The 115,343-nt window shown below is 57.0% G+C and carries 92 protein-coding genes (2 of these 92 running past the window's edge); 55 read left to right on the top strand and 37 right to left on the bottom strand.

Translation table 11 applies throughout. From position 1 onward, the window contains the following. Positions 1-725, top strand: partial view of a chromate efflux transporter gene (gene chrA / locus G516_RS0100710; RefSeq protein ID WP_036533724.1) — the 3' portion only. 469 nt of this gene lie to the left of the window's left edge; 725 of the gene's 1,194 nt are visible here — the last part of the coding sequence; the start codon falls outside the window, past its left edge; its stop codon occupies positions 723-725. A gap of 59 nt (positions 726-784) precedes the next feature. On the opposite strand, the gene G516_RS0100705 is transcribed toward chrA, so the two are convergent. Then, positions 785-2,269 (bottom strand): aldehyde dehydrogenase, encoded by a 1,485-nt coding sequence (locus G516_RS0100705; protein ID WP_036533723.1) that lies wholly within the window; start codon positions 2,267-2,269, stop codon positions 785-787. 287 nt (positions 2,270-2,556) lie between these two features. On the opposite strand from G516_RS0100705, the gene G516_RS20470 reads away from it, so the two are divergent. From G516_RS20470 to argE (G516_RS0100685), 4 genes are all read left to right on the top strand, one after another. Further along, positions 2,557-3,822, top strand: coding sequence for a flavin-containing monooxygenase (locus tag G516_RS20470; RefSeq protein WP_036533958.1), 1,266 nt, complete (start codon positions 2,557-2,559; stop codon positions 3,820-3,822). 21 nt (positions 3,823-3,843) lie between these two features. Then, complete coding sequence (locus G516_RS0100695) at positions 3,844-4,266, top strand: RidA family protein (protein WP_028292021.1); 423 nt, start codon at positions 3,844-3,846, stop codon at positions 4,264-4,266. Then, positions 4,266-4,937: a DUF1028 domain-containing protein gene (locus G516_RS0100690; protein ID WP_028292020.1), complete on the top strand. Its 672-nt coding sequence runs from the start codon at positions 4,266-4,268 to the stop codon at positions 4,935-4,937. Before G516_RS0100695 ends, G516_RS0100690 begins: the two co-directional genes overlap by 1 nt. 109 nt (positions 4,938-5,046) lie before the next feature. Then, on the top strand, positions 5,047-6,231 hold the full coding sequence (gene argE / locus G516_RS0100685; protein ID WP_028292019.1) for an acetylornithine deacetylase: 1,185 nt from the start codon (positions 5,047-5,049) through the stop codon (positions 6,229-6,231). A gap of 74 nt (positions 6,232-6,305) precedes the next feature. Here the strand turns inward: argE (G516_RS0100685) and G516_RS0100680 are convergent, their stop codons facing one another. The 5 genes from G516_RS0100680 to G516_RS20465 form a co-directional block, all read right to left on the bottom strand. Further along, positions 6,306-7,952, bottom strand: a complete 1,647-nt coding sequence (locus G516_RS0100680; protein WP_028292018.1) for a GMC family oxidoreductase — start codon at positions 7,950-7,952, stop codon at positions 6,306-6,308. 28 nt (positions 7,953-7,980) lie between these two features. After that, positions 7,981-8,820: an ABC transporter ATP-binding protein gene (locus tag G516_RS0100675; RefSeq protein WP_028292017.1), complete on the bottom strand. Its 840-nt coding sequence runs from the start codon at positions 8,818-8,820 to the stop codon at positions 7,981-7,983. Next, positions 8,808-9,611, bottom strand: a complete 804-nt coding sequence (locus G516_RS0100670) for an ABC transporter permease (RefSeq protein ID WP_028292016.1) — start codon at positions 9,609-9,611, stop codon at positions 8,808-8,810. The genes G516_RS0100675 and G516_RS0100670 overlap by 13 nt, the downstream gene beginning before the upstream one ends. Positions 9,612-9,622: 11 nt before the next feature. Beyond that, positions 9,623-10,603, bottom strand: coding sequence for an ABC transporter substrate-binding protein (locus tag G516_RS0100665; RefSeq protein WP_036533721.1), 981 nt, complete (start codon positions 10,601-10,603; stop codon positions 9,623-9,625). A gap of 257 nt (positions 10,604-10,860) precedes the next feature. Next, a complete protein-coding gene (locus G516_RS20465; RefSeq protein WP_245582576.1) occupies positions 10,861-11,838 on the bottom strand; it encodes a LysR family transcriptional regulator in 978 nt (325 codons plus the stop codon). Positions 11,839-12,091: 253 nt separating this feature from the next. Here G516_RS20465 and G516_RS0100655 point away from each other — a divergent pair, with 253 nt between their 5' ends. Next, the gene (locus tag G516_RS0100655) at positions 12,092-13,429 is read left to right on the top strand and encodes an aminotransferase (RefSeq protein ID WP_028292014.1); all 1,338 of its coding nucleotides are present in this window, start codon (positions 12,092-12,094) and stop codon (positions 13,427-13,429) included. Positions 13,430-13,543: 114 nt separating this feature from the next. Here G516_RS0100655 and G516_RS20460 read toward each other — a convergent pair whose 3' ends face one another. The 6 genes from G516_RS20460 to argE (G516_RS0100625) all read right to left on the bottom strand — a co-directional run bounded on the left by G516_RS20460 (position 13,544) and on the right by argE (G516_RS0100625) (position 23,178). Next, a complete protein-coding gene (locus tag G516_RS20460) occupies positions 13,544-14,983 on the bottom strand; it encodes an efflux transporter outer membrane subunit (protein ID WP_211225039.1) in 1,440 nt (479 codons plus the stop codon). Then, positions 14,980-18,144 (bottom strand): efflux RND transporter permease subunit, encoded by a 3,165-nt coding sequence (locus tag G516_RS20455; protein ID WP_051218796.1) that lies wholly within the window; start codon positions 18,142-18,144, stop codon positions 14,980-14,982. The genes G516_RS20460 and G516_RS20455 overlap by 4 nt, the downstream gene beginning before the upstream one ends. Positions 18,145-18,147: 3 nt before the next feature. Further along, positions 18,148-19,386 (bottom strand): efflux RND transporter periplasmic adaptor subunit, encoded by a 1,239-nt coding sequence (locus G516_RS0100640; protein ID WP_028292013.1) that lies wholly within the window; start codon positions 19,384-19,386, stop codon positions 18,148-18,150. A gap of 376 nt (positions 19,387-19,762) precedes the next feature. Further along, on the bottom strand, positions 19,763-20,575 hold the full coding sequence (locus G516_RS0100635; protein ID WP_036533720.1) for a spermidine synthase: 813 nt from the start codon (positions 20,573-20,575) through the stop codon (positions 19,763-19,765). Positions 20,576-20,582: 7 nt separating this feature from the next. Further along, entirely contained in the window at positions 20,583-21,887 is a 1,305-nt protein-coding gene (argA, locus tag G516_RS0100630; protein WP_028292011.1) for an amino-acid N-acetyltransferase, read from the bottom strand. Positions 21,888-22,008: 121 nt separating this feature from the next. Next, positions 22,009-23,178 (bottom strand): acetylornithine deacetylase, encoded by a 1,170-nt coding sequence (gene argE / locus G516_RS0100625; protein ID WP_028292010.1) that lies wholly within the window; start codon positions 23,176-23,178, stop codon positions 22,009-22,011. 53 nt (positions 23,179-23,231) lie between these two features. Between argE (G516_RS0100625) and G516_RS23585 the strand changes: the two genes are divergently transcribed. The 4 genes from G516_RS23585 (at position 23,232) to G516_RS0100605 (ending at position 28,770) form a co-directional block, all read left to right on the top strand. Next, positions 23,232-24,488 (top strand): CYTH domain-containing protein, encoded by a 1,257-nt coding sequence (locus G516_RS23585; protein WP_051218795.1) that lies wholly within the window; start codon positions 23,232-23,234, stop codon positions 24,486-24,488. Positions 24,489-24,531: 43 nt separating this feature from the next. Further along, on the top strand, positions 24,532-26,304 hold the full coding sequence (locus G516_RS0100615) for a GspE/PulE family protein (RefSeq protein ID WP_028292009.1): 1,773 nt from the start codon (positions 24,532-24,534) through the stop codon (positions 26,302-26,304). Positions 26,305-26,406: 102 nt separating this feature from the next. Beyond that, positions 26,407-26,922 carry a hypothetical protein gene (locus G516_RS0100610; protein WP_051218794.1) on the top strand — a complete coding sequence of 172 codons (516 nt, stop codon included), beginning with the start codon at positions 26,407-26,409 and terminating at the stop codon, positions 26,920-26,922. A gap of 201 nt (positions 26,923-27,123) precedes the next feature. Further along, positions 27,124-28,770 (top strand): hypothetical protein, encoded by a 1,647-nt coding sequence (locus G516_RS0100605; protein WP_028292007.1) that lies wholly within the window; start codon positions 27,124-27,126, stop codon positions 28,768-28,770. A gap of 515 nt (positions 28,771-29,285) precedes the next feature. Here the strand turns inward: G516_RS0100605 and lpxL are convergent. From lpxL to hldE, 3 genes are read right to left on the bottom strand one after another with little or no spacing between them, the layout of a single operon-like run. Beyond that, a complete protein-coding gene (lpxL, locus tag G516_RS0100600) occupies positions 29,286-30,215 on the bottom strand; it encodes an LpxL/LpxP family Kdo(2)-lipid IV(A) lauroyl/palmitoleoyl acyltransferase (RefSeq protein ID WP_028292006.1) in 930 nt (309 codons plus the stop codon). 40 nt (positions 30,216-30,255) lie between these two features. After that, complete coding sequence (gene rfaD, locus G516_RS0100595; protein WP_028292005.1) at positions 30,256-31,224, bottom strand: ADP-glyceromanno-heptose 6-epimerase; 969 nt, start codon at positions 31,222-31,224, stop codon at positions 30,256-30,258. A gap of 3 nt (positions 31,225-31,227) precedes the next feature. After that, the gene (hldE, locus tag G516_RS0100590) at positions 31,228-32,658 is read right to left on the bottom strand and encodes a bifunctional D-glycero-beta-D-manno-heptose-7-phosphate kinase/D-glycero-beta-D-manno-heptose 1-phosphate adenylyltransferase HldE (protein WP_028292004.1); all 1,431 of its coding nucleotides are present in this window, start codon (positions 32,656-32,658) and stop codon (positions 31,228-31,230) included. Positions 32,659-32,750: 92 nt separating this feature from the next. Here hldE and waaA point away from each other — a divergent pair, with 92 nt between their 5' ends. Next, positions 32,751-34,034, top strand: a complete 1,284-nt coding sequence (gene waaA / locus G516_RS0100585; RefSeq protein WP_028292003.1) for a lipid IV(A) 3-deoxy-D-manno-octulosonic acid transferase — start codon at positions 32,751-32,753, stop codon at positions 34,032-34,034. A gap of 93 nt (positions 34,035-34,127) precedes the next feature. Here the strand turns inward: waaA and G516_RS20445 are convergent, their stop codons facing one another. Further along, positions 34,128-35,474 (bottom strand): TolC family outer membrane protein, encoded by a 1,347-nt coding sequence (locus tag G516_RS20445; RefSeq protein ID WP_036533716.1) that lies wholly within the window; start codon positions 35,472-35,474, stop codon positions 34,128-34,130. Between the two features lie 153 nt (positions 35,475-35,627). Here G516_RS20445 and G516_RS0100575 point away from each other — a divergent pair, with 153 nt between their 5' ends. From G516_RS0100575 to parC, 6 genes are all read left to right on the top strand, one after another. After that, on the top strand, positions 35,628-36,251 hold the full coding sequence (locus tag G516_RS0100575; RefSeq protein ID WP_028292002.1) for an NUDIX domain-containing protein: 624 nt from the start codon (positions 35,628-35,630) through the stop codon (positions 36,249-36,251). A 29-nt stretch (positions 36,252-36,280) separates the two neighbouring features. Beyond that, positions 36,281-36,772: a DUF1249 domain-containing protein gene (locus G516_RS20440; protein WP_051218793.1), complete on the top strand. Its 492-nt coding sequence runs from the start codon at positions 36,281-36,283 to the stop codon at positions 36,770-36,772. A gap of 70 nt (positions 36,773-36,842) precedes the next feature. Continuing rightward, on the top strand, positions 36,843-37,649 hold the full coding sequence (gene cpdA, locus G516_RS0100565; RefSeq protein WP_028292001.1) for a 3',5'-cyclic-AMP phosphodiesterase: 807 nt from the start codon (positions 36,843-36,845) through the stop codon (positions 37,647-37,649). A 24-nt stretch (positions 37,650-37,673) separates the two neighbouring features. Continuing rightward, complete coding sequence (locus G516_RS0100560; protein ID WP_051218792.1) at positions 37,674-38,300, top strand: YqiA/YcfP family alpha/beta fold hydrolase; 627 nt, start codon at positions 37,674-37,676, stop codon at positions 38,298-38,300. Positions 38,301-38,703: 403 nt separating this feature from the next. Continuing rightward, positions 38,704-40,716: a DNA topoisomerase IV subunit B gene (parE, locus tag G516_RS0100555; protein ID WP_036533713.1), complete on the top strand. Its 2,013-nt coding sequence runs from the start codon at positions 38,704-38,706 to the stop codon at positions 40,714-40,716. Between the two features lie 110 nt (positions 40,717-40,826). After that, entirely contained in the window at positions 40,827-43,106 is a 2,280-nt protein-coding gene (gene parC / locus G516_RS0100550) for a DNA topoisomerase IV subunit A (protein WP_028291998.1), read from the top strand. On the opposite strand, the gene G516_RS23580 is transcribed toward parC, so the two are convergent. Both G516_RS23580 and rsmD read right to left on the bottom strand, forming a co-directional pair. Continuing rightward, a complete protein-coding gene (locus tag G516_RS23580; RefSeq protein ID WP_051218791.1) occupies positions 43,100-45,031 on the bottom strand; it encodes a sensor domain-containing diguanylate cyclase in 1,932 nt (643 codons plus the stop codon). The genes parC and G516_RS23580 overlap by 7 nt on opposite strands. 385 nt (positions 45,032-45,416) lie before the next feature. Continuing rightward, positions 45,417-45,980 (bottom strand): 16S rRNA (guanine(966)-N(2))-methyltransferase RsmD, encoded by a 564-nt coding sequence (rsmD, locus tag G516_RS0100540; protein ID WP_028291997.1) that lies wholly within the window; start codon positions 45,978-45,980, stop codon positions 45,417-45,419. Positions 45,981-46,142: 162 nt separating this feature from the next. Here rsmD and ftsY point away from each other — a divergent pair, with 162 nt between their 5' ends. From ftsY to rpoH, 4 genes are all read left to right on the top strand, one after another. Further along, positions 46,143-47,588 (top strand): signal recognition particle-docking protein FtsY, encoded by a 1,446-nt coding sequence (gene ftsY / locus G516_RS0100535; protein ID WP_028291996.1) that lies wholly within the window; start codon positions 46,143-46,145, stop codon positions 47,586-47,588. Between the two features lie 19 nt (positions 47,589-47,607). Further along, positions 47,608-48,282, top strand: coding sequence for a cell division ATP-binding protein FtsE (gene ftsE / locus G516_RS0100530; protein WP_028291995.1), 675 nt, complete (start codon positions 47,608-47,610; stop codon positions 48,280-48,282). After that, on the top strand, positions 48,269-49,309 hold the full coding sequence (ftsX, locus tag G516_RS0100525) for a permease-like cell division protein FtsX (RefSeq protein WP_028291994.1): 1,041 nt from the start codon (positions 48,269-48,271) through the stop codon (positions 49,307-49,309). The genes ftsE and ftsX overlap by 14 nt, the downstream gene beginning before the upstream one ends. A gap of 212 nt (positions 49,310-49,521) precedes the next feature. After that, positions 49,522-50,391 carry an RNA polymerase sigma factor RpoH gene (gene rpoH, locus G516_RS0100520; RefSeq protein ID WP_028291993.1) on the top strand — a complete coding sequence of 290 codons (870 nt, stop codon included), beginning with the start codon at positions 49,522-49,524 and terminating at the stop codon, positions 50,389-50,391. A 270-nt stretch (positions 50,392-50,661) separates the two neighbouring features. On the opposite strand, the gene rho is transcribed toward rpoH, so the two are convergent. Together rho and trxA are read right to left on the bottom strand one after the other, a co-directional pair. Then, positions 50,662-51,924: a transcription termination factor Rho gene (gene rho, locus G516_RS0100515; RefSeq protein ID WP_028291992.1), complete on the bottom strand. Its 1,263-nt coding sequence runs from the start codon at positions 51,922-51,924 to the stop codon at positions 50,662-50,664. A gap of 182 nt (positions 51,925-52,106) precedes the next feature. Continuing rightward, complete coding sequence (gene trxA, locus G516_RS0100510; RefSeq protein ID WP_028291991.1) at positions 52,107-52,433, bottom strand: thioredoxin TrxA; 327 nt, start codon at positions 52,431-52,433, stop codon at positions 52,107-52,109. 157 nt (positions 52,434-52,590) lie between these two features. Between trxA and ppx the strand changes: the two genes are divergently transcribed. Next, positions 52,591-54,093 (top strand): exopolyphosphatase, encoded by a 1,503-nt coding sequence (gene ppx / locus G516_RS0100505; RefSeq protein ID WP_028291990.1) that lies wholly within the window; start codon positions 52,591-52,593, stop codon positions 54,091-54,093. A 71-nt stretch (positions 54,094-54,164) separates the two neighbouring features. Here ppx and ppk1 read toward each other — a convergent pair whose 3' ends face one another. The 4 genes from ppk1 to rpiA form a co-directional block, all read right to left on the bottom strand. Next, a complete protein-coding gene (gene ppk1, locus G516_RS0100500) occupies positions 54,165-56,264 on the bottom strand; it encodes a polyphosphate kinase 1 (protein ID WP_028291989.1) in 2,100 nt (699 codons plus the stop codon). A 14-nt stretch (positions 56,265-56,278) separates the two neighbouring features. Then, positions 56,279-57,292, bottom strand: coding sequence for a porphobilinogen synthase (hemB, locus tag G516_RS0100495; RefSeq protein ID WP_028291988.1), 1,014 nt, complete (start codon positions 57,290-57,292; stop codon positions 56,279-56,281). Positions 57,293-57,481: 189 nt separating this feature from the next. Then, positions 57,482-60,484 (bottom strand): intermembrane phospholipid transport protein YdbH family protein, encoded by a 3,003-nt coding sequence (locus G516_RS0100490; RefSeq protein WP_169449481.1) that lies wholly within the window; start codon positions 60,482-60,484, stop codon positions 57,482-57,484. A 54-nt stretch (positions 60,485-60,538) separates the two neighbouring features. Further along, the gene (rpiA, locus tag G516_RS0100485; protein ID WP_028291986.1) at positions 60,539-61,213 is read right to left on the bottom strand and encodes a ribose-5-phosphate isomerase RpiA; all 675 of its coding nucleotides are present in this window, start codon (positions 61,211-61,213) and stop codon (positions 60,539-60,541) included. Between the two features lie 181 nt (positions 61,214-61,394). Between rpiA and ilvA the strand changes: the two genes are divergently transcribed. Next, a complete protein-coding gene (ilvA, locus tag G516_RS0100480) occupies positions 61,395-62,912 on the top strand; it encodes a threonine ammonia-lyase, biosynthetic (RefSeq protein ID WP_028291985.1) in 1,518 nt (505 codons plus the stop codon). A gap of 97 nt (positions 62,913-63,009) precedes the next feature. Here the strand turns inward: ilvA and smrA are convergent, their stop codons facing one another. Further along, positions 63,010-63,594, bottom strand: a complete 585-nt coding sequence (smrA, locus tag G516_RS0100475) for a DNA endonuclease SmrA (protein WP_028291984.1) — start codon at positions 63,592-63,594, stop codon at positions 63,010-63,012. A gap of 306 nt (positions 63,595-63,900) precedes the next feature. Here smrA and G516_RS0100470 point away from each other — a divergent pair, with 306 nt between their 5' ends. Beyond that, positions 63,901-64,959: a hypothetical protein gene (locus G516_RS0100470; protein ID WP_028291983.1), complete on the top strand. Its 1,059-nt coding sequence runs from the start codon at positions 63,901-63,903 to the stop codon at positions 64,957-64,959. Positions 64,960-65,028: 69 nt separating this feature from the next. On the opposite strand, the gene G516_RS0100465 is transcribed toward G516_RS0100470, so the two are convergent. Together G516_RS0100465 and G516_RS0100460 are read right to left on the bottom strand one after the other, a co-directional pair. Then, positions 65,029-65,748: a DUF481 domain-containing protein gene (locus G516_RS0100465; RefSeq protein ID WP_028291982.1), complete on the bottom strand. Its 720-nt coding sequence runs from the start codon at positions 65,746-65,748 to the stop codon at positions 65,029-65,031. A gap of 121 nt (positions 65,749-65,869) precedes the next feature. Beyond that, complete coding sequence (locus G516_RS0100460; RefSeq protein WP_322785959.1) at positions 65,870-66,127, bottom strand: DUF2798 domain-containing protein; 258 nt, start codon at positions 66,125-66,127, stop codon at positions 65,870-65,872. A 250-nt stretch (positions 66,128-66,377) separates the two neighbouring features. Between G516_RS0100460 and phaZ the strand changes: the two genes are divergently transcribed. Next, the gene (phaZ, locus tag G516_RS20430; protein WP_084644769.1) at positions 66,378-68,108 is read left to right on the top strand and encodes a polyhydroxyalkanoate depolymerase; all 1,731 of its coding nucleotides are present in this window, start codon (positions 66,378-66,380) and stop codon (positions 68,106-68,108) included. A 129-nt stretch (positions 68,109-68,237) separates the two neighbouring features. Then, positions 68,238-69,566 carry an MFS transporter gene (locus G516_RS0100450; protein ID WP_028291980.1) on the top strand — a complete coding sequence of 443 codons (1,329 nt, stop codon included), beginning with the start codon at positions 68,238-68,240 and terminating at the stop codon, positions 69,564-69,566. A gap of 80 nt (positions 69,567-69,646) precedes the next feature. Here G516_RS0100450 and G516_RS0100445 read toward each other — a convergent pair whose 3' ends face one another. Continuing rightward, on the bottom strand, positions 69,647-70,828 hold the full coding sequence (locus tag G516_RS0100445; RefSeq protein WP_028291979.1) for an acetyl-CoA C-acetyltransferase: 1,182 nt from the start codon (positions 70,826-70,828) through the stop codon (positions 69,647-69,649). Positions 70,829-71,042: 214 nt separating this feature from the next. Next, on the bottom strand, positions 71,043-71,552 hold the full coding sequence (locus G516_RS20425) for a MarR family winged helix-turn-helix transcriptional regulator (protein ID WP_036533708.1): 510 nt from the start codon (positions 71,550-71,552) through the stop codon (positions 71,043-71,045). A 308-nt stretch (positions 71,553-71,860) separates the two neighbouring features. Between G516_RS20425 and ectA the strand changes: the two genes are divergently transcribed. From ectA to G516_RS0100405, 7 genes are all read left to right on the top strand, one after another. After that, the gene (gene ectA, locus G516_RS0100435; protein ID WP_084644768.1) at positions 71,861-72,424 is read left to right on the top strand and encodes a diaminobutyrate acetyltransferase; all 564 of its coding nucleotides are present in this window, start codon (positions 71,861-71,863) and stop codon (positions 72,422-72,424) included. Positions 72,425-72,509: 85 nt separating this feature from the next. After that, positions 72,510-73,775 (top strand): diaminobutyrate--2-oxoglutarate transaminase, encoded by a 1,266-nt coding sequence (gene ectB, locus G516_RS0100430; protein WP_028291977.1) that lies wholly within the window; start codon positions 72,510-72,512, stop codon positions 73,773-73,775. Between the two features lie 103 nt (positions 73,776-73,878). Further along, the gene (locus tag G516_RS0100425) at positions 73,879-74,277 is read left to right on the top strand and encodes an ectoine synthase (protein ID WP_028291976.1); all 399 of its coding nucleotides are present in this window, start codon (positions 73,879-73,881) and stop codon (positions 74,275-74,277) included. 59 nt (positions 74,278-74,336) lie between these two features. Continuing rightward, the gene (locus G516_RS0100420; protein WP_211225038.1) at positions 74,337-75,794 is read left to right on the top strand and encodes an aspartate kinase; all 1,458 of its coding nucleotides are present in this window, start codon (positions 74,337-74,339) and stop codon (positions 75,792-75,794) included. Then, the gene (locus tag G516_RS0100415) at positions 75,773-76,717 is read left to right on the top strand and encodes a tetratricopeptide repeat protein (RefSeq protein ID WP_211225037.1); all 945 of its coding nucleotides are present in this window, start codon (positions 75,773-75,775) and stop codon (positions 76,715-76,717) included. Before G516_RS0100420 ends, G516_RS0100415 begins: the two co-directional genes overlap by 22 nt. 412 nt (positions 76,718-77,129) lie before the next feature. Continuing rightward, positions 77,130-80,633: a hypothetical protein gene (locus G516_RS0100410; protein ID WP_028291973.1), complete on the top strand. Its 3,504-nt coding sequence runs from the start codon at positions 77,130-77,132 to the stop codon at positions 80,631-80,633. Positions 80,634-80,726: 93 nt separating this feature from the next. Then, positions 80,727-81,842 carry a hypothetical protein gene (locus G516_RS0100405; RefSeq protein WP_156878909.1) on the top strand — a complete coding sequence of 372 codons (1,116 nt, stop codon included), beginning with the start codon at positions 80,727-80,729 and terminating at the stop codon, positions 81,840-81,842. Here the strand turns inward: G516_RS0100405 and G516_RS23575 are convergent. After that, positions 81,825-82,748, bottom strand: coding sequence for a LysR family transcriptional regulator (locus G516_RS23575; RefSeq protein ID WP_051218789.1), 924 nt, complete (start codon positions 82,746-82,748; stop codon positions 81,825-81,827). The genes G516_RS0100405 and G516_RS23575 overlap by 18 nt on opposite strands. 95 nt (positions 82,749-82,843) lie before the next feature. Between G516_RS23575 and G516_RS0100395 the strand changes: the two genes are divergently transcribed. Further along, a complete protein-coding gene (locus G516_RS0100395; protein WP_028291971.1) occupies positions 82,844-84,220 on the top strand; it encodes an MFS transporter in 1,377 nt (458 codons plus the stop codon). Positions 84,221-84,224: 4 nt separating this feature from the next. Here the strand turns inward: G516_RS0100395 and G516_RS0100390 are convergent, their stop codons facing one another. Then, complete coding sequence (locus tag G516_RS0100390) at positions 84,225-85,214, bottom strand: carbohydrate kinase family protein (RefSeq protein ID WP_028291970.1); 990 nt, start codon at positions 85,212-85,214, stop codon at positions 84,225-84,227. Positions 85,215-85,524: 310 nt separating this feature from the next. Between G516_RS0100390 and G516_RS0100385 the strand changes: the two genes are divergently transcribed. From G516_RS0100385 to G516_RS0100375, 3 genes are all read left to right on the top strand, one after another. Further along, positions 85,525-86,547 (top strand): sugar ABC transporter substrate-binding protein, encoded by a 1,023-nt coding sequence (locus G516_RS0100385; RefSeq protein WP_028291969.1) that lies wholly within the window; start codon positions 85,525-85,527, stop codon positions 86,545-86,547. Positions 86,548-86,671: 124 nt separating this feature from the next. Further along, entirely contained in the window at positions 86,672-87,748 is a 1,077-nt protein-coding gene (locus G516_RS0100380) for an ABC transporter permease (RefSeq protein ID WP_028291968.1), read from the top strand. Between the two features lie 11 nt (positions 87,749-87,759). After that, on the top strand, positions 87,760-88,554 hold the full coding sequence (locus tag G516_RS0100375; protein ID WP_028291967.1) for an ATP-binding cassette domain-containing protein: 795 nt from the start codon (positions 87,760-87,762) through the stop codon (positions 88,552-88,554). A 328-nt stretch (positions 88,555-88,882) separates the two neighbouring features. On the opposite strand, the gene G516_RS0100370 is transcribed toward G516_RS0100375, so the two are convergent. The 5 genes from G516_RS0100370 to xylB form a co-directional block, all read right to left on the bottom strand. Then, complete coding sequence (locus tag G516_RS0100370) at positions 88,883-89,830, bottom strand: ABC transporter substrate-binding protein (RefSeq protein ID WP_169449480.1); 948 nt, start codon at positions 89,828-89,830, stop codon at positions 88,883-88,885. Between the two features lie 10 nt (positions 89,831-89,840). Further along, complete coding sequence (locus G516_RS20415; RefSeq protein WP_051218788.1) at positions 89,841-92,648, bottom strand: PAS-domain containing protein; 2,808 nt, start codon at positions 92,646-92,648, stop codon at positions 89,841-89,843. After that, positions 92,642-93,376, bottom strand: a complete 735-nt coding sequence (locus G516_RS0100360) for a response regulator (RefSeq protein ID WP_028291965.1) — start codon at positions 93,374-93,376, stop codon at positions 92,642-92,644. The genes G516_RS20415 and G516_RS0100360 overlap by 7 nt, the downstream gene beginning before the upstream one ends. A 305-nt stretch (positions 93,377-93,681) precedes the next feature. Then, a complete protein-coding gene (locus G516_RS0100355) occupies positions 93,682-94,278 on the bottom strand; it encodes an acetate uptake transporter (protein WP_028291964.1) in 597 nt (198 codons plus the stop codon). 310 nt (positions 94,279-94,588) lie between these two features. Next, entirely contained in the window at positions 94,589-96,070 is a 1,482-nt protein-coding gene (xylB, locus tag G516_RS0100350) for a xylulokinase (protein ID WP_028291963.1), read from the bottom strand. A gap of 371 nt (positions 96,071-96,441) precedes the next feature. On the opposite strand from xylB, the gene G516_RS0100345 reads away from it, so the two are divergent. The 11 genes from G516_RS0100345 to G516_RS0100295 all read left to right on the top strand — a co-directional run bounded on the left by G516_RS0100345 (position 96,442) and on the right by G516_RS0100295 (position 108,425). Continuing rightward, positions 96,442-97,749 carry an ABC transporter substrate-binding protein gene (locus tag G516_RS0100345; RefSeq protein ID WP_028291962.1) on the top strand — a complete coding sequence of 436 codons (1,308 nt, stop codon included), beginning with the start codon at positions 96,442-96,444 and terminating at the stop codon, positions 97,747-97,749. 290 nt (positions 97,750-98,039) lie between these two features. Next, complete coding sequence (locus G516_RS0100335; RefSeq protein WP_036533706.1) at positions 98,040-98,918, top strand: carbohydrate ABC transporter permease; 879 nt, start codon at positions 98,040-98,042, stop codon at positions 98,916-98,918. A 1-nt stretch (position 98,919) separates the two neighbouring features. After that, the gene (locus G516_RS0100330; RefSeq protein WP_028291960.1) at positions 98,920-99,753 is read left to right on the top strand and encodes a carbohydrate ABC transporter permease; all 834 of its coding nucleotides are present in this window, start codon (positions 98,920-98,922) and stop codon (positions 99,751-99,753) included. Positions 99,754-99,799: 46 nt separating this feature from the next. Beyond that, a complete protein-coding gene (locus G516_RS0100325; protein ID WP_028291959.1) occupies positions 99,800-100,825 on the top strand; it encodes an ABC transporter ATP-binding protein in 1,026 nt (341 codons plus the stop codon). Beyond that, positions 100,825-102,198 (top strand): D-arabinitol 4-dehydrogenase, encoded by a 1,374-nt coding sequence (gene dalD, locus G516_RS0100320; protein ID WP_028291958.1) that lies wholly within the window; start codon positions 100,825-100,827, stop codon positions 102,196-102,198. Before G516_RS0100325 ends, dalD begins: the two co-directional genes overlap by 1 nt. Positions 102,199-102,404: 206 nt before the next feature. Beyond that, positions 102,405-103,319, top strand: coding sequence for an AraC family transcriptional regulator (locus G516_RS0100315; RefSeq protein WP_028291957.1), 915 nt, complete (start codon positions 102,405-102,407; stop codon positions 103,317-103,319). 74 nt (positions 103,320-103,393) lie between these two features. After that, positions 103,394-104,344, top strand: coding sequence for a transaldolase (gene tal, locus G516_RS0100310; RefSeq protein ID WP_028291956.1), 951 nt, complete (start codon positions 103,394-103,396; stop codon positions 104,342-104,344). 87 nt (positions 104,345-104,431) lie between these two features. Continuing rightward, positions 104,432-104,743 carry a hypothetical protein gene (locus G516_RS24840; protein ID WP_036533703.1) on the top strand — a complete coding sequence of 104 codons (312 nt, stop codon included), beginning with the start codon at positions 104,432-104,434 and terminating at the stop codon, positions 104,741-104,743. A 117-nt stretch (positions 104,744-104,860) separates the two neighbouring features. Next, positions 104,861-106,210: an aspartate aminotransferase family protein gene (locus tag G516_RS0100305; RefSeq protein WP_028291955.1), complete on the top strand. Its 1,350-nt coding sequence runs from the start codon at positions 104,861-104,863 to the stop codon at positions 106,208-106,210. A gap of 98 nt (positions 106,211-106,308) precedes the next feature. Continuing rightward, a complete protein-coding gene (locus tag G516_RS0100300) occupies positions 106,309-107,799 on the top strand; it encodes a CoA-acylating methylmalonate-semialdehyde dehydrogenase (protein WP_028291954.1) in 1,491 nt (496 codons plus the stop codon). 152 nt (positions 107,800-107,951) lie between these two features. Next, a complete protein-coding gene (locus G516_RS0100295) occupies positions 107,952-108,425 on the top strand; it encodes a transposase (protein ID WP_036533696.1) in 474 nt (157 codons plus the stop codon). A gap of 377 nt (positions 108,426-108,802) precedes the next feature. On the opposite strand, the gene G516_RS0100290 is transcribed toward G516_RS0100295, so the two are convergent. Next, positions 108,803-109,582 carry an SDR family oxidoreductase gene (locus tag G516_RS0100290; protein WP_245582575.1) on the bottom strand — a complete coding sequence of 260 codons (780 nt, stop codon included), beginning with the start codon at positions 109,580-109,582 and terminating at the stop codon, positions 108,803-108,805. 96 nt (positions 109,583-109,678) lie between these two features. On the opposite strand from G516_RS0100290, the gene G516_RS0100285 reads away from it, so the two are divergent. The 7 genes from G516_RS0100285 to G516_RS0100255 form a co-directional block, all read left to right on the top strand. Next, on the top strand, positions 109,679-110,578 hold the full coding sequence (locus G516_RS0100285) for a LysR family transcriptional regulator (RefSeq protein WP_028291951.1): 900 nt from the start codon (positions 109,679-109,681) through the stop codon (positions 110,576-110,578). A 256-nt stretch (positions 110,579-110,834) separates the two neighbouring features. Next, complete coding sequence (locus tag G516_RS0100280; protein ID WP_028291950.1) at positions 110,835-111,677, top strand: transporter substrate-binding domain-containing protein; 843 nt, start codon at positions 110,835-110,837, stop codon at positions 111,675-111,677. Between the two features lie 130 nt (positions 111,678-111,807). Continuing rightward, positions 111,808-112,617: an amino acid ABC transporter ATP-binding protein gene (locus G516_RS0100275; protein WP_084644765.1), complete on the top strand. Its 810-nt coding sequence runs from the start codon at positions 111,808-111,810 to the stop codon at positions 112,615-112,617. Between the two features lie 10 nt (positions 112,618-112,627). Continuing rightward, positions 112,628-113,299, top strand: a complete 672-nt coding sequence (locus tag G516_RS0100270) for an amino acid ABC transporter permease (RefSeq protein ID WP_028291948.1) — start codon at positions 112,628-112,630, stop codon at positions 113,297-113,299. Positions 113,300-113,312: 13 nt separating this feature from the next. Further along, entirely contained in the window at positions 113,313-113,978 is a 666-nt protein-coding gene (locus G516_RS0100265) for an amino acid ABC transporter permease (RefSeq protein WP_028291947.1), read from the top strand. A gap of 87 nt (positions 113,979-114,065) precedes the next feature. Then, positions 114,066-114,944: a dihydrodipicolinate synthase family protein gene (locus tag G516_RS0100260; RefSeq protein ID WP_028291946.1), complete on the top strand. Its 879-nt coding sequence runs from the start codon at positions 114,066-114,068 to the stop codon at positions 114,942-114,944. Between the two features lie 66 nt (positions 114,945-115,010). Continuing rightward, on the top strand, positions 115,011-115,343 hold the 5' end (the start) of the coding sequence (locus tag G516_RS0100255; RefSeq protein ID WP_028291945.1) for an NAD(P)/FAD-dependent oxidoreductase. It continues 924 nt past the right edge of the window; only the first 333 of its 1,257 coding nucleotides appear in the window; the start codon lies at positions 115,011-115,013; its stop codon lies beyond the right edge, outside the window.

Genomic DNA, 115,343 nt, shown 5'->3' with positions numbered 1-115,343 from the left:
GAGGCCAGTTGGCGGCCATTGCTGTGGGCGCGATTGGCGGCTGGTGGCTGTGTAAAAACGCTGTCTCCGGTAACGGCGCCAGCCTGTCGATTGCGATTTCCCGCCCCGTTGCTCTGTTTGCTCTGCTGTTATTTGCTGCGCTGCTTTTGATCCTTCCGCTGCTGGCTTCCGGCTCTTCCCAACCGGTTTTACAGGCGTTCGACAGCTTCTACCGTGCCGGTGCGCTGGTGTTTGGCGGTGGCCACGTTGTGTTGCCATTGTTGGATGCTGAAACCGTGCAGCTGGGCCGTGTAGCCGCCGATGATTTTCTGGCCGGTTACGGTGCTACCCAGGCGATGCCGGGGCCGGTGTTTACCTTCGCAGGCTTCCTCGGTGCGGAATGGGCACAGTCTCTTGGCGGTTCTACCGCAGACGTACTGACGCTGGCTGGCATTGCGCTGATCGCCGTGTTTCTGCCGGGCTTTCTGCTCTTGATTGGTGTGCTGCCGTTCTGGGCGGCGCTGGGGCAACGCACTGGCATTCGGGCGGCCATGGCCGGTGCCAATGCAGCTGTGGTGGGTGTTTTGGGCGCGGCGCTGTATCAGCCAGTGTTTACCAGTGCGGTAACGTCTTCGGCCGAGTTGGTATTGGCACTGCTGTGTTTTGTGCTGCTGACCAGCTGGAAAGCGCCATCGTGGATGGTGGTGATTGTTGGAGCGCTGGGTGGTGTGGTAATTGGGCTGTAGCTGTAACAGCGCCAGACCAGCAGAGCGCTGGTCTGGTACAACGTTGATCGATTTGGCTTTTAACGAAGCTTCAGCCAGGTGGTTTTAAGCTGGGTGAACTTGTCGAAGGCATGCAGTGACAGGTCGCGGCCAAAACCGGACTGTTTGTAGCCTCCAAACGGTACGCTGTAATCAATGGCGTCCATGGCGTTGATGGAGACTGTTCCGGCTCGTAATTTGCCGGCAACCCGATAGGCGCAATTGATGTTATTGGTCCAGACCGACGCGGCGAGGCCATAGATGGAGTCGTTCGCCAGCTGAATGGCTTCTGCTTCGGTTTCGAAGCGCATGATGGCGGCAACCGGACCAAAGACCTCTTCGGTGGCAATCGTCATGGCTGGGGTGACGTTGGTCAGGATCGTTGGTGGCACCAGGCAATCATCTTCAGCGCCGGTGCCACCGCATGCCAGTGTTGCACCTTGCTGTTGTGCCTGTTCGATGAATCCCCGAACGCGGCTTGCATGCTGGTGGTCTATCAGGGCACCCACTTCGGTGTCAGGCTGCAGTGGATCGCCAACGACCATGGATTCTGCCTTGGCCACAAAACGCTCGACAAAGGCATCGTACACACTGCTTTCGACCAGAATGCGCGAATTGGCGGAGCAGACTTCTCCCTGATTGAAGAAAATGCCCATCGCCGCGTGTTCTACCGCCGCTTCAAGGTCACAGTCTGCAAAGATCAGGTTCGGGCTCTTGCCACCGGTCTCTGGCCATACCTGTTTCATGTTCGACTCTGCTGAATACCCCATGAACAATTTGCCCACCGCTGTTGATCCGGTAAAGGTCAGGCAGTCAACATCCATATGGCGTCCCAGCGCCTGACCAACCACTTCGCCAAGGCCTGTGACGACGTTCAGAACACCGTCTGGCAAGCCCGCTTCCTTGGCCAGTTCGGCCAGTCTAAGCGCGGTCAGTGGCGACTGTTCTGCCGGTTTGAGTACGACAGAGTTACCTGCAATCAGGGCCGGCGCGAGCTTCCAGGCGGCGATATCCAATGGGAAATTCCATGGAATAACCGCAGCGACGACGCCAACGGCTTCGCGGGTGATGGTCGCAATGTTATGGCGGTCTGTGGGGGCCACCTCGCCGTACAGTTTGTCGACGGATTCGGCATACCACTCAAAACATCCGGCGGCACCGGGAATATCCAGGTTGTAGCAATCCATCACTGGCTTGCCGACGTTAAGTGACTCCAGCAGTGACAATTCCTCGCGGTGTTTCATCATCAGGCTGGCAAGTTTGCGGATAATGGCTTTGCGTTCAGCGGGGGGGAGTTCGGCCCAGACGCCACTTTCAAACGTCGCCCGGGCGTTTTGTACCGCGGTATCAACATCGGCTGTGCTGCAGGCGGCGGTTTGGGTCAGCAACTCGCCCGTTGCCGGGTTGACGGTGTCGTAGCAAGAACCGTCGCTGGCGCTGTGATGCTGGCCGTTAATCCATGCCTGAGAGGGCAGTCGGGTGTTGGCCTGCAGGGTCAACCAGTAGTCCTTGCTGAATGAAGTCATAACGTTATCCAAAAAAGTCTTAATGTTCCGGAAACAGGCTAATTCAGCAGCAGGTTAATCTTAAATATGTTTTTGTATAACAATGAATAATTTTTTCTGATGCAGAGGTATTTGGATAAAAATATTGCTGTATCAGGTTTCCCGATACAGATCAGAAAATAAAAATATTTTAAGCGCCATTAAATTCTTTCTAGCCTGAATTCCAATGTCAGTTTGTCGTTACGAATATCTCGACGGCTTACGGATGGAATATTTATCGGTATCCAAAAATACAAGCGGGCTATGAAATGACCATCAATACAACTGAAATCGATACCTTGATTGTGGGAGGCGGGCAGGCCGGTATTGCTGTCAGTGAGCACCTTGGCAAGCAGGGTGTTCCCCATCTGATTCTGGAACGCGACCGCCTGGCTGAGCGCTGGCGCAGCCAGCGTTGGGATTCCTTGGTTACCAATGGCCCGGTCTGGCACGACCGGTTCCCGGGGCTTACCTTCGAAGATCTGAAAGGGGATGAGTTCGCGCCCAAGGAGCGGGTTGCCGATTATCTGGTGGAATACGCCGAAATGAACAAGTCGCCGTACAAAACCGGTGTCGAGGTTCAGTCGGTGGTGCGCAATGAAGGCAAGCCGGGTTTTACCGTAACAGCCAGCGATGGGGTGTACAGCGTTAACCGGGTGGTGGTTGCCACCGGTCCTTTCCAGGTTCCGTCTATTCCACCGATTGCTCCGCAGGACACACACCTGACGCAGATGCATTCCACCGGTTATTTCAATCCTGAGCAGCTCCCGAAAGGTGGTGTGCTGGTGGTGGGAGCCGGTTCTTCCGGCGTGCAGATTGCTGATGAACTGAATCGTGCTGGCAAGCAGGTGTACCTGTCTGTAGGTCCGCATGACCGTCCACCCCGTCGTTACCGTGACCGTGATTTTGTCTGGTGGTTGGGTGTACTGGGTTTGTGGGACAAGGAAGAGGTAGAAGCCGGTCGTGAGCACGTGACCATCGCGGTGAGTGGTGCTCGAGGCGGGGAAACCATCGATTTTCGTCGTTTGGCCAACGAGGGTATTCAACTGGTTGGTGTGACCGCCGAATTTGCTGACGGGCGGGTTGTGTTTAACGACGATCTGAACAAAAACATCAATGACGGTGATGCCAACTACTTTTCCGTATTGGACGCCGCCGATGCCTATATTGAGCGCAACGGCCTCGACCTGCCGGAAGAACCTCAGGCTCGTGAAGTGCTGGCTGATCCACACTGCATGACCCATCCGATTCGCGAGCTGAATCTGGCCGAAGCGGGTATTACCAGCATCATCTGGGCGACCGGCTTCAAGCAGGATTTCAGCTGGCTGCAGGTGGATGCCTTTGACGAAAACAACAAGCCAAAGCATGCCCGCGGTGTGTCGTCTGAGCCTGGAATCTATTTCGTTGGCTTGCCATGGCTGTCGCGCCGGGGCTCCACGTTTATCTGGGGCGTCTGGCACGATGCCAAGCATGTGGCTGACCACATCAAAACCCAGCGTAAATACTCGCAATACCAGTCTGGTAAACCGGCCTGATTGATGAACAAGGAGAGCACTGTGCCAACACATACTCGCATTCGTATGTTTAATACGCGCGATACCTATCCGAATCAGACGCTGGACAACGACCTGTGCCAGGCGGTCCGGGCGGGTAATACTGTTTATGTTCGGGGCCAGGTTGGTACCGACTTTGAGGGCAACCTGGTTGGACTGGGTGATCCGGCAGCACAAGCTGATCAGGCGATGAAAAACGTCAAGCAGTTGCTTGAAGAAGCGGGGTCGGACTTGTCCCATATCGTCAAGACCACGACCTACATAACGGACCCGCGCTTTCGTGAGCCGGTCTATCGCGAGGTGGGGAAATGGCTCAAGGGGGTTTTCCCCATTTCCACCGGACTGGTGGTCGCCGGTTTGGCACAGCCTCAATGGCTGATGGAAATTGATGTGATTGCGGTGATTCCGGAACAGGAGCTGGGTTGATGACGTTTTCGATTGCCGGGGTGTGCCCGGCCACTGGCATGGTGGGATGTGCGATTACATCGTCCAGTATTTGTGTTGCAAGCCGCTGCGCCTTTACCCGGGATCAGGTTGGTGTGGCATTGACCCAAAATGTCACCAATCCACTACTGGGCCCGATGGCTCTTGATTTGATGGCCTCCGGTATGGCTCCAGCGGCGGTGCTTGCACAGTTGTCGGAGGCTGACGCCAATGTTGAATATCGCCAACTGGGAGTACTCGCCAGCAATGGTGAGTCCGTGACCTTCAGTGGTTCTGAAGCACTGGGCATTCACAATACCGTAAGCGGCAACCACTGCCTGGCAATGGGCAACCTGTTGGCCAATGACGGCATCCCCCAGGCCATGGTGGATGCGTTCGAACGTGCTCAGGGGCCATTGGCCGAACGCCTTCTGACGGCGTTGGAAGCCGGCCTGGCTGCCGGTGGTGAAATGGGGCCTCTGCACTCTGCCGGGCTACAGGTCAGTGCCAATTCTGGCTGGCCAGTAGTGGACCTGCGGGTCGACTGGCACGTAGCGCCGATATCGGAGCTGCGGATGGTGTGGCAAGCCTATGAGCCCCAGCAGCAGGATTACATGACCCGCGCCGTTACCCCGGATGCCGCTCCGTCTTATGGTGTGCCTGGCGACGAGTAAGCGCCTGGTGATGTCTCGCGACGTTATTACCACAACCGGTCCGGCGCTTGCCTGACCGGTTTTTTGTTTCAGCAAGCGTCTGCTTCTGACGCTGCCTCTGGAGTATGAAATGCCTTCCGATCTGACCTACGAGATTTTGCAGCAGCTGATCTCATTTGATACCACCAGTGCCAATTCCAACCTGCAGTTGTTGGACTACATTCAGCAGTACCTTCAACGCCACGGAGTGGACAGTCATCTGGTGCACGATGACAGCGGTCGCAAGGCCAATCTGTACACCACTATTGGGCCGGACCATATTGCCGGAGTGATGCTGTCGGGGCATACCGATACGGTGCCGGTGACGGGCCAGAACTGGACGGTGCCATCCCATCAACTGACGGTCAAAACGCATGCCGACGGTGCCCGCTGGTATGGGCGTGGCACGACGGATATGAAAGGGTTTATCGCCGTGGTATTGGCTGCCGTACCGGATATGCTGGCGCAACCACTGCATACCCCCATTCATCTGGCTTTTTCCTACGATGAGGAAATTGGCTGTATTGGCGTGCGGCGCTTGATCGAAACCTTGCGGCAACTGCCCATCAAGCCCGCGATGGGCATCATCGGCGAGCCCACGAGTATGAAAGTGGTGACGGCTCACAAGGGTAAACTGGCCGCCAAAGTGACGGTCACCGGCAAGGAATGCCACTCCGGTATGGCTCCTTATGGAGTGAATGCGGTGAACTATGCCGCCAGACTGATTGTCTGGCTTGAGCAGTTGGCCTGGCAGAAGCGATCTTCGGGCCCGTTTGAATACGGTTATGAGATTCCCTACACCACGGTGCACACAGGGGTTGTGCAGGGTGGAGAGGCGCTGAACATCGTTCCCAATCACTGCGAGTTTGTTTTTGAGTTTCGCAATGTGGCGGCCGAATCTCCAAGGGACTTGCTGGCCAGCTTTCGTCGCTACGCCAGCGAGTTGGAAGCGGAAATGCGCCAGGTTGATCCAAATTGCAGGATTGATATCGCGATCACCAGCGAGTACGCCGGACTGGCCACGGCGAATGATGAAGAGGTGGTCTCCTTTGTTCAGCAGCTCACCGGTGAGGCAACCACGACGACCGTTAATTTTGGTACGGAAGGCGGGCTGTTCAGTCAGGTGCTGGGCGTACCCAATGTGGTGTGCGGCCCCGGCAGTATGGATCAGGGCCACAAACCGGATGAATACATTGAAAGCCAGCAGCTGGAAGCGTGTGAAAGAATGTTGAAGCGCTTGATTAAGCGCTTGTCTCAGCCCAACGAAGGGCTGTGACAGGCACTTTTTATCTATCTATGGTTCTGAGGCTACGGTTCTTGAGGTTGTGGTTCTTGAGATCAGCGCACCGGTCAGGCCGGTTCGCTGATCTCGGTCGCGTCTGAAACGCGGCTGGTCTCTGTCGCAAGTATCATCTCGGCCGCTTTCTCTCCAATCATGATGCAAGGGGCATTGGTGTTGCCGCTGATCAGAGTTGGCATGATGGAGGCGTCGGCGACCCGTAAACCCGTGATGCCCCGGACTTTCAGATCTGGCGTCACAACTGCCATCGGGTCGGTACCCATTTTACAGGTGCCAACCGGGTGGAATACCGTGGCAGCGTATTCACGGATGTTGTCCAGAAACTCGGCGTCGGTCTGCACCTGGCTGCCGGGCAGCATTTCCTTGCCTCTGCTGTCGTCGTAGGCGCTGTCGGCAAGTACCTTGCGGGCCAATCGCATACCTTCCGTCAGCACTTTGGCATCGTCCATATTGCTGAGGAAGTTGTAGTCCAGCTGCAGCTGACGATCCGCCCCCAGACGTAGTTCACCGATGCTTTTTGGACGCAGAACGCAGACGTGAATAGCGTAGCCGTGCCCCCACTCAAACAAGCGGCCGCGGTGGCTGCGATAACCGGGCACGTAGTGGAACTGCACGTCCGGCAATCCATCTTGGGCCAGCGGTGTCCTGAAGAAGCCACCGGCCTCTACGTAGTTGGTAGTTAGCCAGCCTTTGCGCCCAGCCAGGAAGCGGAAGGGCGACAGCAATACCTGTGGCAGCGAGCCGAGTGAAAAACCCAGTGAGCGACTGTTGTTGGAGCGCACGGTGACCAGCCCATCAAGGTGGTCCTGCAGGTTCTGCCCGACTCCGGCCAGGTCCTGTTTTACCTCGATGCCGGCAGCCTTGAGCTGGTCGGTAGGGCCAATGCCGGACTTCATCAGAATATGCGGTGACCCCAATGCTCCAGCAGACAACACGACTTCCTGATCGGCCCGGATCATGTTCATGCCATTGGCGGTGCGAATTTCCACACCCAGCACGCGCTGTTCGTCAAACAACAGGCGTTCCACTTCGACTCCGGTGCGAACCTCCAGATTCGGCCGTTGTTGCAGTACCGGGGCGACAAACGCCTGATAGCTGGACAACCGTTTGCCGTCTTTTTGGGTCAGGTTGTAAATGCCACAACCTTCCTGTTCGGTACCGTTGAAGTCGCTATTTTCCTTTACCCCCAGAGCTCTCCTGGCCGCCTCGATAAAGCGGTGAGTGAAGGGATTCGGGTCCTTTGGTTTGTCGACCAGCAGTTCCCCTTGCTGACCGTGCAGGGCCTCGCTTTGACCGAGCAGGTTGCGTTCGGATTTGCGAAACATCGGCAGGACATCCTGCCAGCCCCAGCCTGTACAACCGGAAGCTTGCCACTGGTCGTAATCGCTGGCGTGACCGCGGATGTAGATCATGCTGTTCATGGAGGCGGAACCGCCGAGGGCTTTGCCACGGGGGCAGTGCAGCTGGCGGTTGTTGAGGCGTTGCTGGGGAACGGAATAGTAATTCCAGCTATACCGAGGGCTTTTATACAGTGTAATGGTGCCGGCCGGGACTTGTACCCGCAGGCTGTTGTCGCTGCCGCCGGCTTCCAGTAGCAACACCCGGGTTGCCGGGTCTGCGCTGAGTCGGTTGGCGATAACGGAACCGGCCGAGCCAGCTCCGACAATGATGTAATCAAACGTTTCTGGCTGGCTCATGATGGCTCCCGGGAGGCTGTTGCTCGGCTTAATGAATGTCTTCGAGATCGTCGTGAAGCAGATTCATAACCCGGCGTTTGAGGGCAATAAATTCCGGCTCCATCGCCATATCGAGAGTGCGAGGGTGGGCAATGTTGACGTCGATAATCTCGCGGATATGACCCGGACGGGCACCCATCACAAATACCCGGTCACCCAGCAGAATGGCTTCGTCGATGTCGTGAGTAACAAACACCACGGTTTTTTTGCTGTGCTCCCACACTCGCAGCAGTAGCTGTTGCATTTGCAGTCGGGTTTGGCTGTCGAGTGCACCAAAAGGCTCATCCATCAGCAGAATTTTGGGATCATTGGCCAGTGCCCGGGCAATGGCGACCCGCTGTTTCATACCGCCGGATAACTGTTTGGGGTAGTTATCGGCAAAGTTTTCCAGACTGACTTCTTTCAGGTAGTGCGCGACGATACGACTGCGCTCTGCTGCTGCAATTTTTTTGCGCTTGAGACCGAACTCGATGTTTTCCCGTACCGTCAGCCACGGAAACAGGGTGTAGCCCTGAAATACCATGCCGCGATCGGGACCAGGGGCGGTGACGGTTTCACCAGCGACTTCAATTGAGCCATCGCTTGGTTGATTGAGACCGGCTGTCAGGTACAGCAGGCTCGACTTACCACAGCCCGAAGGGCCAACAATTACGGCGAACTCCTGATCGCGGACTTCCATGCAAATGTTTTCAAGTGCAGTGAACTCGCCACCTTCCGGCTTTGGAAAGCGCAGGGAGACATTGTTGATAGAGAGCTGTACCGGACGCTGTTCAGTATCGGACTCAGCGGTCGACTGAGCCACGGCTTGCAAGGTGTTCAGTTGGCCCATGCACCTAACCTCATTCGTAAAACACGGAAGAATTGATCCGTCACCAGACCCAACAGGCCAATGATGACAATGGCGAGGAAAATGATATCGACCTGGAAACCGCGCATGGCTTTCAGGCTGATGTAGCCAAGTCCACTGGACGCTGCCACCAGCTCGGCGACAACCAGATACGTCCAGGCCCAGCCAATGGTGACGCGCAGGGTATCGAGGATGCCGGGCAGTGATGCCGGCGCGATCACGTGCGTCATGATTTCCCTGCGGCTCGAACCCAGCGTATAGGCCGCCTGCATCAGATCTTTCGAAACACCGCGGGAAATATCAGCAATCATCACAAGCTGCTGGAAAAATACGCCAAAAATAATCACCGTGATGCGCTGTTCCAGACCAATTCCAATCCACAGGATGAACAGGGGAACAAAGGAGGTGACCGGCAGGTAGCGAACAAAGTTAACCAGTGGTTCGAGGAACGCCTGGACGATACGGAAACTGCCCATCATCAGGCCCAGCGGCACGGCGACCACTGAAGAAATCACAAAGCCGATAATGACGACTTCAAAGCTTGCCCAGATGTGTTCCATCAACATGCCGTTTTCAGCCAAACGCTGCCCGGCTTGGAACACTTCCAGTGGAGACGGCAAGAACATGTCCGGAACAATATCGCTGGCGGACAGGGCTACCCAGCCCAGGATAACCAGTGCCCAACCTATAATGCCGGTGGAAAGGATGAGCTGCCGAGGCAGCTCCTCCCGTGGAGACAGACAGGCATTCAGTACGCCTTTTTGCTGTGCCATCTTGTCTGTCCTCACTCAATGAACGCCGTGGTGACCAGTTGGTCGTAGGTGACATTCAGCTCAGTGCCTTGTAGCTTGCTCCAGGTTTCGTTGGCGGTGCTGATCAACTGTTTGATATCGCCACCCAACAGCTTTTCATTCATGGCCTTGTCGTAGAAGCGTACGTTTGCTGCCGCTTCGGCAAAGTCTTTCGGGTCAGACAGGTAGCCACCCACACCCTTGGCCATGATCTCGTAGGCCTTCTGAGGATGTTGTTTGGTGTATTCCACCGCGCGATAGATGCCGTCGACCAACGCTTCGACATCTTCTGGCTGGTTCTTGATTACGTCACAGCTCAGCGCCACCACATCGACGATGACCCCCGGGGTTGCTGCACTGTCGACGAGCACTTTGCCGGTGTGCCTGGATTTGGCCATAGACAGGTTGGGTTCCCAGGTTACGGCTGCAGGAATACGGCCAGCCATGAAAGCACTAGCGGCGTCATCTGCGGTCATGTTCTGGACTTTCAGATCAGACATGGACATGCCGTTCTGTTTCAGCAGGTAGGACAGCCAGAACTGGGAAACAGAGCCTTCGTTTACAGCAACACGTTTTCCTTTCAAATCGGCGATGGAGTTCACGTCATCGCCTACCAACAGGCCGTCGCCACCGTAGCTTTCATCCAGAGCCACAACGGACTGGAAACAGAATTTAGGGCGGTACTTGAGGATTTCATCGACGGTGGATGCGGAACCGTCCAGATGGCCAGAGGCCTGGGCTGCCATGTACATGGAGGCCTCTTCGATAACCTTTAGATCGACATCGAGGCCTTTTTCCTTGAAGTAGCCAAGATCCCGAGCCAGGTACAGGGTGCCGTAGCCGACCCAGGTGGTGTGACCAATCGACAGTTCGCCGGCGCTGGCAGCAGTACCAGTCAGCATGGCGATGCTGGCAGCCAGCAGGGTGCCGGTGCTTTTACGACGTATTGCGGATATGGCGTTTTTAATCTGCATGTGAGTACCCATCGGTTAACTGAACCAAGTGTTATGGACGCTATGAATAACTCGTGCAGAGCTGTGCAGGGTTATTCATAGGCCCCTTATGTGTTGGATAAAAGTTAATCGTCAGCAGAGGGTATTCATCAATTATATTTTTCCTTATGTCTGGATCACATTTTATTATCCAGACATAAATGTTTCGTGCTGGTGCAGGCTATAAAAAAGCGCCTCAAATATGGGCGCTTTGGGGTTTGGATAGATAGCTTTTTTCGTTAATGAGGCCGGATGTTTGGAGTTTCCAATTCGCTCTTCGGGAGATATGCGTGACTGTTGTCATGACTATTGGCGCTCATATACTCGCGAACATACTGTTTGATGTCGTCGATAAAGGCTTCTGCAGCGGGAGTGCTGATCGCTTCTTTCAGTCGTGCGATCCCCAGTTTCAGCGGTACGACGGAGTCACTAATCGGCAGCGTCACCAGCTGATCACCGGTATTGTCTGAGATGGGCATATTCAGCAGAGAGTAGCCCAGGCCATTGGCAACCATACCCCTCACCATGCTGAGTGAGTGTGTTTTGTAGGCGCAATTTGGGTTCAGGCCCTGCGAGATAAACAACGACATGAAATATTGTTGGCTAACTGGCCAATCCAGCATGACCAGTGGGTGTTCAGCGAGCTCTGCCATAGATACAGAAGATTTGTCTGCCAGCGGGTGGTCGCTGCTGACAGTAGCGTAGGGGGGCAACGAAGCCAACGCTTCAAATTCAATGTTCGCTGGTAGCTCCATGTCGTAGGTAATACCCAGCTCGTAGTCACAATTCTGCAGCCCTTCTATAAGGTTTTTCTGGTGCAGTTCACGGCAGTCGATATTCACCGCCGGGTACTTATGCATATAGCTCTTGATGATCTGTGGCAGCAATGCACCTGTGAGTGTCGGGAAGCCCGCTACCCTCAGAGAGCCGGTGATTTCGGTACTCAGGCTGCTGGCGAACTGCGCCAGACTTTCCGCTTCCTGTAACAAACCTCTGGCTTTTCGGTAGAACTCCATGCCTTGTGGTGTGAGGCTCAAGCCCTGGGCATGGTGTCGAATAAAGAGCTTCAGGCCGGTTACATCTTCCAGGTGCAGGATGGCGGATGAAATGGATGGCTGGGATACATAAAGAATCTCGGCTGCCTTGGTCACACTCTGGTGCTCTCCGGCGACAGCAAAATAACGTAGCTGTTTGAGAGTGAAGTTCATTGCTTTCATTTGTCAGTCTCCTGCTGCTGTCTGTGTTGTTTTGGCTCTGGACGTTTCGCGTCAGGAAAAGCTGATACAGACGAAGAATTGGATTTGATTTTCTTTAGCACACATCGGGCCATGGTCAGTTGAATAACTTTTTCTAATCCAGTGCTTTTGAACATGCGATAAAGCAGCAAATGCTTCTTTGATATGTTGAAACCGTTGAATTTGAATAAGTGACTGGCCAACCGGCATCCGGGGGGCACTGCTGGAGCATGGGATGAGCACAATTATTTACCCGATTACCAACCTGAAAACCGGCACAGACATGTCTGTGGTGCGTGGCGAGGGGGTCTATGTATACGATGACCAGGGCAAACAATATCTGGAAGGGATGTCGGGCCTGTGGTGTACCGCCCTTGGTTATGGCAACCAGGAGTTGGTGCAGACTGCAGCGCAGCAGATGACCGATTTGTCCTACAGTTCCATGTTCTTTGGCAAAACTCACCCTGTTGGTGAGGCGCTGGCGGAAAAGCTGGCGGCGATGGCCCCGGTCGAGCGTCCGCATATGTTCTTCGGCAATTCCGGCAGCGACGCCAATGACACTCAGCTGAAAATCCTGCGTTACTACTTCAATGCCATTGGCAAACCCAACAAGAAAAAGGTGATTGCCCGACAGCGTTCCTATCACGGCATTACAATGGGATCAGCCTGCTTGACCGGCCTGGAAGTGAACCACACCAATTTCGATCTACCGGTGGAAGCTCTGGGCATCTTGCGGACTGATGCACCGTTCTACTATCGGGATCGGCTGGAAGGAGAAACGGAATCACAGTTCGTTGACCGGATTCTCGGCAATCTGGAAGCGATGATTGTGCGTGAGGATCCGGAAACCATTGCCGCCTTCATTGCAGAGCCGATTACCGGTGCCAGTGGTGTGATTGTGGCGCCTGATGGCTATTACCAGAAGTTGCGAGCGCTGCTGGCGAAATACGACATTTTCTTTATCGCCGACGAAGTGATTACCGGGTTTGGTCGTACGGGCAATGCGTTTGGCTGTGAAACCATGAGCATTGGCGCACCGGACATGATGAGTGTGGCGAAACAGTTGTCATCGGCCTACCAGCCCATCAGTGCTGCCATTGTGCGTGGCGATATCTACGATGCCTTGGTGGAGCCAAGCAATCGCATCGGTGTTTTCGGCCACGGCTATACCTATTCGTGTCACCCGGTTGCGGCGGCGGTTGCATTGAAAACCCTGGAAATCTACGAGCGCGATAACATCTTCGGAATTGCGGCTGAAACCGGTGATTACTTCCAACAACAGCTAAAGACATTTGCAACGCATTCCATTGTCGGTGAAGTACGTGGCCGCGGTTTGATGGCGGCGGTTGAATTACAGAACCATGCCCGTGGAGAGGCTTTCCCGTTAGCGGTGTCCGACTTTCTGCGCCGAGCCTGTCTTGAGGAAGGATTGATTCTGCGAGATGTGGGGACTGCAATTGCCTTCTGCCCCCCGCTGATCATTACCCGCACTCAGATTGATGACTTGCTGGCGAGGTTCGGTCGGGCATTGGATAAAACCGCTGCCTGGGTTGAGCAGGAAGGCTTGCTTTAAGCAGCTGCGACATGGATTACGGAGTCCATGTCGTAGAGTGTGGATAAGTTTTTTATTTCCCAAAGTGCACTTACGGTGGTTTTCATCACCGTATGTGGCTTTCTCATTGACGCTTTACGGCGTCTCAATCGACTGTTCAGTCTGATAATCCGGTTCCGCCAAACCACCACCTAACACCCGGTACAGGGTGATGCGGTTTTGCAGCTCTTCCAGTTGGGCGCTGATCAGGCTTTGCTGGGCCGAGTAGTAGGTGCGTTCGCTGGTCAGTGTGTCCTGAAAGCTGTCGACGCCAGCTTCATAGCGTTTCATCGACAGTTCATAGCTGCGTCCGGCCGAGCTGGCGTAGTCGCGTTGGGCATCCAGTTGATCCTGCATGGTGGCGCGACGGGCGAGGGCATCAGCGGTTTCCTGAAACGCGGTTTGCAGCGTGTATTCGTAGGTCGCCAGATACTTCTGCCAATTGGCTTTGGCGGCTTCCAGATCGGCGTCTTTACCACCCCAGTCGAAGATGTTCATGCTCAGGCTGGGTGCCACGGTCCAGATGGTGGAGGCGCCACCGGTAAACAGGTTCGACAGTGCCGCGCTGGCAACACCACCAGTGGTGGTCAGCGTCAGCGACGGGAAGTAAGCCGCCCGGGCAGCACCAATGTTGGCATTAGCCGACTTCAGGGTGTGTTCAGCGGCCAGTACGTCCGGGCGCAGTAACAGCACATCAGAGCTGAGGCCGGTAGGCACATCCGCGACCAGTTGGGCGGTGGTCGGCAAGGCCGTTGGCAGCAGCGATTCATCGAGGTTGGAACCGACCAGCAGCCAGAGGGCGTTTTTGTCCTGCGCCACCTGATTGGTGTAGCTGGCAATGTCAGTGCGAGCACTGTGGTAGGTGGTTTCGGCCGAGGCCAGATCAACCCGTGAGTCGACCCCCAGATCCAGCCGCTTGGCGGTGATGTCCATCGCCCGCTTGGCATTCTCGGCGGTTTCTTGCGCCAGTTGCAGCAGGTTCTGGTCGGACGCCAGAGTCAGCCATGCATTGGCGGTTTCGGCAATCAGGGTAATGCGAGCAGCACGGGCGGTTTCAGCGCTGGCGTAGTAGCTTTCCAGCTGCACATCGGTGAGGTCGCTGTTTTTGCCAAACAGATCGATCTCGTACGAACTGAGGCCGCCGCTGGCTTCCCAGCTGCTGCTGACACTGCCATTCGAGCGTGAGCGATTACCGCTGACGCCCACATCCAGCGCCGGGTATTGGTCGGCTGATTGGCCGCGATAGGCGGCACGGGCGGCGGCAACATCCGCCACGGTGGCGCGCAGGTCGCGGTTATTGGCCAGTGCCAGCGCAATCACCTGGGTCAGGCGTTCGTCCTGAATAAAGTCTTGCCACGGCAGTTCGCGGGCCGACTTCAGATTGGCTGCGCTGCTATTGCTACCGTCGGACGGCAGTTGGGCTGGCACTGGCGCATCCGGGCGCTGATAGTCAGGGGCCATGCTGGCGCAACCGGCCAGCATCACAGTGGCCAGCGCAGCGGCCAGGGCTTTGGGGTAAAAACGGCTCGTGCTCATGCCTGCGCTCCTGTGTTGGCATTGCTGTCAGTGTTGTCTTCGTCATCACCTGCGTGCTTCTCGCGGGACGGGAACAGGCCCCGTACCAGCACGAAGAACAGTGGCACAAAGAAGATCGCCAGTACGGTGGCAGTAAAGGTACCGCCGACGATGCCAGTACCAATGGAGATACGGCTGTTGGCACCGGCACCGCTCGACAGTGCCAATGGCAGGGTACCGAAGATAAACGCCAGCGAGGTCATCAGAATCGGGCGCAAGCGCATGAAGGCAGCCTCTACCGCTGATTCAATCAGGCCCTTGCCTTTCATGTAGAAGTCTTCGGCGAATTCCACAATCAGAATGGCGTTCTTGGATGCCAGACCAATGGTGGTCAGCAGCGCCACCTGGAAGTAGATATCGTTTTCCAGACCACGGAAGGTCGCTGCCAGCACGGCACCCAGTACGCCCAGCGGCACTACCAGAATCACCGCAAACGGTACCGACCAGCTTTCATACAGCGCGGCCAACGCCAGGAATACCACCAGAATCGAAATACCGTACAGCATGGTGGATTGACCACCGGCCAGACGTTCCTGATAGGACAAGCCGCTCCATGAACCGGTGACGCCTTCACCAAGGTCATTGGTAAGCGCTTCCATTTCGTCCATGGCGTCGCCAGAACTCATGCCGTTGGCGGCCGAACCCTGAATTTCATAGGAAGCCAGACCGTTGTAGCGGCTGAGGGTTTGCGGGCCGGAATCCCAGCTGACAGAGGCGAAGGAGGAGAACGGCGTCATCTCGCTGTCGCCGCCACGAACGAACCAGTACTGCAGGTCGTCCGGCTTGGAGCGGTATTCACCGGCACCTTGCACGTACACCTTCTTGACCCGGCCGTTGTCGATAAAGTCATTCACGTAGCTGCCTGCCCAGGCGGTGGACAGGGTGCTGGAAATATCTGACAGACCGACATCCAGAGATACCGCCTTGGCCTGATCGATATTCACACGCAGCTGCGGCGTATCGCTCAGAGAGCCCATGCGCATGCCGGTGATCTTGTCGCTTTGCTGGGCGTTTTGCATCAGCTGGTTCTTGAACTGCAGCAGTTCGTCACGGCTGGTGCCAGCGGTGGCCTGCAGCTCGTAGGTGAAACCATTACTCTGGCCCATGCCCTGAATCGCTGGTGGCGACATGGCGAAGAAGCTGGCGTCACGAATCGACGACAGGTTCATGGTGGCGCGGTTGGAAATGGCGGTGGCAGAGTCTTCTTCGGCGGTACGCTCGTCCCAGTCTTTCAGGGAAACGAACGCCATACCGGTATTCTGGCCGGTACCCGAGAAGCTGAAACCGGAGATGGTGAAGACGTTGTTGACGTTGTCTTTTTCGTCGTTGAGGTAGTAGTCCTCGATCTCGCGGGCAACGTCGGAAGTACGTTTCAGGGAGGCACCGGTTGGCAGGTTGAACATCGCCATGGTTTCGGCCTGATCTTCAGAAGGCAAGAAGCCGGTTGGCAGCTGCACCAGTGAGTAACCCAGTACACCAACAATGGCGCCGTAAACAATCATCCAGCGCAGTGGCTTGCGCACAAAGCTGGCCACACCGCCCTGATACTTGCTGGTCATGGCGTCGAACTTGCGATTGAACCAGCCGAAGAAGCCGCGCTGTTGGCCGTGTTCACCGGAGCCTGCTTTCAGCAGGGTGGCACACAGGGTTGGGGTCAGCGTCAGGGCCACAATCACCGACAGGATCATCGACGACACAATGGTCACCGAGAACTGGCGATAGATCACCCCGGTGGAGCCGCCAAAGAAGGCCATTGGCAGGAACACCGCCGACAGCACCACGGCGATACCGACCAGAGCCGAGCTGATTTCTTTCATCGATTCGATGGTCGCCTTGCGGGCCGACAAGCCTTTTTCAGCCATTACCCGCTCGACGTTTTCGACCACCACGATGGCGTCGTCCACCAACAAACCAATCGACAGCACCAGTGCCAGCATGGTCAGGGTGTTGATGGAGTAGTCGAAGATTTCTAGTACCCCGAAGGTACCCAGCAATACCACCGGCACGGCGACGGCAGGCACCAGCGTGGCGCGCCAGCTACCGAGGAACAGGTAGATCACCGCGATCACCAGAATGATGGCTTCAAACAGGGTGTGTTCCACTTCTTCAATGGAGATCTTGATGAAGTCGGTGGAGTCTTTCGGGTAAGCGATGTCCCAGCCGTCGGGCAGGTTTTTCTTGATGTCGGCGAAGGCTTCTTTTACTGCGGTGGCGGTATCCAGTGCGTTGGCGCCCGGAGCCAGCATCACCGCCATACCGGAAGCCGGGTGGCCGTTCAGACGGGCTTCGTAGCTGTAGCTTTCACTGCCACGCTCAACCTTGGCGACATCGCCCAGCGTTACCAAAGCGCCGCTGCTGTCGCTTTTCAGAATGATGTCGCGGAATTGATCGGCGGTTTGCAGCATCGATTGCGCAGTGACGGTGGCGTTCAGTTCCTGCCAGTCCGGTGCGGGCTGGGCGCCAATATTACCGGCGGCAATCTGGGTGTTCTGGGCCTGAATGGCGGAGGTCACATCGGAGGTCATCAGGCCGTAGTTAGCCAGTTTGACCGGGTCGAGCCAGATACGCATGGCGTATTCGGCGCCGAACACCTGAGTACTGCCAACACCGGTAATACGGGCAATGCTGTCCTGCAGGTTGGAAGCGATGTAGTCGGAGATGTCGTAGCCTTTGGCCTGATCGTTCTTGTCGTAGATCGACGCAATCAGCAGGAACGAGGTTTGGGAGGACTCAACGGTGACGCCGTTGTCCTGCACTGCATCAGGCAGACGCGAGGTAATTTGCGAGACCTTGTTCTGCACCTGTACCTGGGCAATGTCCGGGTCGGTGCCCTGCTCGAAAGTGACATTGATGCTGGCAGAGCCCGAAGACGAGCTGGACGAGCTGAAGTACAGCAAGCCATCGAGGCCCGTCAGCTGTTGTTCAATGATCTGGGTAACGCTGTTTTCAACGGTTTCAGCCGAGGCACCGGTGTAGGTGGCGCTGATGCGTACGGTCGGTGGCGCAACGTCCGGATACTGGGCGATCGGCAGCGACAGGATCGACTGCAGACCAAACAGCATGATGATGATGGAGATCACCCATGCAAAGACGGGGCGATTGATAAAGAAATTGGCGATCATGGCTTAGCCTTCTCCCGCAACCTGGTTAACGGAAGAGTCGTCACTCGCCAGTGATGGCACCTGATCGTCGTTTTGGCCTGTGATCCCGAGCTTGATGGAACCGTCTTTCTGCACACTTACTTTTACAGGCTTCACTTCAGCGCCTTCGGATACCTTGCCGGTGCCTTCCACAATCAGCTTGTCACCTTGTTCCAGACCAGACGAAATCAGCCACTGGTTCTTGATAGCACGGTCGGTTTTGACGGTACGTTTTTCAACCTTGTTGTTGGCGTTTACCACCAGAGCGGTGGCATTGCCCATCGAGTCGTGGGCGATGCCCTGCTGCGGTACCAGAATGGCGTTCTGGTTTACGGCGTCTTCAACCACTGCACGCACAAACATGCCCGGTAGCAGCACGCCATCGGGGTTCGGGAACTCGGCACGCAGGGTAACGGAACCGGTGTCTTCATCGACTGCCACTTCACGCACTTTCATCTTGCCCTGGTAGTCGTAGGTCGAGCCGTCTTCCAGCACCAGACTGACGTCGGCGTTGCCGCCTTCAATACCGGACTGCTTCAGCAGCTTGCGCAGTTTCAGCTGGTCGCTGGAAGACTGGGTCATGTCGACGTACATCGGGTCCATGGTGCTGATGGTCGCCAATGCGGTGTCTTGCGAGGCCGACACCAGTGCGCCTGGTGTCACACTCGACAGGCCAATACGGCCGGAAATCGGAGCGCTGACCTTGGTGTAGCCAAGGTTGATCTGAGCGGTTTGCAATGCTGCCTTGGCGCTTTCGAGATCGGCCTGGGCTTCCAGCCAGCTGGCGTGGGCGTCATCGGCTTCCTGCTGGGAAATGCCCTGGATCTTTACCAGCCCGGCATAACGCTCGTCAGTCAGACGGGCCGACTCCAGCGCGGCTTCGGCGCTTTTCAACGTTGCCTTGGCGGTTTGTAGTTCAGCCTGATAGGTCGCCGGATCAATCTGGTACAGCACGTCCCCCGCGTTCACCTCGCTGCCTTCCTCAAACAGGCGCTGCTTGATAATGCCACCGACCTGAGGGCGAATTTCCGAACTTTGTGACGCCACTGTACGACCCTTCAGCTCACTGGTGAGGCTGACGCTTTGGGGCTGGATTTCAATGAAGCTGACTTCAGTGGCTGGGCGCGCTTGCTGAGCGGCGGCGGAATCCGCAGATTCCGATTGGCAGCCTGCCAGCGCTGTGACAACAGCAAGACCAGCGATGGAACGGATGAGGGCTTTCATTGGGCAGGTCCTCTGTCGATTGGGGACAAGAATTAGGTGGTACAAATAACCGGGATTGGTTTCTTTTTTGAAACAAATTGTCGTCAAAAATGGGTTATTTGCCGAAATTATGGGTTGATTGTTGCTTTTTTACGGTTAAAAACGGGTTGACGCGATGTTAACTCTGGATGTCTCTGCGTTTGCATCGAACGGCCATTGGGGAAGAGGGAATCCGCGATCCATCGCCGCTGAAACGCCTTTTGGCAGGGCGTTTGCGCCTGACTTTCAAGTGTACTCAGGGTGTTTTACAGACCCGTTGCAAAGGCAAAAATACGACAGCAATTTGTCAGTGATTGTCAGTTTCCGAAATGGAAACCAGCAACGTCGATGATCAGAGCTATTTCGGCTGTTTCTGGCGGTGCTTGAAGAACGGCCGGGCGCTTTGCCAGAGATTAAAGCCGACGCTGGCAGACCAGTGTTTGGCTTGCTGTTTTGCGTCTGACTCCGTCACCGTGGCAGATGTTCCGTCGGTATGGTCGACACTGTGGGCTTTGCGGGCCCAGACGATCCAGTTGCCGTCTTTGGTGGTGGCGTGCAGTACCTGATCGAATTGGCGCTTCAGGTGATTCAGCCAGTCGGCCTGATCACGGTGTTCGCGCCACAGATTCAGCACCAGCCAGCCCGCTGGCTTGAGGTGGCGATGACAGCGATCGAGAAAGAGCGTTTGCAGTTGCTGCTGGTCGAGCCCGTCGGACAGAAACAGGTCCGACATCAGCCAGTCGCACTGGCCTGCTTCGGCGTCGTCGAGCCAGGCACCGGCATCGCCGGTATGGATGTGCAGCCGCGGGCTGCGTGGCAGTTGAAAATACTGCCGTGCTACCTGTACCACGGCGGGCCGCAGTTCAGCGACGTCGATCTGACAGCCGGGCAGCAGTTCATGCACGGTGTGGGGCAAGGAGCCGCCACCCAGCCCGAGCATGGTCATGCGGCGGGGGGCTTGCTCGCCAAACATCAGCAGGCTGGCCAGCATGGCGCGGCTGTAGTCATGTTGCAGTTGCAGCGGCTTGTGTTTCAGCTGGCAGCTTTGTTCGTCGGCGGTACCAAAGCTGAGGTAGCGTTTGTTACCGTCATCGAACACCTGGATCATGCCCCATTCGTCGGAGCGGCGGTGGATTTCAAAATGCAGCAGAAACCATTCACTGGCTTTCATGGATGGCTCACAGCAGGTTTTTCAAAAACACCTTGGAGTTACGCTGGAAGTTGTAGAGCTTCTGGCGTTCTTCCGGCAGGTCTGTCACTGCACCCGCCACAAAGCCCTGTTCGATGAACCAGTGGGCGGTGCGGGTGGTGAGGATAAACAGTTGTTTGTACTGCCGGCGGCGGGCTTCCTGTTCCAGCTGTTCCAGCAGTTGTTTGCCGCGACTGCCGCCCCGATAGCTGGGGTGTACGGCAACACAAGCCAGTTCAGCACGGTCTTCCGAATACGGATAAAGCGCCGCGCAGGCGGTGATCATGCCGTCGCGTTCAATCACGTGGAAGCGGCTGATTTCGGTTTCCAGCAACTCGCGTGAGCGGCGCACCAGAATGCCGGCGTCTTCCAGTGGTTTCAGCAATTCCAGAATGCCGCCGACGTCTTCAATACGCGCGGCGCGCAGCTGGTCGTAGGGGTCCTGGGTCACCATGGTGCCCTTGCCTTCACGGGTGAACAGCTCTTCCAGCATGGCGCCGTCGTTGAGGTAGCTGACCAGATGCGCACGAGGAACACCGGCGATCACGGCTTTCAGCGCCGCTTCGGCATGATGACGGGCTTCGCCGTCGAACTGGCCGAGGTACTGTTGCAGTTCGCCACAGGTGACTTCATGCAGGGTTTCGCCGTTATCTGCGAGGCCATCATGGCCGCCCATCAAAATCAGTTTGTCGGCCCGCAGGCTGATTGCCGCTTGCTGGGCAACGTCTTCCACCGCGAGGTTGAACACCTCGCCGGATGGCGAATAGCCCAAACAGGACAGCAGCACCACGTTACCGGCACTGAGCAGGTCCGTAATGGCGGCGTGGTCAATACGGCGTACTTCGCCGGTGTGCTGAAAGTCGACGCCGTCAATCACGCCCAAAGGCCGTGCAGTCACAAAATTTCCACTCACCACCCGCATGCGGGCACCGTGCATCGGCGTATTCGGCAAACCGACCGACATGTGCGATTCAACGTCGGCTTTGACATACCCCACCGCCGCTTTCACAGCCGTCAGCGCCTGGGCATCGGTAATGCGCAGGTCGTTGTGAAACGCGCTTTTGGCTCCCAATCGTCGCAATGCGGTGTTGATCTGTGGACGGGCGCCATGGATCAGTACCAGACGCACGCCAAGGCTGTTCAGCAGGGCGATGTCTTGTACCACATTGGTGAAATTGGGATGTGCGATGGCGTCGCCTTCAAACATCACCACAAACGTCTTGCCGCGGTGGGCATTGATGTAAGGGGATGACTGGCGAAACCACTGCACATACGCGGTGGTGTCAGTGCTCAACTCGGGTTCTCATGTTGGTGTGGGTTAAAAACTGGCCTGAATTTAATCACGCAGCGTGGTTCGTCACCAGTGTTTGCCACACCGACCGCAAGCAGGGTGGCGGTCGGTGTGATGTGCTTGCTCAGCTGGCGTCTACGCAGAAACGCTGAATCAGCGAGCGCAGCAGCTCAACGCAGGGTTCGATCTGGTCGATGGCAATGAACTCATCCACCTGGTGGGCCTGATCAATGCTGCCCGGCCCCAGCACGATGGTTTCAAAGCCCAGTGCCTGCAAAAACGGCGCTTCGGTGGCAAAGGCCACAGCTTCGCTCTGGTAGCCGGTGAGGCGTTCGGCGGCTTCCACCAAAGCACTGGTTTTGGCGGTTTCGAATGGCTCGACGCCCGGGAACAGGGTTTCCAGCTCAAACTCGACCTTGTTCTGCTCGGCGATCGGGTTCAGCCGTTGACGGATCTGTTCGCGCAGGTCGTCGTTGCTCATGCCCGGCAGGGCACGTAAGTCGAACGCCAGTTCGCAGCTGCCACAAATACGGTTGGGGTTGTCGCCACCGTGGATACAGCCGAGGTTCAGGGTTGGCACCGACACGGCAAAATGGGCGTTGCTGTAGTTGCGTTGCAGCTCGCCGCGCAGGTTGCGCAATTCGCCAATCACATCGTGCATGGCATCAATGCTGTTGATGCCCAGATCTGGGTTGGACGAGTGCCCGGCCTTGCCGGTCAGGCGCACGGTTTCCATGATGATGCCCTTGTGCATGCGGATCGGACGCAGGCTGGTCGGCTCACCGACGACGGCATAGCGGCCTTTGACCTTGCCCTGTTCTGCCAGCGCCCGTGCACCGGTCATGGAGCTTTCTTCATCGGCGGTGGCCAGCACCATCAATGGCTGCTTGAAGTCGCCGGCCTTGAACGCCTGTACGGCTTCGATCACCAACGAGAAAAAGCCCTTCATGTCGCAGGTGCCAAGGCCGTAATACTTGCCGTCGCGCTCGGTCAGGGTAAACGGATCGGAGGTCCACTTTTCCGGGTTGCAAGGCACGGTATCGGTGTGGCCGCTAAGCACCAGACCGCCGTCGCCCTTGCCCATGGTAGCCAGCAGATTGGCTTTGCCCGGCTCGCCGGCAATCGGCAGCACGTCGACCTCGAAACCGAGGGCCTCAAACCATTCCGCCAGACTGTGGATAACGTCCATGTTGCTGCGATCGTACTGCGGCAAGACCGAGCTGATGCTGTTCTGGCTGATCAGGGTGGACATGGATTCGACGATGGAAGGAAGTTTTTTGACAGAAGTCGACATGCGGCACGGACCTTGAGCTTGCGCTCTATGTATGGGGTCACGACAATAGCGCCATGACCTACGAAATCGAACTCAAATTGCGCTTCGAGCCACAACAGGCTGACCTGCTGTGCCAGGCGCTGGATCAGCTGGCTGGCAGCAGCCAACAATTCACGCTGAACAACAGCTACTATGACACGCCGGATGCGCGACTGTCGCGTGCTGCCTGCGCCCTGCGTATTCGCCAGAAAGGCGACTCGTTTGAGCAAACCCTGAAGACCCGTGGCGACAGCCAGGGCGGCCTTACCCGTCGTCGTGAATGGAACTGGCCGTTGGCCTCGGCGCAGCTCGACGAACAGCTGTTAGGCTCGGACGAGGTGCAGGCTTGCTGGCCACAGGACGTTGCGGTTGCCGACCTGATTCCGCTGTTTGCAACCAACTTCGAGCGTCGCCGTTGGCTGTGGCAGCAAGGCGACAATCGGGTTGAACTGGTGATGGACCGTGGCGCGGTTCTGGCCGCGGAACAGCAGCAACCACTGTGCGAACTGGAGCTGGAATTGTTGCAGGGCGATGCCGCGTGCCTGTGGCCACTGGCGCAGTCGTTGTGCCAGACGTTGCCGCTGTGGCTCAGTGATATCAGCAAGGCCGAACGTGGCTTTGCACTGGTTGGTATGGGGCGGGCCTGGCAACCCAAAGCGGATGCCTTGCTGGCCGAGGCGTGCGATAGCGCCGAGCTACTGACGGCGTTGCAGCACAATTTTGAGCACCTTAAACGGGCCCTTGAGCAGAGTCTCTGGCTCGAGCAACCGGCCGCAGTACAGGAAGCAGCACCGGAAACAACACTAGAAGCAGCGGTAAATGCCGCAACCGACTCGCTGGCGCTGGCGGCGCTGAAGTTACTGCCACTTAGCCAGCGGTTACAGACCCAACTGGCCAGCGATGGTGCCGTTGCACTGACCAAATTGGGACAGACGTTGGTTTCTGAACTGCTGGTCATTGCATTGACCGTCAGGTCAGCCGCATCATCTGCTGCGGTTTCCGACACTATGGCCAAAAATGGTGCAGAAAAATTACTGCAGTGGGGAGAATTGTTATTCAATCTTCACACTCAGCCAGCAGAATCCGCTGCCCCGCGGCTGACAGCCGCTGCTCCGACCCTTGATCCCGCGCTGGATCAGTTGGTGCAACAGCTGGCTGCGCTAACATTGGCACAGAATCCGCTGGATAGCTCAGCAGTTACAGACGCTGATACAGAAGCGGATACCGATCGGTTGCCATGGTCGTCAATACAGCAATGGTATGTTGGTATTCAGGCCGCGAACACACCATGATGCCGCCGCTTGACGGCCCGCTTGCAGTCACAGGAGAACATTCATGCAGTCCAGCTCAGATCGACGCCTGACCCTGTCGGGGTTATTGGAGGATATGCGCCGGTCTGCCCTGCTGACGCCGGAAGACTACGAGCAGGCTCTTGGCACCCGTCGACAGGACGGTGAGGCCGACCTGCACCCGCTGACCTTCATTGCCCGCCAGAATCTGGCCGACGCCCGTCAGCCCGGCAAACAGCTGACGGAAGATCGTTTGTGTGAATGGCTGGCAGAGCAACATCAGCAAACGTTTTTTGCCATCGATCCGCTCGAAATTGACGTCAGTGCGGTTACCGACGTGATGTCCTACGCGTTTTCGGAACGCCACCGCATTCTGGCGGTCAAGGTCACCGCTGACGAGGTGTGGGTGGCTTCTGCCGAGCCGCAGGTCAGTGGCTGGATTTCCGACGTTGAGCACGTCTCGCGGCGGATGGTGAAACGGGTGATCAGTTCGCCCAGCGCCATCGAACGCTACCGGGTCGAGTTCTACCAGCTGGCCAATTCGGTCAGTCGGGCACGAGGGGACCATCAGGGCAGCAGTGCGGTCCAGAATCTGGAATCCATGCTCGACCTTGGCAAGGCGCGGGCGCCGGATGCCAACGACGAGCACATCGTCAACATCGTTGACTGGTTGCTGCAATACGCCTTCGATCAGCGCGCCAGTGATATTCACCTCGAGCCGCGTCGTGACGTTGCCCATGTGCGCTTCCGGATCGATGGGGTACTGCACAATGTGTACGAGTTGCCTGCTCAGGTGGGCAATGCGGTGGTGGCGCGACTGAAGTCACTGGGACGCATGAACATCGCTGAAAAGCGCAAGCCCCAGGACAGCCGCCTGAAAACCCGCACACCTGCGGGCGAGGAAGTGGAACTGCGTTTGTCGACCTTGCCGACCGCCTTTGGCGAGAAGATGGTGATGCGTATTTTCGACCCCTCGGTGCTGGTACGCAGCTTTAACGAATTGGGGTTTGGCAAGGAAGACCAGCGTCGCTGGCAGCAGATGGTGGGTAATAACCACGGCATCGTGTTTGTCACCGGCCCAACCGGTTCCGGTAAAACCACCACGCTGTATTCGACCCTCAAGCAGCTGGCAACACCACAGGTGAACGTCTGCACCATTGAAGACCCGATCGAAATGGTCGAGCCGTCGTTTAACCAGATGCAGGTGCAAAGTGGCATCGACCTGACCTTTGCCAGTGGGGTGCGGGCATTACTGCGTCAGGACCCGGATATCATCATGGTGGGCGAGGTGCGGGATCTGGAAACGGCCGAAATTGCCGTACAGGCGGCCTTGACCGGCCACCTGGTTTTGTCGACCCTGCACACCAATGATGCACCGTCGGCGTTTACCCGTTTGCAGGAACTGGGATTGCCCGCCTACCTGATTCGCTCCAGCGTACTGGGGGTGATGGCGCAGCGACTGGTACGAACCCTGTGTCCGCATTGCAAGCAGAAGCAGAAAACCGACGAGACGGTGTGGAAACAGCTGACCGCGCCCTGGTTGGTGAAAACCCCCGAATACGTTTACGTTGCCGGAGGCTGTCTGGAGTGTCGCAACACCGGTTACATGGGCCGCATGGGCATCTACGAAGTGATGCCAATGTCGGAAAGTCTGGAGCCTTTGGTGAACGAGGCGACCGACCAGATCAAGCTGCGTCAGGCAGCAATGAAAGAAGGCATGCACAGTCTGCGACTGAGCGGAGCCCACAAGGTGGCGGCCGGGATGACCACCATCGAAGAAGTCATGCGAGTTGCGCCGCTTGGGCGCGGCCATGGCTAACGATCATGATGCCGAGGGCGGTTGTGACTGGCAATTTGTCAATCATGTCGCCTTGGGTACATAGCCACGCTGAAAAGTGGCTACACTTTGAACAATGAGAAAATGACTGAACAGGTAAACACGGTGCAGGCACAGGTTCCCGCCATTATTGATCTCGAAGCGTCCGGCTTTGGTTCTGGCAGCTATCCGATTGAAATCGGCTATGCGCTGGAGGATCGCGTGGTGCACAGCTGTCTGGTGCGCCCGGCACCGGATTGGGTTCACTGGAGCGACGACGCCGAGGCCATGCACGGCATTTCCCGTGAACTGCTGGAACGCGATGGCCTCAGTGCCCGTGAAACCGCACTCAAACTGAACGAAGCCCTGCGTGGCAAAACCCTCTACACCGATGCCTGGAGTTTCGACAGCAGCTGGCTTGGACGGCTGTTTGAAGAAGCCGAGCTGGTGCAGCGGTTCCGGCTTGAAACCATCAACCGGTTGCTGACGCCGGAGCAAATGGAAGCCTGGCACGACACCAAAAAGTCGCTCTGGGACGAAATGAACATTGGCCGCCACCGGGCTGCCAACGACGTTCAGGTGCTGCAGGAAACCTTCCTGCGTGTGACCCGTCCGGCCTGATTGGTCCGTCTGGCTCAGCGGGCCGGACAGCGACGCCCTTTTTCTCCCCAATACGTCCAATTGTTGTCCATGTCGCTGGTGTTCCAGCGGCAACCGGACTACATTATTTCCCCTTTCCGATTGATGATTCCTTGCTGGCCGGGACGCCAAAACTCGCCGCGACAAACCGGTTGGCAGTGACTGCAATGTGTGGAGACAAGCATGGACATCAGCCAGTTACTTCCTCTGGCCCTGCAAGGCGCGACCCTGCTGTGCGTGGTGGTGTTGCTGATTCTGACCAATGCCCGGGTGGGCAAGCTGCAACGCCGTCTGGATGAGCTGGCCAAGGCCCAGCATCAGCACGATAACGAAAGCCGCGACAGCCTCGAAAACATGGTCAGTGAAGTGAAGGATCACTTTGAAGTTAATCTCTCGAACCTCGCCCGCGACAGCGAAGAGATCCGCACCAGCGTACAGGTGAACGGCAACCTGTCCCAGCGTGCGCTGGAATTACAGGAGCTGGCCTTCAGTGAAGCCACAACCGGCAATACCCGTATCCAGGATTTGTTGTCGGATAATCACCGTCGTCAGCAAAAGCTGATCGAAACCCTCACCCGCGACTCGGTGGCGGCGTTTCGTGAAACCTCCGACAAGGTACGCGACAGCATTCAGGGCAACCTCGCCCATCACAACGACGCACTGATGAAAATGAGCGAATCGGCCCAGCGTATGCTGTCGAACATGAGCGCCCACTTTCATCAGCTCGACAGTGAAGTCGGGGTGCTGAAAAAAGCCATCGCCACAGTGATCAATGGTCAGCGACAAGCCGACCAGATACTGCCGGACCGGCTCACCGAAGCGCTGGCTCCGGTGGGCGAACAGCAGCTGGTGGCACTGCGCGAGCTTAAGGTGATTTACGAAAAAGCCTTTGAAAACCACACCCTGCTGGACGATGCCGCATTGGTGCTGAACGACCTGCAGCGCTCGTTACAGTCCCAGCGTCATCAGTTGATGGACATTAACGACAGCACCGGCAAAACCCAGCAGTTGGTCAGCACTCTGGAGCGCCAGCAGCTGGACATCGATACCTTTCAGCGTCGCCATGAGTCGCTCAGTCAGGAACTGGCCGAGCTGTCGGTGCTGATGCAGCCGATGCTTGATATCACCAGCGAACTGGCGCAGCAGGCCAGCCAGCCGGTGGCGGAAGCACCAGTGGCTCCCGTGGTGATGGTGGATGAAGAACTGAACGCCAGCGTTGACGACCTCAAGGCCACCACACTGGCGATGTCGGACGATTGGCAGAAAGCGCTGGATCATATGTCGGCGCTGATGAAACGCCGTCACGGCGAGCTGAGCCAGCATCTGGATCAGGTACAGGCCAATGTGTCATCGGAACTGGATTCGCTGCGCCATAACCAGCGTCAGGTGTCCGATGACATGAAAGAACTGCAGCGGGTACTGAAGCTGCTGCGGGTGCAGAAAATGGTGGCTGGCGGAGTGCCAAGCCACGTTCAGAGCGTCAGCAAAACCGACGAGGGGTTGCGCATTGAAACCCCGGATTCGGTGCACTATTTGTCCGCTGCCCGGGTGTCGAAAGTGGAAGACAAGGTCAGTGGCCAAACCACGGTGTTTGCCTATGACGACTCCGACGAAAAACTCAGCTCGGAAACCTTCGAGAATGGGCTGCTGAAATACCGGGTGCACTACGACATGCAGGGCGCACCGTGCCGCTCATCGGAGTTTGATGCGCGTGGTCGGGAAGTGTTTTTGTTTGAATACAACCCGTTCGGTGAGTTGGTCAGTAAGCAGGAAGTGCTGTACGACGCCGCGGGTAAACGTACCGGCGTCGCTGACGCCGTGCTGGAGTAAGCGCTTTTTATCCACGTGGCCATCTGGTGCTGCGGTGTTCTGTCTTGTGGGAGTGAATCGGGACGTACAGTCTTATTCCCGATGAGACTATCGCGAGAACGCTGAGCCTTTTACCTCTTGGGGAGAGCTTCTCTCCCCGGCGGTAGGCCATCCCCTCCGCTTTGCGCTACCGATTCGCTAATCGTTTTTTGTTTTTGCTCACAACGAACTCGCCCGGATGCGGCATCCATGCCTTAACCGGGCTATCCGGCCATCCATGGCCGTGATGTTCTATTCGCTTTCACAAAAAAACGGCTCATCTCGATGCGCGGTTTTTTGTAGCCGGCACGCGGTTTTTCATGGTTTACAGGCTGGTCTTCATTGAGCGCGTAGGTCAGATAAAGACGCGAAGCGACTGCCATCTGACACAAGCTGATGGACACGAGTGCCCATCCTGTTCTGTGGGAGGCAGCTTGCTGCCGATGGTTTATCGAGAGCAAGCTCTCTCCCACACTATTGTCCAGACCCCAGACAAATCACTTCTTCTTGTAGAACGACTCACCTTTCACCGGCCGTGTCTTGAAGCGGCGGTGCAACCACAGGTATTGGCTTGGGTGCTGGCGCAGCTGGTCTTCAATAAACTTGTTGGCCAGTTCGGCGTCGGCCACTTCGTCGCCGCTCGGGATCGGCAGCGGGTCGTGAATGGTGACGTCGTAGGTGTTGTCTTCAGCGCGGAAGTAGGTCATCGGCATCACATAGGCCTGACCGGCTTTGGCGATGCGTGAGGTGGCGGTGATGGTCGCCGTCGGGATGCCAAAGAAATCCACAAAGATGCTGTTCTTGCGGCCAAAGTCCTGATCCTGGGCGTACCACAGAATCTGGCCTTTTTTCAGGCAGCGAATAAAGCCACGGATGTCCTTGCGGGTGAAACAGTCGATGTACAGTCGCGCACGGCGGCGTTCCATCAGCCAGTTCATCACCGGGTTGTCTTGTGGGCGATAACTGATGTTGGCGGGCAGCTGGGTGATAAACAATGCCCCGGCCAGATCCAGCATGGAATAGTGGGCGCCCAGCAGCAGCACGCCTTTGCCTTCTTCCTGCGCCTTACGCAGTTTGTCGAAGCCGTGGAAGCGGGTACGACCAGCCAGGTGATCCGGTGCCCGGAACCAGCCAATCAGGGTTTCCATCATGCCCTTGCCGTTATCGATAAAAATCTGCCGCACCAGCGCAGCGCGCTCGGCGGCGGATTTTTCCGGAAAGCACAGATCCATGTTCACTTCGGCAATATGACGGCGGCTGCGCGCCACCTTGTGCAGGATCAGACCAAGGGTTTTACCAATGGCCATTTGCAGGGTGTACGGCAGGTAGGTGGTGGCGACCAGCAGGCCGACACCAATCCAGTTGGGCCAGTAGCGCGGATGCAGCAGTTGTTTGGGCGGCATTCGGCCTTGTGAGGAGTCTGACATGCGATGGTTTCGTCTGAATGCTCGGGTTGGATGGACTCGCTTACTTGTTCAGCCAGTCCATGTACTGGTACACGCCGGCTTTCACATCGGCAAACTCATCGCTGTAACCGGCTTCACGCAGGGCCGAGATGTCGGCTTCGGTGAAGCTCTGGTAAGCGCCCTTGAGCTTGTCCGGGAATTCAACGTATTCCTTCGAGGCTTGTGTGCCCTGTTCGCCGTGCCAGCTGATGACGGCGTCAGCCACGTCATTGAAGCTCTGGCAGCGACCGGTGCCTAGGTTGAAAATGCCGGACTTGTCCGGGTTGTTCCAGAACCACAGGTTGACCTTCACCACGTCGCCAACAAAGACGAAGTCGCGGCGTTGTTCACCGGCTTCATAGCCGTCGTAGCCGCCAAACAGCTTGCAGATGCCGTTGTCGTTAATCTGGTTGTTGAAGTGGAACGCTACCGACGCCATGCCGCCCTTGTGCTGTTCACGCGGGCCGTAGACGTTGAAGTAGCGGAAACCCACCACCTGGCTCTGGAACAGCTCAGGCTTGCGGGCTTGCAGCTGACGCACGTATTGGTCGAATTGCCACTTGGAATAGCCGTAGACGTTCAGAGGGTGCTCGTGTTCGCGCTCTTCCTTGAACACCGCGCTGCCGCCGTATACCGCTGCGCTGGAGGCGTACAGGTAAGGGATTTTCTTGTCCAGACAGGCGTGCAGCAGGGTTTTGGAGTATTCGTAGTTGTTTTCCATCATGTACTTGCCGTCCCACTCGGTGGTGTCGGAGCAAGCGCCTTCGTGGAAAATCACTTCAACGTCGTCGAGGATGCCGTCGTTGTTGGCGACGCGCTGGATGAAGTCATCCTTGTCGAGGTAGTCGAAAATATCGCAGTCGTTGAGGTTGTAGAACTGGCGACCATTGCTCAGATCGTCGACCACGATGATGTCGGTACGGCCCATGCCGTTCAGGGTTTTGACAATGTTTGCGCCAATAAAGCCTGCGGCACCGGTAACAATGATCATGGATTAATCCTCAGCGTTCTGAATTCGTTTGACGATGGCGGTGGTGGAACAGTTGTCCTTGAAGCTTAATACGATGACGTCGCCGCCATTTTGTTGCACACACTTGCCGCCAGCGATTTGTTCGATGGTGTAGTCGCCGCCTTTGACCAGTACATCCGGCAGCAAGCGGCAGATCAGCCGCTCCGGGGTGTCTTCGCCGAAGGGCACTACCCAGTCGACGCTCTCCAATCCGGCCAGTACCGCCATGCGGTGATCAAGCGGGTTGATTGGTCGTGTTGGCCCTTTCAGGCGAGCGACGGATTCGTCGGTGTTGACCGCCACCAACAGGCGGTCGCCCAATGCCTTGGCTTCTTTCAGGTACTGCACATGGCCCGGGTGAATGATGTCGAAACAGCCGTTGGTCATCACCAGTTTTTCACCGCGACGACGGGCTTCTTCCACCAGTTGGGCGAGGGCGTCTTCGGCAAAAACGCCAGCTCCCTGATGGCTTTCACTGCGCAGTTCGGAGCGCAGTTCTTCCGTGGTGACGGTGGCGGTACCCAGCTTGCCAACTACGACGCCCGCACCGGTATTGGCCAATGCTGTGGCGTGTTCCATGGAGGCTCCAGCCGCCAATGACGCCGCCAGCACCGAAATCACGGTATCGCCAGCACCGGTAACGTCGTAAACCTCGCGGGCGCGGGTTGGCAGGTGGAACGGTGTCTGGTCCTTGCGAATCAGGGTCATGCCTTTTTCGCTGCGCGTTACCAGCACGGCTTCGAGGTCGTATTCCTGCAACAGCGCCTGGCCCTTGGCGACCAGCGTATCGTCATCCGGGCAGCTGCCGACCACGGCTTCAAATTCGCTCAGGTTCGGTGTGATCAGCGTGGCGCCACGGTAGCGTTCAAAGTCGGTGCCTTTCGGGTCGACCAGCACGGGTACGCCGGCGCGCTGGGCCGATTCGATCAGTCGCTGCGGGTTGCTCAGTGAGCCCTTGCCGTAATCAGACAGAATCACCACACCGGCGTTGGCCACTTGCTGATCAAAGTCGTTGTACAGGCTGGTCAGGTCGGTGGCGTGAAAGGCTTCTTCAAAATCCAGTCGAATCAACTGCTGCTGACGGCTGATGATGCGCAGCTTGGTGATGGTTGGATGATGTGGGTGTTGCAGGAAGTGGCATTCAACACCGGCTTGTTGCAGCAAGGACTGCAGCTGTTGGCCGTTGTCGTCCTTTCCGGTAATGCCCAGCAACTGGGTTGAAGCGCCCAGACAGGCGATGTTCAGCGCCACGTTGCCAGCACCACCTGCGCGGTTTTCACTGTCGTGAATCTTTACCACGGGTACCGGAGCTTCCGGCGAAATTCGGGAGGTTGGACCGTGCCAATAACGATCCAGCATCACATCACCACACACCAGCACTCGGGCAGTGTGGAAATCCGGGACCTGTACTTCCATCGATGTTTGCAGCCTTGAAAATGAAGGCGGCAGTCTAGCATAGCGCGCCTGTGTGCTACCATTTTGGCCCACTCAAACGACGGATCTTTACTGTGGCCAGATTTGCCTATTCGCTGCTCCTTACCCTGCTACTGCCTATCCTGCTTGGCAGGCTGTGGTGGCGCGGTCGCAAGAACCCGGGATATCGGGCGCGAGTGAGTGAGCGACTGGGGTTCGTCAAACGCATGGAGCAGCCCGGTACGGTGTGGGTTCATGCGGTTTCAGTGGGGGAAACCCTGGCAGCCAAACCCCTGATCGAAGCCTTGATCGAGCGTTACCCGGATCGCGTTGTGTGGGTCACCAGCACCACCCCGACCGGCGCGGAACAGGTGCAGCGCCTGTTTGGTGATCGGGTGGAACACAGTTTTATGCCGTACGACCTGTCGTGGATCTGGTGGCTGTTTGGACGACGGGTCAAACCGGCCTGTCTGGTGGTGATGGAAACCGAGCTGTGGCCCAACCTGATTCGCTGGTGTGCCCGCCACAAGGTGCCCAGCCTGCTCGCCAATGCCCGGCTGTCGGCCCGTTCGGCCAAGGGCTATCGCAAATTCTCGGCCATTACCCGGCCAATGCTGCAGCGGCTCAGCTGCGTGGCCTGTCAGAATCCGGTCGATGGCGACCGCTTTTTGCAGCTGGGACTGCCCACCGAACAACTGAAAATCACCGGCAGCATCAAGTTTGACGTTAACGTCGATCAGGCGTCGCTGGAACTGGCGCAGCAGTGGCGCAACCATTGGGGAGCAGATCGCAAGGTGCTGATTCTGGCCTCCAGCCACGAAGGTGAAGACAGTCTGTTGCTGGATTGCCTGGCTCGTATGCAGAGCCGAATCCCCGGCTTGTTGTTACTGCTGGTGCCGCGTCACCCCGAGCGTTTTGACAGTGTTTACCAACAGGCCATGGACGACGGCTTTGTGGTTGAACGCCGCTCCCAATTCAACCTCGACACACCCGTCAACGAGCTGGTGCAGGTGGTGATAGGCGACTCCATGGGCGAAATGATGGCGTATCTGGCGGCATCGGACGTGGTGCTGATGGGCGGTTCGCTGGTGGAGCGCGGCGGCCATAACCCGATTGAGCCGGCGGCACTGGGCAAACCGGTGCTGATGGGGCCGCACTACTTCAACTTCCAGCAAATCGTCGAGCAGCTGGCCGACGCTCGTGCTCTGACGCTCACCAGCGTCGAAGAACTGGAACTGGACCTGGCCAACCTGCTGGCCAACGACAGCGCCTGTGAAAACATGGGCAAGGCCGGTTTGAAGCAGGTGGAACGTAGCCGTGGAGCGGTGGCTCGTCAGGCCGATCTGCTGGCCATGCTGGTACAGGCTAACGAGCGGTAGCTGACTGCGGTAAATAACAGACACAAAAAAGCGCCATCAATCGGCGCTCTTTTGTGTCTTGCAGCAGGGGCTGGTCGGTAGACCAGACCGGGCTCAGGACGGCTGCAACCAGCTGTTCAGCACCATGATGTCGTTTTCATTCAGGGTGCCGGCGTAGAACTTCAGGTTCAGCAGGTTGATGATGTAGTCAAAGCGGGCGTTGGCGTAGAGGCTCTGGGCCGAGAACAGCTGACGCTGGGCATCCAGCACTTCAACAATGTTACGGGTACCTACTTCGTAGCCGGTCTGGGTCGCTTTCAGTGCGGTTTCTGCCGAGGTGATCGACTGACGGCGGGCGTCAATGTTCTGCACCGCAGTTTGCAGCTGGCGATACAGACTGCGAACGTTCTGCTTCACCGTCCGACGCTGGCTTTCCAGCTGGTAGTCGGCCACCGCCAGATTGCTGGCGGACTGCATGCTCTGGGCGTACATGGAACCACCGGCCAGTAGTGGTACTGAAATGTTCAGGCCAATGGTGCGGGAGTTGGCGTCGGTCGGGTAGCTGGTGTAGCTCGGCGCGCTGTCACCCAGGGTGTAGCTGGCTTGCAGGCTGACGGTCGGCAAGTGATTGGCACGGGTGGCGTTGCGTTGCAGGCGTGCAGACTCTTTCGCAGACTGCGCCATCACAATACCGGCATACTTGTTAAGACCGGAGTCGACCCACTCGCTGACCGCTGCCGGTACTGGCATGGCCATGGTGACGTCGCTCTTGAGCGGCGAAATGTCGTCGTAACGTTGGCCGGTGAGGGCTTCCAGGGCTTCGTAGCTGACGTCCAGATTGGCCTGCATGGTCAGCAGGTTGACGTTGGTCAGATCGTAGGTCGCCTGGGCTTCCTGCACATCGGTAATCGCAATCAGGCCGACTTCATAACGCTGCTGGGTTTGTTCCAGTGAGCGTTTGACGGCTTTTTCTTCAGCTTCGGCAGTGGCCAGGTTCTCGGCCGCTCGCAACACGTCAAAGTAAGCCTGGGCAGTGCGCAGCAGCAGTTCCTGTTCGGACAGTTGCAGCTGGGCTGCGTAGCCGCTATCGGCAGACCTGGCGGCCTGATAGGTGTACCAGCTGTTGAGGTTGAACAGGGTCTGGGAAGCGGTGATCTGGAACTGCTGGCCAGTGTACTCGCTGTCGTAGGAGCGTGGGGTGGCGCTACCAGTATTGATAAACTCCACCACACTGGCGCTTTCGCCATCGGCCTTGTATTTGGTGGTGCTGTAGCTGGCCTGAGCCTGCGGCAGAATGGCACCGCGGGCAATGGCAACATTGTAGCCGTTGGCTTCGCGGGTGGCGCGGGCGGCAGCAATCTGGGCGTCGTTGCTGGCTGCCTGTTCGTAAATGGTGCTAAGGTCCGTCGCGTTGGCGCCACTGGCGGTCATCACCAGCAGTGCAGGTAACAGTTTTTTCATTACAAACCCGTGCTGAAAGCGGTTGAATAGAATCGAAATCGAGTCTATCAGAAAAAATCCCCGGGCCAGTTGCGCCATTGTTTCGATGGCCCGAACAGTGAATGCAACAAATGCATTCAAGTATTCTTATTTAGATATATGGATTCATCAAGTATGAGTATTGATCAGCCGGTGTTTGGTGCCGACGACTGGCAACTGGAAAGTCGCGAAGTCGGCTTTCAGGGCTTCTTCCGTGTCGACCGTTTGCGGTTGCGCCACAAAACCTACGAAGGCGGTTGGACGCCGGTTTTTACCCGCGAGTTATTTGAACGTGGTGAAGCCGTGTGCGTGCTGTTGCTGGACCCCAAACGCAACGAGCTGATCTTTACCGAGCAGTTTCGTATTGGCGCGTTGGCCGACCAGCGTTCGCCCTGGTTGATCGAGCTGGTGGCTGGCATGGTCGAGGAAGGAGAAACCCTCGAAAGCGTCGCCGAGCGGGAAACCCGCGAAGAAGCGGGCTGCGAATTTTACAAGCTGCTTCCAATTCACCATTATTGGGCCTCTCCCGGTGGCTGTAGTGAGAAGATTCATCTTTACTGCGGTTTGTTGGACAGCGCCGGGGTGGCGGGCATTCATGGTCTGGAACACGAACATGAGGACATCCGCCTGATACGCATGGGAGTTGAAGACGCCTGGAAGGCGATGGAACAGGGAATCATCAACAATGCGGCCAGCATCATTGCGCTGCAATGGTTGAAAATTCACCACAGCGAGTTGATCGCCGAATACGGCGGATGACTGGCTGTCCAGTCTGAAAGAGTGGAGTCATGACCCGTAAGCCAAAACGTTACGTGCCAGACCTGACCGTTTTGTCCGCATTGGGACAAGCGAATTACGCCAGATTGCAAAAGTTGGTGAAAGACGACGAGGTTGGTACCAACCTGACCTACAGGGTGAGCAGTGGCTCCCATTCTGGCCAGCGTTTATCCGTTAAAATAGAAGAGATACATCGCTATACCACCATGGTACGGGTTGCCCAGGGCGACCAGGCCGGACGTTGGTTAGCGCCGCCGGTGATGCAGGTACGCATGTACCATGATGCTCGAATGGCAGAAGTGGTCGGTTTCCAGAACGAAACCGTGCGCGAAGGGCGCTATGATTACCCTAATGACAAAATGCATCAGCCGGATGAAAAGACCCAGCTGAACCGCTTTCTGGCCGATTGGCTGGAACATTGCCTGAAGTTCGGGCATCTGGAAAACGCCGTATTCGCGGATGGTCGCGAAGCTGGTGCGGAAAACAGGCCGCAGGGATGGTAACGGGCCGGTAAGAACAAGAGATTTGACCCGCGGGTGATGCTGTGGCGAGGCAAATCCAAAAGGAGTGGTTTTGTTGAATTTGGACAACGACGATCATTTAAAGGTGCTGCAGCTGACGGATACCCATCTGACCGCCAGTAAAGACGGCCACCTGCTGGGAATGCAAACCAGCCACAGCCTCGATTGCGTGCTCGATCTGGTAACGTTACGTCATACCGATATCGATCTGGTATTGATCACCGGTGACCTGTCCCAGGATGGCACCGCAGCCTCCTATGAATTGCTGGGTCAGCACCTGCAACGCCTTGACGCGCCCAGTTGCTGGCTGCCGGGCAATCACGACGATGCCGCCAACATGGATTCGGTGGATGCCCCCGGCCGCGAAAAAGCGCGGGTGGTGAAGGGCAAGCACTGGCAGATCGTCCTCCTCAACAGTCAGGTGCCGGGCAAGGTGTACGGTGAGCTGGCCGCTGATCAGTTGCAATTGCTGGAGCAAAGCCTGCAACAGTCCCCACAACTGCACACCCTGATCACTTTCCACCACCACCCCAAGCCAATGGGCAGTCGCTGGATCGACAACATCGGTATTCGCAACTGCGACGAGCTGCTGGCGATCGTCGAGCGCTACGACAATGCCAAATGTCTGCTGTGGGGCCATGTTCACCAGAGCAGTGATGAAGTGATCAATGGCGTGCGTTATTTGTCGTCGCCGTCCACCTGTGTGCAGTTTGAACCGAACAGCGAAGATTTCTCGGTTGACCGCAAGGGGCCGGGCTACCGCTGGTTGGTGCTGAACCCGGACGGCAGCATTGATACCGAAGTGCAGCGGGTCGAAAACGTCGAGTTTGAAGTTGATTATTCGGTTAAGGGATACTGAGCCTCTGATTCACGGAGGTATCCCTTGTCCAATCCAGCCTCGCTGAACCAAGATGGTTCGCATCCTCAGCCTATTGGCTGCCTGTATCTGCACGGCTTTCTCAGTTCTCCCCAGTCGGCCAAGGCCGAGGAAACCCGCATCTGGTTCGAGCAGCACGAGCCTCAGTCGCGCCTGTTGATCCCGACCCTGCCGTTTGAATTTACCGATGCCATCGCCATGGCCCGCCAGCAGCTGCGTCAGCTGCAACAGTCGTTCGACAAGGTGATGGTGATTGGTAGCTCGCTGGGCGGCTTTTACGCCACTCGTCTGGCGCAGGACTTTGATGTCCCAGCGGTGCTGATCAACCCGGCAGTGCGCCCCCATGAGCTGTTTCGCAACTATCTGGGTCCGGTAACCCATTACCACACTGGGGTTGAATACCAGCTCACCGAACGTCATCTGAACGACGTCGCCGCCATTGCCGTTCAAAGGGTACACCATCCCGACAAGCTGCTGGTGTTGCTGCAAACCGGTGACGAAACCCTCGATTATCGCCATGCGGCCGAGTTGTATCAGGATTGCCAGCTCGATATCGCCGAAGGCGGCGACCATGCCTATCAGGGCTACCGTGAGCAACTGCCCCGAATGATCGAGTTTGGCCGTTTGGCTTGAGGGGACATCTGTTTAATCCGGTGCTCACTCTGGGCTACCGGATGGTTTCGAATCACGAAGCCGACTTGCGGGCCTGATGGGTCAAGTCAAACGTCGGCGACACAGAGTCGAGATCATCCGGCAGCCCCCGCAGGGCGCGGGTTGCCGCCAACCGGTACGGTGTTGACGAACCTGGAAAGGACATGCCATTCCGCTGCATTCGGCGCGGGGTTTTAGAGAGACAGTGACAGCGGCAACACTCGCGCAGAGCCGTGCAGGATTGAACAGACGTCCCCTTAATACTGTTAATATAACCAGTCATTCGTGATATAAGCGTGCTTGACGATGGTGATGCTCTAAAGCAGTCTGCATTAGCTGCCATCTTCAGGCACCAAGACAGTAGACGTTCATTTCAGAGGTAAGCATGTCCGATAGTCGCAAGGCCACCGCCAAGGGTGAATACAACGCGTCGTCGATTGAGGTACTCAGTGGTCTGGACCCGGTACGCAAACGCCCGGGCATGTACACCGACACCACCCGTCCCAATCACCTTGCCCAGGAAGTGATCGATAACTCTGTCGACGAAGCATTGGCCGGTCATGCTTCGCGCATTGACGTTGTGCTGAACGACGACGGTTCGATGACCGTGACCGACGACGGCCGAGGCATGCCAACGGACATTCACCCGGAGCATGGGGTGTCCGGGGTTGAGCTGATCCTGACCCGCTTACACGCCGGTGGTAAGTTCTCCAACGACAACTACCAGTTTTCGGGCGGTTTGCACGGCGTCGGTGTGTCGGTAGTGAACGCGCTGTCGTCGGCGCTGGAAGTGACTATCTGGCGTGCAGGCGAAGTGCAGCGCATTGGTTTCCGCGATGGCGAAAAGGCGATGGAACTGCAGGTGGTCGACAGCTGTGGCAAAAAGCGCACCGGCACCAGCGTCCGTTTCCTGCCAGACCCAAAATACTTCGACAGCTCAAAATTCTCGGTGGTGCGCCTCAAGCACATTCTGCGCGCCAAGGCGGTGTTATGCCCGGGCCTGAAAATCACCTTCAAGGGGCTGGACGCTGCCGATAACGAAGAGTGGTTCTACGAAGATGGCCTGAAAGACTATCTGGAAGCCGCTACCCGCGGCTACGAAGTGCTGCCTGCGACGCCATTCACCGGTGCCATTGCCGGTACCACCGAAGCGGCCGAATGGGCGGTGCACTGGCTGCCGGAAGGCGGCGAACTGCTGCAGGAAAGCTACGTAAACCTGATTCCGACGGCGCAAGGCGGTACCCATGTGAACGGCTTCCGTTCCGGTTTGCTGGACGCCCTGCGCGAGTTCTGTGAATACCGCAATCTGCTGCCACGTGGGGTCAAACTGACCCCGGACGACATCTGGGAACGCTGCGCCTACGTGTTGTCGGCCAAGCTGGCCGATCCGCAGTTTGCCGGTCAGACCAAGGAGCGTCTGTCCTCCCGCGAGGCGTCGGCGTTTATCTCTGGCATCGTCAAGGACGCCTTTGCGCTGTGGCTGAACGATCACACGGCCGAGGCGGAAAAACTGGCTGAAATGGCCATTGCCAGCGCCCAGAGCCGTCTCCGCAAAGCCAAGAAAGTCGCCCGCAAGAAGATTACCCAGGGTCCGGCGCTGCCGGGCAAACTGGCTGACTGTACCGGTCAGGATTCCGGCAACGCCGAACTGTTTCTGGTGGAAGGTGATTCCGCCGGTGGTTCTGCCAAGCAGGCCCGCGACCGCGAATTCCAGGCCATCATGCCGCTGCGCGGTAAGATCCTGAATACCTGGGAGGTCGACTCCGACCAGATTCTGGCCTCTCAGGAAGTCCACGACATTGCCGTGGCGCTGGGCATCGACCCCGGTTCTGAAGACCTGTCGGCACTGCGTTACAGCAAGGTCTGTATTCTGGCCGATGCCGACTCCGACGGTCTGCACATTGCCACGCTGCTGTGCGCCTTGTTTGTCCGCCACTTCCCGGCGCTGGTGGCCGGTGGCCATGTTTACGTGGCGATGCCGCCGCTGTACCGCATCGATATTGGCAAAGAGGTGTACTACGCCCTCGACGAAAGCGAGCGGGTTGGCATTCTTGAGCGTATCGAAGCCGAGAAAAAGCGTGGCAAGGTCAACGTTCAGCGCTTCAAGGGTCTGGGCGAGATGAACCCGATGCAGCTGCGTGAAACCACCATGGACCCGAACACCCGTCGCCTGGTACAGCTGGTACTGGAAGATGAGTTGGACGGCACGTCTGCGGTGTATGAGGAAGACGCTATCTCAGCAGCAGACGCCGAGCTGGACGAGCAAGGCACTGCCGCCGAATCCGTCAGCAAGCACGCTGAAACCATGGAATTGATGGACATGCTGCTGGCCAAGAAACGCTCCGGCGACCGCAAGAACTGGCTTGAACAGCGCGGTAACGAAGCCGAGCTGGCCTGAGCCTACCCCAGGCGAATAACCGCAACCAAAGCCAGACTAATAACCGCCACCGGGCAGGCTTGCCCGGTGGCCACAACTGATAGCAACGTGCACGGACAGATCGAATCTCCATGACGCAAATCAGCTATACCGACGACGGCGTAGAACGTCAGACGCTCCGCCAGTACACCGAAAACGCCTACCTGAATTACTCCATGTACGTGATTCTGGACCGTGCCCTGCCGCATGTTGGCGATGGTCTGAAACCGGTACAACGGCGCATCATCTACGCCATGAGTGAGCTGGGCCTGAAGGCATCGGCCAAGTACAAGAAATCGGCCCGTACCGTCGGTGACGTATTGGGTAAGTACCATCCTCACGGTGACAGCGCCTGCTACGAAGCCATGGTGTTGATGGCGCAGCCGTTTTCCTATCGTTACCCGCTGGTCGATGGCCAGGGCAACTGGGGTGCGCCGGACGACCCGAAATCCTTCGCCGCCATGCGTTACACCGAAGCCAAACTGTCGGTGTTCTCGGAAGTGCTGTTGTCGGAACTGGGTCAGGGCACGGTAGAGTGGCAGCCCAACTTTGATGGCACCATGGATGAACCGGCCACCCTGCCGGCGCGTTTGCCCCATGTGATGCTGAACGGCACCACCGGTATTGCCGTGGGTATGGCGACGGATATTCCGCCGCACAACGTCCGTGAAGTGGCCAGCGCCTGTATTCATTTGCTGGATAACCCCAATGCCGGTGTCGATGATCTGGTCGAGCTGGTGCCGGGTCCGGATTTCCCCACTGATGCCGAAATCATTACCCCCCGCGAAGACCTCCGCAAGATTTACCAAAGCGGCAAGGGCACGTTCAAAATGCGGGCGGTGTACCACATTGAAGATGGCGACATCGTTATCACCGCGCTGCCGCACCAGAGCTCTGGCTCCAAGGTGATGGAACAGATTGCCGCCCAGATGCAGGCCAAAAAGCTGCCGCTGGTAAGTGACCTGCGTGACGAATCCGACCACGAGAACCCGACCCGTCTGGTGATTGTGCCGCGCACCCGCAAGGTCGACGTGGAAGCGGTGATGGCGCACCTGTTTGCTACCACTGATCTGGAACGCAACTACCGCGTTAATATGAACGTGATTGGCCTCGACGGCCGTCCACAGGTGAAAAACCTCGTCACCATGCTGTCGGAGTGGTTGCAGTACCGCACCGCCACCGTCCGTCGTCGTTTGCAGTACCGTCTCGACAAGGTACTGGCGCGCCTGCACATCCTCGAAGGTTTGTTGGTGGCGTTCCTCAACATCGACGAAGTGATCGACATCATCCGTACCGAAGAGCATCCAAAAGCCGTGCTGATGGAGCGCTTTGGCATCACGGATACCCAGGCCGAAGCCATTCTGGAACTGAAACTGCGTCATCTTGCCAAGCTGGAAGAGATGAAGATTCGTGGTGAGCAGGATGAGCTGGAAAAAGAGCGCGACTATTTGGAGAAAACCCTCGGTTCCGAGCGCCGCCTGAAAACCCTGATCAAGAAAGAAATCACCGCCGACGCCGAAAAATACGGCGACGACCGTCGTTCGCCGCTGGTACAGCGTGGCGAAGCCAAGGCGCTGTCAGAAACCGAGCTGATGACCTCCGATCCGGTGACTGTCGTACTGTCGGAAAAAGGCTGGATTCGGGCCGCCAAGGGCCACGATATCGACGCCACCAAGCTCAGCTACAAATCCGGCGACCAGTTCCTGACGCTGGCCACCGGCCGCAGTAACGAGCCGGTTATTCTGCTGGACGACACCGGCCGCAGTTACAGCATTGCCGCCCATACCCTGCCAAGCGCCCGTGGTCAGGGCGAGCCGCTAACTGGCCGCTTGAACCCACCGTCTGGTGCCAGCTTCAAACATCTGTTGATGGGCAATGACAAGCAGGAGCTGCTGCTGTGCAGCGACGCCGGTTACGGTTTTATCACCACGCTGGCCGACATGCAGAGCAAGAACAAAGCGGGCAAGGCGCTGATCAGTTTGCCGCAAGGTGCCGAGGCACTGACGCCATCGCTGATTCAGGATGTGGATAACAGCTGGATTGCGGCTGTGACCAACGAAGGCCGTTTGCTGGTGTTCCCGGTGGCGGACGTTCCGAAACTGGCCAAAGGCAAGGGCAACAAGCTGATCAACATCAGCGCTGCTCGTGCCAGCAGCCGCGAAGAGCTGATGATTGCGGTGTGTGCTTTCACTCCGGCTGATGTGCTGGTGGTGCACAGCGGCAAGCGTCATATGAAGCTGAAATTCAGCGATCTGGAGCACTATCAGGGTGAGCGTGGCCGTCGTGGTAACAAGCTGCCACGAGGCTTCCAGAACGTTGATGCGCTGGCCGTTGCCAGCTCGGATACCGGAGCCACTGACGGCGATCAGTGACCTTTCACCACCACCCGGTTACGACCGCTGCCTTTGGCCTCATAAAGGGCTTCGTCAGCGTCATTGAGCAGATGGCTGTCTTCCGTATGCTGATCCGGGTAACAGCCGGAGATACCGATACTGATCGTCAGACGGAGGTCTCCGGCGTCGGTTTGTATCGGGCTTTCCTGCATGATCAATCGCAGCCGTTCGGCCATGTCGGCGGCATCTTCCAATGGCGTATTGGGCAAAATTACCGCAAATTCTTCACCGCCATAGCGGGCCACACAGTCTCCCGGCCGTGAAAACGTCGCTTCGATACGGCTGGCCATGGTGCGCAGGCAAGCATCGCCGACCGGATGACCGTGTTGGTCGTTGACCTGTTTGAAATGGTCGGCATCCAGCATCAGGATCGACAATGGCTCGTGCACGCGGCTGCAACGGCGTACTTCCTTGCTGATCTGGGTGTCGAAATAACGCCGGTTCATCACCCCGGTGAGGGCATCCGTCACCGACAAGCGGGTCAGCTCCTGATTGGCAGACTCCAGATGGGTGGTCAGGTTTTCCAGTTCGCGGGTGCGGTCGGCGACCATTTTCTCCAACTGACGGTTGGTTTGTTTCTCGATGGTCAGCAACTCTTCCTTGGCCTTGAGGTTGGATTCCCGCTCCTTGTTGATCGCCAATTGTAATTCGTAGGCGCGTTGCTGGGCCTTGGCGCGCAACGAGCGTTCCCAATTCATGCGGTCGGCCAGAGCAATGGCCAGCAGAATAACCTCCAGAATGACGCCGCCGACCTGAAAGTACTGGCCGGTGTAGGAGTAGGGCAGCAAGCCCTTGATCATCAGCACGTTGACCATGGTCGACAGAATCATGCCGAACCAGGCCACGGTGAACATGCGCGCGCCCTGGTGGTTGCGTTGCCATAGGGTGACGCCGTACACCATCGACAACACCATGGTGGCCATCGCAAACAGATCGGTGGCAAAACCGCGGGTAGCGATGCCACTGCCGACCAGAATCAGCGATGACGTCCAGTAAGCGATGGTGAGGTTGTTGATCCAGATGTACCAACCGCCGACGCTGTTAAGCCTCAGAAAGTGGCGTACAAACAAGGCCCCGAAGATCATGCTGCAATAGATCGACAGTGGATAAATCTTGCGGCTGACCAGATCGTAATGACCCCACAGCAAATAATGTCCCCAACCGGTGGCGGCCATGATGTAAATGATCATGCTGCCCAGGTACATGACGTAATACACGTAGCTGATGTCCCGGGTGACCCCGGCAATGGCAATGTTGTAGAGGAACAGCGCCAGTAGCATCCCCAGCAGCAAGGCATGAATGCCCAGATCACGATGTTTGAAGTCGTCGTGGTCTTCGCGTGGCCAGATCACCATGGGCGCCATGATCAGGAAGTCTGATTCGATCTTGATCAGAACCTCAATGCTGCTCAGACCACCGATTTGCAGCGGGAAAATATGATGGCGGTCGCGCTCGTAATAACGATCAGGGGATACCGTAAAGCCGGATTCGTAAAAGCGTGCCTCGCTCCAGACCGGGCCGTCGTCGTTCACATCGACCTCGTAGACGCCAATGTACTGCATGGTGGCCCAGCCCACCTCAAGAATGCGGTCGACCGGATCGGGAGAATGGTTTTCCAGTCGCAGCCGCAGCCACACTGGGTCTTCCTGACGGCCAAAGGTGATGGAGTCGGTGGCGGGTTTTATCCAGTCGAGCCCGGGAGCGCGGTAAACATCGGCCGCAGTCATTTCCTCAGGTGCTCTGGCAAAGCGCACCTGATTGGCCCGGATTCGTAATACCGGTGGCTCGTTGAGAACAAAATGATCGCTGTTGAGCTGAATCGGCTCCGGTAGCGAACCGGCCAGCAGTGTGGACGGCAAACCCAGAAACAGGGATATCAGCAAGCAGCGCAGATACCACTCCATTGGCACCCCTTGCGGTGAACATGATGGAAGAAGACTGATGACAGCTGATTTCAGTATGGCACAGGGTCTGGGAGTGTGCGTTGCTGCTTATGGGGACATCTGTTTAATCCTGCACGGCTCTGCGCGAGTGTTGCCGTTGTTCAGTGCAAGGCGACGAATGCAGCGAAATGACGAGTCCTTTTCAAGTTCGTCAACACCGCACTGAGCGGCGGCAACCCGCGCCCTGCGGGGGCTGCCGGATGACCTCGACTCTGTGTCGCCGACTTTTGACTTGACCCGTCAGGCCTGCAAGTCGGCTTCGTGATTCGAAACCATCCGACAGCCCAGAGTGAGCACCGGATTAAATAGATGTCCCCACAAGGTCTCAGCGGCAGCAATTGTGGCATCAGGCCGTTGCGGCGCTGCCTACCCGGAACAGGCGGAAGCAGAATTCCTTGGTTTGCTTGCTCTTGATCTCGACCCAATGGGCCGGAATGGACGGCGTCAGGGTGGCTTCGTGCTCTACATACACCAGCGCACCATCGAGCAACGACAATGAGTCCAGTGCCGGTTGCAGCAAGTTGAGGCCAAACGGCGGGTCGAGGAACACCAGATCGTAGGGTTCCGGGTTTTGCGACAACCAGTGCAAGGCATCACCGGCCCACACCTGGGCATTGCGGGCGTTCAGTGTCGACAGGTTTTCTTTCAGTTGCAGCGCCGCCTTGGGATTTTTCTCCAGAAAAATCACCTCTTTGGCACCGCGTGACAAGGCTTCAAAGCCCAGCGCACCGCTGCCAGCAAAGGCGTCCAGCACCCGTGCACCCTCGACTTCAAATTGCAGCCAGTTGAACAGGGTTTCGCGGACACGATCCAGGGTTGGGCGCAAGCCGTCGATGGCCGGGAAGCGCAAACGGCGGGAACGCCATTCGCCGCCAATGATTCTGAGTTGCTGTGAAGTGGGCTTAGCCAAGAGAACTCTCTGCCTTCAATAAAAACAAAGCTGAATGTTAGCAATCGGACCACCGGTATCAAAAGGTGTTCATCGCGATTGGGACATAAAAAGCGGCCGGTTTAGTGGTAGCATAGGCGCAATTCATACCGCCTGATTATCCAGCGAGTAAACAGATTCATCATGTTCAGTTTTTTTAAGCGCAAGAAAAAGGACCAGCAGCCTGCCGAACAGGACGTGGCCGTTGAGGAAACCCTTGAAACCAGCACCGCCGACGCAGCGGAAAGCGACAGTGCCGCGGCAGACACCAGTTCCGACGTTGCTCCAGAAGCCGTTGAGCCTGCAGAAGCTTCCGAGCCGGTAGAAAAAGCGGTCGAAGAGGTTGCTGACGTGGCTGCTGAAGAGTCCCGGCCAGAACCTCAGTCTGATGACACCGAAGTAAGCGACGCCACAGTAAGAGACGTCGTCGCGGAAGCGGCGGAACCAGCGTCAGACGTCACTGACGTCGAGGCAGCGGCTGACGTTGCTGCTGAGGCTGATGTCGACCGTGCTAACACACAAGACAGCGAAACCGTCAGCGAAGCGCTGGCCACAGCGGTTACCGCCGATGCGTTTGATGCCGCCGCGGAAACCACCGAAGAAACCGTTGAAGAAGTGGCTGCCGAGCCGGAAGTCGCGCCACAACCGGCCAAAAAAGGCTTTTTTGCCCGCATCAAGGACGGCCTGTCGCGCACCCGCAGCAGCCTGACCGACGGTCTGGCGACCTTGTTGCTGGGCAAAAAGGAAATCGACGAAGACCTGCTGGAAGAGCTCGAAACCCAGCTGATCATGGCCGATGTTGGTGTTGAAGCCACGGCTGACATCATGGGCCGTTTGACCGAGCGGGTATCCCGCAAGGAACTGAAAGACTCCGACGCCCTCTACAACGCCCTGATTGAAGAACTGAAGCAGACCCTTGCCGACGTTGAAGCGCCGCTGCAACTGCACAAAGAGAAAAAGCCGTTCGTGATTCTGATGGTTGGCATCAACGGTGTGGGTAAAACCACCACCATTGGCAAGCTGGCCCGTCAGTACCAGAACGAAGGCAAGAGCGTGATGCTGGCCGCCGGTGACACTTTCCGTGCTGCTGCTGTTGAACAGCTGCAAGTGTGGGGTGAACGTAACCAGGTGCCTGTGGTTGCCCAGCATACCGGTGCCGACTCTGCTTCTGTGATCTTTGACGCAGTACAAGCGGCCCAAAGCCGTAACATCGATGTCCTGATTGCTGACACCGCCGGTCGTCTGCATAACAAGGACAACCTGATGCAGGAACTGGAAAAAGTGGTTCGGGTAATGAAAAAACTCGATCCGGAAGCGCCGCACGAAGTCATGCTGGTGCTCGACGCCGGTACTGGCCAAAACGCCATTAACCAGACCAAGCAGTTCCTGCAAGCGGTTGGCGTTTCCGGCCTGACACTGACCAAGCTGGATGGCACCGCCAAGGGTGGTGTGATCTTCGCACTGGCCAAGCAGTTCGGCATCCCGGTGCGCTTTATTGGTGTCGGGGAAGGCATTGAAGACCTGCGCCCATTCCAGGCCAGCCAATTTATTGATGCTCTGTTCCAGCGGGAAAACCAGTCTGGGCAGTAATGGAGCCTGAACCATGAGCATGGTGCGGTTTGATCAGGTCAGCAAGCGCTATGGCGCGGCTGGCAAGGATGCGCTCAATGGCGTTAACTTTGAACTGCAGCGCGGTGAGCTGGCCTTTCTGACCGGCCACAGCGGGGCAGGCAAAAGCACCCTGCTGAAGTTGATGATGATGATGGAGCGGCCCACTCGGGGCCAGATTCACATTGACGACCAGCTGATCAACACCCTCAAGCCCTCGCAGGTTCCTTACCATCGCCGCAAGGTGGGGGTGGTATTCCAGAACCACCAGTTGCTGTTTGATCGCAGCGTTTACGACAACGTCGCCCTGCCGTTGCAAATTGCCGGTTACTCACCGGTCGACTGTGCCCGCCGGGTGCGTGCGGCGCTGGACTCCGTTGGCTTGCTGCAATACGAACAGCGCAACCCGATTGAGCTGTCTGGCGGTGAACAGCAGCGCGTTGGCATTGCCCGTGCGGTGGTCAACAAACCCGCCTTGCTGCTGGCCGACGAACCGACCGGCAACCTTGACCCCGAACTCTCTGCGGAAATCATGGATCTGTTTGTGCGTTTTCAACAGGTCGGGGTGACCGTACTGATCGCCACCCACGACATCGCCCTGATTGAACGGATGGGCAAACGCCGTTTGATTCTTGACCACGGCCGTATGCTGGGAGACACCCATGTCGTCGCCTGAACCTCGCTCTGCTGGCCGCCGTTCCAGCTCGTCCCGCAAACGCGGATCTCAGCGTACCGAACCCCAGCGTAAGGGCTCACAAGGGGCCTCTGCCCAAAGCATTGGCATGCTGGGTCGTGCCAGCGCCTGGCTGGGGCACCATCAGCTGGTGGCGGTAGAAACCCTGCTGAAACTGCTGGCCCAGCCGTTGGCAAGTTTGCTGACCTGGCTGGTGATTGCCATCGCGTTGACCCTGCCCGGGGCGCTCTGGATGGCGGTGAACAACCTGCAGCAGCTCAGCGACACCGTGCAGCAGTCGGGCCGCATCAGTGTTTATCTGCAAACCTCGGTATCCGATGCCGATGCGCGCGCCTTGCAACAACAGGTGAATCAACTGAATCACGTCGAACGCACCGAGTTGATTGGTGCGGACGATGCTTTGCAGCAGTTTGCCGCCAACAGCGGCTTTGATGATGCACTGGCGCTGCTGGGGGAGAACCCGTTGCCAGCAGTTCTGTTGGTGGAACCGCCGCTGGGCACTTCCAGCAGTGACCTGTCGGTGTTGCGACTGGCACTGGAGAACATGGCGGGCGTCGAGGAAGCGGTGCTCGACCTGGCCTGGCTGGAACGGCTGAAATCCTTGTTGGCACTGGGTCAGCGGGTAATTCTGGTGCTGGGTGGGCTGTTGGCGCTGGCCATTCTGCTGGTGGTGGGCAACACCATCCGGCTGGCCATTGCTGCCCGGGTGGACGAAATCCGGGTGGTGAAGCTGGTTGGCGGTACCAATGCCTGGGTACGTCGTCCCTTCCTTTATACCGGCCTCTGGTACGGCATGGTGGGCGGTCTGATGAGCTGGCTGCTGCTACTGCTGTGCTGGCTGATTCTGCAAGGCCCGGTGGGCGAACTGGCGTCCCTGTATGGCTCAGGCTTTGAACTGCAGCCACTTTCCGGCGGCGCATCGCTGCTATTGTTACTGGCGGCCATGCTGCTGGGTTGGCTGGGTGCCTGGTGGTCGGTGAGCCGTCATCTGGACGACATCGAACCCTGATACCCTTGGCTGTCTGCGCGAATCGTGCAGAATGTAGCAGATGTTTCCTATCGCAAGAAAATACGACTTATTGTTCCGATAATGGAACCAGTGAAGGACTTGGATGTCTGTAAATTCAGGTGCTACACTGCATGGCGTACTAAACAGATGCAGTACAGAATGAATGCCATTGGCACTGATGGTTCTCTACTTTGTCTTTACTGGAGTGTTCAATGAACAAAGGTTTGCAAGCCGTTGATGCCTTGTCCCCGGGAGCCAATCTCGAGGCGTATCTTTCTACGGTCAATGCGATTCCTGTCTTAAGCGTAGAAGAAGAACGTGAGCTGGCCGAGCGCCTGCATTATCACGAAGACCTGGAGGCTGCACGCCGTCTGGTTATGTCTCATCTTCGCTTTGTTGTGCACATTGCCCGCAGCTATTCCGGTTACGGTCTGAACCAGTCCGACCTGATTCAGGAAGGCAACGTTGGCCTGATGAAAGCCGTCAAACGCTTCAACCCGGAAGTGGGTGTGCGTCTGGTGTCCTTTGCCGTACATTGGATCAAGGCTGAGATTCACGAATTTATCCTGCGTAACTGGCGCATCGTTAAAGTGGCCACCACCAAGGCCCAGCGTAAGCTGTTCTTTAACCTGCGCAGCCAGAAAAAACGCATGGGTTGGCTGACCAACGATGAAGCCAACTCCATTGCCGACGATCTGGGCGTGGAAACCAAAACCGTGTTCGAGATGGAAGGCCGTCTGAACGCCTACGATGCTGCCTTTGATGCAGGCGTCGACGACGATGAAGAATCGTCCTATCAGGCGCCAGCGTACTATCTGGAAGACAAGAGCGCCGACCCGGCGACCCTGGTGGAAGCTGAAAACTTCGAGCAAGACGCCAACGACCGTCTGGTGTCTGCCCTGGGCGACCTCGACGACCGCAGCCGCACCATCCTGCAGCAGCGCTGGTTGAACGAAGAGAAGGCAACCCTGCACGAGCTGGCCGCCATGTACGAAGTGTCGGCAGAGCGTATCCGACAGCTGGAAAAGAACGCACTGAAGAAGCTGAAAAACGCCATGGGCGGTGCTTTGGTACCAGCCTGACCAGCAACGCCTTCGTGTGTTATCAAAGCCACCCTCGCGGTGGCTTTTTTGTGGCTGGCGTTTACAGGCTGAGCGCCAGACGAGCTGGTTTACCTGTGAATGCTCAGCAATCTCCGGTGCGCGGTGCTCACCCTACCCATATCAGCACCGAACGTAGGTCAGATAAAGACGCGCAGCGGCTGCCATCTGACACCGCACCACTGAATCGCAGCCACAAAAAAGCCGCTCGAGTTGAGCGGCTTTTTCAGAGTCTGAATCGCTTGCGGGGGCTTATTTACCGCCACGCATGGAATCAAAGAACTCGTCGTTGGTCTTGGTCTGACCCAGTTTGCCCAGCATGAATTCGATGGCTGGTACGTCTTCCATTTCGCTCATCAGCTTACGCAGAATCCACAGACGCTGCAGGTCAGCTTCAGGGAACATCATGTCTTCACGACGGGTGCCGGAACGACGGATGTTGATGGCCGGGTAGATGCGCTTCTCAGCGATCTTACGATCCAGGTGCAATTCCTGGTTACCGGTACCCTTGAATTCTTCGTAGATCACTTCGTCCATCTTCGAACCGGTATCAACCAGTGCGGTGGCGATGATGGTCAGGGAACCGCCTTCTTCAACGTTACGGGCAGCACCAAAGAAGCGCTTTGGTTTTTCCAGCGCGTTGGCGTCCACACCACCGGTCAGAACCTTACCAGAGGAAGGAATTACGGTGTTGTAGGCACGGGCCAGACGGGTAATGGAGTCCAGCAGGATCACTACGTCGCGCTTGTGCTCAACCAGACGCTTGGCTTTTTCGATCACCATTTCAGCAACCTGTACGTGACGGGCTGGCGGCTCATCGAAGGTAGAGGCAACCACTTCGCCGCGCACGGAGCGCTTCATTTCGGTTACTTCTTCCGGACGTTCGTCGATCAGCAGAACGATCACGTCACAATCCGGGTTGTTATGGGTAATAGACTGCGCAATGGTTTGCAGCAGCATGGTCTTACCGGCTTTTGGTGGTGCGACGATCAGGCCACGCTGGCCTTTACCGATCGGAGCAATCAGATCCAGTACGCGGGAAGACAAATCTTCAGTGGAACCGTTACCACGTTCCAGTACGAAGCGTTCGTTCGGGAACAGTGGGGTCAGGTTTTCGAACAGTACCTTGTTCTTGGCATTCTCTGGCTTGTCGTCGTTGATCTCAGCGACTTTCAGCATCGCAAAGTAACGTTCGCCGTCTTTTGGCGGACGAATCTTGCCAGCAATCTTGTCACCCTTACGCAGGTTGAAACGGCGAATCTGGCTTGGTGATACGTAAATATCGTCCGGGCCGGCCAGGTAAGAGCTGTTTGCACTTCTCAGGAAGCCGAAGCCATCCTGCAGAATTTCCAATACCCCATCACCATAAATATCTTCACCGCTTTTGGCGTGATGCTTGAGGATCGCAAAAATAATGTCCTGTTTACGCGTACGGCTGACGTTTTCCAGGTTCATTTCCCGGGCGATTTCAAGCAGCTCAGGAACGGACTTCAATTTAAGATCGGAAAGGTTCATAGGGAAGAATGTGATTTGCAGTTATTGGAAATAAGGAGTGCTTGATTTGAATATCAAGGAGAGGCGTGCTCTGGAGGACCCAAAGCTTGATTTGAACTATAGACCCTATATTTCAGGGTGTCCAGACCAAAAGGCGAATAGCCGCCTTTTGGTTGGATTGATCACAGATCAGCTGATCTGAATCAGATTGCCTGCTGGATGAAGGCAGTCAGTTCGGACTTGCTCATGGCACCAATCTTGGTGGCTTCCACGTTGCCGTTCTTGAACAGGATCAGGGTAGGAATGCTGCGGATGCCGTATTTAGGCGCAGTCGCTTCATTCTGGTCGATGTTCAGCTTGGCGATTTTCAGCTTGCCTTCGAACTCTTCGGCAATCTCTTCCAGAACCGGAGCGATCATCTTGCACGGGCCGCACCACTCTGCCCAGAAATCTACCAGTACTGGCAGGTCGTTGCCCAAAACGTCGGCTTCAAAAGTATCGTCACTGGTGGTGATGATGAGATCGCTCATGGTTTCCCCTTGCGTGTTGAGGTCATAATTGCCTGTATTGTACGCCGGACTTGAATGGAATCAATCACAACCATTGCCCAAATATGGGATGGACAAGCCCATTTCGCAGTTGCATATTCGGTGTTTTGCAGCAGAAAAAGCGTCAGGATAACGAGTTATGTCTGATACACCTGCCCAGCCTGGCGAGCTGATTGCCGCGGTAGATCTGGGTTCCAACAGTTTTCATATGGTGGTGGCCCGTGAGTTTCACGGCGAGTTCCGGACGCTGGAACGACGGGGTCAGAAAGTGCAATTGGCCGCGGGTTTGGACGATCAGTTCCAATTGTCGGAAGAAGCCCAGCAGCGTGGCCTGGAATGTTTGCGCGAGTTTGCCCAGCGTTTGCAGGGCATGGACCCGGCCAAGGTCAGCGTGCTGGCCACCAACGCCCTGCGGGCGGCGCGTAACCGGCAGGAATTTATTGACCGTGCCGAGGCGGTACTGGGCTATCCCATTGAAGTGATTGCCGGTCGTGAAGAGGCCCGCCTGATCTATCTGGGCGTATCCCACACGCTGGCCGACGATGCCGGGAACCGTCTTGTGGTCGACATCGGCGGCGGCAGCACCGAATTCATTATTGGTGAGCGCTTTGAACCGAAAGCGCTTGAAAGCCTGCACATGGGCTGTGTTTCCTTTACCAAACGCTTCTTTGCTGATGGCAAGATCAACGAAGCCAACTTCGACAAAGCAGTGGCGGCTGCCCGTCAGGAACTGCTCAACATTGAAGGCCAGTACACCCGGCTGGGTTGGGACAGCGCGGTGGGCTCATCCGGCACCATTCGCGCAGTAGAGCAAACCGTGGTGGAGTTTGGCTGGTCGTCGGAAGGCATCACCAAGCAAGCCCTGAAGAAGCTGCGCAAGCAGGCGATGCAGTTCGACACCATCGATGATGTCGCGCTGCCGGGGGTCAAGGTAGAACGCCGTCAGGTGTTTATTGGTGGGCTGGCGATTTTGACTGCGGTGTTCGACACCTTCGGCATTGAGCACATGGTCTACAGCGACGGTGCCCTGCGTGAAGGCGCCTTGTGGGATCTGTTCGGCCGTTCCGATCATGAAGATGTGCGCCGCCGGACGGTGCAGTCGTTGAAGGAACGCTTTTTTGTCGAAGACGATCAGGCCGAGCGAGTGCGTGATACGGCCCTGGCGCTGTTCGCTCAGGTGAAGGATGTCTGGGGAATGGACGACAGCATGGCCAACTGGCTGGTGTGGGGTGCCGAGCTGCATGAGATTGGCTTGAGCCTGTCTCACAGTGGCTTTCACAAGCACGGTGCCTATTTGCTGCAACATGCCGATATGCTGGGCTTCACCCGTCAGGGGCAGGCCAAACTGGCGGCGCTGGTGCGCTGTCATCGACGCAAGTTTGCGGTGGCCGAGTTCGATACCATTTCCAAATCCCGCCGTGGCCAGATGATTCAGCTGGCTCGCTTGCTGCGGCTGGCGGTGATTCTGAATCACGGCCGTGGCGTGCATCCGGTGCCGGTACCGCAGCTGGACGTTGAGGATGATTGCCTCAAGGTGGTGTTGCCAGATTCCTGGCTTGATGAGCACCCACTGACGGCCGGAGATTTGGCTGCGGAAGTGGATTACCAGAAGGCGGTGGGCATGGCGCTTGAGGTTCGCTGAGGCGAGGCTTCGGTGAGCGCGTAAAAAGCCCTGGCTTCGCAAGAAGGCAGGGCTTTTTGGTATCAGCGACCCTAGCTCGACGCTGCTGCCAAATTATCGATGAGGATATTCTGGGCGCGGATAACGTCCTCACCGTCGGCCGGTTGGCGACGAATGTAGGAACCGTCGGATTGCAGAATCCAGGCCTGACTGTTGTCGTCCATATAGGCTTGTAGCTCGGATTTCACACGTTCCTTGAGCTTGTTGGACTCAATTGGGAAGGCGGTCTCCACCCGGTTCAGCAGGTTACGTTCCATCAGATCGGCGGAGCCTGCGTAGACTTCGTCCTTGCCGTCATTGAGGAAGTAGTAAACCCGGGTGTGCTCAAGGAAGCGGCCAATGATGGAGCGCACTTCAATGTTCTCTGACACACCGGCAATGCCCGGCCGCAGGCAGCACATGCCGCGAATGATCAGCTCGACTTTCACACCCGCTTGCGATGCCTTGTAAAGCGCCTTGATCAGCTTGGGCTCGGTGAGGCCGTTGGCTTTCATACGAATCAGCGCCGGTTTACCGGCTTCCGCATGGGCGCGTTCGCGGTCGACCATGGCGATCAGGTTCTTGTGCAGGGTGAACGGCGCGTGGAACAGCTTCTTGATCTTCAGTGCCGCACCCATGCCGGTCAGTTGCTGGAACACCGCGGCTACGTCTTCACCAATCAGGTCGTTGCTGGTGAGGAAGCTGTAGTCGGTGTAGGCGCGAGCGTTGCCGGCGTGGTAGTTACCGGTGCCCAAGTGCACGTAGCGTTTGTAACGGTCGCCTTCCTTGCGCACGATCAGCATCATCTTGGCGTGGGTTTTATAGCCCACCACGCCGTACACCACGACGGCGCCAGCTTCTTGCAGACGGTTGGCCAGATAGAGGTTTTCTTCCTCGTCAAAACGAGCCCGCAGCTCGATGACGACGGTCACTTCCTTGCCGTTACGGGCGGCATCCACCAGCGCGGTGACGATCTCGGATTTGGCGCCGGTGCGATACAGGGTTTGCTTGATGGCCTTGACGTTGGGGTCCTTGGCCGCTTCGCGCAACAGGTCGACCACCGGGGTGAACGACTCGAACGGATGCAGCAGCAAGGTGTCCTTTTCGCGCATGCTTTCGAAGATCGACTTCTTGAACTTGATGTTCTTCGGCAGGCCTGGGGTGAACGGCGTGTACTTCAGGTCCGGACGGTTGATCTGGCCAATTACCTCCATCAGGCGGCCGAGGTTCACCGGGCCGTTGACCTTGTAGAGGTCGTTCATGTCGAGGCTGAACTTGTGCAGCAGGAAGTCGACCAGTTCATCCGGGCAGTTGTCGGCCACTTCCAGACGCATTTCCTCACCGAAGTTACGGGAGTGCAATTCGTCTTCCAGGGCCGAGGCGAGGTCGTTGGTGCCGTCTTCGTCGATTTCGAGGTCGGCGTTACGGGTCACCCGGAACTGGTAGCAGCCTTTTACGTCCATGCCCGGGAACAGCTCATCGGCGTGTTCGTGAATCACCGAGGACAGGAAAATAAAGTGGTCGCCGCCGTCGGTCAGGTGATCCGGCAGGCGAATAATGCGTGGCAGCGAGCGTGGCGCCGGAATAATGGCGAGGCCGGTTTCGCGGCCAAAGGCGTCCTTGCCGTCCAGCTCAACAATGAAGTTGAGCGACTTGTTCACCAGTCGAGGGAACGGGTGGGACGGGTCGAGACCAATCGGACTGATCACCGGCTGAACGCTGTCGCGGAAGTACTCTTCGACCCACAGGCGTTGCTCTTCGGTCCAGTCACGACGACGCTGGAAGTGAATGTTCTCGGCTTCCAGCGCTGGCAATACGGTGTCGTTGAGGATGCGGTACTGACGCTCAACCGTAACACTGCAGAGGTCGTGAATTTCACTCAACACCTGCTGCGGGTGCTTGCCATCGGCACCGGCACGTTCACGGGCAAAGGTCAGCTGTTGGGTCAGGTTGGCGACCCGCACCTCGTAAAACTCGTCGAGGTTCTTGCTGAAAATGCAGAGGAAGAACAGCCGATCCAGCAGCGGATGGCTTTCATCCAGTGCTTGTTCCAGAACCCGAATATTGAACTGCAAATGGCTCAGTTCGCGGTTGATGTAGTACTCGGTGTTGTTCAGGTCGATCGGGGTATCGATGTTCTGTTCTTCGCTCATTCTTGTTCCTGTTATCAGCCTTTGTTGATCCACTCGGCGTATTGTTTGGCGTAGTAGGTCAGGATGCCATCGGCACCGGCGCGTTTCATGGCGGTGAGGGATTCCACCATCACGGCGTGGTCGTCGAGCCAGCCGTTGGCCGCGGCGGCCTTGTGCATGGCGTATTCACCACTGACCTGATAGACAAATGTTGGTGCCTGGAATTCGTCTTTGACGCGACGAACAATATCCAGATACGGCATACCTGGCTTGACCATCACCATGTCAGCGCCCTCGGACAAATCCAGTGCCACTTCGTGCAGGGCTTCGTTGGAGTTGGCCGGGTCCATCTGGTAGGTCTTTTTGTCGGCCTTGCCCAGATTGCCAGCGGAGCCGACGGCATCACGGAAGGGGCCGTAGTAAGCCGAAGCGTACTTGGCGGAGTACGCCATGATGCGGGTGTTAACGAATTTTTCTTCTTCCAGTGCGGCGCGGATGTCACCAATACGGCCATCCATCATATCCGATGGTGCAACCACATCGGCACCGGCTTCGGCGTGGGACAGCGCCTGTTTCACCAGGGTTTCAACGGTGATGTCGTTGAGGACGTAGCCGTCCTTGTCGATGATGCCATCCTGACCGTGAGTGGTGAACGGGTCCAGTGCCACGTCGGTCATGATGCCCAGTTCCGGCACGGCTTCCTTGATGGCGCGAATAGCACGCTGGGCCAGGCCGTTGGGATTGAAGGCTTCTTCGGCCATTTCCGACTTGGCGCTGTCCGGAGTAACCGGGAACAGGGCCAGCATCGGGATGCCGAGGTCGAACAGGTATTTGGCTTCTTCAACCAGCAGGTCGATGGACAGGCGTTCGACACCTGGCATGGAGGCGACTTGCTCACGTTCCTGATGGCCTTCCAGCACAAACATCGGGTAGATCAGGTCGTCGGTGGTGACGGTGTGTTCGCGCATCAGGCGACGGCTGAAGTTGTCCCGACGCATGCGGCGCATGCGAGTTTCCGGAAACATTCGCTGAGAATCGTTAAAGGCCATGATGTGCTCCTGTATACCCGTAAAATCGTGCGGGGATTGTAGCGCCCTTTGGCCCGCAACGGTTGACTTTATACCGCATGAAACAGTGATTTGAGCCAGTCGTAGGGCGGTTTTGGGGTCATCCGGGCGGATGCTAGCGCCGGATTGTTACGATTGGGGGCCTGTTGCTGCAGATTGTTTGGACGGCCGTTACTGATAGCGGCTTTCAAGGTCGCTGATCAGGTCGTCAGCCACCCGCAGGCTTTCCAGCAGGTCGAGCAGGTTGTAATCCAGATTGACGTTCAGGTGGGTGGCCTGACCGTCGAAGAAATCCGGATTATGGCCTTCAAATTTCAGGCCCAGATTCAGCGCCCCGTCGGGCTGATAGCGGATGTCGGTTTCCAGCTGATTGAACTGGAAGTTTTCCAGTGCCTGCATCGCCAGTCCGACCGCCGGGTCGGTATTGGCGAGGGCGGCACTGGTTTCAGTCTGGTAGCGAATCACGCCGCCCGGAGAGCGAGCATAGAGGGTGCCGTGAGGAATCATCGGCCCGTCCCTGGTCAGCAGGATCGGCAGCGCGCCGTCGAGTGAGCCTTCGGCCTTGACCTCCGCCGACGGCTCCAACTGCGCCAGCTGGGCCAGTTGCAGGTTATCCACCGCCACATCGAGGGTGTTGGTGTCCTGACGGCTGTCGTAGTGCATCGCCGGAATGTAGATCTGACCACCCAGCAGGCGTGTGGATAACTCGCGAATATCGGCGCTGACCCAGTCCTGCTGGCGGCCAATGTTCATGCTGATACGCGCCATGGTATTACTGAGGGCAATACCGGTGTTGATGCTATTGGCATCCAGTTGGGCGGTGACTTCGTAGCTGTCCGGTTGTGGGCGAACGGCCATCAGCAGGTTGGTGTTTTCGGTGGTGATGCGGTTGTCGTACACCATGCTGAGCTGGTCGACACGCAGCATCAGGTTGGGGTGCAGAATCAAAGTGTTTTTGTTGTCAGTGGCGCTGTTGTTTTCTGCACTGCTGTTATCAGTCGGGCTGGCGTCGTCTGGTAACTGCCAATTGATCCAGCCCTGACCGGACAAGCGGCCAGCCAGAATCTGGGTGCCGGTGAGATCGGCCAGTGATTGCAAGCCAGCCTCGCTGAACGACAGCTGGCTGTCTTCGATGTGGAATTGGGCATCGCCCTGACCGTCGTCCAGCTGATGCTGCAAGCGGAACTCGCTTTTAAGCTGATTGTTGGCCGCTGCCAGTTGGCCACTGGCGCTGATTCCGTTGTCCGGCAGGTCGAGGTTGATTTCACTGCGGAGGCGCACGTCGGGCACCGGCCATTGTTGCCAGCGGGAGCTGCGCAGGCGCAGTGAGACATAACAGTGAGGTGTTTGCAGCGACGGCTGACACTCCAGTGTCGAGGCACCAAGGTTGAGTCGGGTGGGTTTGTGGGCCGGGGTCGTCTTGATGGTGCTGGCATCCGGGCTCAGGGTCAGCGGGTTCAGCATCAGTGCCAGTGGCGTGCTGGATGTCAGCTGTGGGCTGCTGCCGCTGAGATTCCAGTGCTGCTGCAATGGCTGACGCTGTTGAAGGCTGACGGTAGGGACATTCCAGCCTGGCAGTTGTTGGGCGTCGAGGCGAAGTTGGGTGTCGCGGATATCCACAGCAAGGGGTGTATTGGCGTCGCTTGGCAGGCTGACGGCAAGTTGGCTGTTGAGCTCAATGTCAGCAGTAACAGCATCCATGGTCAGACGGTGTTGGCTGTTCAGTGTTGCCTGAAGGAGGCTTTCGAGCGGCGTGATGTCAGCCCTCAGATCCCAGTGTAGTTTGCCGGCTGCGGTCAGTGCGGCAGGCTCGTTGAACTGATAAGCAAGCTCCGTGCTCAGTTGGCTCTGGCAGTAGCCAAAGTCGTCGCTGCAGCGCAGGGTGATGCCATCTATCAGTTGGGCCAGTGACAGTTCGACGTTGCTGTTGCCGTTGGCTGTGGGTTGCTCAAACTGTAACTGCAGAGCGCCGAATCGGCTATGAATACGCCAGGGTTGGCTGCTGGCCGCGTCGCTGCTGTGTGATACACCCAGTGTCAGTAACTGGCGGCTGCTGGCCAGCGGCTGCAATTGCAGCTGTGCTCGGTTAAGTCGTTCCTGGCCGGATTGGGAGGCCGACAGCAGTGTGGATAAGTCCAGGCTGAATGGACGCTCCTGGCTGCTTTCCAGCGTGGTGAGGCTGCTCAGTTCGGCGTCCTGAGGCCAACGGAAGCGGCTTGGGAATGCGGCATTGAATTGGCTGTCGACTTTTTGCAGCTGCGCCAATGCCGTCAGCCACAGGGCCTGATCGTCGGCCTGCCATTGCGGCAACTCCAGCGCCGTAGCAATCGCCTCGCGGGCCGATGCGGGCAGCTGTGCCAGTTGCTGCTGCAACGCTGGCACCACCAATACCTGGCGGCCATTCACTTTGGTAACACTGCTTTGGGTGCTGGTCCGGTCATTGGCCTGGGTTGTTGTTTGGTCAGCTGCTGGAGTCTGTTCTACCGCAGCAAACCAGTGGGCCAGCAGGCTTTGCTGGTCGCGTAACTGCCCCAGTATCTGGCTTTGGTCGGCACCATCAATCAACTGGAATTCCATCACCCACGACAAATCGGTTTGTGCGGGCAAAGGCTTCAGATCACCGGCGATGCGCCACTGCCGGGCGTTCATCTGAACCAGCAATTCGGCATCCAGTAACGGATGGTGCAAGGCGAGGGTATCAATGGTGATCTGATTAATCGGCAGCTGCATCAGGCTGTGCAGCTGGGGTATTTCGATCCACGGCTGTTGCAGTTGGGCGGCGACTTGTTGCTGGCGCTGTTGGGCGCTGGCTTCGACCAATGTGTCACCGGTGCTGCCGAGGATGATGTCCAGCCGTTCAGCGTGCAGGTTTTGCAGCTGGCCGTTGAGTACCCCGCGGGCATCGTAGTGCAGTTGCAGCTGTTGTACGTTGATGGCGGTGCCGTCGGCGAGGGCCGTGCGGGCGTATTGCAGGGTCAGTTGGCGGCTGTCGAGCTGGCTGATGTGCCAGTCGACGTCAACGCCAGTGACGGATGTCACCACCGGCGGCAGCTGGTTCAGTCCTCGCTGCAACAGCGATGGAAACAGCCAGATACCGGTGGCGACCAGACCAAGGGTCAGCAAGCCCAGCAGGGCCAGGAGCATCACCGTGCCTTTCAGCATACTGACAAGCACAGTGACTCCTCTGCGTTGCCGTCCTGGCGAGCTTGCTTCCGTCATGGGGAGGGATTACTCCGCGGTGAGGGTTTTCACGCCTTCGCTGGTGCCCAGCAACAGGGTGTTGGCCGGACGCAGGGCGAACAGGCCGTTGGTTACCACACCGGTGACCATGTTGAGTTTCTTTTCCAGGTCCATAGCGGCGTTAATGGACAGGTTGTAGACGTCCAGAATCTGGCAGCCGTTGTCGGTGATCACGCCTTCGCGGTAGACCGGGTCACCGCCCAGCTTGACGATTTCACGGGCCACGTAGGAACGTGCCATCGGGATTACTTCAACCGGCAGCGGGAAAGTACCCATGGTGTCGACCAGTTTGCTTTCATCGGCAATGCACACAAAATGTTTGGCGGTGGCTGCAACGATCTTTTCGCGGGTCAGGGCGGCACCGCCACCTTTGATCATTTCCAGTTTGTGGTTAACTTCGTCAGCACCATCGATGTAAAACTCGAGGCCACCGACGTTGTTGAGGTCGTACACTTCGATGCCATGATCGCGCAGACGCTGGGCAGTGCCTTCGGAGCTGGCGACAGCGCCATCGAAGTCGTGTTTGTACTTGGCCAATGCGTCGATAAAGCAGTTGGCGGTGGAGCCGGTGCCGACACCAATGATGGAGTCTTTATCCAGTTTTGGCAGGATCAGTTGCACCGCGGCTTCGCCAACGGCTTGCTTGAGTTCGTCTTGAGTCATGGTTGCTTCACTGTCAGGGTACGGATTCCCGCACATTATAGGGTGACGTGCGGTACAATGTACCAAAATCTATGCTGAAATCTGGTTCAGAAAACGGTACAGCCCCATTCGCTAACCCCTCTCTTTGCCTGACCCATTCACAAGCCCGGAGTTCATCCGGTTTTTGCAAGGTAGTCCTTTCATGCTTAACGAGTATCTGAGAAAAATCCTCACCTCACGAGTGTACGACGTTGCCGTTGAAACGCCGTTGCACGTTGCGCCGTTCCTGTCCGAGCGTTTGGGGAATCAGATTTGGATCAAGCGTGAAGACGAACAGCCGGTGTATTCCTTCAAGATTCGTGGGGCCTACAACAAGGTGGCCCAGCTGACCGAAGAAGAAAAAGCCCTTGGCGTGGTGGCGGCGTCTGCGGGTAACCATGCTCAGGGTCTGGCGCTGGCGGCCAAGGAACTGGGTATCAAGGCGGTGATTGTGATGCCGCGTACTACACCGGACATTAAAGTGCGTTCGGTTAAAGCCCGTGGTGCCCGGGTGGTGTTGCACGGCGATGCTTTCGACGATGCCTATGCCTACTCGCAGAAGCTGGTGGAAGAAAAGGGCATGACCTACATCCACCCTTACGATGACCCGGAAGTGATTGCCGGTCAGGGCACCATTGGCATGGAAATCCTGCGCCAGATGAAACAGCCGGTCGATGCCATTTTTATTCCGGTCGGTGGCGGTGGTCTGATCGCTGGCGTTGCTGCTTATGTGAAAGCGCTGAAACCGGAAGTGAAGATCATTGGTGTGGAAAGCACCGAGTCGGCGTCGATGGCGGCGGCGCTGGAAGCCGGTGAGCGGGTTACCCTCAGTGAAGTGGGCATCTTTGCCGACGGTGTTGCCGTGGCCACCGCTGGTGAACACACCTGGCAGGTAGCGAAAGAATGCGTTGATGAAGTGATTACCGTCACCCCGGACGAGATCTGTGCGGCGGTGAAGGATATTTTTGATGATACCCGCGCAGTGGCAGAACCGGCCGGTGCGCTGGCGGTGGCCGGGGTGAAGAAGTACGTCGATCAGAACGGCTGCGAAAACCAGAATCTGGTGACCATTCTGAGCGGTGCCAATGTGAACTTCGACCGTCTGCGTTACGTGTCGGAAGTGGCTGAGATCGGCGAAGGCCGTGAAATCATCTTGGCCGTGACCATTGCGGAAGAGCCGGGCAGCTTCCAGCGTTTCTGTGCGCTGCTGGGCAAGCGTCCGATCACTGAATTCAACTACCGCTTTGGCGATGCCAATAAAGCGCAGATTTACGTTGGCGTGAAAGTGGGTGCCGAGCCCGGCGCTCGCGATGAACTGCTGGCCGAGCTGCGCGCCGACAACTACCCGGTGGTCGACCTGACCGACAACGAAGCCGCCAAATACCACATCCGCCATATGGTGGGTGGTCTGGCACCGGAGTCTGTTACCGACGAACGCCTGTACCGATTTGAATTCCCGGAACGTCCGGGGGCGCTGCTGAAGTTCCTGCGCACGTTGGGCAAGCGCTTTAACATCTCGCTGTTCCACTACCGCAACCACGGTGCCGCCAGTGGCCGTACGCTGGTGGGCTTGCAGGTGTCCGAAGACAAGCTGGAGCAACTGCACGGTTACCTGGACGACCTGGGTTACCCGTACTGGGACGAAACCGACAACACGGCGTATCAGCTGTTTTTGCGCTGATAATCCGCAGTCTCTGAAACCAAAAACGCCCGACATTGATCGGGCGTTTTTGTATCTGTCACTGGCCTAACGGCTGATTTTTAGCCAGCTGGATGGCTTACAAGCGGCCTTTGCTGAACTGCTCGCGCGCCAGCTGTTTCTTACGGTCGCTTTTGCGCAGCAACACATAAAAAGCACCGGCACCGCCGTGATGCGGCTGGGCGGTGTGGAAGGCCTGAACGTCGTCGAGGTCTTCCAGCCATTGCGCCAGATAGCTTTTCAGTACCGCCGGGTCGCCTTCGTTGCGATCGCCTTTGCCCGGCAGGATCAATACGTTGCGAATATCGTGGCTGATGCAGTCGCCAACAAAGCGGAATACCTGTCGACGGGCCTCTTCCACGGTGCGACGGTGGAGGTCGAGGCGCGCTTCAATTTCGTATTTACCCAAACGCAATTTGCGGAATACGCCGTCCTGAATGCCCGGGCGTTTGTAACCCACCACGTCGTGGGGGCCAATGCGTTTTACTTCCGTGGTTTGCAGGTGGTTGGGATCTTTTTTAGGTTGATCGTCCACGGCGGCCAGACGGCGGGCTTGCTGTGAGGCAAGTTGGATATCCCCTTTCCGAATGGCGACTTTTGGCTGATTTTGCAGTGGTTTTACGTCCTGCATTTCCTGCAAGAAATCGTCGTCGATATCGGTCATGGTCTGTCTCTCCTGCGCTGGTGGGCCGCATTATCAGCCGTCATTTGGGGCGACAGCGATCGGCTCCGTTGTCGGTTATATGATAACCGTGTATGGCCACCAAGGGGTACTGTCGGCAGGATTGACCGTTGCGACGGGCGCAGGCCGTGCGCTGCCGGGGGCTGAATTCAGCGGAGGGGGCCGAAATTCAGCAGAATTGGCCGGCGCTGAGTGTGACACTTCTTTGCTGACGCTCACTTCCCGATCACGGCGGTGGGCCCTAGACTGGGCTATCGTATCGATATTCACTGGCTTCGGACGGGGATTATGCCGCGTTTGCTTGTTTCAACATTGCTGGCTTTTTTGCTGCTGCTTTCCGGTGCTGCACAGGCGCTGGAGGGCAGTCGTCGGGTGATGAACTGGGCCGATTTGCTGGGTCTGGACACGGCCCAGCAAGAGCAGATCAAGAACATCGAAAAAACCTACCAGAGCAGCTTTTCGGACATTCGTGAGAACCTTGGGCCTTCTTGGGGAGAGCACTTTGACGAACAACAGTGGCTGCAGGAACGGCTGGCAGCACGGGATTTGTTCGCTGCCATGCGGATCGAGTTGCAGTCGGTGCTGACCAGCGCACAACGCCAGCGGGCCGACGACATTGTGCGCGAGTTTCACAGCCGTGCTACGCGCGGCATTCTGCAGCGCATGGCGCGAGGCATTGACCTGACCGAAAACCAGCTGGCCGACATGGATATTCTTGCCAATCAGGTGATTGGTCAGTTTTCCTGGCCGGTGGATCACAGTCAGATCGAAGCCGGTCGGGTAGGCATTGAGCGGATTTTCAGCGAAGTACTGTCACCCACGCAGTTGATGGAATTGCAGCAGCGTGAGCGCGATGACAAACGCAGCTGGCCAACGCTGGATAACCTGTCTGGCTCGCCGTTCCGGGAGCCTGACGATGGCCGCAACAGGGATCGTCGGGATTCAGACAAGAGTATGCGTGGTAGTCCGCCGGAGCCCCGAGAACGTCGCTCATCCGACGGCATGGCCGACAGAGGCTCTGATCGAATGTCTGATGGCCGCACAAACCGAAGAGCCGAACCTGACAACCACCAGCCGCCACCAGAAGGTGATGATCGACCGCCGATGGATACCGGCGCCATGCTGGGTGTGATGCCTGGCTTTACCCCTGTTCCACCACCACCGGGTGGATCGGACGGTGGGCATTTTGATCTGGACGAGTTGTGCATGCGGCTCGACCCGGGTACCGGGCTGGAAATGCCGCAACGGCCAAAATCAGGTTCACGCTGTGGCTTTGAGCTGCAACCACCCGAGCCTGCCGCCGGGTTCGATGACCTGATGATGCCGGAGATCAGTGAGCGCGATTAACGCTGCTGACTAGGGTCCCTGACAGCCACAAAAAACGCCCTTGAATCGGGCGTTTTTTGTGGGATCAAATTAGTAGCTGTAAACCAGCGTGACGCCGAATTCGGTATCGGTGTTTTCGGTATCGGCCGGTACATTGTCGGTGTAGCTGACGGTGTAGGTGATTTTAGTGGCCAGTGAGCCGTTCAACTGGCTTTTGAGGCCGGTTTCACTCTCATAGCTGCTGGATTCCTGTCCCAGTTCGGCCACCAGATGCTGCATAAACTGGGTGCCTTCGTTGATCTGCCAGCTGTAGTCGGCAACCAGCCGGGCGATGGCTTCTTCTTCCAGTTCGCTGGAGTCTTCCAGCTTCTTGCGCGAATAACCCGGGCCAACCTCTATGTCGAGGTTGTTGATGTCGTCGTCCAGTACCCGGTAACCGTAACCAACAGAGGCGGTGGTTTCGTAGGTGTAACCAGAGAAGCGGGCGCGTTCATGGTCGACATGAATGGCCAGGTAGGAGCGCTCGGTGAAGTTACGGTCGAACTGGGCAGCACCGTAGTAGGTTTCCTTCGAGACATCACCGTCTTCACGGCTGGTCAGCGCTTGCAGTTTGTAGCTGGAATCCCACTGGATGCCTTTGCGCTTGGCGCCAAATTTGGCATTCAGGCTGCTGGTGTCGGTGTTACCTGTGGTGATAATGCTGCCGAGTTCAGCAAAGCCGCCCCAATACGGTGGTTGCTTCTTCTCTTCTTCTGCGTGAACGACGCCGCTGGCAGCGATCATTGACACGAGCAGTGCCTGGTACTTCATAAAATTCTCCATCATTCGCCGAATAGGTCGTGGTCAGTGTACTGGCATCAGTACGCTGTTGCACCGCAGACGGTGCCCGACTATTGGTTGCCGGTACTGGCCTAAAGTTCGCCTGTAAGTGTCAGTTCTGACGGGCGAATCGATGAGACAGCTTCAGAATGGCCGGACCAAAGGCAAAGGAAATAACAAAAGCCGGTGGCCAGGCCAACAACCAGGCTTTCATCCAGAAGCCGAAGTAGCCATTTACGGCACCCAGGTTGATGTAGGTGATCCAGCAGGTCATCAGGAAGCTTAGCACCATCGACATCAGCGCGCTGTGGATAACTCGGAGTTTCAGGTTCATGGCAATACGCTCGCTCAGGTACAAACGCGGCAGCATAAAGGACTGGTGAATGACGATAAGGCTGTCGTTAACAACAGTGTGTTGTTCCGTGAAGTGAGTGCCGATCAGAGGATTTTACGACGGTAATTGGGATCAATTGGCCGTTTTTGCATCAAACGGTATGTGTGGCTGTTTTTTATACGATTTTGGCCTAAGGGCCGACCATGCAGCCACGGGTTAATCTGTTAGGCTTTTATTCATATTCGATCCAAAACTACCCGATCGCCCAGTCTGGAGGGGGACCCTCATGCTGTACAACATGAATGCTCATTTTATGGATGCCATGCGCCCGGTGCATGTAATGGCACGCATGACCCGGCAGTTTCTTTATCAGCCACTCAACCCGCTCAACTACTCCGTTACCTTTCGCACCCTGCGGGCTGGCATGGAGCTGACTGAACGCCTGACAGACTGCTACGAAGCGCCGGCATGGGGACTGGATTCGACCGAAATCAACGGCAAGGATGTGGGCATTTCCTACGAGGTGGTGCAAAGCAAGCCCTACTGCAACCTGCTGCATTTCAAACGCGAAGCCGAGCTGGAGCAACAGCCCAAGGTACTGATGGTCGCGCCTTTGTCTGGCCATTATGCAACGCTGTTGCGGGGCACGGTGAAAGCCTTTTTGCCGGATCACGAGGTGTACATTACCGAGTGGAAGAACGCTCGCGACGTGCCAATGGCCGATGGCACCTTTCACTTTGACGACTATGTCGATTATTTGATCGATTTCCTCCACACCCTCGGCCCGGACGTTCACGTGATGGCCGTATGTCAGCCGTGTGTGCCCGCGTTGGTGGCGGCAGGTCTGATGGCAATGGACGATGATCCGGCCTTGCCTGCCAGCATGACCCTGATGGGTGGCCCGGTGGACGTGCGTATCAGTCCGACCGAGGTGAATGACTATGCTTCCGGCAAGGATCTGGAGTGGTTCGAGGACAACGTCATCATGCGGGTGTCTCGCGGCTTTGCCGGTCGCGGTCAGCTGGTGTATCCGGGCTTTATCCAGTTGTCCGGTTTTATGTCGATGAACTGGGATACCCACATCAGCAAGCACTTCAAATTCTTTACCGATCTGGTGCGCGGGGACGGCGACAGCGCTGAAGGTCACCGCCTGTTCTACAACGAGTACCTGGCGGTGATGGATATGCCCGCGCATTACTATCTGGACACCATCCGCAAGGTGTTCCTCGATCAGGATCTGCCGAGCGGCACCATGGAACACCGTGGCCGACTGGTCGATATGAAAGCCATCAAAAACATGTCGATGATGACCATTGAGGGTGAACTGGATGACATTACCGGCCGTGGGCAAACCGCCTGTGCGCTGGATTTGTGTGAGTCGATTCCGAAGTCGCGCAAGCAGCATCTGGAAGCCGAGGGGGTAGGCCACTACGGGATTTTCAATGGTCGCCGTTATCGCGAGATGATAGCACCCAAGATCAAGGCCTTTATGGCCAAGGCCCCGCTGAGTGGCAAGGCCGTGCCTGCCAGTGAAGCCAAGGCCGTTGCCGCAACAACCGCTGCCAAACGCAGTACGCGTGCCGTTGCTCCAGAACCGGCTTCGGCATTGGCCAAGCCGAAAGCGACGCGCAGTCGCAAGCCTGCGGCTGCCAAAACTTCCGAAACCAAAGCTTCCGAAGCGAAAGTGCCTGATGTTAAAACTCAGGAAGTGAAAGCTCAGGCAGTGAAAACTACAGAGAGCAAAACGGCGGCCGCACCGGCCACATCACCGGCAGCAAGCAAGGCCAAGCCAGCGGCAAAAACGACAACGGCCAAGCCAGCGGCAAAAACGACAACGGCCAAATCTTCCACAGCCAAATCTTCCACAGCCAAGACGCCTGCTGCGAAGACCCCAGTCACAAAAACCACGGCTTCAAAAACCACAGCCACGAAAGCTGCTGCTCCCAAGCCAGCGGCTTCTGAAAAAGCGACAGCAAAGAAAACCACCGCCCGCAGCACCAAAAAGACCGATTCCTGATCGTCTGCGGTGAGCCCACAATGGGCTCACCGTGTCTTTTCCTTACCCTTGTCCTAACCCCAGTCCTTACCCCTGCCAGCCAACGACGCTACCATGGTGCCTTTGTACCTCTGACAACGGACCCTGTTTATGCCGCAGCCTGACTCTGCCCCCGGTTGGCTGGAACGACTGTACCTGCGCCTCAGTGGCCAATCCTCTACCGAATATGAGCCTGGCGACTCACAGCAGCGCGCTACTGCCAAAGCGTTTGTGCAGCTGCTGACGGCCCAGTGGCTGACCAAGGTAGGCGATGCACTGGTAAATCCGAAAATTACCCTGCCGTGGATTCTTTCGGTGCTGGGCGCGCCAGCGGCGTTCACGGGTTGGTTGGTGCCGCTGCGGGAATCCGGTTCCTTGCTGCCTCAGCTGTTCATCGCGGCCTGGGTCAAACGGGTGGCACAGCGAAAATGGCTATGGTGTTTGGGTAGCGTGCTGCAAGCCCTGTCGGTGGCGGCCTTGGTGCTGGTGGTGCTGTTGCTGGAGGGCGCTACTGCTGGCTGGGCGGTGCTGTTGCTGTTGGCGGCATTCAGTCTGGCGCGGGGGTTGTGCTCGGTGTCGTCGAAGGATGTCATGGGCAAGGTCATTGCCAAGCCTCAGCGTGGCTCCCTGACCGGGGTGTCGGCATCGCTGGCGGGGCTGGTCACCCTCGCGGTCGCCGCAGCACTCTGGTGGCTGCCGGAAAGCACGCTGATTTACACCGTAGGGTTTGGGCTGGCTGCGGCCCTGTGGTTGCTGGCAGCACTGGTTTACAGCCGTATCCATGAGCCTGCCAGCGAGCGTGAAGCCGAAGATCTGGCGCCAGCGTCGGTGTTTCAGCCTTTGCAGGCGATCTGGCAAGACAGCTTGCTGATGCGGTTTGTGATTGCCCGTACGCTGATGTTGTGTTCGGCGCTGTCGGCGCCGTTTTACGTCGTGTTGGCTCAGCAAAGCGACGACAGTGGTTTGGGCTTGCTGGCCTTGCTGATGGCCGCCAGCGGACTGGCCAGTCTGGTGTCAGGCAGTGTCTGGGGGCGTTTGGCAGATCGCTCCAGTCGTCACGTATTGTTGCTGGCGTCGGCGTTGGTTGCCATGTGTGGTGTGGTAGTCGTTGCAGTTGACTGGAAGGATGCCGAACTGGTGGCGCTGCCCTGGTTTATTCCCCTGATGTATTTCCTCTTGAGCATTGCCCACGAGGGCGTTCGCACCGGCCGCAAGACTTATCTGGTGAATATGGCCGATGGCAATCAACGCACTGATTATGTGTCTGCCAGTAATACCTGGATTGGCCTGATGCTGTTGTTGCTGGGCAGTATAGGCAGCTTGAGTGGCGTGATCTCGGTGGCCGGGGTGATTTTGCTGTTGGCGTTGCTGGGATTGGCTGGAGTGGCGATGGCGTGGACGCTGCCGGAAGTGGAAGAGCCGGAAGATGAGGATGACTGAACAGCCTGGTCCCGCTCTGAAAACGACAAAAGCCAGCGCAATAGCGCTGGCTTTTTCTTTAGGCTTTGCTAATCAGGCGCTCAGGAACGCTCGATGGCGAGGGAAACCCCCATACCACCACCGATACACAGAGTCGCCAGACCTTTCTTGGCGTCTTCGCGAATCATGTTGTGCAGCAAGGTAACCAGAATGCGGGCACCGGATGCACCAATCGGGTGACCCAACGCAATGGCACCGCCATTGATGTTGATCTTGGATTCATCCCAGCCCAGTCCCTTGTTGACCGACAGCGCCTGTACCGCGAAGGCTTCGTTGGCTTCGATCAGATCCAGTTCAGAGATATCCCAACCGGCTTTTTCCAGACATTTTTTGGTCGCTGGAATCGGGCCTGTGCCCATAATAGTCGGGCTAACACCGGCGTTGGCGTAAGCCTTGATGGTCGCCAGTACCGGCAGACCCAATGCATCGGCTTTGGCGCGGCTGGCCAGCATGACTGCGGCAGCACCGTCGTTCAGGGAGGAGGCGTTGCCGGCTGTGACGGAACCGTCACGTTTGAATGCCGCACGCATGCCCGCCAGTTTTTCTACGGTGATGCCCGCACGCGGGTTTTCATCGGTGTCGAAAATGATCGGGTCGCCCTTACGCTGCGGGATTTCAACCGCAGTGATTTCATCCTTGAACTTGCCGGACTCAATGGCCGCCAGTGCCTTGGCCTGGGATGCGGCAGCAAACGCATCCTGCTCTTCACGGGCGATGCCATATTCATCGGCGATGTTTTCGGCGGTGATGCCCATGTGGTAGTCGTTGAAAGCGTCCCACAGACCATCCTTGATCATGGTGTCGACCATGTTCCAGTCGCCCATACGCTGGCCGTTACGGGAATTTGGCAGAGTGTGTGGCGCGTTGGACATGGATTCCTGACCACCGGCGATGATCAGCTCAGCATCGCCACACAGAATGGCCTGAGCCGCCAGATGCAGGGCTTTGAGGCCGGAGCCGCAAACCTTGTTGATGGTCATGGCGGGGGTAGTGTCTGCCAGGCCTGCCTTGATGGCGGCTTGTCGTGCGGGGTTCTGACCAGCGCCTGCTGTCAAAACCTGACCCATCAACACCTCGTCTACCTGATCGGCGGCAACGCCGGTCTTTTCCATTACTGACTTGATGACGCGGGCGCCCAGATCTACTGCCTGGATGCCGGCCAATGAGCCGCCAAAACTGCCGATAGCGGTACGAGTTGCTGCAACGATGACTACTTCGGTCATGGAATCTCTCCGTCCTGGGTTGGTTGTTCCGAATTAACGACCGGCTGACAAGCTGAGCAGAGGCGTCAGACTCATCAGGGGACCGCTAACAGGATTAGCACAGACGGAGTGACAAGTGTATGACCGCGATTAAGAAATGCGGCTTCGGTCGGACAATCCGATCAGTGCTGGCCTGATCGGACACCGCTATATATCGGCTGTTCGAGAGGATTTGTCAGAGAGGGTCACTGGTTTGTTGGACATTGGTCGCAGTGGCGCGATCCAGTGCGCCAAGGTCAAGCACCGGAGAGGCGTCAATGTGCTGGGCGTCCATCATCTGTGCCACCCGTTCGAGAGAGCTGAGGATCATGGTTTGCTCCCAGTCCTGCAAATCCTGGAATTGGCGGATAAAGCTTTCCTGCAAGGGGCGCGGTGCATCCAGCAGGGCCTTGTGGGCGTCTTCGGTCAGGCGCAGGTAAACCTTGCGTTTGTCCTGGGTGCCGCGCTCACGCAGCACGAAGTTCCGCTTTTCCAACCGGTCGATGATGGTGGTGACCGTGGCTTGCGACAGGCTGATGCGCTTGGCGAGTTCGCCGACCGTCATTTCGTCGCTGTTGCGCAGGGTTTGCAAAATCAGCAGCTGCGGTGATGTCAGGCCCGAGGTCTTGCTCAGTCGTTTGGAGTGCAGGTCGGTCGCCCGAATGATGCGGCGCAGTGCCACCAGGACTTCATCGTAACGTTTCATGTTTATCGGCGGTGTTGTGTGTATGGCGCCCATTTTACCTTGCTCCCGAAGATTAGAGTACAAACAAATTCCAAAAGCCGCAGATGCCCCATAACTGCGCGTGGCGTCTGAGCTGGTGCGGGTTGGCTGGGTTTTCTCCTTTGGTCCGATGATCCGAGAGTGTTAACGGATTCAAATATTTAGTGTTGTAATTAAATTTGCTCGATGCTAATTTGTTTAGTGTCCTAAGTAAATAACTGAGCCGTAATGGTCTGTTTGTCGACTTGATTCAGGTTGATAGCCAGCCGGTACGCGGTTTAGCCCCAAAAATGGAACGTTCAGACACACGCCTGTTTGAAGCCAATCATGACGAATACGTTACAGAACAAAATGAATTTGTTCTGAGAAAGCCGGATTCTACCGATGGGTCCGCTGTCTATCGGCTGGTAGAGGAATGCAAGCCTTTAGATGTCAATTCAATGTACTGCAATCTGCTGCAGTGCTCCCACTTTCGCGATACCGCGATGCTGGCCGAACTTGATGGCCAGATAGCCGGCTTTGTTAGCGGCTACCGTTTGCCCGAGCGCCCGGAGGTTCTGTTCGTGTGGCAGCTTGCTGTTGCTCCGCTGGCTCGGGGGAAAGGTCTTGCCAGTTTGATGCTGAATTCCCTGTTGCAACGTTTCCACGGCGAGGTGCGCTACCTGCACACCACCATCACGCCGTCGAATCAGGCTTCATGGAACACGTTCCGCAAGCTGGCCCGAGACCTCGATAGCGAACTGACCAGTCAGCCGATGTTTGAGCGCGAGGTCCATTTTGATGGCGCGCATGACACCGAAGAGTTGCTGGAAATTGGTCCGTTCAAGCCGGCAGTTGATCAGGCTGCGGGTTAACCCCGCAGCGCTTGCCGCACCCGAATCCGCATGGCTGCGATGAATGAGCAGCCGACACGAATTTACACACCTCAAGGAGCTGAATATGGGCATTTTTAAAGAGATCGAATCCAACGTACGTGGTTACTGTCGTGCGTTCCCGGTGGTCTTCCGCGAAGCACACAACGCCACCCTGATTGACGAAGACGGTCAGGAATACATCGATTTTCTCGGCGGTGCTGGCACGCTGAACTACGGCCATAACAACCCGGCCTTCAAGGACGCGCTGATTGATTACATCCAGAACGACGGCGTCACCCACGGTCTGGATATGCACACTGAGGCCAAGCGCGACTTTCTGGAAACCTTCCAGAGCAAAATCCTCAAGCCTCGTGGCCTGAACTACAAAGTGCAGTTCACTGGCCCGACCGGCACCAACGCGGTAGAAGCGGCACTGAAAATTGCCCGTAAGAACACCGGCCGCCAGAACATTGTGTCGTTCACCAATGGTTTCCACGGTTGCACCATGGGCTCGGCGTCGGTAACCGCCAATGGCTACTACAAGGAATCCATTGGCATGCCGCTGCCGGGCGTACATTTCATGCCGTACGACGGCTATCTGGGCGACTTCAACACCCTGCAGTACTTCGAGAAAGCGCTGGAAGATGGCTCCTCTGGGCTGGGTCACCCGGCCGCTGTGATTGTTGAATGTATTCAGGGCGAAGGCGGTTTGAATGCTGCGTCCAAGGAGTGGATGCAGGGCTTGCAGAAGATTTGTCGCAAGCATGACATGCTGCTGATCGTTGATGATATTCAGGCCGGCTGTGGCCGATCCGGTACTTTCTTCAGCTTCGAAGAGTTCGACATCCAGCCTGATATCGTCACGCTGTCGAAGTCACTGGGTGGCTATGGTCTGCCAATGGCCGTGGTGCTGATGAAAGAGAAGCTGGACACCTGGAAGCCGGGTGAACACAACGGTACCTTCCGTGGTAACAACCATGCCTTTGTGACCGCGCGCATGGCGCTGGAAACCTATTGGGCTGATGACCAGTTCTCGAAACAGGTGAAGCAAAAAGCCCAGCTGCTGAAGTCGCGTCTGAAAACCATTCAGGCGGGTTTTGCCCGTGATATCAAACACAAGGGCCGTGGCATTATGCAGGGCATTGAGTTTGCCAATGGCGACATTGCCGGTGACATTACCAAACTGGCGTTCAAACGCGGTCTGATTATTGAAACCAGTGGTTCCGACGATCAGGTGGTGAAAGTTCTGACGCCGCTGACGATTGAAGAATCCACCCTCTCCAAGGGCCTCGATATCCTTGAATCCTGTGTCGAAGACGTGATGGCCAAGCGCCTGGCCAAAGCTTCCTGATTCCATTCTGCTTGTTTTTTGACCGGTTATTGCCCTGATTCTGCATGGCAAGGCCGGTCATTCCTCCCCGAATTCATCAATTGATCAAATTTCAGGTAACAAAATGATTGTTCGTACTCTTAAAGATTGTGAAAATTCAACCCGCAATATTGATGGTGGCACCTGGAAGAGCGTGCGCATGCTGTTGGCCGACGACAACATGGGCTTTTCCTTTCACATCACCACCATCTTCAAGGGAACGGAAACCCCGATCTGGTACAAAAACCACCTTGAGTCCGTGTACTGCATGAGTGGCTATGGCGAAATCGAAACCTGCGACGATGGCAAGGTTTACCCGATTGAGCCGGGTACTCTGTACATTCTGGACAAGAACGACAAACACCTGTTGCGTGCCACCACCGAAGACATGCAGATGGCCTGCGTATTCAACCCACCGTTGAATGGCAAGGAAATCCACGATGAAGATGGCGCCTACAAGCTGAACGACGACGCCCTGGCCTGAGCAGGAGCCCAGCCTCGAACGACCGTTTCAGCAACCCGATGATCAGGAGCAAGAGAGTCATGGCACACAGTGTCGAAAAAATCGGCGGAACGTCGATGAGCCAGCACCAGATGGTGTTGGAAAACATCTGGATGCGTCCACGTGCAGTGGGCGATCAGCAAGAAAGCCTCTACAACCGAATTTTCGTGGTGTCTGCCTATAGCGGCATGACCAATGGCTTGCTGGAACACAAGAAAACCGGCGAAGCGGGCGTTTATGCCTTGTTCGCAGAAATGGACGAGTCGCGTCCATGGCAAGGCAAACTGGAAGAAGTCCTGCAAATGATGAAGGACAAGAACGCCGAAATGTTCGGTCCTGAAGGCCTTAACAATGACATGGTGCGCAAGCGCGCTGACCAGTTTATTGAAGGTCGCATGGACGACGTGCGTGAGTGTCTGGAACACCTTGAAGCCGTGTGCAGCTTTGGTCATTTCCAGCTCGACGATCACCTGCACCGGGTACGTGAAATGCTCAGCGCCATGGGCGAAGCCCACAGTGCGTTCAACTCGGTACTGTTGCTGCGCCAGCACGACATCAACGCCCGTTTCATCGACCTGACCAACTGGCGTTCTGATACCCAGATGGGCTTTGACGATCATATTCTGAAAGCCTTCCAGGGCGTTGATCTGGCAACTGAAATGCCGATCGTGACTGGTTACACCCAGTGCCGTGAAGGCCTGATGCGTACCTACGATCGTGGCTACTCTGAAATGACGTTCAGCAAAATCGCCACCACCACCGACGCGCTGGAAGCGGTTATCCACAAGGAATATCACCTTAGCACCGCCGACCCGATGCTGGTGGGTGCCGAGAACGTCCGTCCGATTGGCATGACCAACTTCGATGTGGCCGACCAGCTGGCCAACCTTGGGATGGAAGCCATTCACCCGCGTGCAGCGGCGGGCTTGCGCAAGAAGGACATCCGTCTGATCGTGCGTAACACCTTCGAGCCAGACCACAACGGTACAGAAATTCGTCGTGACTATTGCAGCGGCACGCCGAAGGTGGAAATCATCGCCGGTACCCGCAATGTCTGGGCGCTGGAAATCTTCGACCAGGAAATGGTGGGTGATGCCACCCACGGCCAGAAAATGGCCAATCTGGTGTTTGAAGCGGGTCTTAACGTGCTGACCAAGGACTTCAACGCCAACACCGTGACCTTCTACATTGCCGGTAACAAGCGTTTGATCAGCTCGCTGATGGAGAAACTGCGTCAGGCCTACGACACCGCCGAAATTCGGCTGGAAAAACTGGCTCTGGTCAGCGCCATTGGCAGTGATATGAAAGTGCCGGGCCTGCTGCAATCGGCCGCAGGTGCCTTGTCAGATGCTGGCGTGAACATTCACGCGGTGCACCAGGCCATGCGTCAGGTGGACATGATGTTCCTCGTCAGCGATTCTGACTATAGTGTGGCAGTCAAAGCACTTCACTCACGATTGGTCGAACAGGCAGACGTATGGAAGCATCAAACCGCTTGATCCCACTTGGGAATTTTCGCCTGACAACCGTCTTCGCAGTGATCAGCCTCTGGCTGATCGCTGCGTTTTGCGTTGCCGCTGAAAACACCAAGGAAGCCGCGGAAAAGTCGGCGGAAGGGGACGCCAAGGCAGAGCAGACCATCAACAACCTGCAAACGCCCTTGTACACCGCTTTTACCGAGCGCTACATCCTCGATGAAGTGAAAAACCTGCGTCAGATGTTGGCCGATACCCGCATTGAGTTCACTGAAAAGATCGTCGACCGAGAAGTGCAGGTGGCAGACCGGGCGTTAACCTACGCCACTGATACCGTGACCTACTTCTTCTACCTGATTGCCGGTGCCTCGACCCTGCTGGTACTGGTGGGCTGGAACTCGCTGCGCGACATCAAGGAGCGGGTAGGCTCGTACGCCAACGAGGAGATCAAGCGGATCACAGGCACCTACGAACAGCGCCTGGAAGCGTTGGAGCGTGAACTGCAATCCAAGTCTCGCCATATTGCGGCAGCACAGGAAGAGATTACGCTGACCAACGAAATCCACTCGTTGTGGCTGAAGGCGTCGCAGGAAAACAGTCCGCAGAGCAAGATCAACATCTACGATCAGATCCTGTCCTTGCGTCCGGACGACGTCGAAGCACTGACCTACAAGGCCGATTCTGCCTTGCTGCTGGGGCAGGCTCAATGGGCTTCCAGCCTGGCCAACAAGGCGCTGGATATCGATCCGGAAAACAGCCACGCCTTGTTCCAGCGCGCCTGTGCCCATGCTGAATCCGGCTTCCCGGAAGAGGCGCTGCGCGACCTCGAAGAAGCCATTCTGAAATCCGAAACCCTGCGCTTGCAGGCCAAGGACGACCCAAGCTTCAAGTCGTTGCAGGATAACGAGCAGTTCATTGCGCTGGTTACGCCAGTGGTAACCACCTGATCCAAGCCGCGTCCGCTATCTGGCTGGCGCGGTGTTTTACCTCTTTTCTCCTCCGGTTTTCCTTTGGAGCCTCGGAATAACCCGATTCTGACGCGCCGTGTAGATGGCTCTGTCCTCAATTTCTGTCATACGCCGTTACCAGACATCATTGCCTGAGCTTATTGCCAGTCCTTGTTACTAGTCCTTGTTACTTGGCCTCATTGCAGACAGTCGCAATCGTCATTACGTGTATTGTGGCTTACATCTGATCCTCAATAATCCCACGGCTGACTTTTCCCGACTTATTGCCCGAATAGTTCCATCGACCGCTTGTTTTTAAACAGGGTTTGGCCATTATTTAGCTGACGATTTGATGAGACTTTTCTTAACAACATTACACTCGATCAAAATTTGGCCAACAAGGGATATGACGATGGACAAGTTCAAGGCAAGCCCGCTGGTGCTGGCAATCGCATTGGGGTTAACGGCCTGTGGCGGTGGCTCAAGCAGCTCGAGCAACGATTCCGGGTCCGAAGGCGGTGATGGTGAGACCACCCAGGTCAGCCTCACGGGGCTGGCGGTGAAAGGTATTCTGGTGAATGCCACCGTGCGAGCGACCAGTCTGGATGGCAGTACCGAATACGGCATCACCACAACGAATGCCGAGGGCCGATACAGCCTTGAAGGCATGACCAATATCCCGGCCAATGCGCCCATCAAGGTCACCATGACCACCAACAGTGCCACCCAAGTGAAGTGTGACTCAGCAACGGGTTGCACTTGGAACGGCAACAGCTACACCTTTGGCCAGTTTTACCCGTACAACAACACCGACTTTGAGCTTACTGCAGTACTGCCGTCGTTTGGTTCTGACACCGCCAAAAGCCTGATGGTAACGCCGGTAACCCACCTGGCGGCCAAGCGTATTGAAAGTGCAGGCTACACGTCCTCCAGTCAAGTGGCCTCTGCCAACAACGCCACTGCGACCTTGCTGGGTCTGGACAACATCGATATCACCAACTCGGTGCCAGCCGATATTACCGAATCCACAGCGGGCGCAGCGAGCGCAGAAGAACAGCTCTACGGCGCCATTGTGGCGTCTATTGCGACCATCGCCAGTGGCCGAAATCAGGACGTTGCAACGGTGATTGAAGCCCTGGCAGATGACTACGCCAATGACGGCGGCTTAACTGCCAACTCTTCCAGCGACGACGTGATCGACCTCGAAGAAATCTTTGAAAGTGCCGAAGAGACTGTTGAGGTTGCTGAAACCACCACTGGCTCAGACCTCGGTGCTACCCAGGCGGTGCTGGAGCAGGAAGCAACCGAAGCAGAAGCAGAAGAGCCAGATACTGAAACCGTCGTTGTTGTAGACGAAGACGATGAAGAAATGACCCAGGCGCTGGCAGCGGAACAGGCCATCGACCTGTTGCTGGAGCTGAACGAATGGGAAGCCGCGCTGAACAATGACAGCGTGCAAACCCTCGGCGATGCGTTCGTGGATCAGGCCGAAGCGCTGGAGGTGCTGGCACCAACGTTCGAAGAACAGTCGGATCTGATTCGTGGCTTTAACGAGCTGGTGATCAGCAGCGAGGTTGAAACGGAATGCTGGACCACTGAAGAATACAACGACACCACGGGGTCGTACGAGACGGTCGAATACTGCGAAGAGTACGAGGAAACCCGCCAGGGTATTCTGTTCGACGCCACCAACCTGATGCTTGAAAGCGTTGCACTGGCCTCTAAGGTACAGAATAACCACGACGAGTTGGTTAACAACCAGCTGGTGACCATGAACGACGACGGCGCCTACGAATTCTACGTTACCAGCGTATGGGACATGAATGGCGACGGCTACATTGATGAGGGCACCACCACCGAAGGCTCCATCAAGGACATGATCACTGCCGATGATGGCACTGAAGAAATTCTCGGTGACTTCATGATCACCTACACGGTGGACGACAGCGGCCTGATTGATTCTGCCAACTTCATGGGTACCTCCAATGTGGATTCTGAAGAGCCTGACTTGCATATTAGCGGTGGCAACCTGCTGCTGACACTGACGGCCGAGGATGGCGGCGAGACGGCAATCGACTATGCACTGACCAGTTACCAAATCAGCAGCAGCGACGGCCTTGTCTTCTCCGGTGGTGCGTCTGCCAATATGGCATTTACCGATCAGGCGTCCCGCGATGTCTTCCTGAGCAATATGGCAGGCGATGTCAGTCTGGCCGATACCGTGTCGATCAGCGCTGGCCTGAACGGCACCCTGACCGGGGTGGCGTCTGATACCACCGATGCCGACTTCTCTCAGGCCACGGCCATGATTGACTCGGAACTGCTGGTCACTCGCGTGGCAGATAGCGGTGCGACCAGCATCACCATGGCGGTGAATGTAGACGTTACCAACAGCACCGAAGACTACATCAAGGGTGAGTTTGCAGCAGAACTGACTGGAGAGCATTCGGAAGCGTCAGACGCGGCCGGTTACTACATTCAGACGCTGGAACCGACATCCTTGATGACGAGCTTCAGTGGTCAAACCAAACTGACCAACGACGCTGGCGCCACCGTGGTATTCGATGGTCAGATTTCCCAGACCACAACCGAGTTTGAAGGTGAAGACAGTGAACCGGCTAACCCGACCACCGCCTTCTATGGCAACCTGGCGGTGACGGAAGCCGACAGCAGCGCCATTAGCTTCGAAGGCAGCGCCAGCTTGCAAATGGGTGTTCTGAAAGACGCCGATGGCATGCCGGTTTACTTCGAGGACGAGCTGTATCTGGTTACCGAAATGGTCAAACTGGAAAGCGGCACCTTGAATGTGTCGACCGCAGAGGTTGCTGACGCTGGCACCGTGGCTCTGAGTGCAACGCTGACCATGGACTATGGTTTGCTGGCTGAGCAGATCAGCGGTAACTACCAGTCACTACCGGATGATGAGGATGCCGCTTCCCTTGAGTTGATGGCCCACTCTTTCAGTAAAGACTACACCATCACTGACGTGCCTGATGGTTCGTACGATGTACTCTTTCCCGGTAGCCTTGCCAGTGAAATTACGTTGCTAGGCGATCTCTTGACTGAAGCAGGTTATAGCGGTGTGTCTTACGACTTTACGCCGGGTGCCGCGGTCGAAAACAACGCTGTTAACTACTTGTTTGGAGAATGCTTCAGTGAAGGTAGCGATGACCCTGAGCTCGCGCCATGGGTTTGTTACCTCACCATCAATGGAGATGAGGGTTACACCCTTTACCCCGAGAGCACAGATTTGACAACGGAAGAGTGGGTCGCATTGGCACTGGAAACATATCCACTGAATATGGAGGCCTACTCAACGATCCAGGTAACGACTGACCAGGGCTCTTTCACTCTGGAGTCCAACCTGTATCTGAGTTCTGAAGAAGTGCTGGCAAGTGAAAGTGATATTTTGGCGGAAGTTTGGGTTTACGATCAAACTCCTGTAGATAGCCCACTCGAAAGCATCGAGCAAACCGAAGACAGCTATCTGAAAATGTCAGCGGTGCTGAACATCGAATCCAGTGTTGTCACGCTGGACGATGCCCGTATCCGTCTGGTGGTGAACCGTCTGGGTCTGGACGATGCCTCTGGCAGCCTGTTGCTTGAATACGGTGAGCGTTCCGTTACCTTGCGTATGAACAGCCTCAATGGCTTCACCAGCACCACCGGTAACAAGCTGACGATCAGCAACGGCACCACCACCATGAACATCACCGCCAGCTGTGAGTCCGGTGATACCGAAACCGCACTGGCCGAGTGTGAGTCCGGGGTGGAGCTGGGTGGCACCATCAAGTCCAGTGGCTTCGAAGTCGGTACACTGGAAGTGCGTGATGGCATTCCGGTGTTCGTGTTCGATGACGGCAGTGAATACAATCTGGTGGTAACACCAGAGTTCCTGGTATCGGCAGCGAATTAAGACTCGCTGACGTGATCAAACGGGGAGCTTCGGCTCCCCGTTTTTGTAGGTTTTATGGGGCTTGTTAGCCCGGTTGGTTGAGGAATTCCCTTGATGTCATGGAAGAAACACTCGCGCGGGCGGTGGCATTGCAGCCCGGCGGCGTTGCTGTTGTTGGCGGCCAGTTCAGGCGTGTGGCAACCCGCTGCTGCAACGGCATCACCTGTGTGGCAGGCCGGAGTCGAGCGCGATATCTACGCCTGGGCAGGGCCGATGGCGGTGGCCGGTCTGGTGGATAACTGGAGCGGCACGCTGGAGCAGGACGATGACGGTTTGCTGTGGTTTCAGGACGCCGTCAGCCTTGGCTATGGGCCATTGCAACTGCAATACCTGTATCGCCATCACGCCGAATATGAAATGTCCAACCAGCTGGCCCAGGGCTTTTACTACGAAGCCAACGACATCGAACTGGCCAGCAATTACTCGGTAACCGACACCGTGCGGGCCCGTCATTATGAGGGCGAAGGCCTGTCGTTGGGCTGGCAGTTGGGGTCTGGTCGCTCCTGGCAGCTGAGGCCGTCGGTGACCTGGTTACGACTCTACCGGCTGTTGTGGGGCAGTGTTTCTGGCACCCTGAATTACACCGACGCCGACAACTGGGGCGGAGATCTGGAGGTTGATTACGCCTACACCGAAGACAAGATTCCTCCGGCCCGACAACTGGATCAACGCTCTTACGGCGACCTGTACAGCCTCGACCTGACGTTTGACTGGCAGTGGCAGGGCTATCGTATGCACTATCAGGGTTGGAACCTGCTGGCTCGCATCGACTGGCAAGACACGCCGGTCACCATAGGTACCAAAAACTGGCAGTTTGTTGATGGCGAGATCACCGCCAACGGCGATTTCCCGGTCTACCAGCGCGAAGGCGAAGTGTTCAGAACAATGCGGCCGCCGCGCTTCCAGCGTTTGCAACAGGCGCTGGCGTTGTCAGAAGCATGGGACCTGACCTTACTGAGCACGTTTAATGGCATTCGTAATGGCCATGAATTGGGACTTGCCTGGCAAGCGGGCAGCGTGATCTGGAAAGCCGCTGTGGATGTGGAACACTCGGCGTTGCGACTGGGTTTGCAACACCGCTGGGGCAAGCTGTCGGTACTGAGTGATTCGTTGAACATCAATGACAGCCAGCTGGTGGCCCTGCAAGGGGCACTAAGCCTGCGCTTCTGACCCACCAAAGTGTTGTCTGATTACCGTTGCCAGCCGTTGCGCCCAGCGTCTGGCGGTGCCTGACTCCTGATAGGCAATATGGAACTCGGTTTCCGGCAACGCTGTGGTGGTACTGACCAACTGCACCCATTGGCGCTCGGTCTGGGTCAGGAAGTAGGCGGGCACTATACCGATCCCAACCCCCGCCTTGACCGCTTCCAGAATGCCGAAGGTGTTGCTGACCAGCCGTTTGTTGGGGATGCCTTGCCAGCGGTTCAGGTCGCCATCAAAGGCAGCAGTCCAGGTTTTGCTGTGGTTCAGGTCGCGGACGACCAATGTAGGTGGCTGCGGCTGTTGCAGCAGTTCGTTCAGTGTGAGGTCCGAGCTGTCGTTGGACGGTATGTCGCTGGACGAGCTGTCGTTGGAAATCGGAGCGATCAGGTGGTTGGCAAAACGACCACAGCCAAGGTATTGCAGCTCGGGGTCATCGCAGCGGTTACGAATGGCCAGATGGTGTTGGCTGTGTTGCAGCGATACCAGTTCATCCGTCAGTGTCAGTTGCAACTCCAGTCCCGCCGCTTCCAGTGCCGGCAATAGCGGGCACAGCACCTTGACGCCAAAGTCCACCGGCGCCGTCACCGATAGCCGCACCTGAGTGCTGCCGGGGTGGAAGTCCTGCAACGATTGCTGCAAGCGCTTTTCCATCAGTCGATAGTCATCAAACAGCTGTTCGCCGCGAGGGGTGAGTTGCACCCGGTTGCCTTTACCGCGCAGCAGCAGTCTGGCCCCCAGCTTTCCTTCCAGCTTGTTGATCTGGTAGCTGACAGACGACTGTGACACCGCCAGTTCATCAGCCGCAGCGGAAAAACTGCGATGGCGGGCAACGGCGGAAAAGTAGGGGAGATGGGCGATCAGGTGCTGCAACATATCGAAAAACTTGATCCGTGGTGCAAAACATTCGACTTCGTTTTATGGGCGGTTTTCGCAGAATAGCGGCTTCCGATTCACTCTGCGACGTTACTATGAAAATCCCTCCGGATGGCCTTCCGATCGGCCGCTTAACCAGCGGTGCCTCATCCCGTGCCAACACCTTACCCCGTACCTGCGCTTCAGATTCACCTGCACTGTGTTCGGCAGCCAGGTCGATTGCGCTGCTGTTTGTGTTCAACGGCGTGCTGTTGGGGGGCTGGGCGTCGATGGTGCCGCTGCTGGCCCGCGACTATCAGCTTAACGGTTTGTGGCTGGGGGCATTGATGTTGTTGCTGGCACTGGGAGCGGTGGCCGGTTTCCGCTTTGGCGGCCCGCAAGTAGACAAGCGCGGTGCCAGGGAGGTGGCCATCTGGAGTTATTTACCTTATGGACTGGCGCTGGTGGCTGTGGCTCAGCAGTGGACGCTGTCGTTGCTGGCTCTGGCCATTTTTGCGCTGGGCTTTTTTCACGCGGTGATGGACGTTGCCATGAACAGCATGGCCGCCCGGTACGAACAGTGCCGCCAGCGCAGCTGTATGCCGGGCTTTCATGCCTTGTTCAGCGTAGGAGCCGGGTTAGGCGCTGCCAGTGGTTCATTGACTCAGCAGCTGGGCGGCTCCCTGTCGATTCAGGCATGCGGTTTGTTGTTGCTGTTTGGCCCGGGGCTGCTGTGGATTATGCATTCGCAGGCGCTGCCTTCTGCCGCAGAACTTGCCGCTTCTGCTCAACCCGCTGATTCGGGATCACAGTCTGTCGATCAGGATATTTCTGGTTCAGGAGCAACGTTCAGCTCAGGAGCAGCACCTGGTTTTGCTGTACTGGCTCTGGTTGCCGCAGGATGCGCCATGATTGAAGGGGTGATGGCCGACTGGTTGGCCTTGTTCCTGATTGTGCAACAGGGCGCGCCCGACGCTCAGGCACCCTTGGGTTTTGCCGCATTTTCGTTGGCGATGGTGGCAGGCCGTCTGGCGGCTCCGCGCTTTGTCGACCGCTATGGTAGCGTACGGGTGTTGCAGTGGAGTCTGCTGATTGGTGTTACTGGTCTGGTATGGCTGTTGTTGTCGCCTTACTGGCTGGCGTCGCTGCCGGCCTGGCTGCTGATTGGCCTTGGCTATGCCAGCATCATTCCACTGTGTTTTTCGCTGGCGGCCAATGCGTCGGATGACAACAACACCGGCATGGCAGCAAGCAAAACGGAGATACTGGCGGATCAACACAAGCATGCCGCACCCGAGGCACAGGAAGGCCGCCGCCTGGCACGTATGGGCGTGTTTGCCTATGGCGGCATGCTCACCGGCCCGGTTCTGATCGGTTGGCTGTACTACGCCAGTGGCATGCTGACGGCGTTTGTAGGCTTACTGCTGGTGGCCATGGTGATGCTCATGGCGTTGCGACGAGCGGTGCGGGGCACCGCAGAAGCCACAACGTGAGGGGTCAGGCGCTGTGAAAGCTTTCCAGCTGTTCACGGGTTGGCAGCGCTACAAAAGCACCGTAATGAGCTGCTGCATATCCGCCACAACGGGCGGCGTACGCCAATGCTTGCTCCAGTTTGGCGGTATCTGAGCAGAACGTCAGCAGCTGATCGGCGCTGATTTCCTGTTGCGCCAGTTGCACCATCAAACCACCCACAAACGCATCGCCAGCGGCGGTGCTGTCGACCATCTTCACCGCAGGCGGGGTAATCTGGCCCTGCTGCAGGCCGCTGGCGGTTTTGAAGAAGTAGCGCAGCGGGTTGCCACCATCGGTAATCAGCAGCAGTTGGGCACTGCCTTCGAACAGCTGTTCGATGGCCTGTTCTTCAGACTGTTCGCCACGCAGATAGTCCATTTCTTCAATGCTCATTTTTACCAAATGGGCATCGGCGGCCAGCGTCCATACCAGCTCGGCATCGGCACGGCCGCTGGCCCAGAGGTTATGGCGCAGGTTCACATCAAAGCTCACCAGCCAACCGGCGTCGGCGGCCATTTGGGCCCCGGCTGCGGTTGCCGCGGCAATGTCGCTGGCAGTCAGGGTGTTGGAGCAAAAGTGGAACAGGCCGGGGTTGGCAAACCATTCGGTCTGGAACTCATCGGCGCGGAACAGCATGTCGGCGGACGGGTTGCGGTAAAACGTGAACGAACGTTCGCCACTGTCGTCCAGCGACACAAACGCCAGTGCGGTATTGGCTTCGCGGGTGCTCAGCAGGTAGTCGGTATTCACACCGGCTTCATGGAGGGAATCACGCAGGAAGTCGCCAAACATGTCTTCACCAATCTTGCCTGCCATGCGGCTATCGCCGCCCAGTTTGGCAACCGCAACGGCAACGTTGGCCGGCGCGCCACCGGCAAATTTGGTAAAGGTTTCCTGTTCGCTGTCGGCGTTACCGCCCACTTTGTTGGACAGCATGTCGATCAGTACTTCGCCAAAGGAAATGGTTGTTAGCATTGTTGTTTCCTGCCTGATACCTGCATGCATCGGCGTATTCGGGGTGGCCATGCTGCCAGTCGTTGCGCCAATACGATGAATTCAAAGTCGAAATTGTTGCACGCTCGCAAGGGCGCGCAAGTAGCCTGACAACATAACCCAATACGCAACCGCCAAAATGTCAGTGCCGGTTTGAAATATTTCAATTGTTAACAGCCGCCGCTGATTACGAAATGCCCGATTAATGTCGTCTGAGTTAACTGCTTCTGACGACGCCGAGTCGTTATGACAAGCATGTCACCCAAACAACAAAAATAATCGGGAGTCTCGAATGAAACTCAAAGCTCTGGCCGCTGCGGCCATGTTCTCTGCTGCTGCCCTGTCTTCCTCCGCTTTTGCGGCCGACAAGCCAGTGGTTGGTCTGATTACCAAAACCAACACCAATCCGTTCTTCGTCAAAATGCGCGAAGGCGCCAAGGAAATGGCCGATGACATGGGTGTTGAGCTGCGCACCTTTGCGGGCAAGTTCGACGGTGATAACCAATCCCAGGTACAAGCGGTAGAAAACCTGATTGCCTCCGGTGCCAAGGGCATCCTGATTACCCCATCCGACCCGGAAGCCATTGTTCCTGCGATTGATCGCGCCCGCGCTGCTGGCCTGCTGGTGATTGCACTGGATACACCACTGAGCCCGGCCGATGCGGCTGACGCGACCTTCGCCACCGATAACTTCAAGGCCGGTGAAATGATCGGCCAATGGGCCAAGGCCCAGCTGGGTGACAAGGCAGCCACTGCGAAAATCGCCATGCTGGACCTGAACACCAGCCAGATCACCGTCGACGTGGCGCGTGACCAGGGCTTCCTCAAGGGCTTTGGCATCGACATCAAGAATCCAAACCGCATTGGCGATGAAAACGATCCACGCATCGTTGGCCATGACGTGACCCAGGGCGCTGAAGAAGGCGGCCGTCGGGCGATGGAAAACCTGCTGCAACGCGATCACGAAATCAACGTGGTGTACACCATCAACGAACCGGCCGCTGCCGGTGCCTATGAAGCCCTGCGCGCCGTTGGCCGTCAGAACGACGTACTGGTGGTCTCCGTTGACGGTGGTTGCCCAGGCGTTGAAAACATCGCCGACGGCGTGATTGGCGCGACCTCCATGCAGTTCCCGCTGCGGATGGCATCCATGGGCGTTGAAGCCATTGTGGAATACGCCAAAACCGGCAAAAAACCACAGGCCAGCGAAGGCCTCGACTTCGTCAACACCGGTGTTGAGTTGATTACCGACAGCCCGGTAGACGGCATTGAGTCGAAAACCTCCAAGCAGGGCCTCAACAGCTGCTGGGGTTAAGCCCGGCCTGACGCCCGTTCGGTTGCGCTGGAATTGGCACAGCGCAGCCGGATTCTGATTACCCGATTTTCGTTTTTTAGAGTCTTTGCCCGGTCGGGATGGCCGGGCTCAGCTGGAGTCCATCATGAGTAACGCTTCTACTGCCAACAACAATATGGCAGAGCACGAACGCGTGGCAGACAGCGCCGGTGGCGCGGTTGCCAACTTCGCTACCGAGCAGCTGTCGCTGGTTGAACGTGCCCATCGCTTTTTCCACAGTAACCCGGTGGCGGCCCCTGCGATTGTGCTGCTGATGGCCGTGTTGGTCTTCAGCATGGTGATTGGAGAACGTTTCCTGTCGCCATTTAACCTGTCATTGATTCTGCAACAGGTGACCATTATTGGCATTCTGGGTATCGCCCAGACCCTGATTATTCTGACCGCCGGTATCGATCTGTCGGTGGGTGCCATCATGGTACTGACCTCGGTGATCATGGGTAAAACCGCCGTGATGCTGGGTTTCCCACCAGTCATTGCCTTTATGGCCGGTATGGCCGCCGGTGCCTTCTGCGGCTGGATCAACGGCATTCTGGTTACCGTACTGCGACTGCCGCCTTTCATTGTGACGCTGGGTACCTGGAACATCTTTTTTGCTCTCAACCTGTGGTACTCGCAGTCTGAAACCATTCGCTACAAAGCCATTGCTGAAGCTGCACCATTGCTGCACTGGACTGGCCAGAGCATCGATATTCTGGGTGCCAAACTGACCTACGGTTCGTTGTTGATGATCGGCCTGTTTGCACTGGTCTGGTACGCGCTGAACTGGACCCCATGGGGCCGCCATGTGTACGCCACCGGTGATGATCCGGCCGCAGCCAAGCTGGCGGGTATTCGTACCGAGCGCGTGCTGATGTCGGTGTATGTGGTGGCGGGTGTGATCTGTGCCATCGGTGCCTGGGCTCTGATTGGCCGTATCGGTTCCGTTAGCCCACAGGCAGGCATGATGGCCAACCTGGATTCCATCACCGCGGTGGTGATTGGCGGCTGCTCCCTGTTTGGTGGTCGCGGCGCGATCTGGGGCACGCTGATTGGTGCATTGGTGGTGGGCGTGTTCCGTAACGGTCTGGCACTGGCGGGTGTTGACGTGTTGTGGCAGGAATTCACCGTAGGTTTGCTGATCATCGTGGCGGTGGCCATGGATCAGTGGATTCGTAAGGCGTGAGGAGAGACACCATGAGTACACACGATCTGGTAATGAAAGCCTCCGGCCTGGTGAAACGCTACGGCCATGTAACCGCCATCGACGGCGCTGATTTTGAACTGCGCCGTGGCGAAATCCTTGCGGTCATCGGCGACAACGGTGCCGGTAAATCCTCGCTGATCAAAGCCTTGTCCGGCGCACTGGTACCGGACTCCGGCGAGGTGCTGCTGGATGGCAAGAAAATGAAATTCAAAAGTCCGATGGACGCCCGTAAGGCAGGCATTGAGACCGTGTATCAGAACCTCGCGGTGGCACCGTCACTGGACATTGCCGACAACCTGTATCTCGGTCGTGAACGCCTCAAGCCCGGTATTCTGGGCAAGGTGTTCCGCATGCTCGACAAGAAAGCCATGCACGACCACGCTCGTGAAAAGCTGTCGGAACTGGGTTTGCTGACCATTCAGAACATCCACCAGGCGGTAGAAACCCTGTCGGGAGGTCAGCGTCAGGGGGTGGCGGTAGCCCGCTCGGCAGCCTTTGCTCGCAACGTGGTGATCATGGATGAGCCGACCGCGGCGCTGGGTGTGAAAGAGTCCCGCAAGGTACTGAACTTGATCAAAGACGTCCGTGACCGTGGCCTATCAGTGATTCTGATCAGCCACAACATGCCCCACGTATTTGAAGTGGCCGACCGCATTCACATTCACCGCTTGGGCAAACGCTGCGCGGTAGTGAAGCCGGATACCCACACCATGGCCGAAGCGGTGGCCATTATGACGGGGGCGATGGACCCTCACGAACACCCGGCGGGCGCGTTTGCGGAATAACGCTGCCCGTTCTTTTTACGCTGGACTGTTTTAACGCTCGGTTGTTTCAACGCTCGGTTGTTTCAACGCTGGACCGCTGGTAAAGCGCCTTTGGCGCTTGCCAGCCCTGATTGTTTTTCTCGGGGCTTCGTTGTTCAGGTGCTCAGGTACTTGAGTGGCTTCCCTTGGATGCATTGTGGTGACCAGTTCGCTGGTCTTTTCTTATGCCGGTTCAGGCTTTCTGAACCGGTTTTTTTGTGTCCGCTTTTCGCACTTGGTTCGTACTTGGTTCGCGCCTGATCGCAGGCTGTGCTCGTTGTCGATAGCTGCAAGCCTGACGCGGGGAGCGTCACTCCGGCAAGTTGCCCCTGTGGATAATATAGGACGGAATCTGTACTTCGGACTTCTCCGGGGTTTTGCCTTGCAGTAATTCGTATCCCATTCGTATCGCCATGCGGGCCATTTGTTCGGGCAGTTGGGCGGCGCTGCCGATGATCAGGGAATCGTCGTGGCGCATGCGCTCAATCGCCAGTGGCGCGCCGTCGATGGAGGTGATCAGCAGCGGCCGACCGGCCATTTGAGCGGCTTGTTCGGCGCCCACTGCGCTGGGATCGTTGATGGCGAATACGCCGTCGATGTGGGGGAATTCGGCCAGCAGGTGGGTCATCACTTCAAGTCCGCCCAACCGACTGGCACCGGCGTTGTTATTGCTGTCGAGCACGGTGATGCCCGGGTATTGCTTTAACTGACTCAGACAGCCGTCAACGCGGGCTTCAATCGACGATACCGGCGGCCCGTTCACAATCGCAATATTGCCTTTTTGGCCCAGTGCCGCGGCCAGAAAGCCGCAGGCAATTTCACCGGCCTGGCGGTTGTTGGTGGTGACGGTAATGTCGGCGCCGCGGGCCTTAACGTCGACCGCCAGCACCGGAATACCGGCAGCCTGGGCTTGTTGGATGGCCGGTTCGATGCCGTTGTAGTTGGCGGCAATCAGCAAAATCAGGTCAACGTTTCGGGCGATGAAGCCTTCCATTTGGCGTACCTGACGGGGCAGGTCGTAAGCGCTGGATTTCAGAATAAAGCGTACGTCTTCCCCGGCCAGTCGACGCGCTTCGGCTTCAGCCCCTTCGGCTATCTGAACGAAGTAGGGGTTACCAAGATCCGACACCGATACCCCAACGGTCAGTTCTGCCTGACAGCTGGCCACCGTGAGCCAGCCCGCAATGCCCAGCAATGCGTTGGTAGCAGCACGAAGCGTGGCACGGGGGGAGTGTGTGGAGCAGGAGAACAACGTCACGGCAGGTATCTCATGGTCGGATTCCCATTGGTACATTTTCAGTGGCTGCAGGCCGGGCAAGGCTTCGACGCAAGGCACTGGCCAGTTGCTGGCGGTTCCAGGGTTTGTTCAACAGTAGCTCCGAAGCGCCGGGCTGCTGGAATACGTTCTCTGCCAGCGGATAGCGGCTGACCAGTTGCTGCTGGTTGAGGCCGGAAGACAGCAACACCGGCAGCTGTGGCCATTGTTGCATTACTTGCTGGCGCAGTTGCAGGCCGTTCATGCCTGCGCCCAGATTAATATCGGTCAGTAACAGGGCTGGTGGTTGTGTTTGTTGTTGCAGCCACTCGATCGCCTGTTCGGCGTTGGGCAAATCAACACACTGGCAGCCGAGGGCTTCCAGTTGTTCCCGGGTGGCGCTGGCAACCTGCGGGTCGTCTTCGACCAGCAATACGGATTCGGGCAGTGGCAGGTGCTGGGGCGACAGCCCGGTGTGCCCTTCTGGCTGGCTGATCAGTGGCCGTTGGTCAGCGGGCAGCAGGGATGCCACCGGCGGCAGGCGGCGACTTTGCTCACTGACTGGCAGCTGAATGGTCACTTCGGTGCCCGCTCCCGGCTGGCTTTGGATCTCGATATCCCCGGCCGATTGTTTGACGAAGCCGTACACCATGCTGAGCCCAAGGCCGCTGCCTTCACCAATGTCCTTGGTGGTGAAAAACGGCTCGAACACCCGTTCAAGGTGAGCCTGCTCGATGCCGCAGCCGGTGTCGGTCATAACGATTTCCAGCCATGGCGGTGTGTCTGGTGGTGCTTCTTGCTGCGGCTTGCGGGAATCGGCATCTGACGCCGTTCGGTAACGGGTGGTCAGGGTCAAGGTGCCACCATCGGGCATCGCAGCGTTGGCATTAATGGCCAGATTCAACAAGGCATTTTCCAGCTGGGCAGCGTCCACCAGCACGACGGCATCGGCGCAATCTAACCGCAATTGCAGCTGGATATTGGGCGACAGGCTGTATTCGAACAGGTCTTCCATGTCCAGAATCAGGGCGTCGACATGGGTTGGACTGGGGCTCAGTTGCTGTTTGCGTGAGAACGCCAGCAAACGGCGGGTGAGCTGATTGCCTCGTTCGGCGGTGGCCATCGCCCGCCGCAGGCGTTTGAGGGCTTTTTCGCTGACGGCGGCACTGTCAGCGTCGGCGGCACTGCGTACCTGTTCAATCAGACCGTCCTCCAGCAATTGCAGGTTGCCAAACATGGCGGCCAGCAGGTTGTTGAAGTCGTGGGCGACCCCGCCTGTCAGTTGCCCCAGCACTTCCATTTTCTGGGCTTGTTGCAGCTGGGCTTCGATGGCTTTGCGCTCGGTCAGGTCACTGTAGAGGGTGACAAAGCCGCCGCTGGGCATGGGGCTGCTGCGGAATTCGACCTGACGGCCGTCCGAGAAGTGTCGCTCGAAGCGTTGGTAGGTATTCTGGCGGGCGGCGTTGATCTGATCCTTGTCGAGCAGCGTCCCCATTTGCGACCAGCTGTCGCGGGCTTCGGCGGGCAGCAAATCGTGAATTTGTGCCAGGGTCATGCCTTTGCGGATGTCTGCCTTGGGCAGCTTCAATACGGTCAGGTAGCCCGGGTTCCAGGCCACCAGTCGGCCGTCGGCATCGAACACACTGAGGCCGTCGTTCATGTTGATAAACACGGTTTCCAGCAGCCGGGTCTGGGAGCTGAGGTCGTCACTGATGCGCTGCATTGCCAGTGCGTTATCGCGGAACACCTGAAACGCCCGTGCCAGCTCGCCAATTTCATCCTGGCGCTGTGCCGCGGGTAACGGCTGTTGGTCGGTTTGCAGTTGGCTGGCGCTGTCGCCACTGGCCAGCCGACTGATGCGCTGGGTGATCTGGCTGAGCCCCAGTCCCAGTTCCCGCACAACCCAGATGCCGCCAGCGACGGCCGCCAGACACAGCAGGCTGATGATCAGAATGCCGGTTTGGCCGGAAGCCACCACCACCGATACTTTCTGGCTGCGTTGGGCAATGCTGGCGCGGGTCTGGTCGACAAAGTGGGTCACCGAGTCGGACAGCTGTTCGGATATGGCGCGGGTCGAAGCCAGCAAAAACGCGCTTTCTTCCTGCATGTGCAGCTGTTGCTGACGCAGCGGGAATACCCCTTCGCTACTGTTGCTGAAACCTTGCAGTTCGGTCAGCCAGTGCTCGGCCGGGTGGCCGGGCCAGGCCTGCTGGTTCAGGCGGCTGAGGCTGTTGTTCACATCCTGTTGCAGCAGAGCCAGCTCGGTGGCATCGGGGGAGCGGGCGGCCATTAACAACCAGTCCGTGATTTGCAGGCACTGGTCGGCGATTTGCTCGGAATGGGGCGGTTGGCGCAGTTCGCGGGCCAATTGATGCAGGTTGTAGGTGGTTTGGCGCAGGTCTTCGCGAGCAAACAGGTGGCTGCGTGTGACTTCAATCAGTCGCTTGGCGGTGTGCTCCAGCCGTAGTAACAGCGGTTGCAGGTTGGGGGTGGCGGCATCCAGTTGTGGCAGGGATTCGGCCAGTGCCAGCAGGTGGCTGATCTTGTCTTCCAGTGTCAGGCTCAGGCCTTGCAGCATGAAGGGGCTGTTCACTCCGGCAACGTAGGGCGCCACGGCGGCGAGGTTGGCGGTGCGTTCGGCCAGTTCCAGCGAGCGGGAAATCTCCGGCAAGGATTGCTGTTCAAACTCCGTCACCGAGGTGGCGGTGTTGTTGAGGCCAATCCAACCCATCAAAGCCAGCCCCAGCGTACTGGCGGCCAAAATGGAAAAGGCCAGTAGTAACCGGGTGCCGGCTTGCAGTCGACGGACGCTGGTCAGCACTGGGTAACCGCAGCGCAAAAGCTGTAGCCAACGCCGCGTTCGGTGCGAATGTAACGCGGTTGTTTCGGGTTTGGTTCGATTTTGCGGCGTAACCGCAGGGTCAGAACATCAATGGTGCGGTCGAACACATCCACATTGAGGCCGCGGGTGGCTTCCAGCAACTGGTCGCGGCTGAAGACCCGATTAGGTGCTTTGATCAGGGTTTCCAGCAGGCCGTATTCGGCGTACGTCAAAGGAATCGGGTTGCCATTCGGATGGGTCAGCTCACGACTGGTGAGGTCCAGCACCCAGCCATCAAAGGTCAGTCGCTGGTGGCTGTAACTGTCTTGCTGGCGTTGCACCGGAATGCTCAGCTCGGTGGAGCGGCGCAGCAGCGCCCGCACCCGCGCCAACAGCTCGCGGTTGTTGAATGGCTTCATCAGGAAGTCGTCGGCGGCCAGTTCGAGGCCAATGATGCGGTCGGTTTCATCGCCTTTGCCGGTCAACATCATGATCGGAATGCCCGACTGGCTGCGCAGCTGGCGGGCCAGGTCCATGCCGTCTTCGCCTTTCAGGCGCAAATCCAGAATCACCAGTGAATGGGCGTGTTGGTCCAGCGCCTGCTGCATTTGCTGACCATTGGCGGCAAGACTCACCAGATAACCTACGTCTTCCAGTAAATCGCCCAGCAGTTCGCGCATATCGGCTTCGTCATCGACGATCAAAATCCGTTGTCGAGTCTCGGTCATTGTGTGTGCCGTTCGGTTGAGCGTGTGTTTTGGGGTGGTCGGCTCGCTGTTACCAGCGGGCAGCTTCGGCTGCTGACGTCGGGTGTGCGTCACCCTGTTATTGTGACAGCAGTTTTAGCACAGCTCAGTCTTGCAATTGTTTCAAGTGTTACAAAGCGCTGGGCTTGGCCTGAAAAGTGTCGGCAGAAGTGAGGAAGGGCGCGGGAATTGCTGGAGTAGATAGGGGCGTGGATCGATCCGTCGTCCAGAAACAACAAAGCCAGCGCAAGGCTGGCTTTGTGAACGCTTGGTGTTGCCTGTGCCTATCAGGCAGCGACGGCGGCGGTCGATGCGGCTGGCGCGGCTTTCTTGCTGCCGATGGGCAGAATTTCACGGCCGTATTCGGCATTCAGCACCTGGGCTACACCGAAGTAGATGGCGCTCAGGCCACAGAAGATGCCTTCGAAGCCAGCAATGCGGCCCAGCAGTTCGCTGCCGGTGAAATGCTGGATCGACAGCAGCGCGAACAGGATGGTCAGCGAGCCAAACACCACTTGTTTGGCCAGTGGGTAGCACAAGGAGCCAATGAACATAAAGCCGGTAAACAGGCCCCACAGTGCCAGATACCAACCCATGAAGGCTGCCGGGCTGGCGGCCAGCCCCATTTTTGGCATCACAATCAGGCCGACCAGCGTCAGCCAGAACAGGCCGTAGGAGGTGAATGCGGTGGTGCCGAAGGTATCGCCGCGCTTGAAGCACATCATGCCGACCAGAATCTGGCCCAGGCCACCGTAGAAAATCCCCATCGCCAGAATCATGGAGTCCAGTGGGAAGAAACCAGCGTTATGGATGTTCAGCAGAACCGTGGTCATACCGAAGCCCAACAGTCCCAGTGGCGCCGGGTTGGCCAGTTTTGTGCTCATTAATACTACCTTGCAGAGAAATGACGGAAGTTGAATGGCGGACGACGCGAAGGCGCGACGTCAACGCGCTGTAAGAGGCCGCGGATTGTAATGGCGCTTTTCAGAAAAGAAAGGTTGTGGAAGTAAATAATCCATTAGTCTAACGCCTCTGCTGTGGGAGGCAGCTTGCTGCCGATGGTTTATCGAGAGCAAGCTCTCTCCCACACTATTGGCCAGACCCCAGACCCCAGACCCCAGACCCCAGACCCCAGACCCCAGACCCCAGACGCCAGACGCCAGACGCCAGACGCCAGACGCCAGACGCCAGATCTCAAATCTCTCCAAGCTGTTTGATCAGTGGGTAGGCGCTGCGGTAGCGCTGGTAGCCGTCTTCATAATGGGCAGCCAGTGAATGATTTGGCTCGATGGTGTGTTGTACCGCGGGTGCAGCGCATACCTCAAACGGGTCACCGCCGTCGGCAGCCAGTAGCGCCAGTCGGGCAGCACCAAACGCGCCGCCGAAGTCGCCGTCGGCGGGGATATCCACCGGCAGGTTCAGTACGTTGGCAATCACGTTAAGCCAGTAGTGTGAACGCGAGCCGCCTCCCACCACTTTAATACGCTGTAGTTCGGTGCCCGCCTGACGCAGGGCTTCGAGGTTGTCGCGCATGGCGTAGGCAACGCCTTCCAGCACCGCCTGTGTTAACTGGTTCTGGTCGCTGTTGTGGCTCAGGCCTAAGAAGCTGCCGCGAATACGAGCGTCGTTGTGCGGGGTACGTTCGCCGGCCAGATACGGCAAGAAGGTAACGTCCGCCGGATGTGTTGGTTGGCTGCCCTGGGCGGCTTGCAGCTGGGCGTCGAGCTCAGCGGCGCTTTTACCGGCAATGCCTGCATACCAGTTCAAGGCGTCGGTGGCAGACAGTATCACGCCCATCTGGTGCCAGCTGTTGGGAATGGCGTGGCAGAAGGCGTGCACGGCGCTTTCAGGATTGGGTTTAAAGCACTCGTTGGCGGCAAACAGCACGCCGGAGGTACCCAACGACAGAAAGGCTTCACCGGGTTGCACCACGCCCATACCGCAGGCTGAAGCGGCGTTATCGCCCGCTCCGCCACCCACAACCACGTATTGGGCTTGTGCCTTGCCGATGCCCCAACGCTGGGCCAGTTCGGTTCTTATTTCCCCACTGGCTTGTGAGCCTTCAACCAGTTCCGGCATCTGTTCACGGCGCATGCCGGAAGCGTTCAGTAGAGTATCCGACCAGCAGCGGTTGGCGACGTCCAGCCAGGCGGTGCCCGCCGCGTCAGACATTTCCGATACGTAATCGCCGGTGAGCCAGTAACGCAGGTAATCCTTCGGCAGCAATACTTTGCTGACCTTGTTGAAAATATCTGGCTCGTGGCGGGCTACCCACATCAACTTGGGCGCGGTAAAGCCCGGGAAGACGATATTGCCTGACAGTTCGCGCACGCCCGCCATGGCATCCAGCTCGGCGGCTTCAACATGGCTGCGGGTGTCGTTCCACAAAATACAAGGCCGCAGCGGCGTGCCGGAGTTATCCAGCAAAGTAGCACCGTGCATTTGGCCGGATAGCGAGATGCCGCGCACCTGCGCCAATGCCTGTGGATAACTTGCTTGCAGTTGGTCGAATACCTGCTCGCAGGCGCTGATCCAGTCGGCAGGGTGCTGTTCCGACCAGCCGGGGTGGGGCCGTTGGGCGTTAAGGGCGGCGTGGGCGGAGCCAATGATGTGCTGCTGTGCATCGATGATCAGAGCTTTCAGGCCAGAGGTGCCAAGGTCGAGTCCCAGATACATAAGAATTCCTGCGCTGTGCGGCACCGCAGCGGCCTGTGAATGCAAGACTGCCGGTCAGGCGGTCCAGCCAAAGCCGTCATTTGGTTGATATACGGGCCGTTTATCGTTTGTTGTGGCTGTTGTTGTTTTAATCAGTAAAGGCTGCGTCGCGGTTGCTGTTGACCGGGGTTGATCACGCTTTGAACGCTGCGTTCCTGTTCTAACACTTTCATGCACGTATATGGAGGTAAATGAGAAATGGATGCATAAAAGTACAAGATGTTGCTGGAGACGTACCAGCGCCCGAATTAAAAGATGTTAGCCTGATCAGGTCTTGAACGAGATGATCTCTTCTAGACTTGATAAGAATAAAAACTCGTTAGGAGTCCACTATGCAATTCAAGTTAGGCGCTGCCGTATTGGGCGGTATGCTGGCTATGTCCTCTGCAGTTCAGGCCGCCACGGAGCTGGTGATCGCCACCGTTAACAACGGCCATATGATCGAGATGCAAAAACTCACCCCGCATTTCGAAAAAGCCAATCCCGACATCAAGGTCAAATGGGTCACGCTGGAAGAAGGCGTGCTGCGTCAGCGCGTAACCACCGACATCGCCACCAAGGGCGGTCAGTTCGATGTGATGACCATTGGTATGTACGAAGCGCCTATCTGGGGCGAACGTGGCTGGCTGAAAGAGCTGGATTTTGATGCTTCCTATGACGTCGACGACCTGCTGCCTGCGATTCGCAGTGGCCTGTCTACCGATGGCAAGCTGGTGGCTGCGCCGTTCTATGGCGAAAGCTCGATGCTGATGTACCGCAAGGACCTGGTTGAGAAGGCCGGCATGAGCATGCCAACCAAGCCAACCTGGGATCACGTTGCCAAAGTGGCGGCGGCTATTCATAACAAGGACGAAGGTGTGTACGGCATCTGTCTGCGTGGCAAGCCGGGCTGGGGCGACAACATGGCGTTCCTGTCGACGCTGGTGAACACCTACGGCGGCCGCTGGTTTGATATGGACTGGAAGCCACAAATTGACACCAAGCCGTGGAACGACGCCATCAGCTTCTATGTCGACCTGATGAACAAGTACGGTCCGCCTGGCTCCTCTGCCAACAGCTTCAACGAAATTCTGGCGCTCTACAACGAAGGCAAATGTGGCATGTGGATTGACGCCACCATCGCCGCCTCGTTTGTCTCCGACCCATCCCAGTCCAAGGTAGCCGACAAGGTTGCGTTTGCGCAGGCACCCACCAAGGTCACGCCAAAAGGCGCCAACTGGTTGTGGGCATGGGCACTGGCTGTACCTGCATCCACCACCCACAGCGACGAAGCCACCCGCTTTATTGAGTGGGCCACCTCCAAGGAATACGTTGAGCTGGTGGGTGAAGAAGCAGGCTGGGCCCGTGTACCAACCGGCACCCGTTTCTCCACCTACGAAAACCAGAACTTCATGAAGGCCGCTCGCTTTGCCTCGGCTGAACTGCAAGCGCTGGACAGTGCCGACCCGGAAGACAGCACGCTGGAACCTGTGCCGTATACCGGCGTTCAGTTTGCCGCCATTCCTGAATTCCAGGCCATTGGTATTGCCGTGGGTCAGCAGATCAGTGCGGCACTGGCTGGCAAGCGCAGCGTCAAGGACGCCCTCAAAGCCGGTCAAATGGCGGCCGACCGCGAAATGCGCAAGGCACGTTACTACTGATTCATAACGAATCGGTGCGATCCCGCCAGCTCTCCGTTGCTGGCCGGGATATCAGATTGGCCTGATCCGGTTTGTTCTCTGCAGGTTCAGGGAGCAAGCCGGATTGGCTCTGAAGCGGAATCAAGCCGGGTTTTTCAATTCAGGAATCCAGCTATTCCATAACGAGAGAGGCTCCCTGTTTGCTGCGGAGAAAGCCTCCATGTTCCCTGCTGAGAGAGTCTTCTCTGTGGTTCTGCACCAGAACAACACGGAAGGGTATCGCTTGGCCGTTTGAAAGGGTGTTAGACGTTATGTCATCACAAGCTCGCGGTAATCGGACCACCTCCCGATTGCTAATGTCTCCGGCGGTTATATCGCTGTTGCTGTGGATGCTGGTGCCGCTGGGCATGACCATCTACTTCTCGCTGATTTACTACAACCTGATGAACCCGTTCCTGGAAGGATGGGCCGGGTTGTCCAACTACGAATTCTTTATTTCCAACCCGGCGTTTGGCGATGCGGTGTGGAACACCCTGCTGTTGCTGGGCAGTACCGTGGTGATCACGGTGGGACTGGGGCTGGCGATAGCCCTACTGATTAACGACCCGTTCCCGGGCCGGGGGCTGGTGCGCATCCTGCTGATTTCGCCATTTTTTGTGATGCCAACGGTGAATGCGCTGTTGTGGAAACACATGATGATGAACCCGATTTACGGCTTCCTGGCGCAGGTGTGGACCTTCTTTGGTGCTGAGCCGGTCGACTGGCTCACCGATCTGCCACTGTTCTCGGTGATCATCATGGTGAGTTGGCAGTGGTTGCCGTTTGCCTGCCTGATTTTTATTACCTCGTTGCAGTCGATGGACCGCGAACAGCTGGAAGCTGCGCGTATGGACGGCGCCAATTTCCTGCAGCAATTCCGTTACCTGTACGTGCCGCACCTGGCTCGTTCCATCTCGGTGGTGATCATGATCGAAGTGATCTTCCTGCTGAGTATTTTTGCTGAAATCTACACCACCACGGCCGGTGGCCCCGGTACCGAAAGCACCAACTTCGCCTTCCTGATCTTCACCGAGGCGCTGTTGAATTTCGACGTCGGTGTCGCGTCTGCGGGTGCCCTGTTCGCCATTATTCTGGCCAACATCGTGGCGATTTTCCTGATCCGTATGATCGGCAAGAATCTGGAGAACTAACATGAGCAACAAGAAGTCCGTCTGGACGCCGACCTACATTCTCCGCTCGTTGTCTGCCTGGCTGGTGGCACTGGTGATCTTTTTCCCGCTGCTGTTCCTGCTGGTGACCTCGTTCAAGACCGAGCTGCAAGCCATTGCTGTGCCGTCGATGTGGTTATTCGAACCTACGTTAGAGAACTTCACCGAAGTACAGGAGCGCAGCGACTACCTGCATTACGCCTGGAACTCGGTGGTCACCAGCGTGCTGTCGACCCTGCTGGGACTGGCGGTTGCAACACCGGCTGCCTACGCCATGGCGTTTAACCCGACCAAACACACCAAAGACGTACTGATGTGGATGCTGTCGACCAAAATGATGCCGGCGGTGGGCGCACTGGTGCCGATCTACATTCTTTGCCAGAACACCGGCCTGCTGGATACCAAGTTCTCGCTGATCATTATTTTCACCCTCAGCAATCTGCCGATCATGGTGTGGATGCTGTACAGCTACTTCAAGGACATTCCTCACGAGATTCTCGAAGCCGCTCGCATGGACGGTGCCACCGTGGCGCAGGAATTCCGCCATGTGCTGCTGCCACTGAGCATGGGCGGGCTGGCCTCCACCGGCCTGCTGTGTCTGGTGCTGTCGTGGAATGAAGCCTTCTGGTCACTGAACCTGACCTCGGCCAACGCCGGTACGTTGGCGACGCTGGTGGCGTCCTATTCCAGCCCTGAAGGCTTGTTCTGGGCCAAATTGTCGGCGGTATCGGTACTGGCAATTGCGCCGATTGTGGTGTTCGGCTGGTTCTCGCAGAAACAGCTGGTGCAAGGCCTGACCTTCGGCGCCGTGAAATAACACGCTGCGAATCAAGCGCGAATAAGAAGAATTATTGGAGTTACCCATGTCATATCTTGATCTTCAAGGCGTCGAAAAATACTACGACGATTTCTACGCCATCAAAGGCATCGACCTCGCCATTGAAAAGGGCGAATTCATTGTGTTCGTTGGCCCATCCGGTTGTGGTAAATCCACCCTGCTGCGGATGATTGCTGGCCTCGAAGACATCAATGGTGGCCAGCTGATGCTGGACGGCCGTGATATTACCCACGCCGAACCGGCTCACCGCGACCTCGCCATGGTGTTCCAGAGCTACGCGCTTTATCCACACATGACGGTGGAAGAAAACATGTCGTTTGCGCTCAAGCTGGCCAAGGTCAGCCCGGCGGAAATCAAGGACAAGGTGGAGAAAGCGGCGGAAAAACTGAACCTGACCCAATACCTGAAGCGCACCCCGAAAGAGCTGTCGGGTGGCCAGCGTCAGCGGGTGGCGATTGGTCGGGCGATTGTGCGCTCGCCCAAGGTATTCCTGTTCGACGAACCGTTGTCGAATCTGGATGCGGCTCTGCGTGGTCAAACCCGGGTTGAAATTGCCCATCTGCACCGCGAACTGGGTGCCACCACCATTTACGTCACCCACGATCAGGTGGAAGCCATGACACTGGCCGACCGCGTGGTGGTGCTGCAAGGCGGCATCATTGAGCAAGTGGGCACGCCGCTGGAGCTGTACGACACTCCAGCCAACAAGTTTGTGGCCCAGTTTATTGGCATGCCGCAGATGAACATCCTGCCGTCGCAGCTGTTCCGCAGCCAACATGAAGGTGCCGTTGAAACCGGGGTACGGCCAGAGCATATGGCGCTGGTGGCCCATGGCGAAGGTGAACTGAACGGCGACGTTGAAATGGTTGAATCCCTCGGTAACGAGACCCTGGTGCACATCAACGTTAACGGCAACGTCCAGCAGCAGATCATCGTACGCCTGTACGAGCGACCGAACCTGCGCGCCGGTGACATGGTGGGTGTCGATGCCGACGCCAGCCGCCTGCATTTCTTCGCCGCCGACGGCAGCGCCCTGCGTGGAGAAGGCTGATGACAACCCAACGTTTGACCCAATTGCATCTGGGGCTTGGCTCGTTTCATCGCGCTCATCAGGCCGTCTACCTGCAACACCTGATCGAACAGGGCGACGACCGCTGGCAAATAGTGGGTGGCAACATCCGCCCGGACATGGCCGAGACCCTGCAAGCCATCAAGCAGCAGGGCGGTTATACGCTGGAAACCGTCACCCCTCGAGGTGAGCGCGATTACCAGTGGATTGAATCCATCCGCGACGTCGTCGCCTACGATCAACAGCTGGCGGGACTGGCTGCCGTCGCAGCCGACCCGAACACCCGTATCATTTCCTTCACCGTAACCGAAGCAGGCTACTACCTGGACGGTCAGGACCAGCTCGACAGCAGCGTCGCCGACATTGCCAACGATCTGGCGGGTAACAGCCGTTGCACCATTTATGGCGCGCTGGCTCACCTGCTGAACGAACGTCGGCTGGCCGATGCTGGGGCGGTGACGCTGCAAAACTGCGACAACCTGCGCTCCAACGGCAAACGCTTTTACACCGGCTTCACGCAGTTCCTGCAACAGCTGGGTAACCGCGAACTGACGGCATGGGTTGAACAGAACACCTGCGCACCGGACAGCATGGTGGACCGCATTACGCCACGGCCAACCGCCGATGTGGCCGAGCGCGTGCAAGCTGCCACCGGACGTCAGGACGGCGCAGCGCTGATGGGGGAATCCTTTATTCAGTGGGTGATTGAAGACCACTTCATCAATGGCCGCCCAGCGTGGGAGCAGGTCGGCGCTGAAATGGTGTCCGACGTGATGCCGTACGAGGAAGCCAAAATCCGCCTGTTGAACGCCACCCACAGCTGCATTGCCTGGGCCGGTACCCTGAAAGGTTACCGTTACATTCACGAAGGCACTCTGGATAACGACGTGCGCCAACTGGCGTTCGACTACGCCACTCAATGCGCCATTCCATGCCTGACACCAAGTCCGCTGAAGCTGGACGATTATCGCGACGTGGTGCTGGACCGCTTCAGCAACCCGAATATTCAGGACACCAACCAGCGCGTGGCGATGGACGGCTATTCGAAGATTCCGGGCTTTATCCTGCCCACCATTCGCGAGTGCCTGAGCGGCGGTCGTTCACTGGACGCCGTCTCCCTGGTTGTCGCCCTGTTCCTGCGGTTTTTGCAACATCGGGACGAGGGGCTGGTGGCCTACGAATATCAGGATCAGGCGATGGACCCGGAAAGCCTCGAGCGGATTCTGAACGCCGATGACCCGGTGGCGCAGTTCTGCTCGGAGGCCCTGCTGTTTGAAGAACTGGCTGGCGACAGCAGCCTGATTGACGCGGTGCGCCGTGGCTATCAGACCGTTTGCCAGCAGTTTTTTGGTTAAGCTCGTTCTGTAACCGGTCTCAATGACCGTTTTGTATCGGTGCCCTGCTTTCACACGGTGGGGCATCGATGATTTTCATTGCAGTAACCACAAAAAAGACAATTCGGGTGCCAATCTGACCAGTGGTGACCCGCTACCGGATGTTTGCTAACCTCCGGTGATACTATTCTGTCCTAACAATAATTCGAAAACGGCAGGTTCCGCTTATGTCAGCACTCGCCAAAACCCCGCAATTGCCCGAACAGGAATGTGAATTTCAACGCGACCCCGGATTGGGTTATGAACCGGACGGCTCCTTCGGACTGGTTCGTTGTTTGTCCCACGGTGCGCCCAACCCGCTGATTCGTTGGCACTTCCACGAAGAGTACGAACTGCACCTGATTCTGGAAACCTCTGGACGGGTGTTCGTTGGCGACTACATTGGCCATTTTGAACCCGGCCATCTGGTGCTTACCGGCCCGCGCTTACCCCACAACTGGATCAGTCAGGACCTGCCAAAAGACGGCGTGGAAGAACGCGATCTGGTGATCCAGTTCAGCGGTGAAAAGCTCGAACAGGTGATGGAGCTGATGCCGGAATTCAAGGAAATCAGCGGCCTGCTGGAACGCGCCAAACACGGCGTTGAGTTCATCAACCTGACCGAACAGGCCAAGCAACGGATGCTGCGCATTCGCGAATGCCATGGCCTCAGCCGTCTGATTGAGTTCTGTCATTTGATGCAAGAACTGACATATCACGATAACTATCGGCTGCTATCGTCGGTGCAGTTGCAGAGCTTTGATGACGACCGCTCACTGCAAAAAATCAGCGAAGTGGTGGATTATCTGTCAAAGTCGTACGAATCACGGCTGGCACTGGCCGAAGTGGCCGCCAAATTTGGCATGAGCGAAAGCCGCTTTTCGCGCTACTTCCGCCGTATGACGGGCAATACCTTCACCAACTTCGTCAGTCAGCTGCGAGTGAACAAGGCCTGCCAGATGCTGCTGGACACCGACCAGTACATCAGCACCATCTGCTATAACGTTGGCTTTAACAACGTCGCCAACTTCAACCGCCGCTTTATGGAAATCAAGGGCATGACCCCAAGCGACTTTCGCCGTCTTGGCCGCAGCCGCTACTGAACCAGAACACAGGAAGGAGCGTCAGAGTCGATGCTCCTTACCGGGATCGAACATACCAAATACAAGGAATCGACATGGCAAGCCTGCTCGAACAACTGAAACAACACAGCACCATCGTTGCCGACACCGGCGACCTGACCGCCATTCAAAAACTGCAGCCGCAGGACGCCACCACCAACCCTTCGCTGGTACTGAAAGCCGTACAGTCCGGCCAGTACGACGCCATTGTGGATGCTTCCCTGCAAGCCGCTGAAGGTGACAGCCTCGAAGCCAAAATCGACGACGCCTGCGACCGCCTGTCGGTCGCCATGGGTGCCACCATCGTCAAGCACATCCCGGGTCGCATCTCGACCGAAGTAAATGCCCGCCTGTCGTTCAACACCGACGCCAGCATTGAAAAAGCCCGTCGTCTGGTGGCTCTGTACGAAGAACAAGGCGTTGGTCGCGACCGCATCCTGATCAAACTGGCCGCCACCTGGGAAGGCATTCGCGCTGCCGAAGTACTGGAACAGGAAGGCATCCAGTGTAACCTGACGCTGATCTTCAGCTTCGCCCAGGCCCGCGCCTGTGCCGAAGCCGGCGTATTCCTGATCTCGCCATTCGTTGGCCGTATCCTCGACTGGTTCAAGAAAGCCAATCCGGGTACCGACTACGCACCGGCCGAAGAACCGGGCGTAGAGTCCGTTTCCGGCATCTACCAGTACTACAAGCAACACGGCTACAACACCGTGGTGATGGGCGCCAGCTTCCGCAACAGCGGTGAAATTGTGGCATTGGCCGGTTGCGACCGCCTGACCATCAGCCCGGCGCTGATCACCGAACTGGCCGAAACCGAAGGTGAACTGAGCCGTGCCCTGAGCTACGAAGGTGCCATCAGCGAACGTCCGGCCACCATGACAGAAGCCGAATTCCGCTGGGACCTGAACATGGACGCCATGGCCACTGAAAAACTGGCCGAAGGCATTCGTGGTTTTGAGAAAGACCAGAAGATTCTGGAAGGCTTGCTGGCTGAGAAGTTGGGCTGAAAAATCGGGTTAAGCAACCTGGCTTGAAACCCTGTTGGAGCCGCCGTTCTGGTGGCTCTGGAATTTTCGTGTGTCGGATAGATCTCTATGGGACAGAGTCGTCTTGATGTTTTTACCAGTGCGCTGGAAGCTGTTCTGAACGAACCTGTCGAACGTATCTGCTGGTGGCAAATAACCTCAGCAACACTTTTTTGTACATCCACTTATCAGGGACGCAAGGTTGGGTTATGTAGCACCCGTAAAGGCGTATGGCTGGCCGTTAAACGGACTGACCCGCTTTGGACTCGATTTCTGAAAGGTCATTGGGATACCTATCCGCTGTCCGTTCGGTTTCCAGATCAGACTCTGATTGAGGCTGAGATTCGCAGTAAGCTCGATCAGCTATTTAAAGTTAAATAAACCTTCAACAAAACATAAGCACTTTCAAATTTATTCAACTATTCCTCGCTGACATGATCACCCTCAACGTTGCGGCAGTTCGCCGCCCTTTGACTACGAGTGAACACGAGGTGTGTTATGTCAGACCATTCATCTACCGGCGCTTCCCACGGTCTGTCTGCTGAGCAGCTGGACGCTCACTGGATGCCGTTCACGGCCAACCGCAGTTTCAAGAAAGACCCGCGCATTATTAAAGGTGCCGAAGGTCGTTATTACATCGATGCCGATGGCCGCAAGATTTTTGATGGTCTGTCTGGCCTGTGGACTTGTGGCGCTGGTCACAACCGCCCTGAAATTGCTGAAGCCGTGTACAAGCAGCTGCAAACGCTGGATTACTCGCCAGCATTCCAGTTTGGTCACCCGACCTCGTTTGAATTGGCGCACCGTATTCGCGGTTTGATGCCGGACGGCTTGGACTACGTGTTCTTTACCGGTTCCGGCTCAGAGAGCGCCGACACCTCGCTGAAAATTGCGCAGGGTTACTGGAAGAAAAAAGGCCAGGCCAGCAAGCGTTTGCTGATTGGTCGCTCCAAGGGTTATCACGGTGTGAACTACGGCGGTATTTCCGTCGGTGGTATTGGCGGTAACCGTGCCCTGTACGGTCAGGGTGTGCCGGTCGATCATCTGTCGCACACCTTGCGCAAGGACTTCGCCTTTACGCAGGGCATGCCTGAACAGGGTGCCGAGATGGCCGACGAACTGCTGGAGCTGATTGCCCTGCACGATGCCTCCAACATTGCTGCGGTGATTGTTGAGCCGGTAGCCGGTTCGGCCGGTGTGATTCCACCGCCAGTGGGTTACCTCAAGCGTCTGCGCGAAATCTGTACTGCCAACAACATCCTGCTGATCTTCGATGAAGTGATCACCGGTTTTGGTCGTATGGGTGCGATGACAGCGGCTGAACGCTTTGGCGTAACGCCAGACATTCTCAACACCGCCAAGCAGCTGACCAACGGCGCGGTGCCAATGGGTGCGGTGATCACCACTGGTGAAATCTACCAGACCTACATGGACAACGGCGGCCCTGAGTACATGCTGGAACTGCCACACGGCTACACCTATTCCGCTCACCCGGTGGCCTGTGCTGCTGCCATGGCGGCGCTGGATGTTCTGGAAAACGACCAGCTGATCGATCGCTCCCGCGAAATGGCACCGGTATTCGAACGAGCGTTGCACAGCCTCAAGGGCACCAAATACATCAGCGACATCCGTAACTACGGTTTGGCCGGTGCATTGCAAATTGAAGCCTACCCGGGTGAACCGGCGCGTCGTCCGTATGAAATTGCGATGAAGTGCTGGGAGAAAGGTTTCTACGTGCGTTATGGCGGTGACACCATTCAGCTGGGCCTGCCGTTCACCGTTGAAGCTGCCGAGATTGATCGTCTGGTGAATGCGTTGGGTGATTCCATCGCCGAGCTGGACGCCTGACACAACCGAATTTCACCGGCAGGGCGCAGGGCGTTGTGTGCCTTCCCCGTCGGTTAACCACATACGAAAGCAACAGAATTTAAATTGAGGATGAAGTCATGAGCGTAATTGGTCATCTGATCGACGGCGAAATCATCACCGATGGCGGCCGCACCCAGGATGTGTACAACCCGTCCACTGGCGCGGTCAGCAAGCAGGTTGAACTGGCCACCGTGGCCACCGTAGAAGCGGCCATTGCTTCTGCCCAGGCGGCTTTCCCGGAGTGGCGCAACACGCCGCCGATCAAGCGTGCCCGTGTGATGTTCCGCTTCAAGGAACTGCTGGAACAGAACGCCGAAAAGATCTGCGCAATGATCGGTGAAGAGCACGGCAAGATTTCCCACGACGCCATGGGTGAACTGCAACGTGGTATTGAAAACGTCGAATACGCTTGTGGTGTACCAGAGCTGCTGAAAGGCGAATTCAGCCGTAACGCTGGCCCTGGCATCGACAGCTGGAGCGACTTCCAGCCGTTGGGTGTGGTCGCCGGTATTACCCCGTTCAACTTCCCGGCCATGGTGCCAATGTGGATGTTCCCGCTGGCTATTGCTTGCGGCAACACCTTTGTCCTGAAGCCATCCGAGCGTGATCCGTCTTCTACCTTGTACATTGCTCAGCTGCTGCTGGAAGCCGGTTTGCCAAAAGGCGTTCTGAACGTCGTTAACGGCGATAAGGAAGCGGTGGATACCCTGTTGAACGATGAGCGCATCAAAGCCGTCAGCTTCGTGGGTTCCACGCCAATTGCCGAATACATCTACAAAACCGCCAACGCCAACGGCAAGCGTTGTCAGGCGCTGGGCGGTGCCAAAAACCACGCTATCGTGATGCCAGACGCCGACATGGATAACACCGTGAATCAGCTGTTAGGTGCAGCGTTCGGTTCTTCTGGCGAGCGTTGCATGGCGCTGTCTGTGGCCGTTGCTGTAGGTGACGAAGCCGCCGATGCACTGGTGTCCAAGCTGCAAGAAGCCATGAAGGGCCTGAAAGTGGGTGCTTTCTGCGACGCCAGCAACGACTTCGGTCCGGTGATTACCCGTGCCCACGAACAGAAAGTCTCCGGCTACATCAGCAGCGCTGAAAAAGACGGCGCTACCGTGGTGGTCGATGGCCGCAATCCCCAAGTGGAAGGCTACGCGGAAGGCTTCTTTGTTGGTGCGACATTGATCGACCGTGTCACCCCAGACATGGAAAGCTACCAGGCCGAGATCTTTGGCCCAGTGCTGCAAGTTGTACGTGCCAGCAGCATGGACGAAGCCATGAAGCTGATCGACGATCACGAATACGGTAACGGTACCTGTATCTTCACCCGCGACGGTGAAGCGGCCCGTTACTTCAGCGACAACATTCAGGTGGGCATGGTGGGTATTAACGTACCGCTGCCAGTGCCAGTGGCCTATCACTCGTTCGGTGGCTGGAAGCGTTCCCTGTTTGGTGACCTGCATGCCTACGGCCCGGACGGTGTGCGCTTCTACACCAAGCGCAAGACCATTACCCAGCGCTGGCCTTCCAGCGGTGTGCGTGAAGGTGTGAGCTTCTCGTTCCCGTCTTGAGGCGAGTCGCTTTTCCCCTGTTTTAGTCTCTGTGGTGATTGTGCCCTCGGGAAAGTGATTTCCCGGGGGCTTTTTTATATCTGCACGTCAGGCTCTGGTGCTGTCAGCGCCAGCGGTACTGGCGTTTCAGGCTGTTTTAAAAAGGAATCTGCATGTCCGCCATTCACTCTGGCGTCTCTGTGGCGCAACGCATCGAATTATCAGACGAGGTGTGGCTGCCTCTGGAACAACGGCTGAGCCGTCGCAGTGTTCCCGGAGGTGTTCGCCCTGAAGAAGACCGACGCTTTATCACGGCGGTGTTATGGGTGCTGAAGCAACGCTGCCGTTGGCAGGAGCTACCGGCTGAGCTGGGTGGCTGGCGTAACACCCAGCGCCGCTTTGAACGTTGGCGAGACCGTGGGATGTGGGAATGGGTGCTGGAAGCCTTGCTACCGCAGCCGGAGTTCCAGTGGCTGCTGGAGGCCGGTTCTGTGCCGTTGCTGGCCACCGAAGGCAGCCGGGTCGCCTGGTTGTGTGCAGGTGGACAGGGGCTGCCAGACGACGTCCGTTATATGCCGCCCTGGTTAAGAATGGTCTGCCGCTCAGATACGTTGATTATGGCGCTGGCAGCGTCGCAGCGTGCGTGATCGGCCGTTGTTGGGGGGGGGGGGGGGGGGTTTGGGAATGTACTGAAGGAGGGAGTTTTTTCCCGAGAGAGCCAACGCCAGTGTCTGGAATGTGAGGAATAGGGTTTTGTAGGAGGGAATTTATTCCCGAGAGCGTGAGCATGGATGTCACGCTGCTATACCGAGGTAAATAGAAGCAAGAGTAAAAACAAAAAAGGCCCGCCACACCGCCGTGATGGTGTTTTGGGCCGAGGGAGCTGTCCAAGGGGTGACTAATCCCGGACTGGTGAGAACAGCCAGAGCAAACATGTCTGACCAAGGGGTTCCCCGTGGTGCGCGGGGAAGATGAGTACGAAAACAGTCGAGCAGCTCAGATGGCTCGTATCAAATAGCTCGCATCAGATGGAGCGGGTCAGGCCGCCGTCCACACAAATATTCTGGCCGGTGATGTAACCGCCTTCGTCCGACGCCAGATAGCCAATCAGGCCAGCAACTTCGCGCATTTTGCCGTAGCGCTCCATCGGAATACGGTTCAGACGCTCTTCTTTCACCGGCAAGCTGTCGATAAAGCCCGGCAGTATGTTGTTCATGCGAATGTTGGCGGCGGCGTAGCGGTCGGCAAACAGCTTCGAGAAGCTGGCCAGTCCGGCACGCATTACGCTGGAAGTTGGAAACAGCGGGTCAGGTTCAAACACTGCGTAGGTCGAAATATTCAGGAAGGTACCGCCACCTTGCTGCTCCATGATGGGCGTTACCAGACGGGCTACGCGCACCACGTTCAGCAGGTAGTAATCCATTGCCAGCCCCCAATCTTCATCAGCAATCTCCAGCAGGTCGCCTTTGGGACCATGCCCTGAGCTGCTGACCACCACATCAATGCGTCCCCACGCCGACATCACCTTATCCACAAAGGCGCTCAGGTCCTGATTGTCCAGGTTGGAGCCTGTGAAGCCGATGCCATCGTAAGACCGGGCCAGTGCCTCGCCCTTACCGGACGACGACAGAATCGCAATGCGAAAACCGCGCTGGTGCAATTCCTGTGCAGCTGCGGCACCCAGGCCACTGCCACCGGCAACGATCAAGGCCACTTTCTGGGTGTTCGGGTTGGTCATGGTGATCTCCATTCCTGATCCATCGGCAAGGTATTCGCTGCTGTCACCGTTAAGGACTGAAGCCATTGGTTTCAGCAATTGCTATGTTTGCCAGCTTGCAGGAAGGCATAAGGTTAGATAAATATCTATTTAATAACGCTAAGTTGAGCTGGTATTAAACAAATGAAAACCAAGCAGGTGTTGGGTCAGGTCACCGATTTCGATCTCAAACTGATACGGCTGTTCAAGACCGTGTCGGAGTCTGGCGGATTTTCCGCTGCCGAGAGTGTGCTGGGTATCAGTCGCTCGGCCATCAGCATTCACATGAGCGATCTGGAGAAGCGTCTGGGCATGCGTTTGTGCCAGCGCGGCCGCGGTGGTTTTTCGCTTACCGACGAGGGTGCCCAGGTGTTGCAGGCTACCGAAGCGATGCTGATGGCGATTGAGGATTTCCGCAGCGAGGTCAATGAAATCAACAGCGAGCTGCGGGGTGAGCTGAACATTGGCCTTATGAACAGCCTGGTGACCCAGCCACAGATGCGCATTACCAATGCCCTCAAGGCACTCAAGAATCAGGGCCCCGGGGTCAGCATCAACATCAGCATGAGCACCCCCAGCGAGATCGAACGTGGTGTCATTGATGGCCGCCTCCACATCGGTGTGGTGCCCATGAACACTCAGGTTTCCGGGCTTGAGTACGACTTGCTGTACGAAGAAAAATCGAACCTGTACTGCAGTGCGGAGCACCCGTTTTTTGAGCACAGCGATGCCATTGAGCGGGACCAGCTGCATACCGTCGATGCGGTGATTCCCAGCTACCGTATGACCGCAGAGGCCATTGGCTTGCACCAGTTGTTGCGTTGTGGGGCGACGGCTTCCGATCGTGAGGGCTTGGCATTTTTGGTGCTGACAGGCAAGTATCTTGGCTTCCTTCCTGACCATTTTGCGGACAAATGGGTCAATTCAGGCCAGATGAGAAAAATTAATCCCGATGAACTCTTTTTCCACACGCGCTTGGCCACCATCACCCGCAAGGGCCGTCGTCCCAACCTGATTCTGGAAACCTTCCTCGCAGCACTCTAGGCCCAGCGGGCGCTGGCGGGCCATTAACTTTGTACTGAAAGCGTCGAATTTACAGTCGCAAATTGTCAAAAAAACCTCCTGCGGGAGGTTTTTTTGTGCCTGTCGTTTACTGGTCAGCCGGTTTTTTTTGGCGCCTTTGCCCTGTTGACAAGAAAATTTCCTGAGTTTTATTCTGGATACATCGTTGGATACAGCGATACGCAAAACCGGTTGCTGCACATTGCTCAAAACATAAAAACCATCAAGAGAGGTCAGTATGGCTCGGTATAACTTCCTGTCCCGTGGACTTAAAACACTGGTAGCTGGTGCTGCCATCTGCACCAGCTTGCTGTCGGCCACTGCCGCACAGGCTGCAAACTACGACATCTGGAAAGAAGTTCAGGAACGCGGCACCTTGCGTTGCGGCGCGGCGGTTGCGGCCCCGTACGTGATGAAAGACGTGATTTCCGGCGACTACAGCGGTTTCTTCGTGGAACTGTGCAAGGATTTCGGTGAAAAAGTACTCAACGTTGAGGTTGAGTTTGTCGACACCAGCTGGGAAAACCTGGTGGCCGGTATCCAGAGCAAGAAGTGGGATCTCGGCATGGCACTGAACCAGACGCCTAGCCGCGCGCTGGCGGTTGCCTTCTCTACCTCGGCCATGGATTACCAGATTTCATTCGTGACCAACGCCAAGAACCCGAAAGTAAATGGCCTGGGTAACAACCTGGCCGACTACGACCGCAAAGACATCTCGATGGCTGTGATGTCGGGCAGTGCCGCAGAAAAAGCCATTACCAAGGCGATGAAGAACGCCAAGATCATCCGCTTGCCGGGCATGGACGAAATGCGTCTGGCGCTGATGTCCAACCGTGCTGATGTGATGGTGGATGCCAGCGACAGTAACCACCTGTTCGCGCTGTCGAACGAAAAGTGGGCCCGCGAAGTGTTCCCTGAGCCAATGCTGGCGAACCAGGGCGTATCGTTCGGTATGAATCGCGATATCAGCTACCAGGACAAGAGCGTACTGGACATCTACCTGACCGAACTGCGCGACACCGGCGTGGTGCAGCAGCTGATCGACGATGCCTCCCGTGAGGTTTTGGCGAGACAAAAATAAGCAATAACCTTCTTAATCCGGATATCAATATTCTCCAATTGGCCGATATCCGGATTTAATTCAGCAGTACCAATTACCTATTTGATATGCGGATATAGCCCTCTTATTAGCCGCAGCAGGAGTAACGCACATGAATACAGCAGAAGTCGTGGTTAACATGCCACCGGCAAACGCCATGGAAGCTGGTCAATTTATTCAACTGGATAACGTATTCAAGGCCTATAACAACGAACTGGTTGTTATGGATGGAATGAACCTGGATATGCGTGCCGATGATCGTTTGGTGATTATTGGTCCCAGTGGTAGCGGTAAAAGCTCATTGCTGCGTGTATTAATGGGATTGGAAGGTATTCAGGGTGGTGATATCAATTTTCATGGCCAGCCTTATATCAAAAGTGAAAACAACGACAGCAAGGTTGTCAGTGATGAGCTGCACTCCCGCGTTGGCATGGTGTTCCAGCATTACACCCTGTTCCCGCATCTGACGGTGATGGGCAACCTGATCCTGGCGCCAATGAAAGTACACGGCAAGGACAAGCAATCCTGTATTGCAAAAGGCCGCGAGCTACTGGCGCGACTGGGTCTGGAAGACAAGGTGGATTATTACCCGAGCCAGCTGTCTGGCGGTCAGAAGCAGCGGGTAGCCATTGCCCGGGCACTGATGCTGGAGCCCGAGCTGATGTTGTTCGACGAAGTGACTTCCGCCCTCGACCCGGAAATGGTCACCGAGGTGCAGAACGTCATGATGCAGCTGGCCGAGCAGAAAATGGCCATGATCATTGTCACGCACGACATGCATTTTGCTCGCGAAATCGCCACCCGGGTGGTGTTCTGCGCCGGTGGCAAAATCGTCGAGCAAGGCACCCCGGACGAAGTGTTCGGTAACCCCAAAGAAGCCCGTACCCGCGAGTTTCTCGACAAAGTTCTGCACCTGAACTGAGGCCGTGGCGATGGATTACCAATTTGATTTTCACTTTCTCACCGGCAAGGCCGACATGTTGCTGGAGGGCCTTTGGGTCACCCTGCAGCTGACTCTCTATGCCAACGCCATGGGCGTAGTATTGGGGTTTGTGCTGTGTCTGATGGCGATGAGCAAGTTCCGCATGCTGCGCTGGCCATGCCAGCTGTTTATTGAATTTTTCCGCTGTACCCCGGTGTTGCTGCAGATCGTGTGGTTCTTCTACTGCATTCCGATTCTGTTCCAGGTGTACATCGACCCAATCACCATGGGCGTGCTGGCACTGGGCCTGAACCTGACCGCATTCAACGCCGAAGCTTACCGTGCCGGTATTCAGTCGGTGCCGAAGGCACACTTTGATGCCTGTGTGGCGCTGGGGCTGAAGTCCTGGCAGCAGACACTGTACGTGGTGTTGCCGCAGTCGCTGCGCACCGCCATGCCAGTGTTGCTGACCAACGGTATTTCGCTGATGCAGCAGAGCGCACTGGTGGCCATCGTAGCGGTGTCCGACCTGATGTACATGGGCAAAAGCATTGCCGTGGACGCCTACCGTCCGCTGGAAACCTACTCGTTGATCGCGCTGATCTATTTCCTGATGGCGCTGCCGATTTCGCATCTGGTTAATGTATTTGAACGTCGGCAAGACGCCGCCATGCAGCGTTGAGAGAGGATTGAAGATGGAAATCGATTTTTCAATTATCTGGCCTTACATGCCGGTACTGATGCAGGGCCTGTGGGTCACGGTGGCCATTACGCTGGGCTGCGCCATTGCCGGTAGCCTGCTGGGCTTTGTGGTTAGCCTGGGCCGTATGGTGAACAACGTGCTGGTAAGTGGCGCACTGAAACTGTACGTCGAGTTTTTCCGCGGTACGCCGCTGCTGATTCAGCTGTTCTGGATCTTCTTCTGCTTTCCGGTGGTATTGGGTATTTCCATCCCGCCGTACGTGTCGGTGATTATCTCGCTGACCCTGTACATGGGAGCGATCACCAGTGAAACCTTCCGTGGCTCGCTGAAATCGATCGAACAGGAGCAGCACGATGCCTGTACCGCGCTGGGTCTGAAGCACAGCACCAAGGTGATTTATATTATTTTTCCACAGGCTTTGTTGCGTGCTATTCCGCCACTGCTGTCGAATATCGTCAGCCTGTTTAAAGAGTCTGCACTTATTTCATCCGTCGGTATTGCCGATCTGATGTTTATTGGCCAAAACATTTCCAATAGTACGGCGCACCCGGTCGAATTCCTGACCACCGTGGCCATTATCTATTTTGTTGTGGCTTTCCCGCTCACCCGTTTGGTGGGTTATGTCGAATCGCGAATGCTAACGCGTTACGCAATATAAAAACCCGGAGCCTTTAAACCAGCTGATATCTCAAAAGGATATTGGCGGGTTTGCTGCGGCTCCAAACTTTAAATCGGAGTTATAAATATGAAACTGCAAGGTGTACTTCCTGCGCTGGTAACGCCATTCGATGCATCAAATAACATCAATTTTGATGCCATGGCCGATATTATTGAACACCAACTGAAAGCCGGTGTATCCGGTTTTGTGGGCATGGGTACCACAGGCGAAAACTACGCGCTCAGCGACGACGAGCGCTTGCAGGTACTGGGCTTTCTGCGTGAAACCGTAGGCGACCGTGGCACCCTGATTGCCGGTGCCAACGGCGGTTGCACCAGCGAAGTGATCGACCGTATCAAGGCCGTTCGTGACACCGGTTACACCAACATTCTGGTGGCTCCACCGTACTACGCGCTGCCGTCCCAGGAAGAGCTGATCAACCACTACGAGCAAATTCTGGAAGCCGTTCAGGACATCAACGTTGTACTGTACAACTACCCGGTTCGCACCAACGTCGAAGTGGGTTACGACGTACTGGAGACCTTCAAGGATCACGAGCGCGTGATTGGCATCAAGGAAAGCTCCGGCGACCTGCTGCGCGGTATTCGTATTGGTACCGACTACAAGGACAACTACCAGCTGTCCTGTGGTTCTGACGATCAGGCGTTCGACTTCTTTATCTGGGGCGCGACTTCCTGGATCTGTGGCCCGGCCAACTGCTTCCCGGATCAGATCTGTGAGTTCTACCGTCGTTTCACCGCCGGTGACCGCGATGGTGCCCAGGCCATCATGCAGTCGCTGTTCCCGGTGATTGCCCAGATGGAAGAAGGCAAGTTCATCCAGAAAGTGAAGTACGGCTGTGAACTGGCTGGCTTCAACCCGGGTGGCTGCCGCGCGCCACTGCTGCCACTGACCGACGATGAAAAGCGTCGTTTCCGTGCCGCATTTGAAGCCATCAACGGCTAACAAGACCACCGGCCCTGCGGCAAGCAGGGCCGTTTCGCAAGCCTGTTGTGTCAGGAGTAAACACGCATGCAACAGCTCAAACCCAAGCAGCACGCCGTCGTCATTGGCGGTGGCATTGTCGGCGTATGTTGCGCCTTGTATCTGCAACGCGAAGGCCATCAGGTGAGTCTGGTGGACCCGGCAGTGGCTGGCGACAGCACCGCCAAATGGAGCTGTGGCCAGATGGCCATTGGCGAAGTGGTGCCTTTGTCGAAACCCGGCATTCTGAAAAAGATTCCGGGCTGGTTGATGGATCAAAAGGGGCCATTGGCGCTTCGTCCTGGTGCACTGCCGACCTTGCTGCCCTGGTTTGTGCGTTTCCTGCTGAACGCCCGTCACAGCAACATTTTGCAAATTGCC

The organism is Oceanobacter kriegii DSM 6294 (assembly GCF_000422845.1).
In the GTDB taxonomy this organism is placed as follows: Bacteria; Pseudomonadota; Gammaproteobacteria; order Pseudomonadales; family Oceanobacteraceae; genus Oceanobacter; species Oceanobacter kriegii.
The sequence above is the reverse complement of the archived record's forward strand: the minus strand, read 5'-3'. Positions and strand labels throughout refer to the sequence as shown.

Excerpts from the sequence above, each read along its gene's own strand:
- G516_RS0100665 (WP_036533721.1), bottom strand. The coding sequence starts at position 10,603 with ATGCAGATTAAAAACGCCATATCCGCAATACGTCGTAAAAGCACCGGC.
- G516_RS0100390 (WP_028291970.1), bottom strand. The coding sequence starts at position 85,214 with ATGCTAACAACCATTTCCTTTGGCGAAGTACTGATCGACATGCTGTCC.
- G516_RS0100415 (WP_211225037.1), top strand. The coding sequence starts at position 75,773 with ATGGAAGCATCAAACCGCTTGATCCCACTTGGGAATTTTCGCCTGACA.
- G516_RS0100465 (WP_028291982.1), bottom strand. The coding sequence starts at position 65,748 with ATGAAGTACCAGGCACTGCTCGTGTCAATGATCGCTGCCAGCGGCGTC.
- G516_RS0100575 (WP_028292002.1), top strand. The coding sequence starts at position 35,628 with ATGAGTATTGATCAGCCGGTGTTTGGTGCCGACGACTGGCAACTGGAA.
- G516_RS0100335 (WP_036533706.1), top strand. The coding sequence starts at position 98,040 with ATGTCATCACAAGCTCGCGGTAATCGGACCACCTCCCGATTGCTAATG.
- G516_RS0100445 (WP_028291979.1), bottom strand. The coding sequence starts at position 70,828 with ATGACCGAAGTAGTCATCGTTGCAGCAACTCGTACCGCTATCGGCAGT.
- G516_RS0100260 (WP_028291946.1), top strand. The coding sequence starts at position 114,066 with ATGAAACTGCAAGGTGTACTTCCTGCGCTGGTAACGCCATTCGATGCA.
- G516_RS0100460 (WP_322785959.1), bottom strand. The coding sequence starts at position 66,127 with ATGCTGCCGCGTTTGTACCTGAGCGAGCGTATTGCCATGAACCTGAAA.
- rpoH (WP_028291993.1), top strand. The coding sequence starts at position 49,522 with ATGAACAAAGGTTTGCAAGCCGTTGATGCCTTGTCCCCGGGAGCCAAT.
- G516_RS20445 (WP_036533716.1), bottom strand. The coding sequence starts at position 35,474 with ATGAAAAAACTGTTACCTGCACTGCTGGTGATGACCGCCAGTGGCGCC.
- G516_RS0100420 (WP_211225038.1), top strand. The coding sequence starts at position 74,337 with ATGGCACACAGTGTCGAAAAAATCGGCGGAACGTCGATGAGCCAGCAC.
- G516_RS0100690 (WP_028292020.1), top strand. The coding sequence starts at position 4,266 with ATGACGTTTTCGATTGCCGGGGTGTGCCCGGCCACTGGCATGGTGGGA.
- G516_RS0100610 (WP_051218794.1), top strand. The coding sequence starts at position 26,407 with ATGACTGAACAGGTAAACACGGTGCAGGCACAGGTTCCCGCCATTATT.
- G516_RS0100275 (WP_084644765.1), top strand. The coding sequence starts at position 111,808 with ATGAATACAGCAGAAGTCGTGGTTAACATGCCACCGGCAAACGCCATG.
- G516_RS0100345 (WP_028291962.1), top strand. The coding sequence starts at position 96,442 with ATGCAATTCAAGTTAGGCGCTGCCGTATTGGGCGGTATGCTGGCTATG.
- xylB (WP_028291963.1), bottom strand. The coding sequence starts at position 96,070 with ATGTATCTGGGACTCGACCTTGGCACCTCTGGCCTGAAAGCTCTGATC.
- argE (WP_028292019.1), top strand. The coding sequence starts at position 5,047 with ATGCCTTCCGATCTGACCTACGAGATTTTGCAGCAGCTGATCTCATTT.
- ftsY (WP_028291996.1), top strand. The coding sequence starts at position 46,143 with ATGTTCAGTTTTTTTAAGCGCAAGAAAAAGGACCAGCAGCCTGCCGAA.
- G516_RS0100615 (WP_028292009.1), top strand. The coding sequence starts at position 24,532 with ATGCAGTCCAGCTCAGATCGACGCCTGACCCTGTCGGGGTTATTGGAG.
- rho (WP_028291992.1), bottom strand. The coding sequence starts at position 51,924 with ATGAACCTTTCCGATCTTAAATTGAAGTCCGTTCCTGAGCTGCTTGAA.
- ppx (WP_028291990.1), top strand. The coding sequence starts at position 52,591 with ATGTCTGATACACCTGCCCAGCCTGGCGAGCTGATTGCCGCGGTAGAT.
- ppk1 (WP_028291989.1), bottom strand. The coding sequence starts at position 56,264 with ATGAGCGAAGAACAGAACATCGATACCCCGATCGACCTGAACAACACC.
- G516_RS0100325 (WP_028291959.1), top strand. The coding sequence starts at position 99,800 with ATGTCATATCTTGATCTTCAAGGCGTCGAAAAATACTACGACGATTTC.
- G516_RS20425 (WP_036533708.1), bottom strand. The coding sequence starts at position 71,552 with ATGAAACGTTACGATGAAGTCCTGGTGGCACTGCGCCGCATCATTCGG.
- G516_RS0100675 (WP_028292017.1), bottom strand. The coding sequence starts at position 8,820 with ATGGGCCAACTGAACACCTTGCAAGCCGTGGCTCAGTCGACCGCTGAG.
- ilvA (WP_028291985.1), top strand. The coding sequence starts at position 61,395 with ATGCTTAACGAGTATCTGAGAAAAATCCTCACCTCACGAGTGTACGAC.
- G516_RS0100680 (WP_028292018.1), bottom strand. The coding sequence starts at position 7,952 with ATGAGCCAGCCAGAAACGTTTGATTACATCATTGTCGGAGCTGGCTCG.
- G516_RS0100295 (WP_036533696.1), top strand. The coding sequence starts at position 107,952 with ATGTCCGCCATTCACTCTGGCGTCTCTGTGGCGCAACGCATCGAATTA.
- G516_RS23580 (WP_051218791.1), bottom strand. The coding sequence starts at position 45,031 with ATGGAGTGGTATCTGCGCTGCTTGCTGATATCCCTGTTTCTGGGTTTG.
- tal (WP_028291956.1), top strand. The coding sequence starts at position 103,394 with ATGGCAAGCCTGCTCGAACAACTGAAACAACACAGCACCATCGTTGCC.
- G516_RS0100330 (WP_028291960.1), top strand. The coding sequence starts at position 98,920 with ATGAGCAACAAGAAGTCCGTCTGGACGCCGACCTACATTCTCCGCTCG.
- G516_RS23585 (WP_051218795.1), top strand. The coding sequence starts at position 23,232 with ATGACCTACGAAATCGAACTCAAATTGCGCTTCGAGCCACAACAGGCT.
- G516_RS0100635 (WP_036533720.1), bottom strand. The coding sequence starts at position 20,575 with ATGAAAGCCAGTGAATGGTTTCTGCTGCATTTTGAAATCCACCGCCGC.
- G516_RS0100605 (WP_028292007.1), top strand. The coding sequence starts at position 27,124 with ATGGACATCAGCCAGTTACTTCCTCTGGCCCTGCAAGGCGCGACCCTG.
- G516_RS20460 (WP_211225039.1), bottom strand. The coding sequence starts at position 14,983 with ATGAGCACGAGCCGTTTTTACCCCAAAGCCCTGGCCGCTGCGCTGGCC.
- G516_RS20440 (WP_051218793.1), top strand. The coding sequence starts at position 36,281 with ATGACCCGTAAGCCAAAACGTTACGTGCCAGACCTGACCGTTTTGTCC.
- G516_RS0100405 (WP_156878909.1), top strand. The coding sequence starts at position 80,727 with ATGTCATGGAAGAAACACTCGCGCGGGCGGTGGCATTGCAGCCCGGCG.
- G516_RS0100450 (WP_028291980.1), top strand. The coding sequence starts at position 68,238 with ATGCCGCAGCCTGACTCTGCCCCCGGTTGGCTGGAACGACTGTACCTG.
- lpxL (WP_028292006.1), bottom strand. The coding sequence starts at position 30,215 with ATGTCAGACTCCTCACAAGGCCGAATGCCGCCCAAACAACTGCTGCAT.
- G516_RS0100280 (WP_028291950.1), top strand. The coding sequence starts at position 110,835 with ATGGCTCGGTATAACTTCCTGTCCCGTGGACTTAAAACACTGGTAGCT.
- hldE (WP_028292004.1), bottom strand. The coding sequence starts at position 32,658 with ATGGAAGTACAGGTCCCGGATTTCCACACTGCCCGAGTGCTGGTGTGT.
- G516_RS0100315 (WP_028291957.1), top strand. The coding sequence starts at position 102,405 with ATGTCAGCACTCGCCAAAACCCCGCAATTGCCCGAACAGGAATGTGAA.
- G516_RS0100285 (WP_028291951.1), top strand. The coding sequence starts at position 109,679 with ATGAAAACCAAGCAGGTGTTGGGTCAGGTCACCGATTTCGATCTCAAA.
- G516_RS0100410 (WP_028291973.1), top strand. The coding sequence starts at position 77,130 with ATGGACAAGTTCAAGGCAAGCCCGCTGGTGCTGGCAATCGCATTGGGG.
- G516_RS20470 (WP_036533958.1), top strand. The coding sequence starts at position 2,557 with ATGACCATCAATACAACTGAAATCGATACCTTGATTGTGGGAGGCGGG.
- G516_RS0100640 (WP_028292013.1), bottom strand. The coding sequence starts at position 19,386 with ATGAAAGCCCTCATCCGTTCCATCGCTGGTCTTGCTGTTGTCACAGCG.
- parC (WP_028291998.1), top strand. The coding sequence starts at position 40,827 with ATGACGCAAATCAGCTATACCGACGACGGCGTAGAACGTCAGACGCTC.
- G516_RS0100425 (WP_028291976.1), top strand. The coding sequence starts at position 73,879 with ATGATTGTTCGTACTCTTAAAGATTGTGAAAATTCAACCCGCAATATT.
- argE (WP_028292010.1), bottom strand. The coding sequence starts at position 23,178 with ATGTCGACTTCTGTCAAAAAACTTCCTTCCATCGTCGAATCCATGTCC.
- G516_RS0100395 (WP_028291971.1), top strand. The coding sequence starts at position 82,844 with ATGAAAATCCCTCCGGATGGCCTTCCGATCGGCCGCTTAACCAGCGGT.
- ectB (WP_028291977.1), top strand. The coding sequence starts at position 72,510 with ATGGGCATTTTTAAAGAGATCGAATCCAACGTACGTGGTTACTGTCGT.
- dalD (WP_028291958.1), top strand. The coding sequence starts at position 100,825 with ATGACAACCCAACGTTTGACCCAATTGCATCTGGGGCTTGGCTCGTTT.
- hemB (WP_028291988.1), bottom strand. The coding sequence starts at position 57,292 with ATGGCCTTTAACGATTCTCAGCGAATGTTTCCGGAAACTCGCATGCGC.
- G516_RS0100385 (WP_028291969.1), top strand. The coding sequence starts at position 85,525 with ATGAAACTCAAAGCTCTGGCCGCTGCGGCCATGTTCTCTGCTGCTGCC.
- G516_RS0100300 (WP_028291954.1), top strand. The coding sequence starts at position 106,309 with ATGAGCGTAATTGGTCATCTGATCGACGGCGAAATCATCACCGATGGC.
- G516_RS0100705 (WP_036533723.1), bottom strand. The coding sequence starts at position 2,269 with ATGACTTCATTCAGCAAGGACTACTGGTTGACCCTGCAGGCCAACACC.
- G516_RS0100305 (WP_028291955.1), top strand. The coding sequence starts at position 104,861 with ATGTCAGACCATTCATCTACCGGCGCTTCCCACGGTCTGTCTGCTGAG.
- parE (WP_036533713.1), top strand. The coding sequence starts at position 38,704 with ATGTCCGATAGTCGCAAGGCCACCGCCAAGGGTGAATACAACGCGTCG.
- G516_RS0100470 (WP_028291983.1), top strand. The coding sequence starts at position 63,901 with ATGCCGCGTTTGCTTGTTTCAACATTGCTGGCTTTTTTGCTGCTGCTT.
- rpiA (WP_028291986.1), bottom strand. The coding sequence starts at position 61,213 with ATGACTCAAGACGAACTCAAGCAAGCCGTTGGCGAAGCCGCGGTGCAA.
- G516_RS23575 (WP_051218789.1), bottom strand. The coding sequence starts at position 82,748 with ATGTTGCAGCACCTGATCGCCCATCTCCCCTACTTTTCCGCCGTTGCC.
- ectA (WP_084644768.1), top strand. The coding sequence starts at position 71,861 with ATGGAACGTTCAGACACACGCCTGTTTGAAGCCAATCATGACGAATAC.
- G516_RS20465 (WP_245582576.1), bottom strand. The coding sequence starts at position 11,838 with ATGAAAGCAATGAACTTCACTCTCAAACAGCTACGTTATTTTGCTGTC.
- G516_RS24840 (WP_036533703.1), top strand. The coding sequence starts at position 104,432 with ATGGGACAGAGTCGTCTTGATGTTTTTACCAGTGCGCTGGAAGCTGTT.
- rfaD (WP_028292005.1), bottom strand. The coding sequence starts at position 31,224 with ATGATCATTGTTACCGGTGCCGCAGGCTTTATTGGCGCAAACATTGTC.
- G516_RS0100290 (WP_245582575.1), bottom strand. The coding sequence starts at position 109,582 with ATGGCTTCAGTCCTTAACGGTGACAGCAGCGAATACCTTGCCGATGGA.
- smrA (WP_028291984.1), bottom strand. The coding sequence starts at position 63,594 with ATGACCGATATCGACGACGATTTCTTGCAGGAAATGCAGGACGTAAAA.
- trxA (WP_028291991.1), bottom strand. The coding sequence starts at position 52,433 with ATGAGCGATCTCATCATCACCACCAGTGACGATACTTTTGAAGCCGAC.
- G516_RS0100265 (WP_028291947.1), top strand. The coding sequence starts at position 113,313 with ATGGAAATCGATTTTTCAATTATCTGGCCTTACATGCCGGTACTGATG.
- G516_RS20455 (WP_051218796.1), bottom strand. The coding sequence starts at position 18,144 with ATGATCGCCAATTTCTTTATCAATCGCCCCGTCTTTGCATGGGTGATC.
- G516_RS0100655 (WP_028292014.1), top strand. The coding sequence starts at position 12,092 with ATGAGCACAATTATTTACCCGATTACCAACCTGAAAACCGGCACAGAC.
- phaZ (WP_084644769.1), top strand. The coding sequence starts at position 66,378 with ATGCTGTACAACATGAATGCTCATTTTATGGATGCCATGCGCCCGGTG.
- G516_RS0100360 (WP_028291965.1), bottom strand. The coding sequence starts at position 93,376 with ATGACCGAGACTCGACAACGGATTTTGATCGTCGATGACGAAGCCGAT.
- ftsE (WP_028291995.1), top strand. The coding sequence starts at position 47,608 with ATGGTGCGGTTTGATCAGGTCAGCAAGCGCTATGGCGCGGCTGGCAAG.
- G516_RS0100670 (WP_028292016.1), bottom strand. The coding sequence starts at position 9,611 with ATGGCACAGCAAAAAGGCGTACTGAATGCCTGTCTGTCTCCACGGGAG.
- G516_RS0100375 (WP_028291967.1), top strand. The coding sequence starts at position 87,760 with ATGAGTACACACGATCTGGTAATGAAAGCCTCCGGCCTGGTGAAACGC.
- ftsX (WP_028291994.1), top strand. The coding sequence starts at position 48,269 with ATGTCGTCGCCTGAACCTCGCTCTGCTGGCCGCCGTTCCAGCTCGTCC.
- G516_RS0100270 (WP_028291948.1), top strand. The coding sequence starts at position 112,628 with ATGGATTACCAATTTGATTTTCACTTTCTCACCGGCAAGGCCGACATG.
- G516_RS0100355 (WP_028291964.1), bottom strand. The coding sequence starts at position 94,278 with ATGAGCACAAAACTGGCCAACCCGGCGCCACTGGGACTGTTGGGCTTC.
- G516_RS0100380 (WP_028291968.1), top strand. The coding sequence starts at position 86,672 with ATGAGTAACGCTTCTACTGCCAACAACAATATGGCAGAGCACGAACGC.